The 113413-nt window shown below is 71.9% G+C and carries 103 protein-coding genes and 1 pseudogene (1 of these 104 cut by a window edge); 47 read left to right on the top strand and 57 right to left on the bottom strand.

All coding sequences use genetic code 11. The annotated features are described in order from the left end of the window. Window positions 1–195 precede the first annotated feature (195 nt). Entirely contained in the window at window positions 196–606 is a 411-nt protein-coding gene (locus ABT342_RS17580; protein ID WP_351573915.1) for a hypothetical protein, read from the top strand. Between the two features lie 256 nt (window positions 607–862). Beyond that, window positions 863–1456 carry a DNA-directed RNA polymerase subunit beta family protein gene (locus ABT342_RS17585; protein WP_351573918.1) on the top strand — a complete coding sequence of 198 codons (594 nt, stop codon included), beginning with the start codon at window positions 863–865 and terminating at the stop codon, window positions 1454–1456. 121 nt (window positions 1457–1577) lie between these two features. Here the strand turns inward: ABT342_RS17585 and ABT342_RS17590 are convergent, their stop codons facing one another. From ABT342_RS17590 to ABT342_RS17605, 4 genes are all read right to left on the bottom strand, one after another. Further along, window positions 1578–3308: a hypothetical protein gene (locus ABT342_RS17590; RefSeq protein WP_351573921.1), complete on the bottom strand. Its 1731-nt coding sequence runs from the start codon at window positions 3306–3308 to the stop codon at window positions 1578–1580. Between the two features lie 5 nt (window positions 3309–3313). Next, on the bottom strand, window positions 3314–6073 hold the full coding sequence (locus ABT342_RS17595) for a hypothetical protein (protein ID WP_351573924.1): 2760 nt from the start codon (window positions 6071–6073) through the stop codon (window positions 3314–3316). Between the two features lie 95 nt (window positions 6074–6168). Then, window positions 6169–6603 (bottom strand): Zn-ribbon domain-containing OB-fold protein, encoded by a 435-nt coding sequence (locus ABT342_RS17600; protein ID WP_351573927.1) that lies wholly within the window; start codon window positions 6601–6603, stop codon window positions 6169–6171. Next, window positions 6603–7052, bottom strand: a complete 450-nt coding sequence (locus tag ABT342_RS17605) for a DoxX family protein (RefSeq protein WP_351573930.1) — start codon at window positions 7050–7052, stop codon at window positions 6603–6605. The genes ABT342_RS17600 and ABT342_RS17605 overlap by 1 nt, the downstream gene beginning before the upstream one ends. 121 nt (window positions 7053–7173) lie before the next feature. Between ABT342_RS17605 and ABT342_RS17610 the strand changes: the two genes are divergently transcribed. Then, the gene (locus ABT342_RS17610) at window positions 7174–8340 is read left to right on the top strand and encodes a flavin-containing monooxygenase (protein ID WP_351573933.1); all 1167 of its coding nucleotides are present in this window, start codon (window positions 7174–7176) and stop codon (window positions 8338–8340) included. Between the two features lie 8 nt (window positions 8341–8348). Here the strand turns inward: ABT342_RS17610 and ABT342_RS17615 are convergent, their stop codons facing one another. Further along, window positions 8349–9659, bottom strand: a complete 1311-nt coding sequence (locus tag ABT342_RS17615; RefSeq protein ID WP_351573936.1) for a hypothetical protein — start codon at window positions 9657–9659, stop codon at window positions 8349–8351. Window positions 9660–9825: 166 nt separating this feature from the next. Further along, complete coding sequence (locus ABT342_RS17620; protein WP_351573939.1) at window positions 9826–11172, bottom strand: COG1361 family protein; 1347 nt, start codon at window positions 11170–11172, stop codon at window positions 9826–9828. Between the two features lie 239 nt (window positions 11173–11411). Between ABT342_RS17620 and ABT342_RS17625 the strand changes: the two genes are divergently transcribed. Further along, window positions 11412–13643 (top strand): acetate--CoA ligase family protein, encoded by a 2232-nt coding sequence (locus ABT342_RS17625; RefSeq protein WP_351573942.1) that lies wholly within the window; start codon window positions 11412–11414, stop codon window positions 13641–13643. A 103-nt stretch (window positions 13644–13746) separates the two neighbouring features. Then, complete coding sequence (locus ABT342_RS17630) at window positions 13747–14568, top strand: enoyl-CoA hydratase/isomerase family protein (protein ID WP_351573945.1); 822 nt, start codon at window positions 13747–13749, stop codon at window positions 14566–14568. A gap of 171 nt (window positions 14569–14739) precedes the next feature. On the opposite strand, the gene ABT342_RS17635 is transcribed toward ABT342_RS17630, so the two are convergent. Beyond that, the gene (locus tag ABT342_RS17635; RefSeq protein WP_351573948.1) at window positions 14740–16902 is read right to left on the bottom strand and encodes an FG-GAP repeat domain-containing protein; all 2163 of its coding nucleotides are present in this window, start codon (window positions 16900–16902) and stop codon (window positions 14740–14742) included. A 151-nt stretch (window positions 16903–17053) separates the two neighbouring features. On the opposite strand from ABT342_RS17635, the gene ABT342_RS17640 reads away from it, so the two are divergent. Further along, window positions 17054–17662 carry a flavin reductase family protein gene (locus tag ABT342_RS17640; protein ID WP_351574269.1) on the top strand — a complete coding sequence of 203 codons (609 nt, stop codon included), beginning with the start codon at window positions 17054–17056 and terminating at the stop codon, window positions 17660–17662. A gap of 126 nt (window positions 17663–17788) precedes the next feature. On the opposite strand, the gene ABT342_RS17645 is transcribed toward ABT342_RS17640, so the two are convergent. Together ABT342_RS17645 and ABT342_RS17650 are read right to left on the bottom strand one after the other, a co-directional pair. Then, window positions 17789–18733, bottom strand: a complete 945-nt coding sequence (locus ABT342_RS17645; protein ID WP_351573951.1) for a hypothetical protein — start codon at window positions 18731–18733, stop codon at window positions 17789–17791. Between the two features lie 61 nt (window positions 18734–18794). Continuing rightward, window positions 18795–20090 (bottom strand): MFS transporter, encoded by a 1296-nt coding sequence (locus ABT342_RS17650; RefSeq protein ID WP_351573953.1) that lies wholly within the window; start codon window positions 20088–20090, stop codon window positions 18795–18797. A gap of 70 nt (window positions 20091–20160) precedes the next feature. On the opposite strand from ABT342_RS17650, the gene ABT342_RS17655 reads away from it, so the two are divergent. Further along, a complete protein-coding gene (locus tag ABT342_RS17655) occupies window positions 20161–21159 on the top strand; it encodes a GlxA family transcriptional regulator (RefSeq protein ID WP_351573955.1) in 999 nt (332 codons plus the stop codon). A 43-nt stretch (window positions 21160–21202) separates the two neighbouring features. Here the strand turns inward: ABT342_RS17655 and ABT342_RS17660 are convergent, their stop codons facing one another. The 3 genes from ABT342_RS17660 to ABT342_RS17670 form a co-directional block, all read right to left on the bottom strand. Beyond that, complete coding sequence (locus ABT342_RS17660) at window positions 21203–22252, bottom strand: Zn-dependent alcohol dehydrogenase (protein WP_351573958.1); 1050 nt, start codon at window positions 22250–22252, stop codon at window positions 21203–21205. Then, a complete protein-coding gene (locus ABT342_RS17665) occupies window positions 22249–23388 on the bottom strand; it encodes an acyl-CoA dehydrogenase family protein (RefSeq protein WP_351573961.1) in 1140 nt (379 codons plus the stop codon). The genes ABT342_RS17660 and ABT342_RS17665 overlap by 4 nt, the downstream gene beginning before the upstream one ends. Before the next feature lie 508 nt (window positions 23389–23896). Continuing rightward, window positions 23897–24808 (bottom strand): SDR family NAD(P)-dependent oxidoreductase, encoded by a 912-nt coding sequence (locus tag ABT342_RS17670; protein WP_351573964.1) that lies wholly within the window; start codon window positions 24806–24808, stop codon window positions 23897–23899. Window positions 24809–24891: 83 nt separating this feature from the next. On the opposite strand from ABT342_RS17670, the gene ABT342_RS17675 reads away from it, so the two are divergent. Next, the gene (locus ABT342_RS17675; protein WP_351573967.1) at window positions 24892–25818 is read left to right on the top strand and encodes a cyclase family protein; all 927 of its coding nucleotides are present in this window, start codon (window positions 24892–24894) and stop codon (window positions 25816–25818) included. 39 nt (window positions 25819–25857) lie between these two features. On the opposite strand, the gene ABT342_RS17680 is transcribed toward ABT342_RS17675, so the two are convergent. From ABT342_RS17680 to ABT342_RS17695, 4 genes are all read right to left on the bottom strand, one after another. Next, entirely contained in the window at window positions 25858–26313 is a 456-nt protein-coding gene (locus tag ABT342_RS17680) for an ATP-binding protein (RefSeq protein WP_351573970.1), read from the bottom strand. 385 nt (window positions 26314–26698) lie between these two features. Further along, complete coding sequence (locus ABT342_RS17685; RefSeq protein ID WP_351573973.1) at window positions 26699–27541, bottom strand: acyl-CoA dehydrogenase family protein; 843 nt, start codon at window positions 27539–27541, stop codon at window positions 26699–26701. A 1-nt stretch (window position 27542) separates the two neighbouring features. Next, entirely contained in the window at window positions 27543–28676 is a 1134-nt protein-coding gene (locus tag ABT342_RS17690; protein ID WP_351573976.1) for an acyl-CoA dehydrogenase family protein, read from the bottom strand. After that, on the bottom strand, window positions 28676–29869 hold the full coding sequence (locus tag ABT342_RS17695) for an amidohydrolase family protein (protein ID WP_351573979.1): 1194 nt from the start codon (window positions 29867–29869) through the stop codon (window positions 28676–28678). Before ABT342_RS17695 ends, ABT342_RS17690 begins: the two co-directional genes overlap by 1 nt. 136 nt (window positions 29870–30005) lie before the next feature. Here ABT342_RS17695 and ABT342_RS17700 point away from each other — a divergent pair, with 136 nt between their 5' ends. Together ABT342_RS17700 and ABT342_RS17705 are read left to right on the top strand one after the other, a co-directional pair. Further along, window positions 30006–31520: a class I adenylate-forming enzyme family protein gene (locus tag ABT342_RS17700; RefSeq protein WP_351573982.1), complete on the top strand. Its 1515-nt coding sequence runs from the start codon at window positions 30006–30008 to the stop codon at window positions 31518–31520. Between the two features lie 159 nt (window positions 31521–31679). Then, window positions 31680–32189, top strand: coding sequence for a hypothetical protein (locus ABT342_RS17705; RefSeq protein ID WP_351573985.1), 510 nt, complete (start codon window positions 31680–31682; stop codon window positions 32187–32189). Between the two features lie 95 nt (window positions 32190–32284). Here ABT342_RS17705 and ABT342_RS17710 read toward each other — a convergent pair whose 3' ends face one another. Together ABT342_RS17710 and ABT342_RS17715 are read right to left on the bottom strand one after the other, a co-directional pair. Further along, on the bottom strand, window positions 32285–32797 hold the full coding sequence (locus ABT342_RS17710) for an EF-hand domain-containing protein (RefSeq protein WP_351573988.1): 513 nt from the start codon (window positions 32795–32797) through the stop codon (window positions 32285–32287). A 57-nt stretch (window positions 32798–32854) separates the two neighbouring features. Further along, window positions 32855–33226, bottom strand: coding sequence for an STAS domain-containing protein (locus ABT342_RS17715; protein ID WP_502965563.1), 372 nt, complete (start codon window positions 33224–33226; stop codon window positions 32855–32857). A 167-nt stretch (window positions 33227–33393) separates the two neighbouring features. Here ABT342_RS17715 and ABT342_RS17720 point away from each other — a divergent pair, with 167 nt between their 5' ends. Together ABT342_RS17720 and ABT342_RS17725 are read left to right on the top strand one after the other, a co-directional pair. After that, window positions 33394–33987 carry a sigma-70 family RNA polymerase sigma factor gene (locus tag ABT342_RS17720; RefSeq protein WP_351573991.1) on the top strand — a complete coding sequence of 198 codons (594 nt, stop codon included), beginning with the start codon at window positions 33394–33396 and terminating at the stop codon, window positions 33985–33987. Beyond that, complete coding sequence (locus ABT342_RS17725; RefSeq protein WP_351573994.1) at window positions 33984–35222, top strand: zf-HC2 domain-containing protein; 1239 nt, start codon at window positions 33984–33986, stop codon at window positions 35220–35222. The genes ABT342_RS17720 and ABT342_RS17725 overlap by 4 nt, the downstream gene beginning before the upstream one ends. 34 nt (window positions 35223–35256) lie before the next feature. Here ABT342_RS17725 and purU read toward each other — a convergent pair whose 3' ends face one another. Next, complete coding sequence (gene purU / locus ABT342_RS17730) at window positions 35257–36108, bottom strand: formyltetrahydrofolate deformylase (protein ID WP_351573997.1); 852 nt, start codon at window positions 36106–36108, stop codon at window positions 35257–35259. 31 nt (window positions 36109–36139) lie between these two features. Beyond that, window positions 36140–36586 carry an SCO4402 family protein gene (locus tag ABT342_RS17735; RefSeq protein WP_351574274.1) on the bottom strand — a complete coding sequence of 149 codons (447 nt, stop codon included), beginning with the start codon at window positions 36584–36586 and terminating at the stop codon, window positions 36140–36142. A 226-nt stretch (window positions 36587–36812) separates the two neighbouring features. Between ABT342_RS17735 and ABT342_RS17740 the strand changes: the two genes are divergently transcribed. Further along, window positions 36813–38096, top strand: coding sequence for an ABC transporter substrate-binding protein (locus ABT342_RS17740; RefSeq protein WP_351573999.1), 1284 nt, complete (start codon window positions 36813–36815; stop codon window positions 38094–38096). A 326-nt stretch (window positions 38097–38422) separates the two neighbouring features. On the opposite strand, the gene ABT342_RS17745 is transcribed toward ABT342_RS17740, so the two are convergent. After that, complete coding sequence (locus ABT342_RS17745) at window positions 38423–39982, bottom strand: hypothetical protein (RefSeq protein ID WP_351574002.1); 1560 nt, start codon at window positions 39980–39982, stop codon at window positions 38423–38425. A gap of 148 nt (window positions 39983–40130) precedes the next feature. Continuing rightward, window positions 40131–41513 (bottom strand): NsdA family TPR-like regulatory protein, encoded by a 1383-nt coding sequence (locus ABT342_RS17750; RefSeq protein WP_351574005.1) that lies wholly within the window; start codon window positions 41511–41513, stop codon window positions 40131–40133. A gap of 242 nt (window positions 41514–41755) precedes the next feature. Between ABT342_RS17750 and ABT342_RS17755 the strand changes: the two genes are divergently transcribed. The 5 genes from ABT342_RS17755 to ABT342_RS17775 all read left to right on the top strand — a co-directional run bounded on the left by ABT342_RS17755 (window position 41756) and on the right by ABT342_RS17775 (window position 46743). Beyond that, the gene (locus ABT342_RS17755) at window positions 41756–42460 is read left to right on the top strand and encodes a bifunctional DNA primase/polymerase (protein WP_351574276.1); all 705 of its coding nucleotides are present in this window, start codon (window positions 41756–41758) and stop codon (window positions 42458–42460) included. Window positions 42461–42502: 42 nt separating this feature from the next. Then, entirely contained in the window at window positions 42503–43324 is an 822-nt protein-coding gene (locus tag ABT342_RS17760) for an ABC transporter ATP-binding protein (RefSeq protein ID WP_351574008.1), read from the top strand. Continuing rightward, window positions 43321–44985 carry a transporter gene (locus ABT342_RS17765; RefSeq protein ID WP_351574011.1) on the top strand — a complete coding sequence of 555 codons (1665 nt, stop codon included), beginning with the start codon at window positions 43321–43323 and terminating at the stop codon, window positions 44983–44985. Before ABT342_RS17760 ends, ABT342_RS17765 begins: the two co-directional genes overlap by 4 nt. Before the next feature lie 15 nt (window positions 44986–45000). Next, on the top strand, window positions 45001–45843 hold the full coding sequence (locus ABT342_RS17770; RefSeq protein WP_351574014.1) for a hypothetical protein: 843 nt from the start codon (window positions 45001–45003) through the stop codon (window positions 45841–45843). A 456-nt stretch (window positions 45844–46299) separates the two neighbouring features. Beyond that, window positions 46300–46743 (top strand): subtilase-type protease inhibitor, encoded by a 444-nt coding sequence (locus ABT342_RS17775; RefSeq protein ID WP_351574017.1) that lies wholly within the window; start codon window positions 46300–46302, stop codon window positions 46741–46743. 96 nt (window positions 46744–46839) lie between these two features. Here ABT342_RS17775 and ABT342_RS17780 read toward each other — a convergent pair whose 3' ends face one another. Together ABT342_RS17780 and ABT342_RS17785 are read right to left on the bottom strand one after the other, a co-directional pair. Then, the gene (locus ABT342_RS17780) at window positions 46840–47703 is read right to left on the bottom strand and encodes an alpha/beta fold hydrolase (protein WP_351574020.1); all 864 of its coding nucleotides are present in this window, start codon (window positions 47701–47703) and stop codon (window positions 46840–46842) included. Between the two features lie 600 nt (window positions 47704–48303). Further along, on the bottom strand, window positions 48304–48996 hold the full coding sequence (locus ABT342_RS17785) for an iron-dependent transcriptional repressor DtxR (RefSeq protein ID WP_351574023.1): 693 nt from the start codon (window positions 48994–48996) through the stop codon (window positions 48304–48306). A 150-nt stretch (window positions 48997–49146) separates the two neighbouring features. Between ABT342_RS17785 and ABT342_RS17790 the strand changes: the two genes are divergently transcribed. Further along, window positions 49147–49902, top strand: a complete 756-nt coding sequence (locus ABT342_RS17790; protein ID WP_351574025.1) for an SIS domain-containing protein — start codon at window positions 49147–49149, stop codon at window positions 49900–49902. Window positions 49903–50149: 247 nt separating this feature from the next. Here ABT342_RS17790 and ABT342_RS17795 read toward each other — a convergent pair whose 3' ends face one another. Together ABT342_RS17795 and ABT342_RS17800 are read right to left on the bottom strand one after the other, a co-directional pair. Then, window positions 50150–51319 (bottom strand): sensor histidine kinase, encoded by a 1170-nt coding sequence (locus ABT342_RS17795; RefSeq protein WP_351574279.1) that lies wholly within the window; start codon window positions 51317–51319, stop codon window positions 50150–50152. Between the two features lie 5 nt (window positions 51320–51324). Continuing rightward, window positions 51325–52005 carry a response regulator transcription factor gene (locus tag ABT342_RS17800; protein WP_351574028.1) on the bottom strand — a complete coding sequence of 227 codons (681 nt, stop codon included), beginning with the start codon at window positions 52003–52005 and terminating at the stop codon, window positions 51325–51327. Window positions 52006–52161: 156 nt separating this feature from the next. Here ABT342_RS17800 and ABT342_RS17805 point away from each other — a divergent pair, with 156 nt between their 5' ends. Genes ABT342_RS17805 through ABT342_RS17820 form a run of 4 tightly spaced genes read left to right on the top strand, consistent with a single transcriptional unit; the run spans window position 52162 to window position 55596 of the window. Next, window positions 52162–52662 (top strand): hypothetical protein, encoded by a 501-nt coding sequence (locus tag ABT342_RS17805; protein WP_351574031.1) that lies wholly within the window; start codon window positions 52162–52164, stop codon window positions 52660–52662. Then, entirely contained in the window at window positions 52659–53720 is a 1062-nt protein-coding gene (locus ABT342_RS17810) for an efflux RND transporter periplasmic adaptor subunit (protein WP_351574034.1), read from the top strand. The genes ABT342_RS17805 and ABT342_RS17810 overlap by 4 nt, the downstream gene beginning before the upstream one ends. Beyond that, window positions 53717–54397, top strand: a complete 681-nt coding sequence (locus ABT342_RS17815; RefSeq protein WP_351574037.1) for an ABC transporter ATP-binding protein — start codon at window positions 53717–53719, stop codon at window positions 54395–54397. Before ABT342_RS17810 ends, ABT342_RS17815 begins: the two co-directional genes overlap by 4 nt. Then, a complete protein-coding gene (locus ABT342_RS17820; RefSeq protein WP_351574040.1) occupies window positions 54397–55596 on the top strand; it encodes an ABC transporter permease in 1200 nt (399 codons plus the stop codon). Before ABT342_RS17815 ends, ABT342_RS17820 begins: the two co-directional genes overlap by 1 nt. A 252-nt stretch (window positions 55597–55848) precedes the next feature. On the opposite strand, the gene ABT342_RS17825 is transcribed toward ABT342_RS17820, so the two are convergent. Then, window positions 55849–57282 (bottom strand): PAS domain-containing protein, encoded by a 1434-nt coding sequence (locus ABT342_RS17825; protein ID WP_351574042.1) that lies wholly within the window; start codon window positions 57280–57282, stop codon window positions 55849–55851. Window positions 57283–57661: 379 nt separating this feature from the next. Further along, window positions 57662–58330: a pyridoxamine 5'-phosphate oxidase gene (gene pdxH, locus ABT342_RS17830; RefSeq protein WP_502965565.1), complete on the bottom strand. Its 669-nt coding sequence runs from the start codon at window positions 58328–58330 to the stop codon at window positions 57662–57664. A 255-nt stretch (window positions 58331–58585) separates the two neighbouring features. On the opposite strand from pdxH, the gene ABT342_RS17835 reads away from it, so the two are divergent. Then, window positions 58586–59695 (top strand): citrate synthase 2, encoded by a 1110-nt coding sequence (locus ABT342_RS17835; protein WP_351574048.1) that lies wholly within the window; start codon window positions 58586–58588, stop codon window positions 59693–59695. A gap of 10 nt (window positions 59696–59705) precedes the next feature. Here the strand turns inward: ABT342_RS17835 and ABT342_RS17840 are convergent, their stop codons facing one another. The 11 genes from ABT342_RS17840 to ABT342_RS17890 form a co-directional block, all read right to left on the bottom strand. Next, entirely contained in the window at window positions 59706–60728 is a 1023-nt protein-coding gene (locus ABT342_RS17840; RefSeq protein ID WP_351574051.1) for an isopenicillin N synthase family dioxygenase, read from the bottom strand. Between the two features lie 630 nt (window positions 60729–61358). Continuing rightward, a complete protein-coding gene (locus ABT342_RS17845; protein ID WP_351574053.1) occupies window positions 61359–61937 on the bottom strand; it encodes a TetR/AcrR family transcriptional regulator in 579 nt (192 codons plus the stop codon). Beyond that, entirely contained in the window at window positions 61925–62653 is a 729-nt protein-coding gene (locus ABT342_RS17850) for an enoyl-CoA hydratase family protein (RefSeq protein WP_351574056.1), read from the bottom strand. Before ABT342_RS17850 ends, ABT342_RS17845 begins: the two co-directional genes overlap by 13 nt. After that, window positions 62650–64248: a 4-coumarate--CoA ligase family protein gene (locus ABT342_RS17855; protein WP_351574059.1), complete on the bottom strand. Its 1599-nt coding sequence runs from the start codon at window positions 64246–64248 to the stop codon at window positions 62650–62652. Before ABT342_RS17855 ends, ABT342_RS17850 begins: the two co-directional genes overlap by 4 nt. Window positions 64249–64324: 76 nt before the next feature. Continuing rightward, window positions 64325–65443, bottom strand: coding sequence for an acyl-CoA dehydrogenase family protein (locus ABT342_RS17860; RefSeq protein ID WP_351574062.1), 1119 nt, complete (start codon window positions 65441–65443; stop codon window positions 64325–64327). Beyond that, on the bottom strand, window positions 65440–67326 hold the full coding sequence (locus tag ABT342_RS17865) for an ATP-binding protein (RefSeq protein WP_351574065.1): 1887 nt from the start codon (window positions 67324–67326) through the stop codon (window positions 65440–65442). The genes ABT342_RS17860 and ABT342_RS17865 overlap by 4 nt, the downstream gene beginning before the upstream one ends. Before the next feature lie 8 nt (window positions 67327–67334). Further along, the gene (locus ABT342_RS17870; RefSeq protein ID WP_351574068.1) at window positions 67335–68933 is read right to left on the bottom strand and encodes an acyl-CoA carboxylase subunit beta; all 1599 of its coding nucleotides are present in this window, start codon (window positions 68931–68933) and stop codon (window positions 67335–67337) included. Further along, window positions 68930–70606, bottom strand: a complete 1677-nt coding sequence (locus tag ABT342_RS17875; protein ID WP_351574071.1) for an acyclic terpene utilization AtuA family protein — start codon at window positions 70604–70606, stop codon at window positions 68930–68932. The genes ABT342_RS17870 and ABT342_RS17875 overlap by 4 nt, the downstream gene beginning before the upstream one ends. A gap of 5 nt (window positions 70607–70611) precedes the next feature. Continuing rightward, on the bottom strand, window positions 70612–71400 hold the full coding sequence (locus tag ABT342_RS17880; protein ID WP_351574074.1) for a TIGR03084 family metal-binding protein: 789 nt from the start codon (window positions 71398–71400) through the stop codon (window positions 70612–70614). Between the two features lie 76 nt (window positions 71401–71476). After that, window positions 71477–71902 carry a hypothetical protein gene (locus ABT342_RS17885; RefSeq protein WP_351574077.1) on the bottom strand — a complete coding sequence of 142 codons (426 nt, stop codon included), beginning with the start codon at window positions 71900–71902 and terminating at the stop codon, window positions 71477–71479. Window positions 71903–72035: 133 nt separating this feature from the next. Next, the gene (locus ABT342_RS17890) at window positions 72036–72881 is read right to left on the bottom strand and encodes an EamA family transporter (protein ID WP_502965566.1); all 846 of its coding nucleotides are present in this window, start codon (window positions 72879–72881) and stop codon (window positions 72036–72038) included. A 226-nt stretch (window positions 72882–73107) separates the two neighbouring features. On the opposite strand from ABT342_RS17890, the gene ABT342_RS17895 reads away from it, so the two are divergent. After that, a complete protein-coding gene (locus ABT342_RS17895) occupies window positions 73108–73974 on the top strand; it encodes a LysR family transcriptional regulator (protein ID WP_351574079.1) in 867 nt (288 codons plus the stop codon). Window positions 73975–73980: 6 nt separating this feature from the next. On the opposite strand, the gene ABT342_RS17900 is transcribed toward ABT342_RS17895, so the two are convergent. Further along, a complete protein-coding gene (locus ABT342_RS17900; protein ID WP_351574082.1) occupies window positions 73981–74865 on the bottom strand; it encodes a LysR family transcriptional regulator in 885 nt (294 codons plus the stop codon). Between the two features lie 97 nt (window positions 74866–74962). Between ABT342_RS17900 and ABT342_RS17905 the strand changes: the two genes are divergently transcribed. The 3 genes from ABT342_RS17905 (at window position 74963) to ABT342_RS17915 (ending at window position 78628) form a co-directional block, all read left to right on the top strand. Next, window positions 74963–75328 carry a YybH family protein gene (locus tag ABT342_RS17905; RefSeq protein ID WP_351574084.1) on the top strand — a complete coding sequence of 122 codons (366 nt, stop codon included), beginning with the start codon at window positions 74963–74965 and terminating at the stop codon, window positions 75326–75328. Window positions 75329–75710: 382 nt separating this feature from the next. Next, window positions 75711–76976: a glycosyltransferase gene (locus ABT342_RS17910; RefSeq protein WP_351574087.1), complete on the top strand. Its 1266-nt coding sequence runs from the start codon at window positions 75711–75713 to the stop codon at window positions 76974–76976. After that, window positions 76973–78628 (top strand): ArnT family glycosyltransferase, encoded by a 1656-nt coding sequence (locus ABT342_RS17915; RefSeq protein ID WP_351574090.1) that lies wholly within the window; start codon window positions 76973–76975, stop codon window positions 78626–78628. The genes ABT342_RS17910 and ABT342_RS17915 overlap by 4 nt, the downstream gene beginning before the upstream one ends. A 76-nt stretch (window positions 78629–78704) precedes the next feature. Here ABT342_RS17915 and ABT342_RS17920 read toward each other — a convergent pair whose 3' ends face one another. Next, window positions 78705–81515 (bottom strand): FAD-binding and (Fe-S)-binding domain-containing protein, encoded by a 2811-nt coding sequence (locus tag ABT342_RS17920; RefSeq protein WP_351574093.1) that lies wholly within the window; start codon window positions 81513–81515, stop codon window positions 78705–78707. 139 nt (window positions 81516–81654) lie between these two features. Between ABT342_RS17920 and serC the strand changes: the two genes are divergently transcribed. The 3 genes from serC to ABT342_RS17935 all read left to right on the top strand — a co-directional run bounded on the left by serC (window position 81655) and on the right by ABT342_RS17935 (window position 84452). Then, a complete protein-coding gene (gene serC, locus ABT342_RS17925) occupies window positions 81655–82773 on the top strand; it encodes a phosphoserine transaminase (protein ID WP_351574096.1) in 1119 nt (372 codons plus the stop codon). A 239-nt stretch (window positions 82774–83012) separates the two neighbouring features. Further along, window positions 83013–83666, top strand: coding sequence for a DUF4360 domain-containing protein (locus ABT342_RS17930; RefSeq protein WP_351574099.1), 654 nt, complete (start codon window positions 83013–83015; stop codon window positions 83664–83666). 171 nt (window positions 83667–83837) lie between these two features. Further along, window positions 83838–84452: a Uma2 family endonuclease gene (locus ABT342_RS17935; RefSeq protein ID WP_351574101.1), complete on the top strand. Its 615-nt coding sequence runs from the start codon at window positions 83838–83840 to the stop codon at window positions 84450–84452. Here ABT342_RS17935 and ABT342_RS17940 read toward each other — a convergent pair. Together ABT342_RS17940 and ABT342_RS17945 are read right to left on the bottom strand one after the other, a co-directional pair. Next, the gene (locus ABT342_RS17940) at window positions 84442–85275 is read right to left on the bottom strand and encodes an ABC transporter permease (protein WP_351574104.1); all 834 of its coding nucleotides are present in this window, start codon (window positions 85273–85275) and stop codon (window positions 84442–84444) included. The two genes, ABT342_RS17935 and ABT342_RS17940, sit on opposite strands and share 11 nt — an antisense overlap. Then, on the bottom strand, window positions 85275–86225 hold the full coding sequence (locus ABT342_RS17945) for an ATP-binding cassette domain-containing protein (protein ID WP_502965567.1): 951 nt from the start codon (window positions 86223–86225) through the stop codon (window positions 85275–85277). Before ABT342_RS17945 ends, ABT342_RS17940 begins: the two co-directional genes overlap by 1 nt. A gap of 149 nt (window positions 86226–86374) precedes the next feature. On the opposite strand from ABT342_RS17945, the gene ABT342_RS17950 reads away from it, so the two are divergent. Then, window positions 86375–87106 carry a TetR/AcrR family transcriptional regulator gene (locus ABT342_RS17950; RefSeq protein WP_351574110.1) on the top strand — a complete coding sequence of 244 codons (732 nt, stop codon included), beginning with the start codon at window positions 86375–86377 and terminating at the stop codon, window positions 87104–87106. Between the two features lie 106 nt (window positions 87107–87212). Here the strand turns inward: ABT342_RS17950 and ABT342_RS17955 are convergent, their stop codons facing one another. After that, window positions 87213–88193, bottom strand: a complete 981-nt coding sequence (locus ABT342_RS17955; protein WP_351574112.1) for a YncE family protein — start codon at window positions 88191–88193, stop codon at window positions 87213–87215. Between the two features lie 69 nt (window positions 88194–88262). Here ABT342_RS17955 and ABT342_RS17960 point away from each other — a divergent pair, with 69 nt between their 5' ends. The 3 genes from ABT342_RS17960 (at window position 88263) to ABT342_RS17970 (ending at window position 89681) form a co-directional block, all read left to right on the top strand. Beyond that, complete coding sequence (locus ABT342_RS17960; protein ID WP_351574114.1) at window positions 88263–88949, top strand: GDSL-type esterase/lipase family protein; 687 nt, start codon at window positions 88263–88265, stop codon at window positions 88947–88949. Window positions 88950–89043: 94 nt separating this feature from the next. Continuing rightward, a complete protein-coding gene (locus ABT342_RS17965) occupies window positions 89044–89244 on the top strand; it encodes an antitoxin (protein WP_351574116.1) in 201 nt (66 codons plus the stop codon). Further along, a complete protein-coding gene (locus tag ABT342_RS17970; protein WP_351574119.1) occupies window positions 89241–89681 on the top strand; it encodes a CBS domain-containing protein in 441 nt (146 codons plus the stop codon). Before ABT342_RS17965 ends, ABT342_RS17970 begins: the two co-directional genes overlap by 4 nt. A gap of 78 nt (window positions 89682–89759) precedes the next feature. Here ABT342_RS17970 and ABT342_RS17975 read toward each other — a convergent pair whose 3' ends face one another. From ABT342_RS17975 to ABT342_RS17985, 3 genes are all read right to left on the bottom strand, one after another. Continuing rightward, window positions 89760–90071, bottom strand: coding sequence for a hypothetical protein (locus tag ABT342_RS17975; protein ID WP_351574122.1), 312 nt, complete (start codon window positions 90069–90071; stop codon window positions 89760–89762). A gap of 55 nt (window positions 90072–90126) precedes the next feature. After that, entirely contained in the window at window positions 90127–91047 is a 921-nt protein-coding gene (locus ABT342_RS17980; protein ID WP_351574125.1) for a hypothetical protein, read from the bottom strand. Window positions 91048–91191: 144 nt separating this feature from the next. Then, a complete protein-coding gene (locus tag ABT342_RS17985) occupies window positions 91192–91590 on the bottom strand; it encodes a hypothetical protein (RefSeq protein WP_351574128.1) in 399 nt (132 codons plus the stop codon). 83 nt (window positions 91591–91673) lie between these two features. On the opposite strand from ABT342_RS17985, the gene ABT342_RS17990 reads away from it, so the two are divergent. The 4 genes and pseudogenes from ABT342_RS17990 to ABT342_RS18005 all read left to right on the top strand — a co-directional run bounded on the left by ABT342_RS17990 (window position 91674) and on the right by ABT342_RS18005 (window position 93844). Then, a complete protein-coding gene (locus tag ABT342_RS17990; RefSeq protein WP_351574131.1) occupies window positions 91674–92483 on the top strand; it encodes a helix-turn-helix domain-containing protein in 810 nt (269 codons plus the stop codon). Further along, entirely contained in the window at window positions 92480–92728 is a 249-nt protein-coding gene (locus tag ABT342_RS17995) for a DUF397 domain-containing protein (protein WP_351574134.1), read from the top strand. Before ABT342_RS17990 ends, ABT342_RS17995 begins: the two co-directional genes overlap by 4 nt. After that, window positions 92722–93147, top strand: a pseudogene (locus tag ABT342_RS18000) (NUDIX hydrolase); the annotation flags it as partial. The gene ABT342_RS17995 and the pseudogene ABT342_RS18000, both read left to right, overlap by 7 nt. Window positions 93148–93250: 103 nt before the next feature. Continuing rightward, a complete protein-coding gene (locus tag ABT342_RS18005) occupies window positions 93251–93844 on the top strand; it encodes a Uma2 family endonuclease (RefSeq protein WP_351574137.1) in 594 nt (197 codons plus the stop codon). Window positions 93845–93862: 18 nt separating this feature from the next. On the opposite strand, the gene ABT342_RS18010 is transcribed toward ABT342_RS18005, so the two are convergent. Both ABT342_RS18010 and ABT342_RS18015 read right to left on the bottom strand, forming a co-directional pair. After that, the gene (locus ABT342_RS18010; protein ID WP_351574139.1) at window positions 93863–94582 is read right to left on the bottom strand and encodes a class F sortase; all 720 of its coding nucleotides are present in this window, start codon (window positions 94580–94582) and stop codon (window positions 93863–93865) included. 147 nt (window positions 94583–94729) lie between these two features. Then, window positions 94730–96055 (bottom strand): hypothetical protein, encoded by a 1326-nt coding sequence (locus tag ABT342_RS18015; RefSeq protein ID WP_351574142.1) that lies wholly within the window; start codon window positions 96053–96055, stop codon window positions 94730–94732. Between the two features lie 329 nt (window positions 96056–96384). Between ABT342_RS18015 and ABT342_RS18020 the strand changes: the two genes are divergently transcribed. Continuing rightward, window positions 96385–98415 carry a phosphocholine-specific phospholipase C gene (locus ABT342_RS18020; RefSeq protein ID WP_351574145.1) on the top strand — a complete coding sequence of 677 codons (2031 nt, stop codon included), beginning with the start codon at window positions 96385–96387 and terminating at the stop codon, window positions 98413–98415. Here the strand turns inward: ABT342_RS18020 and ABT342_RS18025 are convergent. After that, entirely contained in the window at window positions 98412–98948 is a 537-nt protein-coding gene (locus ABT342_RS18025; protein WP_351574148.1) for a carboxymuconolactone decarboxylase family protein, read from the bottom strand. The genes ABT342_RS18020 and ABT342_RS18025 overlap by 4 nt on opposite strands. 23 nt (window positions 98949–98971) lie before the next feature. Here ABT342_RS18025 and ABT342_RS18030 point away from each other — a divergent pair, with 23 nt between their 5' ends. The 3 genes from ABT342_RS18030 (at window position 98972) to ABT342_RS18040 (ending at window position 101733) form a co-directional block, all read left to right on the top strand. Continuing rightward, window positions 98972–99490 carry a MarR family winged helix-turn-helix transcriptional regulator gene (locus ABT342_RS18030; RefSeq protein WP_351574151.1) on the top strand — a complete coding sequence of 173 codons (519 nt, stop codon included), beginning with the start codon at window positions 98972–98974 and terminating at the stop codon, window positions 99488–99490. Between the two features lie 120 nt (window positions 99491–99610). Further along, window positions 99611–100816 carry an NAD(P)/FAD-dependent oxidoreductase gene (locus ABT342_RS18035; RefSeq protein ID WP_351574154.1) on the top strand — a complete coding sequence of 402 codons (1206 nt, stop codon included), beginning with the start codon at window positions 99611–99613 and terminating at the stop codon, window positions 100814–100816. Further along, complete coding sequence (locus ABT342_RS18040; protein ID WP_351574157.1) at window positions 100813–101733, top strand: RNA polymerase sigma-70 factor; 921 nt, start codon at window positions 100813–100815, stop codon at window positions 101731–101733. Before ABT342_RS18035 ends, ABT342_RS18040 begins: the two co-directional genes overlap by 4 nt. A gap of 19 nt (window positions 101734–101752) precedes the next feature. Here ABT342_RS18040 and ABT342_RS18045 read toward each other — a convergent pair whose 3' ends face one another. Beyond that, window positions 101753–102739: an SGNH/GDSL hydrolase family protein gene (locus ABT342_RS18045; RefSeq protein WP_351574160.1), complete on the bottom strand. Its 987-nt coding sequence runs from the start codon at window positions 102737–102739 to the stop codon at window positions 101753–101755. Window positions 102740–102812: 73 nt separating this feature from the next. Between ABT342_RS18045 and ABT342_RS18050 the strand changes: the two genes are divergently transcribed. Then, on the top strand, window positions 102813–103805 hold the full coding sequence (locus tag ABT342_RS18050; protein ID WP_351574162.1) for an aldo/keto reductase: 993 nt from the start codon (window positions 102813–102815) through the stop codon (window positions 103803–103805). Window positions 103806–104262: 457 nt separating this feature from the next. Here the strand turns inward: ABT342_RS18050 and thpR are convergent, their stop codons facing one another. From thpR to ABT342_RS18065, 3 genes are read right to left on the bottom strand one after another with little or no spacing between them, the layout of a single operon-like run. Continuing rightward, window positions 104263–104826 (bottom strand): RNA 2',3'-cyclic phosphodiesterase, encoded by a 564-nt coding sequence (gene thpR, locus ABT342_RS18055; RefSeq protein WP_351574164.1) that lies wholly within the window; start codon window positions 104824–104826, stop codon window positions 104263–104265. Then, complete coding sequence (locus tag ABT342_RS18060) at window positions 104823–106154, bottom strand: MFS transporter (RefSeq protein ID WP_351574165.1); 1332 nt, start codon at window positions 106152–106154, stop codon at window positions 104823–104825. The genes thpR and ABT342_RS18060 overlap by 4 nt, the downstream gene beginning before the upstream one ends. Before the next feature lie 26 nt (window positions 106155–106180). Beyond that, window positions 106181–106618 (bottom strand): MarR family winged helix-turn-helix transcriptional regulator, encoded by a 438-nt coding sequence (locus ABT342_RS18065; RefSeq protein ID WP_351574167.1) that lies wholly within the window; start codon window positions 106616–106618, stop codon window positions 106181–106183. A 121-nt stretch (window positions 106619–106739) separates the two neighbouring features. Between ABT342_RS18065 and ABT342_RS18070 the strand changes: the two genes are divergently transcribed. Then, entirely contained in the window at window positions 106740–106922 is a 183-nt protein-coding gene (locus tag ABT342_RS18070) for a ribbon-helix-helix protein, CopG family (protein WP_351574169.1), read from the top strand. 54 nt (window positions 106923–106976) lie between these two features. On the opposite strand, the gene ABT342_RS18075 is transcribed toward ABT342_RS18070, so the two are convergent. Next, window positions 106977–108443 (bottom strand): NCS2 family permease, encoded by a 1467-nt coding sequence (locus ABT342_RS18075; protein WP_351574171.1) that lies wholly within the window; start codon window positions 108441–108443, stop codon window positions 106977–106979. A gap of 191 nt (window positions 108444–108634) precedes the next feature. Between ABT342_RS18075 and ABT342_RS18080 the strand changes: the two genes are divergently transcribed. Continuing rightward, a complete protein-coding gene (locus tag ABT342_RS18080; protein WP_351574174.1) occupies window positions 108635–108934 on the top strand; it encodes a DUF2530 domain-containing protein in 300 nt (99 codons plus the stop codon). 53 nt (window positions 108935–108987) lie between these two features. Further along, window positions 108988–111417, top strand: coding sequence for an HAD-IC family P-type ATPase (locus ABT342_RS18085; RefSeq protein ID WP_351574176.1), 2430 nt, complete (start codon window positions 108988–108990; stop codon window positions 111415–111417). Window positions 111418–111781: 364 nt separating this feature from the next. On the opposite strand, the gene ABT342_RS18090 is transcribed toward ABT342_RS18085, so the two are convergent. Then, entirely contained in the window at window positions 111782–112171 is a 390-nt protein-coding gene (locus ABT342_RS18090) for a helix-turn-helix domain-containing protein (protein WP_351574179.1), read from the bottom strand. Between the two features lie 147 nt (window positions 112172–112318). Further along, on the bottom strand, window positions 112319–113413 hold the final stretch of the coding sequence (locus ABT342_RS18095; RefSeq protein ID WP_351574182.1) for a sacsin N-terminal ATP-binding-like domain-containing protein. It continues 1992 nt past the right edge of the window; only the last 1095 of its 3087 coding nucleotides appear in the window; the start codon falls outside the window, past its right edge; it ends in the stop codon at window positions 112319–112321.

Raw genomic sequence — 113413 nt, forward strand, 5'->3', positions numbered from 1 at the left:
GCCTCAACGTCCTGTGGGCGATGATCCGTGACGGTGCGTGCTACCAAGCCACACCACCGGTCACGGCAGCGGCTTGACATCAGCATTGGGAAGCTCCTTGCTCGATCCCACCGCCTCCACCGCCCTTCCCACACCTGCCCGAAGTGGATCCTGTCACCCTGGTCACGCTACGCATCCACCCCGATGCTCGGAGCCATGACCAGCGAAGAACTCCCCGATTGGGTACCCGCCTCAGGCCACCAACTCCGGCTCGCAGGCATCCACTTCGACGCGATCTGCGTACGCGGCGTCCGGGGCGAGGCCGTACTCCACCACCTCGCCGAGGCCACGGACGGGCACCCCGGTCCCGTGGTGCGGGAACTCTCGGGCGGGCGGTGGACGTACTTCCTGATCCCGCCCGGGAGCAGCAAGGAGCACACCTGGCCGCCCGGGGCCACGTGCTTCGGACCGGCCGCTCGGGACCAGTACGTCGGCATCCCGGCCCCGAACGGCAATACGTACCCCTTGTCGTGGCGCTGCGGCCCTCCCGTCGGCGCCGAGTTCGTCGACCCGGAACTCCTCCACGAGGTGGTCACCGCCCAGCTCTGCCTACCGCCCGACAGCTGAACGCAGGCCCGCTCGTGGGGGTGGCCGGGTCGGTGGGTTCCTGGTGGTGGCCGTCCTGGGAAAGGGCCACGCCCCGGCCCGTGGCGTGGTGGGGTCGGCCCGGCTCGACGTCTGCGGCCGGGTGGGTGGGGTGCCACCCGCACACCGACCCGGCCGGAGGGGCCCTCGCCCACCTGGCGACACGGGTGACGCCCCATGGGGTGAAACGCACGCGCCCGAGGCAGGGCAGCGCTCCGGGCCGGGCACCATCACGCCGGTGGTGCTCATCACCCGTCCGCCCGGGAGCGAGGAGTTGTCGCAGGTGAACAAGCACGTCTGGAGTCTTGGGGGCGCGGCCGGTGCCGCCGTGCTCGGAGTGGTCGCCGCGCTGGGGCCGGCGGCCGGGACGGCGGCCGCGGGCGAGGACAAGATCGCCCTGATCTCGAAGGTGGGCGTGGAGGACGAGGTCGTGGTGGCGCTCGCGGCCGACGGCTCCTCCGTGGTCACACGGAAGGTGGTCGACAGGCCGGACACCGAGCAGCGGTGGAGCACGGACGAGGACGCGGTCCCCACGGTGCGGCACAGCAACGGGAAGTGCCTCACCGTGTCCGAGGACGGGGGCTCGGTGAGCCTGGAGACCTGCTACAGCCTCGACGCCTGGCTGGACGACGACCCGGCCGCCGAGAAGCTCGCGGACCGTCAGGCGTTTCGTATCGGCGACAAGGGCGACATCGAACGCCGGGTCGAGAGTCTGGGGGACGCGTCCTACGGCACGTGCCTGAAGGCCGCCGGGGTGGGAGAGCGCGTGGAGCTGGCGGACTGCGACCTCGCCGACAAGGGCCAGGTCTGGCTCCACTTCCCCGGCCTCTGACACGGATCGGGCCGGGCCGGGCGGGGCAGGACAGGACCGGGCAGGACCGGGCAGGACCGGGCAGGACCGGCGCCGCTCGGCTCGGCCTGGCTCAGCTCGGCCCGGCTCCGCCCGACTCGGCCTACGCGTTCAGCCGGAGCGTCGACGCGTGGCCGAAGCCGATGGCCGCCGTGAACCGGTGGATGAGCTTCTCCTCCTCCGTGAGCAGGGGGAACGTCGGCAGCAGACCGTCCGGCCGGGCGGCGGCGCGCAGGAACGCGGTGGTGTAGAAGGCGGCCGACCAGCGGCCGCCGGGGTCGCGCCACTCCTGGGCCAGGGCCGGATCGCCCGCTCTCGTGACCGTCGGTTTGCGCCGGGCGAGCTGGGCGAAGAGGGTGGCCGGTGCGGCGGCGCCCGTCGTGTGCTGGGAGTGGTACATCCGCATGCGGCGGTCGCGGCCCGCGCCCAGCCACTGGAGGAGCAGGCGTTCGTAGTCGGCTGTCTTGATGCCGGTCAGCCCGGCGTTCAGCTCCAGGTCGAGGTCCCACCACTCTCGCCACGCCTTCGCGAAGGCGTCCGCGTCACCCCCGAAGAGGTGGGGCGGATAGCTCTGGGCCAGCGAGATCCGCGCGCGGGTGAACAGCGGGAACAGGCCCATCATCGCGCTGCTGAACCCGCACACGGTCACATGCCGCAGCGCGGGTGCCGGGTCCGCTTCCGAGCGGAAGACGGGCGGTGAGGGCATCGGCTTCATCCGGTCGACCGGGGCGCTCGTACCCTGCCAGCGGCTGAAGTCGTCGCCGGGGCGGTAGCCGAACCGGTGGAGGAAGCGGACCACCTCCAGCAGCAGACGGTGGGTCCCCTCCTGGGAGTTGAACGGCTGCCAGGTGTGCCGCCGGTTGTCCTTGCCCGGCTTCAGCGCGGGGAACACCGGCAGGACCAGCAGCGCCGGACGGCCGGAGACGTGCTGGGCCTGGATGAGGGCGAGCTCGCGCATCAGGTGGCGGTAGCCGACGACGGCGTACGGCTGGTTCGCGGCCGTGTCCGCGGTGACCGCGTACGGATACACGGAGCGGAAGGGGTAGGTGGTGTGCGGGAACGTGTCGGTCTCGGTGCTGGGGGTGAAGTAGCAGATGGCGTCCATGCCGTCCTTCGGCACGGGCGCCGTCAGCCGGGGCGCCCAGACGGCCACCAGGAAGCGGGGCTGCTCGGGGTGGCCGCCGGTGACGCTGCCGTACTCCAGCCACAGGAAGCCGCCGGTCTCCTTCAGCGCCACCGCCGTGTCGGTGGTCCGCAGGCGGGCCCAGCCGTCCTTGGCCGCCGGGTCGTCGCCCAGGGCCGTCGGGACATCGCCCGGAGCGTCCCGCAACGAGCGGAAGAGGATCTTCTGGCCCCATACGGAGGCCGAGTCCGGACGCGGCGAGTTGAGGACCGCGTACCGGCGGAGCTGTCCCTGCCCCTCGGTGAAGAAGACCCCGGGCTGCTCGGCCGCCGCCTTGGTGCCGCCGAACGGCCGCGCGGTCACCGGCGCCTGGCGGACGCGGCCGAGCTCCAGGGTGAGGTCGACCGACGCGCCGCCGGACGCCTTGACCAGGGCGCCCCGGTTGTCCCATTCGACCCTGGTCCCGGGCGCGAACCCGGAGCGGCGCAGGGTCACGGACTCCTCGGCGTAGTCGGGGTGGGCGATGCGCAGTTCGATACGGGTCCAGTCGGCGGGCAGCAGGGGCAGGGTCCTCGGCCGTTCGAGCGTGATCTCGAAGTCCTCCGACCGGCGGCCGCCGCCGTCCGTCACGGCCAGCGTGACCGCGGCGGGCTCGGCCGCCGACGGAGGCCGGCCGAGCACGTCGACGGCGGCGAAGGTGAACTGGTCCACGGCGCTCAGAGCTGCATTCCGGTCTTGGGGTCGTAGCGGACCTCGGTGGCGACGATCTGGTCGGTCGGCAGGATCTCGATCCAGGTGTCGAAGACCTTGAAGGGTTCGGCGCCACCGGCCTCGAAGCCCTTGTCCAGCGGGTCGAAGCCGCGCTCGTACACCTTGTCCGTGGGCAGGTAGTTGACGGGCGTGCCGTCCGGGAGCCGGTCGCTGACCTTCTTGCGCGACTTCTCCCACTCGGCGGAGACCACGACCGCGAGATAGCGGACGGCGTCGTGGAGCGTGAGCTGCTCGGGGTCGAGGTCCCGGTAGCGGGCGGCGAGGTCCGGGTCCTTCCACACGTACTTCTTGAGCGCGGCGAGCATCCGGGCGCGCTCGCCGTCGACGGACTCCACGTACAGGCTGTCCAGCCCGTCCGCCCCCTCGACGCCCGCGTTGGTCAGCCAGTCGAGGGCCTCGAACTCCTTGCCCTGCCGGATGGGGACGACGGCCTTGACCCAGGGGGCGTTGAGGAAGGCGTTGCGCAGGTTGTCGCCGTCGAGCTGGAGCAGCCAGCCCAGCGAGCTGCCGAGCCGGGCCGGGGCGGATTCGGCGGTGATGTAGTAGTCGTCGGCGTCGGTGATGCCGGTGCCCCAGCTGACGACGGTGCTCTTCTCGAATTCCTGCCCGGTCGCACCGGTGTCGAGGCCGATTTTCTGCTTTCCGACGATCTTGTTGGGCACCCACCATTCGGGCGCCACGAAGTACAGCATCTTGTCGACCTCGAACAGGCTCTGCACCAGCTCCGCCATGATGTGGTGGGCCTGGTAGCCCGTGCCGCCGGACAGTCCGGCGCCGGTGAAGAGCTGGCGGACCAGATCGCGGTAGACGACGATCCGCTCCTCTTCGCGCAGGTCGTCGAAGGGGCGGGGGCGGATCTCCGAGGCGAGCTTCACGCGCTCCTGCGCCGCCGTGAAGAACGCCTCCTTCGCCAGTCGCTCCTTCTCCTGGTCCACCTGCGCGAGGCGCTGCTTGTTCGCGTCCTCGATCTCCTTGCGGTAGGCGGCGGTCGGGGCGTAGGTCACGGTGAAGCGGTACGTGAAGACGTCCTCGTCCTCGCTGTGCCCGACGATCCGGATCGCCAGCGTGTTGCCGCCCTTCACGGTCTCCTTGATGTCCAGCGCGGCCACGTTGTCGCTCATCCACTGGACGTCGCCGTGGCGCTGATAGGTGAATCCCTGCTTCGGGTACAGGACGCGGTCTTCGAGGCGGTGGTCGAAGTAGTCGTCGTCCGGGCCCTTCCAGGAGCCTTCGAGGGTCTCCTCGTACTCCTCGGGCATGGGGATCAGCTGGGCGGGCTGCACCTGGGTCTCGGGGGGCTTGGCGAGATGGACCAGTTTGGCGACGCCGAGCTGGTCGCCGGGCCGGTCCACGTAGGTCTGCCAGCACATCTGGGTGCCGATGTCCTGGACCTGCACGCCGACCTGCCGCATCTTGCGGCGCAGCTCGTAGTTGACGAGCTTGTCGGTGGTGTTCTGGAGGAGGTAGCGCTTGCTGGAGGTGTCGGTGGTCTCGACGACGGTCTTGAACGTCGACTTGAAGCTGCGCTTGATCTCCGAGGAGAGCTTGATGGTCTGCTGGCGCAGCTGCTTGTGGGTCTGCTCCTTCGCGGTCTTGCGGGAGTTCTCGCTCTCGTAGTTCGTCGTCGCGGAGGCCTCGGTGTTGAAGACGCCGATGCCGCCGCTCGCGCTCGCGGACAGGCTCACGCCGAACTTGGTGCTGCTCTCGTTCTCCTGCCGGACGGACGCGGAGAGTTCGTCCTGGACGGTGGACTGCTCCTCGCTGCGGTCGGCGGTCTCGACGGACGACTCGGTGGTGCGCTCGGTGAGGGTGCGGCGGGTGCTGATCTCGATCAGCTCGACGCTGGCGCCGGGGCTGAGCCAGACGTGCTGGACGGGCGGACCGAGGAAGGAGTCGAACTCGAAGAAGTACTGCCGGAAGAGGTGGACGAGGCCGAGCGGCGAGAGCGAGGCGTCGGCCGGGCCGCTCGCGGCGGCCGCCGCCCGGGGCGTGGAGACGGGGGCGCCGAGGAGCCCGGCGAGGGCGTCGATCACCGGTACGTCGAGGAGGCGGGTGCCCGCCGCGTACATGGCGTGCAGGACGTCGTAGCGGCCGGTGGCGTGCAGCTGCTGGAGCGTGCCGGCGACCTGGGACTCGCGGGCGGCGAGGGCGGCCTTGTCGGGCGCCGCGGCGGCGGCCGCCCCGGTGGCCGCGGCCGCCCCGGTGGCGCCGGCCGCCCCGGTGGCGCCGGCCGCCCCGGTGGCGTGGACGATCACACCGCCCTGGGAGATCTTGGTCTCGGCGATCCGGAGCAGGGCGGCCAGGCCTTCCGGGCCGGGGCCGACGAGGCGGTCCCAGACGGCGGGGTCGGTGAGGTCCTCCCGCTGGAGCCGGGCCACCAGCTCCTGGGAGACCACGGTGTCGAGCACGGCGGGCAGCACGGAGGCGACACCGGGCGCCGCCGCGCCGGGCTGGATGGTCACGGGCGGCGGGTCGGCGGCGGCCGTTGTGGCGGCCGTTCCCGAGGAGGGCGGCGGGGCGAGGGTGTAGGAGGGCCGCATCTTCTCGGTGAGTGCGGCGGCGAGGGAGCGGTGGACTGCGCTGCCGGTGGCCCCGAAGCGCTTGGCGAGACGGGCGGAGCGCCAGCCGAGCAGCGGCTGGTAGACCCCGTAGAGCTCGGACGCGTACGGCAGGGAGCCGTCGAATTTGGCGAGGTTGACCTTCATGCCCACACTCCCTCGGCAGAAGCCCGTGATCCGGCAAAGCGGCCGGGGCAACAGGATCTGCGCGGGGAGGCGTCCGGGTCAGCCGGTCGGGTGGATCACCGGCTCAAACCACCTGCTGGGGTGGGCCGGTGGCACGGGCGGAACACGGCCACGGCCGGTGCGCCGTCCGCGCCACCGCGGAAGGTGACCTCCAGCTCCATCCCGATCCGCAGGTCCGCCTCCGCGCACTCGACGATCTCCGTCATCATGCGCGGGCCTTCGACGAGGTCGACGACCGCCGCCGTGTAGGGCGTACGGTCGCCGAACGGCGGGAGGTCGTTGCGGTGGACGACGGACCAGGTGTAGAGCGTGGCGCGGCCGCTCGCGGGCTCCCACCGCACGTCGTCGCTCCAGCAGCGCGGGCAGAACTCGCGGGGGTAGTGGTGGGCCTTCGTACAGGTGCGGCAGCGGCGTAGCAGCAGGCGGCCCTCGGCGGCCGCGTCCCAGTAGGGGCGGGTGAAGTCGTCGATCTCGGGTGTCGCGGCGGTCATCAGAACAGTCCGATCGCGTGGTCGAGGGACCAGGTCTGCCAGGACATGGCGACGAGGGCGACGAGCGAGATCAGCGCCATCATCGCGTTCTGCCCCTGCTCGGCCCAGTCGTGGATCATCAGGACGAGGTAGAGGAGGTTGAGGAGCAGCCCGCCGACGAGGGCGACGGGCGTGAGGAAGCCGGTGATCAGGCCAAGGCCCAGGGCCAGTTCGGCGTAGACGACGAGGTACGCCATCGCCTTGGGGCGGGGCGCGACGACCTTCTGGAAGCCGGTCCGCACGAACGGCCACCGGTGTTTGCCGGCGACGTCGGCCGCCCACGCGATGCCCGTGCCGCGTTCGAACCAGCCCTTCTTGTCCTTGTGCCGCCAGCTCTCCAGCCACCACAGGCCGAGGCCGATGCGCAGGACGGCGAGCCATTCGGCGCCGGTGAGCCAGATCGTCCCCATTCCGGGCCCCCTCACTCCCAAGTATCTGACGGTACGTCAGTTCACCGGACGGGCCGCCGGGAGCGCAAGGGGTCGTCGGCCGTGACCGATTCGCAATCGCGCCCCGTTACGCTCGGCGCTCATGCCGGATCACAGAGCCATGGATGGCTTGGACCTCACGAACGACCGCCCCGTCTACGTCATCGGCGCAGGACCCGGCGGCCTCGCCGTCGCCGCCGCGCTGAAGGAGCGGGGCGTACGCGCCGTCGTCCTGGAGAAGTCGGCGTCCGTCGGGGCGTCCTGGCGCGGGCACTACGACCGGCTGCGGCTGCACACCACCCGGCGGCTGTCGGCGCTGCCAGGGCTCACGATGCCCCGGAAGTTCGGGCGGTGGGTGTCCCGGGACAACGTCATCCGCTACCTGGAGAAGTACGCGGAGGTCCACGAGCTGGAGCTGGTGACCGGCGTCGAGGTCTCCCGGATCGAGCCCGCCGGCACCGACTGGGTGCTGCACGCGTCGGGCGGCCGCCGGCTGACCGGGCGCGCGGTGGTCGTCGCCACCGGCTACAACCACACCCCGCGCGTGCCAAACTGGCCGGGCCTGGACGCGTACGGCGGTGAACTGCTGCACGCCTCCGCGTACCGCGGCCCCGCGCCCTACGCGGGCAAGGACGTCCTGGTCGTCGGCGTCGGCAACACGGGCGCGGAGATCGCCGTCGACCTGGTGGAGGGCGGCGCGGCGCGGGTACGGCTGGCGGTGCGCACCGTCCCGCACATCGTGCGCCGCTCCACGGCCGGCTGGCCCGCCCAGCGCACCGCGATCCTGGTGCGCCGGCTGCCGGTGCGGCTGGTGGACAGGGCCGCGCGGCTGATGTGCCGCGTCGCCGTCCCGGACCTCACGGCCCACGGTCTGCCCCGCCCCGACACCGGCCTCTACTCCCGGGTGCGCCAGGGCGCCATCCCGGTCCAGGACGTCGGCCTGATCGCCGCGGTCCGGGCGGGCCGCGTCGAGCCGGTCGCCGCGGTCGAGTCCTTCGAGGACGGCAAGGCCGTCCTCGCGGACGGCTCGCGCATCGCCGTGGACACGGTCATCGCCGCGACCGGCTACCGCCGTGGCCTGGAACCCCTGGTCGGCCATCTCGGCGTCCTGGACGCCCGCGGCCGCCCGGTGGTGCACGGCGGCCGTACGCCGCGCGACGCACCGGGCCTCTACTTCACGGGCTTCACGAACCCGATCAGCGGAATGCTGCGCGAACTGGCCCGGGACGCCGAGAAGATCGCGAGGGCCTTGGCGCCCCGGAGGGGCTAGGGCCAGACCTAGGAGACGCGGCTCCGGCGGCGGGTCACCGCGAACACCGCGCCTCCCACGGCGACGAGCGCGGCCGCGCCGCCGCCGATCAGCGCGATGTTGTCGGAGCCGGTGTCGGCGAGGTCACCGCTGGTGGACCCGGTGGTGCCGCCGGACGTGCCGGTGGACCCGGTCGTGCCGGTGGTGCCGGACGTACCCGTGGACCCGGTGGACCCGGACGTACCCGTCGAGCCGGACGTGGAACCGGACGTGCCCGTGGACCCGGACGTACCTGTCGAGCCGGTCGTGGAACCGGACGTGGAACCGGACGTGCCCGTGGAGCCGCCGTCCGCACCGCCATCCGTACCGCCATCGGTGCCGTTGAGGACGATCTCAGCGGTGTCGTTCTTCGGGTTGGGGTCGAGATCATTCTCGACCACATGCTCCACGGCCACCTTGCCCTTGGCGTTCTCCACCACCTTGTCGATCCGAAGCTTGATGGGGAAGGAGAGCTTCTCGTCATCGAGGATCGACCCCTGGCTCAGGGGCTTCGTGCACATGATCAGGCCGCGGCCGTACGGCTGGCATCTGTCCGGGTAGCCGACGGGCGTGGTGCCCTCAGGCGGGGTGATCATCACCCGGAAGCTGTACGCGCCCGGGTCGGGCGGCCCCTCGGGGAACCAGGCCACCCAGGCCGGGCCGTTGTTGGCGAAGCCGACGTCGGCCGTGACCGTCTCGCCCGCCTTGCCCGAGATCCTGGCACCGCTCACGGAGTAGTCCGCGGTGTTGTCGACCTCGATGTCCTGCATCACGAAGGACCGCGTGCCCTTCGGCTTGGCCGAGCCGCGCTTGACCAGGTCCAGCTGGGTGCCGCCCGCGCGGACGTTCTCGCGGTGCTTGTCGAGCGCGGCCTTCGAGGCGGGCTCCACCCGCCACTGGACGACATCGGTCATCGCCCAGCGCTGGGTGCCGAAGGAGAAGGCGCTCGACGTGTCGTACACGGCGCCCGGGGCGAGAGTCTCGTCCAGCACACAGACGGCCGTCTCGTAGTCCTCCCTGTCGCCCGGAGCCCTGTCCTTGTACTCGCAGTTGGAGAACTGCCGCATGGACTTCAGCCCGTACGAACTGGCGAACGTCAGGATGGCGCCCTCGGCCGCCTCGTCGCCCTTGTTGGCCACGCCCACGGGCACGGTGACCGGGGCACCCGGCTTGAGTCCGCCGACATCCGCCAGGCCTTCCAGAACCAGATCCGGTCCCGCCGCCGCGTGGGCCGGTGCCACAGCTCCGGCGGGGCCCAGCAGCCCCACGGCCAGCAGTGCCGCCGCACCACCCCGCACCATTCCTCTGAACCCTGCTATGCCGATCTTTTCCATGCCAGGTCAGACAGGTGTGGGGCCGCAAAGGTTGTACCGGGCCGCGCCGCGACCGGGGGCCCTCCGAACCGGACACGATCCCGGGCCCCGGGCCCGCCCACCGTCGCGGCGGGCAGGCCCGAGGGCTTCGGCGTCAGGCCGTCGCCGGATTCAGGACCAGCTTCGCCTTGTTGTTCGCCGTGTTCGGGTCGTACGGCAGCGGCTGGCTGCCGTACGCGGACCGCAGGGTCACCTGGCCGGTGGAGCCGGGTATGACGGTGTCGATCCGCAGCTCGAACGGGAAGGTCACCGTCTGCCTCTCGGCCACCCACAGCGGCAGGTCGCACGCGTAGCGCGGGGCGCCGGCCGGGGTCTCGCTGTCGTACCAGCCGCCGTCCAGGGTGCGGGGCGAGCAGTTCTCCGGGACGCCCGTCACCGTGGCGCCCTGGGGGACGATCAGGTCGACGGCCGCGACGGGGTCGCCGGAGCCCAGGTTCGCGACCCAGGCCGGGCCCTTGTTGCGGAAGGTCAGGGCGGCCTTCACGGTCTCACCGGCCGCACCCGTCACCCTCGCGCCACGGACCGCGAAGTCGGCCGTGTTGACGGCCTTGACGCCGAGGACCCCGCCGTTGTCGCTGGGCGAGAGGTCCGTGGCGCCGTCGCCCGCCTGGGCGCTCATGTCGATGCGCTCGAGGAGGGCGTAGGAGGCCACCGTCGCGTTCAGCGGGGTGGGCAGCGTGAACGAGCCGCCCGGCTCGACGACGTCGTCGAACGCGCAGTCCACCTTGGTCACGGGCTTGACCGTGCCCTCGCCGATCGGCTCGCTGGTGCACTGGGGGGCGAGACCGCCCAGGTTCAGCCCGCGCGTGACATACATCGTCACTTGGACGCCGTTGGCGGCCTCGTTGCCGTTGTTGACGACGGAGAACGGCACCGGCACGGTGCTGCCCGGCGTGACGCCGTCCACCGACGCGGGCTGCGCCAGGACGAGGTCGGGGCCCGACGCGACCGTGAACGTCGTCTCGGAGTCGGGCGCCGTGAGGACGCCGCCCGTCCCGTTCGTCGTGGCCGTCGCCGCGTACGTGATCTTGCCACTGGCGCCGGCGTCCGCCCCGGACGCCGCCTTGACCTCCAGCTTCACCGGGGTCTCGCCCGTCAGCGGCACCTCCGGGAAGGAGCAGACGGCGGTCGTGCCGGTCGGCGCGCACGCCTCCGGCCAGGTGACCTCGGCCACGCCGGCCAGGCCGGAGACGTCCACGGTGAGTCGGCCGTCGGTCACCGTGTAGGCGCTGTTGTCGTGGTACAGGCCCAGCTCGACGGTGGTGGCCCGGGGCTGCTGGCCGTCGGCGGCCTTGAGCAGCGCGACCTCCCACGGCGACTGGATCCACAGCTGGTCACCGGCGGCGAATGCCGGGGTGGCCATCCCGACCGCGACCAGCCCCGCCGCGGTGGCGGCACAGGCGCCGAGCCGCAGGGCGCGGCCGACGGAAGGCTTGCTCATTGATCTCCTCATTTGTCTGTTTCACCAACCCTCAGGGAGGGAGGGCGGTGCGATGACATGACCGGTGAACGCGCTTGAAGGTTGTACCGACCCACCCGGGGACCGACCCGGAGACCGACCCGGGGATCGGGCCCGGATCAGCTACTTCGGCGCACGCTGTTCCTGACATGCCGTCAGTTCGCTAATCTGACAGTGCGTCAGTTAGACGTCTGGCCGACGAGCGAGGAGCGGGCGGAACGATGCTTGGATCAACCCACGGCACCCTCACCACCGATCTCCGCGCCCGGGTGGTGGCCTGCGGCGAACAGCCGCGGGGCGCCGTCCACGACACGGCGGAGGTCACCGCCACCGCCGGGGACCTGGATGTCAGCGGCCGCCCGTTGCACGCACCCGTCCCCGACCTGGACCGGTTCTTCCGGCCCGAGGCGGTCGCGGTCGTCGGCGCCTCCGACGCCGAGGGGCGGCCGAACACCGGGATCACCCGGCAGCTGATCGCCTGGGCCGAGCGGGTCGGGGCACGGCTGTATCCGGTGCATCCGAACCGCGCGTCCGTCTTCGGACTGCCGTGCGTCCCGTCCGTCGCGGACCTGCCGGAACAGGTCGACCTGGCCGTACTGCTGGTCGGCGACCCGCTGCCCGTGATCGAGGAACTCGCCCAGGCCAAGGTGAAGTTCGCCGTGGCCTTCGCGTCCGGGTTCGCGGAGACCGGGGAGGAGGGCGCGGCCGCCCAACGGCGGCTCGCCGCGGCCGTCGAGCAATCCGGGCTGCGGCTGCTCGGCCCGAACACCAACCTCAACGCCTTCGAGAAGTTCCGCACCGACCTGGACGGCCCGGCCATCGCCCTGATCACCCAGTCCGGGCACCAGGGCCGCCCCGTCTTCACCCTGCAGGAGCTGGGCATAAGGCTGTCCCACTGGGCGCCCACCGGCAACGAGGCCGATCTGGAGACCGCCGACTTCATCTCGTACTTCGCCGGGCGGCCCGAGGTCGGGGCCATCGCCTGCTACGTGGAGGGGCTCAAGGACGGGCGCTCCTTCCTGCTCGCCGCCGACCGCGCGGCCCGCGCCGGCGTACCGGTCGTGGCGGTCAAGGTCGGCCGGACCGAGACCGGGGCGCGGATGGCCGCCTCGCACACCGGCAAACTCACCGGCGCCGACCAGGTCGTGGACGCGGCGATGCGGCAGTACGGCGTGATCCGCGTGGACGGGCTCGACGAACTCCAGGACACCGCCGCCCTGCTGGCGCGCGCACGCAAGCCACGGGCCGAGGGCGTCGTCGTCTACTCGATCTCCGGCGGCACGGGCGCGCACTTCTCGGACCTGGCGACCGCCGCCGGGCTGACCCTGCCGGTGCTCGGCGACGCCAAGCAGGCCGAACTGCACCAGTGGATACCGGAGTACCTGAACGTCGCCAACCCCGTCGACAACGGCGGTCACCCGGTCGGCGACTGGCGCGGCCGGAAGATCATCGACGCGATCCTCGCCGACCCGCAGGTCGGCGTGCTGATCTGCCCGATCACCGGGCCCTTCCCGCCCATGAGCGACAAGCTCGCCCAGGACCTCGTGGACGCGGCGGAGGCGACGGACAAGCTGGTGTGCGTGGTGTGGGGCTCGCCCGTCGGCACGGAGGAGGCGTACCGCACGACGCTGCTCGGGTCGTCGCGGGTCGCCACCTTCCGCACGTTCGGCAACTGCATCACCGCGGTGAAGGCGTACCTCGACCACCACCGGTTCACCAGCGGGTACCGCTCGCCCTTCGACGAGGCACCCCGCACCCTCTCGCCGTCCTTCCGCAAGGCACAGGCCCTGATGCGCCCCGGCCACCGGCTCAGCGAGCACGCCGCCAAGCAGCTGCTGCGCGCGTACGGCATCCGCGTACCGCGCGAGCAGCTCGTCACCAGCGCGGCGGCCGCGGTGCGGGCGGCGGGGCTGGTCGGCTACCCGGTGGTGATGAAGGCGTCCGCGCCCCAGCTCGCGCACAAGACCGAGCTGGGCCTGGTGAAGATCGGGCTGACCTCGGCCAGCCAGATCCGCGACGCCTACCGCGAACTGACCGACATCGCCCGCTACGAGGGCATCGACCTGGACGGCGTCCTGGTCTGCCAGATGGTCGAGCGGGGCGTCGAGATGGTCGTCGGCGTCACCCAGGACGCGCTCTTCGGCCCGACGGTGACGGTGGGCCTGGGCGGGGTGCTGGTGGAGGTGCTCCAGGACGTGGCGGTACGCGTCCCCCCGTTCGGCGAGGACCAGGCCCGCTCGATGCTCGGCGAACTGCGCGGGCGGGCCCTGCTGGACGGGGTCAGGGGCGGGCCTCCGGTGGACGTGGACGCGCTGGTGGAGGTCGTCCTGCGGGTGCAGCGGATGGCGCTGGAGCTCGGCGGGGACCTGTCCGAGCTGGACATCAATCCGCTGATGGTCCTGCCGCGCGGGCAGGGCGCGGTGGCGCTGGACGCGCTTGCCGTGTGCCGCTGACGTTCCGCGTACCGGTGACGTGCGGTATGCCGCCGACGTGCCGTATGCCGGTGACATGCCGTATGCCGATGCCGCTGAAACGACGACTTGGAGCCGTACGCCCATGACTTCCTCCCCCGAAGAGTCCACGAGGTCCGCTGACTCATTGGTACTGCACACCACTGACAACGGCGTCTCGTGGATCACCCTCAACCGGCCCGAAGCCATGAACGCCGTCACCTGGGACCAGCGCGAACGCGTCATCGCGCTGCTCGCCGACGCCTCCGCCGACCCCGCCGTCCGGGCCGTCGTCCTCACCGCCACCGGCAAGGGCTTCTGCGCCGGCGCGGACCTGCGCGGGGCGCCTTCCACCGGGGCGCGCGTCGCGGGCGATGTGGCCCGTACGATCCGGCTCGGCGCCCAGCGCCTCATCGGAGCCGTACTCGACTGCGAGAAGCCGGTGATCGCCGCCGTGAACGGCACGGCGGCCGGGATCGGCGCGCATCTCGCGTTCGCCTGCGATCTGGTGCTGGCCGCCGAAGAGGCCCGGTTCATCGAGGTGTTCGTACGCCGCGGACTCGTCCCGGACGGCGGCGGGGCCTATCTGCTGCCCCGGCTGATCGGCCCGCAGCGGGCGAAGGAGCTGATGTTCTTCGGGGACGCGCTGGCGGCCGCCGACGCCGAGCGGATGGGCCTGGTCAACCGGGTCGTACCGGCCGGGGAGTTGGGGAAGACGGCCCGCGAGTGGGCCGAGCGCCTCGCCCAGGGCCCGACCCGCGCCCTCGCCCTCACCAAGCAGCTGGTCAACGCCTCCCTCGACACCGACCGGGCCGCGGCGTTCGCGGCCGAGGCGGCGGCCCAGGAGATCAACATGACGACGCGGGACGCGAACGAGGGAGTGGCGAGCTTCGTGGAGCGCCGCACTCCCCAGTACCGGGGCCGGTGAGCGAGTGCAGGGAGCGCTGAGCGAGCGTCGGGGTCGGTGACCAAGTACCGGGGCCGGCGACCGATTACCGGGTCGGTGACCGAGTAAGGGAGCCGCTGAGCTGCCTTCCGGGGCAGGCCGGGCGGGCCGGGCGGGCCGGTGACCTGCCCCGCCTGCCCCGGAAGGTGTCCGTCAGGACAGACTGCTGTACGCGCCCCAGCCGCTGCCGAGCTTCACGCCGGACCTGTACGCGCCCGTGCCGTTGCCCTCGTACCGGTACAGGTCACCGCCGGTCGTACGCGACACCAGGTCGTCGACGCCGTCCTTGGTGAGGTCGCCGATGCCGACGGTGGCATTGTGGCCGCCCCAGCCGGAGCCGATCTGCGTTCCCGAGCCGATGGCGCCCTTGCCGTTGCCGTAGTAGCGCCACAGCCTGCCGGAGGTGTCCTTGCCCAGGATGTCCCCGCGGCCGTCGGCGTTCAGGTCGCCGGCGCCGATGGGCGTCACCGTCTTCCAGCCCGTACCGATCTTGCCCTGCCCCTTCACGAAGCCGGTGCCGACTCCCGCGTACAGGTACAGGTCGCCGGTGGACGCGTGGCGGCCCACCAGGTCGGACAGCCCGTCACCGGTCAGGTCGCCGGAGGAGACGAGCGTGTCGAAGCCGCCCCAGCCCGTGCCGATCTTCACCGACGGGGTCTGCGGGGTGACGACGCTGCCGCACTCGGGGCTGTACCGGTGCAGTTCGCCCGCGGCGTTGCGCACGAGGACGTCGTTGCAGCCGTCCGCGGTCAGGTCGCCGAACGGGATGACGGTGGAGGCGGCCGGCCAGGCTCCGCCGCTGACCTTCGCCGAGACGGCCTTCGACGCGTCGCCCTTGTGGACGACGAGCTCGCCCGACGCCGTACGGCTGAACAGGTCGACGTACCCGTCGGCCCCGACGTGGTCGCGGCGCACGAGCTTCGGCGCCGGCTGCGGGGCGGTCAGTCCGGTGCCCGCGGTCCACAGCTGGTAGCCCTGCGCCCACACCGCGGAGGCGTTGCCGTCCGGACCGACGGCGACGGCGCCCTCGGCGTAGTCGGACGGGGCCTCGCTGAGCGTCCGCGGGGTGCCCCAGACGCCGCCGACCCGGGCGGCGGTGACGAAGACACGCTGGTCGTCGGCGCCGGAGTTCTGCGCCCAGCCCGCCTGGACCGTTCCGTCGTAGCCGATGTTCGCGTCGAACTGCTCGGGGACGTAGCCGGTCGAGAGCGTCTTCGGCTCGGACCAGGTGTCGGTGGCGGCGGAGCGGGTGGAGGTGCGGACGTCGAACCGGTCCGTGTACTCGAGCCAGACCAGGGTGGCGTCGCCGTTCGGCCCGATCAGCGGGTCCACCGTCTGGAAGCCGTTGTCGTTGGTGGCCACGGCCTCCGCGAGGAACCAGCCGGGCTGGGCCTCGTCGGCCTTGCGGCGCGCGGAGAGGAGGACCGTCCCGTCGGTCGACTCGCTCGCGGACTGCTGCCACGCCACGACGAACATGCCGTCGTTGCCGACCGCCAGCTTCGGCGAGCCGGTCCACAGGGCCGGGTCGCCGATCGGCGCCGGAGCGCTCCACTCCGCCGAACCGGCGTTCCGCACCGTGCTCTTGGCCGTACGGCCGTCTGCGCGGTTCTCGGTCCAGGCGACGGCGATCGCGCCGGTACGCCCGACCGCGATCTCCGGCTGCGCGGCGTACGCGCCCGCTTCGGTGGCGGCCACCCGCATCGGCTGGGACCAGGGGTTCGCGACGGCGGTGCGCTCGGCGACATAGATCTCCGAGCTCTGGCTCGCGTTCTGGCGCCAGGTGGCAGCGGCACGGCCGTTCGGGCTCACCGCGACCTTCGGGTCCACGATGGACGACGCCGAGGCGATGTCCACGGGCGCGCCCCACTGCGTGGCCCCGGGCGCCAGCACGGACACCCGCAGGGCCGTGCCGCCGGAGGCGGGCTTCTCGGTCCAGGACGCGGTCACCGACCCGTCCTCCGACGGGCCGAGCTGCGCGGTCCGTTCCGCGCCCGCCGTCAGCCGCTGCGGGGTCCCCCACGCCGCGCTCCTGGCCGGGCGCACCGCGGCCCACACCTCGGTCACCGTGTGGTCGTCGTCGGGCGTCCAGTACCACAGCGCGACGGCGTCACCGTGGACGGTGGACTGCACATCGGCCACGTTGACGAGCTGGTGGTCGAGCGTGAGCGCGGTCGGCGCGCTCCACGGCCCGATCTCGGCCGCGGCCGCGGCCGGCGCCGTCGCGAGAACCGTGACGGCCGTCGTCCCGATGCCGACGCCCCCCAGCGTCAGCGCGGGCACCAGCGCGGCCGTGATGATTCTGTTCCTCTTGAGCAAGCGAGGTCCTCCCCCTCGTACAAATGTTTGCGCGAGAGTAGCAGCGGGATACGACGGTTCCGCACCTGGATATCCGCCGTGCGGGCGGGCAGAGGGGTTCCCAGCTGACGGGTCGTCAGGTTCAATGGTTGGCGTGATGGGACACGCAGGGATGGCGGCCACCGCCGTCCGCTACCTCAGGTCCGTCGGCGCCGCCACGGCCGCCGAGCAGCCCGCCGAGCCCTTCGACGCCCTGCCGCGCCCGGAGCTCCGAACCGTCGGCGCCGACGAGCGGCCGCCGGTCGACCCCGGCGAATTCCGCCGCGTGCTCGGCCACTTCGCGAGCGGGGTGACCGTGATCACGGCGTACGACCCCGAGGGCGGCGGCCCCGCCGGCTTCGCCTGCCAGTCCTTCGCGTCCCTGTCCCTCGACCCGCCCCTGGTCGCCTTCATGGTCGCGCGTACGTCGACGACCTGGCCGCGTATCGCCCGCGCCGGGTCCTTCTGCGTCAACATCCTGGGCGCGGACCAGGGCGAGCTGTGCCGGGCCTTCGCGGTGAGCGGCGCGGACAAGTTCGCGGGCGTCGACCACGGACCCGCGCTCGTGACCGGGGCCCCGCGCCTCGACTCCGTACCGGCCTGGATCGACTGCACGATCAAGACCGTGCACACCGGGGGCGACCATCTGATCGTGGTGGGACGGGTGGAGGCGCTGGGGGCGGAGGGCGAGGGCGATCCCCTGCTGTTCCACCGGGGGCGGTTCGGGCGGTTCAGCGCCTAGGTCCTGTCCGGCCTGATCGACCGGACAGGACCTGACCAGGGCGCCGGCGCGGCGGGCTCGGAGCTCGGCCGGGGCGGTGAACGGACCAGCACGCCATCCCTCACCGACGCACGAGCAGGACGGAACCTACGAGCCCGACCGCCGGAGGGTGTACGCCTCGGGCGAATCCAGGTCCCCCACCAGGTAGTTCAGCTTGGGGTCGGATGCGGTGCCGCCGATCCGCCAGTCGTCGAAGTAGTCACAGCCGGCGATGTCGATCTCGACGGTCTGCTCCCAGGGATCCGGGTCCGGGACATACACCCAGGTGCCGGTGCCTTCGCATGTCCCTTCCTCGAGACCGAAGGGGTCGTCCGGGAGGTTCCGCGCGGTGGCCCTGCCGTCCCCGGCGAGGGTGAGCGTGGCGCCGTAGCCGCTCGTCCAGGTACCGGCCACGCGACCGCCGCCGAGGACCGGGGGGTGGTACTCGTCGATCAGCCCGGCCTTCATGCCCCCATGGCAGGCGAGGGCCAGGACGAGCAAGGTCGCGACCCCGGCCCCCAGCACGTGGCGCACCCCCGGGCGTCGGCGCCCCGTCTCGCTCCGCAGCTTCCTGACCCGGACCGTCAGGGCCGACGCCGACAGCACGCCCGTGCACGCCGACCACCAGCCGGCGGCGACGGCCAGACCCCAGACCGCCGCCACGTACGCCATCGGCAGCGCCACCAGCACGGCGGCGACGACGGGGATCCACCACCACGCCTCGCGGCCGGTCAGCCGGCTCCCCAGCCAACGGGCGAGGGCCGCCAGCGGCAGCACCACCAGCGCCGTACCGAAGACGGCGCCCGGCAACCCGAAGCACGCGAGGAACGGCACGCCCGCGACGAACCTCTCCGGGGGGCTCTGCCGGATCAGCGTCTCCGCGTCGTACTCGCTGTACGTGTACAGCTGGAGGGCGATGACGCCCGCCAGGAACAGCGAGGTCACCGCGACCCCGAAGGTGCCCACCCCCTGCCACAGCCCCTGCCCGGCCGTCCACTGCCCGGGGGTCCCCGGCCGTGCCGTCCCCCGCCCGGTCCTGCGCGCCACCGTCATGATCGACCTCCCCTGCGGTGATTCTCGCCCCCTCCCGGGAGCGGTGACCGCCGGGGGTCCGTCACCCGGGCGCCGGCGCCTGCGGGCGGCGCCTGATCACCAGCGCCATCAGCGCCGCCGCCGCGCACAGCGCGCCCGACGCCAGCCAGACGACGTCGTACGAGCCGAAGACGTCCCGCGCCACACCGCCCAGGAAGGCGACGACCGCCGCGCCGACCTGGTGGGAGGCGAGGACCCAGCCGAAGACGATGGCCGAGTCGTCGCCGTAGTGCTCGCGGCACAGGGCGATCGTCGGCGGGACCGTGGCGACCCAGTCCAGCCCGTAGAAGACGATGAAGAACACCATCGGCGGGTGGACGGACGGGGCGAGCAGCATCGGCAGGAAGAGCAGCGAGATGCCGCGCAGCGCGTAGTAGACGGCGAGCAGCCGGCGCGCGTCGAAGCGGTCGGTGAACCAGCCCGAGGCGATCGTGCCGAGGACGTCGAAGACACCGATCACCGCGAGGAGCGAGGCGGCCGCCGTGATCGGCATGCCGTGATCGTGCGCGGCGGGGACGAAGTGGGTCTGGATGAGGCCGTTCGTGGAGGCCCCGCAGATCGCGAAGGTGCCGGCGAGCAGCCAGAAGGGGCCGGTGCGGGCGGCCGAGAAGAGCACCTTGAGCGTGCGGCGTGCGGCGCCCGGCACCGGGGCGGGCTTGGGGACGAACTCCTTCGCACCGTAAGGGGCCAGGCCCACGTCCGCCGGGTGGTCGCGCAGCAGCAGCCAGACGAAGGGGACGACGGCGATGGCGGCGACGGCGACCGTGACGGCGGCCGGGCGCCACTGGTGCTCCTTGACGATCCAGGCCAGCAGGGGAAGGAAGATCAGCTGCCCGGAGGCGGCCGCCGCCGTCAGGATGCCGGTGACCAGTCCGCGCCGTTCGGTGAACCAGCGGTTCGTCACGGTCGCCGCGAAGGCCAGCGCCATCGAGCCGGAGCCGAGGCCGACGAGCAGCCCCCAGCAGAGCAGCAGCTGCCAGGGGGCCGTCATCCACACCGTGACGCCGGAGCCGATCGCGATGATCGTGAGGGCGAAGGCGACGACCCGGCGGATGCCGTACCTGTCCATCAGCGCGGCGGCGAACGGCGCGGTGATGCCGTACAGCGCGAGGTTGACGGAGACCGCGAGCCCGATCGTGCCGCGCGACCAGCCGAATTCCTGGTGCAGCGGGTCGATCAGCAGCCCGGGGAGGGAGCGGAAGGCGGCGGCGCCGATGATCGTCACGAAGGCGACGGCGGCGACGAACCACGCGCGGTGGATACGCCGAGGGGGGCGGGCCTCCCGGGAGGGGGCGGCGAGGTCGCTTGTCTGGGTCACGTCACCAGCATCCGGAGAACGATCACCGCGAGCGAGTGGCCCGAAGGACAGCGTTCGATACGATCGGGCCATGGCCGCCGACTCCCCCTCCCGTACGCCCCACCGTGTCGTCGTCCTCGCCCTCGACGGCTGCCTCCCCTTCGAGCTGGGCATTCCGCAGCGCATCTTCGGCCGCGCGGCGGACACGTGGGGGCGGAAGCTGTACGAGGTCATGACCTGCTCGGTGCGGCCGCCGGGACCGGTCCGTACCGACGCCGACTTCGCCGTCCTCGTCGAGAACGGCCCGGAGGCCCTGGCCACCGCCGACACGGTGATCGTGCCCGCGTCGTACGAACTCGGCCCCGTCTACCAGGAGGGCCGGCTCACCCCGGAGCTGGCCTCGGCATTCGCCGCGCTGCGGCCCGGCACCCGGATGGTCTCCATCTGCACCGGCGGGTACGTCCTGGCCGCGGCCGGCTTCCTCGACGGGCGCCCCGCCACCACGCACTGGGCGTCCGCGGAGCACTTCCAGCGGACGTTCCCGGCCGTCGAGGTCGACGCGGACGTCCTGTTCATCGACGACGGCGACGTCCTCACCTCGGCCGGGGTCGCCGCCGGGATCGACCTGTGCCTGCACATCGTGCGCCGCGACCACGGCGCGGCGGTCGCCAACGACGTCGCCCGCCGCACGGTCGTCCCGCCCCACCGCGACGGCGGCCAGGCCCAGTTCGTCCACCGCCCCGTCCCCGAACCCCAGCTCGCGACGACCTCCGACGCCCGCGCCTGGGCGCTGTCCCATCTGCACGAGCCGATCCAGCTGCGCGACCTGGCCGAGCAGGAGGCCATGTCCGTACGGACCTTCACGCGCCGCTTCCGCGAGGAGGTGGGCGTGAGCCCCGGCCAGTGGCTCACCCAGCAGCGGATCGAACGGGCCCGCCAGCTCCTGGAGTGCACGGACCTGTCCATGGACCAGGTGGCGCGGGACTCCGGCTTCGGCACCGCGCAGTCGATGCGGCAGCATGTGCAGGCGGCGCTGGGGGTGGCGCCGACGGTGTACCGGCGCACGTTCCGGGCGGGGGTGCGGGGCTGACGTCCGCCCTGGCACGCCGCCCCGGAATCCCGCAGTCCCGGTGTCAGAAGGTGAGCACGCCCCTCGCCACCCGCCCCTGCCGTGCGTCGTCCGCCGCCTTCGCGAAGTCCTCGACCGGATAGGTCTCCGTCACCAGCTCGTCCAGTAGCAGCCGGCCCTCCCCGTACAGCCTGGCGTACAGCGCGATGTCGCGCTGCGGGCGCGAGGAGCCGTACCGGCAGCCCAGGATGGACTTGTCCAGGAACATCGCCGCGGGCAGGAAGGTCGCCTCGGCCGTCGGCGCGGGCATGCCGAGCAGCACCGCCTGCCCGTGCCGGTCGAGCAGGTCGATCGCCTGCCGGACCAGTGCCGTGTGGCCGACGCACTCGAAGACGTGCCCGGCGCCCTCGGGCAGGATCTCGCGCACCTGGGCCACCGAGGTGAGGAAGTGCGTCGCGCCGAAGAGCCGGGCCGTCTCCTCCTTCGCCGGGTTCGTGTCGACCGCGACGATCGTGAGCGCGCCCGCGAGCCGCGCGCCCTGGAGCACGTTCAGGCCGATGCCGCCGGTGCCGATGACGACGACGGTGTCCCCGATGCCGACCTTCGCGCGGTTGAGTACGGCCCCGACGCCGGTCAGGACGCCGCAGCCGATCAGCGCGGCGGAGGTGAGCGGGATCTCCCGGGGGATCTTCACCGCCTGGACGGCCTTGACGACGGTCCGCTCCGCGAACGCCGAGTTGGACGCGAACTGGTAGAGCGGCCGCCCGGCCCGCGAGAACGGCTGCCCCGGCATCCCGATCGCCTTGCGGCACATCGTCGGCCGGCCCCGGTCGCACTCGGCGCACGCCCCGCAGTTGGCGAGCGTGGACAGCGAGACGTGGTCGCCGGGGGCGACGTGGGTGACACCCGCGCCGACCGCCTCGACCACGCCCGCGCCCTCGTGCCCGAGGACGACCGGCGCGGGGAACGGGATCGTGCCGTCGATCACCGACAGGTCGCTGTGGCACAGCCCGGCCGCCGCGACACCGACCAGGACCTCTCCCGGGCCCGGGTCCCGTATCTCCAGGTCGTCCACGACCTGCGGCTGCTCGCCGTCGAACACCACGCCTCTCATCCCGGCTCCTTCGGTAGGCCGAGCACGCGCTCGGCGATGATGGTGCGCTGGACCTCGTCCGAGCCGCCGTAGATGGTGTCGGCGCGGGTGAAGAGGAAGAGCCTTTGCATCAGGTCGAGTTCGTACGCGGGTGACCACGGGCCCGGACCCGCGGCGGCCGCCGCGCCGCGTACCTGCATCGCCAGCTCACCGAGCCGCTGGTGCCAGCCGCCCCACAGCAGCTTGGCGACGCTCGGCGCGCCGGGGTCGTCGGAACGGCCCAGCGTGCGCAGGGCGTTCCAGCGCATCGTGCGCAGTTCGGCCCACTGGCGTACGAGACGGTCGCGCAGCACCGGGTCGTCGTCCGCGGCGCCGCTGTCGAGCGCGGTCCGGATCACCTGCCGCAGCTCCTGCGCGAAGCCGATCTGCTGGACGAGCGTCGACACACCCCGCTCCAGGGCGAGCAGGCCCATGGCGACCTGCCAGCCGTTGCCCTCGCCGCCGACGACCTCGACGGCTTCGGCCCCGTCGAAGAACACCTCGTTGAACTCGGCCGTCCCGGACATCTGCCGGATCGGCCGTACGTCGACCCGGCCCGGCTGGTCCATGGGGACGAGCAGGAACGACAGCCCGTGGTGGCGGCGCGCCGCGGGATCGGTGCGCGCGAGGACGAAGCACCAGTGGGCCTCGCGGGCCAGGGAGGTCCACACCTTCTGGCCGGTGACGCGGTAGCCGTCGCCGTCCTTCACGGCGGCCGTACGGACCGCGGCGAGGTCCGAGCCGGCGCCGGGTTCGCTGTAGCCCTGGCACCACAGCTCCTCGCCGCGCGCGATGCCCGGCAGGAAGCGGGCCTGCTGCTCCTTGCCGCCGTACGCGATGAGCGTGGGCGCGAGCAGGTTCTCGCCGATGTGGCCGAGGCGGCCGGGGGCCCGGGCGCGGGCGTACTCCTCGGCCCAGACGACCTGCTGGGTGAGCGTGGCGCGCCGGTTGCCGTACTCGGCGCCGGCTCCGGTGTCCCAGCCGAGCCCGATCCACCCGCCCCGGCCCAGCTCCCGCTCCCAGTCGAGCCCACCGGCCCCCTCGACGAGGTGGCCCGCCAGCCACTCGCGGGCGTCCTGCCGGAAGGCCTCGTCCTCGGGCCCGAACGCGAAGTCCATGTCCGCCTCCTGTGGTGGTGGGGGCGGGGATTCCCCCCACCCCGCCCCTTCCCGAAACCCTGCCGGGGGCTGGTGGGGGCTCGAGAGGTGCTCCGGGGGCTTCGCCCCCGACCCCCGAACGCGCCAGCTTCGCGGCGCCCCCGTTGTGGGCAGCCGTTCCCCCCACCCCACCCCTTCCCGAAACCCCGCCGGGGGCCGATAAGGGAGGTGTTTCGGGGGCTTCGCGGCGCCCCCCCCTGGTTGTGGGCAGTCGTTCCGCTGGGCGGAACGGGTGGGCACAACCCCCGGGGCCGGGCACCCATACGTGACGCGCCGACACCGGGACCGTCGGCCGCTCCCTGGCCCCTCGCAGGGACGACCGCCAACACCCGGGGCCGTTGCCCCGCGCCCCGAGGCGCCCCGCACGCACGACCGCCCGCACCCCGGCCCACCGCCCCGCACCCGGCGCCCCGCACACACGACCGCCGGCACCCCGAGCCACGCACCCGCACCCGCACCGCGCCGCAGGCTAACGGTTCGGGCGGTCGCCCGAGGCCGCCGCCCTTGCCATCGCCTCCAGTTGCGCCAGCATCGGCATCGGGTCCGTGCCCACCGTCCCCGGCAGGAAGTCCGCGATCTTCTCCGGGGTCCAGGAGCCCTCCGCGTACCCCGCCCGCAGCTCGCGCGGCTGGGCCCAGACCGCGATCTTGGGGCCCGCGATCGTATAGACCTGACCGGTGATGTTCTCGGCGCGGGCCCGTTCGGAGAGCAGGTAGACGACGAGCGCCGCGACGTCCTCCGGCTCGCCGATCTCCTTCAGCTCCATGGGGACGTTCGCCGACATCCGCGTACGGGCGACGGGCGCGACCGCGTTCGCCGTCACCCCGTACTTGTGCAGCCCGAGCGCGGCGCTGCGCACCAGCGAGATGATGCCGCCCTTGGCGGCGGAGTAGTTGGCCTGGGACACCGACCCCTGGTGGTTCCCGCTGGTGAAGCCGATGAGCGTCCCGCCGCCCTGCTTGCGCATCACCGCGGACGCCGCCCGGAAGACGGTGAACGTGCCCTTCAGATGCGTGGCGACGACCGGGTCCCACTCCTCCTCGGACATGTTGAAGAGCATGCGCTCGCGCAGGATCCCGGCGACGCAGACGACCCCGTCGATCCGCCCGTACCGCGCCAGCGCCGTATCGACGATCCGCTGTCCGCCCGCCATCGTCGAGATGTCGTCGGCCACGGCGACGGCCTCGCCGCCCGCCGCCTCGATCTCCTTGACCACCGCCGCGGCGACCTCCGACGCCGGATCGCCGCCGTCGACGGAGACGCCGTAGTCGTTGACGACGACCTTCGCGCCCTCGGCCGCGCAGGCGAGGGCCACGGCCCGCCCGATGCCGCGCCCGGCACCCGTCACGGCGACCACCTTGCCTGCCAAGAAGTTCCCCACGTCCGGCCCCTTCCCGAGGTTTCTGACGGACCGTTAGATTTTATGGGCCGCCGGACGCCCGAGCACAAGACCCAGGAGGACCGATGTCACTGCCCGCCGAGTTCCACGACATCGCCAAACGCGTCAACAACTGGGGGCGTTGGGGTGCGGACGACGAGATCGGGACGCTGAACCTGATCACGGACGAGGTCATCCGGGCCGCCGCCACCGAGATCCGCACCGGACTGCGCGTACCGCTCGCGCTGCCCCTCCAGCAGGACGGCGTGCAGACCGGGATGATCCCGGGCCGGGTCAACCCGCTGCACACCATGGTCCAGATCAACCAGGAACTGTTCGGCCCCGGCACCGTCGCGACCAGCGACGACGCCGTGACGATGGGGCTCCAGGCAGCGACCCACTGGGACGCGCTCACCCACGTCTCCCACTCGGGCAAGCTCTACAACGGCCGCCCCGCCGACACCATCACCGCCCACTCCGGCGCCCGCTTCAGCGGTATCGACAAGGTCCGTACGCTCGTCTCGCGCGGCGTGCTGCTCGACGTGGCGCGCGCGAAGGGCCTGGACCGGCTGCCGGGCGACCACGCCGTCACGCCCGAAGACCTCTCGGAGGCGGAGGAGTTCGGGGGCGTACGGGTACGGGCCGGGGACATCGTCCTCGTACGGACCGGGCAGATCCAGGCGTACCTGGGCGGCGACAAGCACGGGTACGCGTTCCCGTCGCCGGGGCTGTCCCTCCGTACGCCCGAGTGGTTCCACGCCCGCGATGTCGCCGCCGTCGCCAACGACACCCTGACCTTCGAGATCTTCCCGCCGGAGGTCGAGAACCTGTGGCTGCCGGTGCACGCCCTCGACCTGGTCGAGATGGGCATGCTGCAGGGCCAGAACTGGAACCTCGAAGACCTGTCCACAGCCTGTGCGCAAGTTCAGCGGTACGCGTTCCTGCTCTCCGCGACCCCCGAGCCGTTCGTCGGCGGCACGGGAACGCCGGTCGCACCGGTGGCGGTGCTCTGAGCCGCGCCCGATGCCCGGAGCCGTGCCACCGGACAGGCCCTAGACGGTGTACGCCTCGACGGTGTACGGCACCGGAAGAGCCTGGGGCGGCCTCGGCGCCGCCGCGCACCGGTCCACCTCGCACCAGATGCTCTTGCCGGCCCCCTCGGGCTGCCAGCCCCAGCGGTCGGCAAGGCCGTCGACCAGTTCGAGACCCCGGCCGTTGGTGTCGTCACCGTCCGCGTGGCGGGGCCGTGGCGGCCGGGCACTGGTGTCGGCGACCTCCACCCTGATCGCATCACCCGCGACACCGAAGAGCATCCGCAGCACGGCGGGGCAGCCCGTGTGCACCACCGCGTTGGTGACCAGCTCGGAGATGAGCAGCACCAGCGTCTCCGCCAGCGGCTCGTCGTCCCCTATCCCCGACCCGGCGAGCCGCGAGCGGGCCCACCGCCGGGCCCGTCCGACCTCGGCGGGATCCGGTCCCACCACCAACTGAACCTGAAGCACCTGCACCGTTCACACCATCCGAACCGGCGGACACATCGCCTCGCGCCTCACAGCCATCGTCATCACTGAACGTGATTTCCTTGCGAGACAGCATGGTTGACGTACAGTCACCGCAACAAGCGCTTCGGGCATATTCCAGCGCGAAGGAGTATGCGTGGTGCATACTGTGCGACGCACGCTGCGGGTAGTCGAACACCCTGTGCGAGCGGGGCATTCTTCTCCGGCGGCCGCCTTGATGTCCGGCCGGAGTTTCGGGGGTCGGCCCCCACGACAGCACGCGTCTCGCACCCCACGGAGCGTACCGGAGGCCGGACCCGACTCCGGGCCGTGACGAGTCCGCGAAGGACACAACCCGATATCAACGCGGCCGGGCACCACAGACGGTGACTCCTCAGAGTGCCGAGGCCAACGCTTCCTCCGCCTGGGCGGCCGTCTGCCACATCCGCGCGCGCACCCAGGCCCGCTTGAGATGCAGATGGACGTCCGCCTCCCACGTGAACCCCATGCCGCCGTACACCTGGAGACAGTCCCGGGCGCCCCGGACGGCCGCCTCGTCGGCGAGGAGCTTGGCGCCCGCGATCTCGACGGGGTCGGCGGTCACGGCGGCGGCGTAGACGGCGCTGCGGGCGAGCTCCGCGCGCACCAGCATCTGCGCGCAGAGGTGCTTGACCGCCTGGAAGGCGCCGATGGGGCGGCCGAACTGCTCGCGCTCCTTGGCGTACCGCACGGCCATCTCGGTGGTGCGGGCGGCGGAGCCGAGCTGTTCGGCGGCGGTGAGCAGGACGGCGTACGGATCCGGTGCCCCGCCGCCGCGCACCCGGTGCAGGGGCGTGAGCGGGTCGAGGGACCGTACGGCCACGGCGTCCGCCACCTCCCCCGTCACCACGTCCGCCTCGTCCAGCCAGGCCACCAGGCCCCCGTCGACGCGGGTCACCACGGTCTCGCCGGTCGCCGCGCCCGGCACGGTCCCCGCCGCGAGATGCGTGGCCACCAGCGGCCCCGGCAGCAGCACCCGCCCGGCCTCCTCGAACGCGAGCACGGCCTCCGGCAGCCCGAGACCGACCCCGCCCTCCTCCTCGGGCAGCCGCAGCGCGAAGAACCCGGCGTCCCCGAGTTCCCGCCACAGCTCCCGGTCCAGCCCGGCCGCCACCTCTGGCCGCGCGTACCGGGCCTCCAGCAGGCCCCGGACACCCTTCTGCAACGCCCGCTGGTCGTCGTCCAGTTGGAAGTGCACGTCAGGAGCCCTTCGGCAGGCCGAGGATCCGCTCGGCGACGATGTTCTGCTGGATCTGGGACGTACCGGCGGCGATCGTGTACGACAGCGACGACAGCCAGTCCAGGGTCCACGCGCGGTCGAGGTCGAGCGCGTCGGGGCCGAGCACCTCGGCGGCCGTGTCGTACAGCTCCTGGCGGGCGTGCGAGTAGCGCAGCTTGAAGACCGAGCCGCCCGTGCCGGGGACGCCGCCCTCGCTCTCCGCCTCGCTGACGTTCCACTGCGTCAGCCGCCACAGCGCCGCGAGCTCGGCGTGCAGTCTGCCGAGCCTGCGCCGCAGCACCGCGTCGTCCCAGCGGCCGTTGGCCTTCGCGGCCGCGGCCAGCTCGCCGAGCGTGCGGCGGCAGGCGACGACCTCGCCGACGAAGGCGGTGCCGCGCTCGAACGACAGCGTCACCATGGTCACGCGCCAGCCGTCGTTCTCCGCCCCGACCCGGTTGGCGACCGGCACCCGCACCTCGTCGAGGAAGACCTCGGCGAACTCCGTCGACCCGGCGAGCGTCCGCAGCGGCCGTACGGTGATCCCCGGCGCGTCCATGGGCATGGCCAGCCAGGAGATCCCCCGGTGCTTGGGCGCGTCCGGGTCCGTACGCACGAGCAGCTCGCACCAGTCGGCGACCTCCGCGTGCGAGGTCCAGATCTTGGAGCCGGTGACGACGTACGTGTCCCCGTCCCGCACGGCCCGCGTCCGCAGTGAGGCCAGGTCGGAGCCGGCGTCCGGCTCGCTGAAGCCCTGGCACCAGACCTCGTCGCCGCGCAGGACCGGCGGCAGCCACCGCTCCCGCTGCTCCCGCGTGCCCTCGGCGGCGATCGTCGGCCCTGCGTGCAGCAGTCCGACGAAGTTCGCGCCCACGTAGGGCGCTCCGGCCCGCTCCGTCTCCTCCAGGAAGATCAGATGCTGGGTCGGGGAGGCGTTCCAGTGCAGCTCGCCGTAGCCGGCGTCGAACAGCGTCCGCTGCCAGCCGGTGTCGTACGCGCGCCGCGCCGGCCAGTCGTCGGGCGACGGCTTCGGCGGGAGCTTCGGCAGGACGGCCGCCAGCCATTCCCGCAGCCGCTGCCGGAAGTCCTCTTCCTCCTGTGTGTACGTGAGGTCCATCAGGTGAGGTCCAGGCTCAGCATGCGGATGGCGTTGCCGCGCATCAGCTTGTAGACGGTCTCGTCGTCCAGTCCCTTGACGTGGTCGAGGGCGACCTCCTTCGTGTGCGGGAAGGTCGAGTCCACGTGCGGGTAGTCGGTCTCGAAGGTGGCGTTGTCCCGGCCGACGACGTCGAGCGACGCCACCCCGTGCTTGTCGCGGAAGAAGCAGCAGAAGATCTGCCGGTAGTAGTACGTGGACGGCGGCTCGGGGATCAGGTCGCGGACCCCTCCCCAGGCGCGGTGCTCCTCCCACACGTCGTCGGCGCGTTCGAGGGCGTACGGGATCCAGCCCATCTGGCCCTCGCTGTAGGCGAGCTTGAGCCTGGGGAACTTCACCAGCACCCCGCTGAAGAGGAAGTCCATCATCGACGCCATGGCGTTGTTGAAGGACAGCGAGGCCTGGACGGCGGGCGGGGCGTCGGGCGAGGCGGCGGGCATCTGGGAGCTGCTGCCGATGTGCATGTTGACGACGGTGGCGGTCTCCTGGCAGACCGCGAAGAACGGGTCCCAGTAGCCGGAGTGGATCGACGGCAGCCCGAGGTGGGTGGGGATCTCGGAGAAGGTGACGGCCTTGACGCCGCGCGCCGCGTTGCGGCGGATCTCGGCGACCGCCAGGTCGATGTCCCAGAGCGGGATGATGCACAGCGGGATGAGCCGGCCGCCGCTGTCGCCGCACCACTCCTCGACCATCCAGTCGTTGTACGCGCGGACGCAGGCGAGGGCGACCTCCTTGTCCTTGGCCTCGGCGAAGGTCTGGCCGCAGAACCGGGGGAAGGTGGGGAAGCAGAGGGAGGCCTCGACGTGGTTGAGGTCCATGTCCGCGAGCCGCGCCTTGGGGTCCCAGCAGCCGCGCCGCATCTCCGCCCGGGTGATGCCTTCCAGGGTCATGTCGTCCCGGTCGAAGCCGACGGCGGCGATGTTGCGCTTGTACGGGAATTTCAGGTCCTCGTAGATCCACCAGTCGGTGGGCGGGCCGTCCGGGTCCATCGTGATCTGGTACTTGCCGCCGATGTACGCGAGCTCCCCGATTCCGGCGGTGAGCGGCTGGGGCCCGCGGTCCCGGTACTTGGCCGGGAGCCAGGTCTCGAAGAGGTGTGCGGGCTCGATGACATGGTCGTCGACGCTGATGATCCGAGGCAGTTCCTGTTCCATCGAGGCCTCCGCGCTGGCGCTCTGATTCTGACGGGTCGTCAGATAGCAGGCTAGCCCCGCACCCCTGGACCGACAAGGCGACCGGCCCTACGCTCTCCGCACGATCTGACTATCCGTCAGCTTCATCGGAGGGGACATGAACGACACCGCACGTGCTCTGGACGCCTCCCGCACCCTCTGGGAGCTGATCGAACGCCGCGCCGCGCTCACCCCGGAGGGCGAGGTGCTCCTCCAGGACGACGGCCGGCGGCTGACCTTCGGCGGGCTGCGAAAGCGCTGCGAACGGGTGGCGGCCGGGCTGTACAACATGGGCGTACGCCCCGGGTCGGTCGTCGCCTGGCAGCTGCCCACGCGGATCGAGACGGTGCTGCTCGCAGGCGCGCTGGCCCGGATCGGCGCGGTGCAGTCGCCCGTGATCCCCTTCTACCGCGAGCGGGAGGTGGGCTTCGCGCTGCGCGAGTCGAAGGCGGAGTTCTTCGCGGTGCCGGGGGTGTGGCGGGGCTTCGACCATACGGAGATGGCACGGAAGCTCGGGGCGCGCGGCCTCTTCGAGGCGTACGCCTCCCTCCCCGACGGCGACCCGGCCGTCCTCCCCGCGCCCCCGGACGACGGCACGTCGGTCCGCTGGATCTACTGGACCTCGGGTACCACGTCCGACCCCAAGGGCGTCCTGCACACCGACCGTTCCCTGATCGCGGGCGGCTCGTGCCTGGCCCACGCCCTCCGGCTCACACCGGACGACGTCGGCTCGATCGCCTTCCCCTTCGCCCACATCGGCGGCGCGGACTATCTGGTGATGCTGCTGCTGTACGGCTTCCCGGCCGTGCTGTTCGAGAAGTTCGCGCTGCCGGACGCCCTGGACACGTACCGCGCGCACGGGGTCACCACGGCGGGCGGCTCGACCGCTTTCTACTCGATGTTCCTGACGGAACAGCGCAAACAGCCGGGCGTCCCTCTGATCCCCACCCTGCGGCTGCTGGCGGGCGGCGGCGCGGCGAAGCCGCCGGAGCTGTACCACGCCGTCGTCCGCGAGATGGGCGTCCAGCTCACGCACGGCTACGGCATGACCGAAGTCCCCATGATCACGATGGGCGCCCCGGACGACACCCCCGAGAACCTCGCCACGACGGAGGGCCGGCCGCCGGAGGGCATGGAGATCCGCGTCGTCGACGGCGAGATCCGTCTGCGTGGCGAGGCGGTGTGCCGGGGTTACCTGGACCCGGCCCAGACCGCGGCCGTCTTCGACCCGGACGGCTTCCTGATCACCGGCGACCTCGGCCACCTCACCGAGTCCGGCCACCTCGTCCTCACCGGCCGCCTCAAGGACGTCATCATCCGTAAGGGCGAGAACATTTCGGCCAAGGAGATCGAGGACCTGCTGCACGAGCACCCGGGGGTGGGGGACGTGGCGGTGATCGGCCTGCCGGACCCGGCGCGCGGCGAACGCGTCTGCGCCGTGATCGAACAGCCGGGGGGCGCCGCGCCCCTGACCCTCGCGGACGTCACGTCCTACCTGCGCGAGGCCGGCCTCTCCGTCCACAAACTCCCCGAACAGGTGGAGGTGGTCGAGGCCCTGCCGCGCAACGAGACCCTGAGGAAAGTACTCAAATACCAGCTGCGCGAGCGCTTCGGGTCACCCGCGGCCGGGTAATGAACCGGCCCGCGCGCCAGAAATGGATCTCTCTCTGTATCTTCGCTGCGTACGGACGCCAACAGTACGGTCCCGCCGACGCCTTGACGTCGCGCGGGACCGCTGCGCGTCCGAGGCGGGAGCACCGCCGATCCGCACAACCAACGAGGGAAGAAGTCCATGCGAATACAGCGAGCCATCACCCTGGGCGCGGCGCTGACCGCGCTGCTGACGGTCAGCGGCTGCGGGAGCGACAGCGCCACGGAGAACCTGCCGAGCGCCGGCGACATGGCGGCGATCGAGAAGTTCGTCAACCAGTACACCGGCTGCCAGGGGCTGGAGCTGGACCCCGAGGACGAGGACGAGGAGTCCACGGGCAAGGAGTGGGGCATCAAGGAACGCGCCGAGTGCGAGAGCGGCGACGGCGATGACATCGTTCTGCTGTCCATCGACAACATGCAGCAGTTCCAGAACAAGACCAAGGAAGTGTCGGCCGAGGCCAACGATCTCGCCTACCTCATCGGCCAGGACTTCGCCCTCCGCCCTGAGGACGGCGACGCCGTCCAGGCCCTCAAGCCCGCCGGCCTGCTTCTGTTCACCTGCGACAAGGACTTCAAGGTCCCGAGCGGCTACAAGAACGAGAAGGCCATGGCGGAGGGCTGCCTGATGACGGACTACATCCCCAGCTGACGACCCGTCCGGTGGCGGGGCGGCGCTGCCCGCACGACGGCCGGCGCCACCCCCGCCCCACGCGCATCCGCGCGCGGGGCAGTGGGGTTGTCCGCCTACGGCTCCGGCGTCACGTAGTACGCCGCGAACGCCGCCAGGATCTCCTCCTCGCCGATCCGGCCGTCCCCGTCCGCGTCCAGCGCGGCGGCCACCACCGCGCACTTGTCCGGGTCGACGCCGAGGGCGCGCAGCACCCGTGCCGCGGAGTCGGGGGTGACCCCCGCGCCGTCCACGTCCGCGAGGGCGACGACCGCGTGCAGGAAGGGGCGGGCGATCTCGGCGAAGCGGTGGGGGTTGTCGCGCAGCCGCTTCACCGCGCCGGTGACGAACTCCTCGCGCGAGACCTGCTGGTCCCCGTCCACGTCGGCGATCCCCGCCATGCCCTGCCAGAACGCCTCGGCGCCCCCGTAGAGCGCCTGGCCCTTGTCGGAGCGTGCGGTCGTGCCGAACTCCGCGAGCAGCCGCTTGGCCGCCTCCGTGAAGTCGGCACGGTCGATGTAACCGCTGCCGTCCTGGTCGAACTCGGCGAACCGGTGCGCGATCTTGCGCTCGTACTCTGCGCTGTCCATGCGGGGAGAGTACGACGTCACGGCCGGTTCGCGCGCCCCTTCCGTGCGACGTCCGTCTTACGCGGTCAGCGGTGGTACCTCGTCGTCGAGCGCCGCCCCCACATCCGGGTACACGTCGAACAGACGCCGCACTCCGAGCGCGGCCAGCACCCGGTTGACGTGCGAACCCTCGACCGCGCCCCGCGCCGGGAGGATCAGCCGCAGCCTGCCCCGGCAGGAGCGCAGCAGCCGGCGGGACGCGATGAGCACACCCACCCCGCTGGAGTCGCAGAACTGCACCCCCGACAGGTCCAGCACCAGATCGCGGCGGCCCATCGCGACCGCGTCGTGCACCCGGCGTCGTACCACCGGTGAGCTCACCAGATCGAGCTCGCCTCGTATACGGAGCACGGTCCAGGCACCCTGCTCGCCCTGTTCGACGTTGAGCATCACACATCCCGCGATCCGGAAGCAGTCCTTCCAGCCGCCGCTGCCCAGCCGTCGCGGGACCAAACCCGGACGGGCGGACTTGCCTCAAAGCACGTGCGCCGACAGCGGAGCCCACTACATTCGACACCAGGCAGGCAGGTAGGTACTGGGAGGGCTGGGGGCTCCGGATGGCAAAGGACACACCACCCCGCTGGGACCGCAGGATGCAGCAGCGCCTCTCCCGCGGCGAGGCCGCCGCGCTCGGAGAGCTGTACGACCGCTTCGCCGCGCTGGTGCACAGCCTGGCCCACCGCGTGCTGGACGACGACGCGGCGGCGGACCAGGTCACCCGCGAGGTGTTCGGGTACGTCTGGGAGAACCCGGACGCGTACGACCCGAAGCAGGGCTCCATGCGGTCCTGGATCGCCCGGCTCACCCACCGCCAGGCCGTGCACCGGCTGCGCGAGCTGGAGGCCGCGGCCGCGGCGGAGAGCGGGCGAAGCGGCGAGAGCGCCACCGAGGAGCTGGAGCAGAAGGTCCGCCGCGCCTCGGCAGCCGCCCGCGCCGACTACATCGTGACGTCGATGCCCGCGCCGCTGCGGGCCGCGCTGGAGCTGGCGTACCACCAGCGCAGGGACTACCGGCAGACCGCGGCCGACCTCGGGGTCACCGAGGACGAGGCCCGCCGCAGGCTCCGGCTCGGTCTCCAGCTGCTGTCCACGGCGAACACCCGCCCGCTCGTCGAGGGCGCCTCGCCGCCCGGCTACGGACGCTCCCTGTGACCGGCCCGGTGGGCGGCGGCGGCTCCGGTCCCGACGAGCCGGAGGCCGCTCCGCGCATACCGGGCCCGCGCGCGGCGGGGGACGACCTGTCCCCGCCGCTCGTCCTGCCCGGTCCCGTACCGCCCGAGAGCGCCGCGCCGGTCGCGCACGGCGTGCTGAAGTCGCTGCTCGGCGCGTGGGCGCTGTCCGCCTGCTCCGCCGAGGAGACCGCGGCCGTCGAGGACCACCTCACCGAGTGCGCGCCGTGCGCGGACGAGGCGCTGCGGCTGCGCGACGCGGTCGGGCTGCTGCACACCGACCGCGACCTGGACCTCGACCCGCTGCTGCGGTCCCGGGTGCTGGAGAACTGCCTGGGCCGCAGGCCCGCCCGGATCCCCGTGCCCACGTGGGCGGCTCCGTACGACGCGGAGACCGCCCGGCTCGACGCGCTGCTGCAGGACATCGGGGAGTCGGAGTGGCACGCGCCGCTGCGGCTGAGGTGGTTCGACGGCGAGGAGTCGGCGAGCCGCAAGACGACGGTCGCCGGCGTGATCGGCCACCTCATGTCCGTGGACGGACTGGTCACCTCCGCCCTCGGCCTGGACGACCCCCTCGGCGACACGGCGCCGCGCTCCCCGTCCGACCGCACCGAGCGGTACTGGCGCACCGCGCACTTCCCGCCGACCAGGACGATCCGCGCGCCGTGGCGCGACCAGAGCCACACGCTGGTGCGGACGGTGTCGTTCGCGGGCCGCGGCGTCGCCGACCTCTCCGTCTCGTACGGCGAGTTCGCGCTGCCGCTGCGGGACTCGCTGCTCGACCGGGCCTTCGAGTGCTGGGTGCACGCGGACGACATCGCGACCGCGGTGGACTACCCGTACGATCCGCCGAGCGGCTCCCATCTGCGCCACATGATCGACCTCGCGGCCCGGCTGCTGCCGGCGGCCCTCGCCGCCCGCCGCCGCGCGGGCCTCGCGGGGCCCGCCCGCCACCTGGTCACGGCCGGTTCCCCCGGCCGCTCCCTCCACCTGGAGGTCGAAGGCGCGGGCGGCGGCCACTGGTACATCGCGCTGGACTCCCCGGCCGCCATAGGCGATCCCGGTCACACGGTGGCGCAGGTCGCCATGGACGCGGTCGAGTTCTGCCAGCTCGTCGCGGGCCACGTCTCGCCGGACGAGACCGCCGCGGGCCAGGACGGCGACCGCGAGGCGATCCGGGACGTGCTCTTCGCGGCGGCGTCACTGTCCCGGCTCTGAGGGGGTGCGGCGCGGGGCGCCGCACCCTTGACGACTAGGCGAACACCACCGTGCGGCGGCCGTTCAGCAGGATCCGGTGCTCCGCGTGCCACTTCACCGCGCGCGCCAGCGCCTGGCACTCCACGTCCCGCCCGATCGCCACCAGCTGCTCCGGCGTCACCTCGTGACCCACGCGCTCGACCTCCTGCTCGATGATCGGGCCCTCGTCGAGGTCGGCCGTCACATAGTGCGCGGTCGCGCCGATCAGCTTCACACCGCGCGCGTGCGCCTGGTGGTAAGGCTTCGCGCCCTTGAAGCTCGGCAGGAAGGAATGGTGAATGTTGATGATCTTGCCGCTCAGCTGCTTGCAGAGATCGTCGGAGAGCACCTGCATGTAGCGCGCGAGCACGACCAGCTCCACGTTCTCCGTCCGCACCAGCTCCAGCAACTCGGCCTCGGCCTCGGCCTTGGTGTCCTTCGTCACCGGAATGTGGCGGAACGGGATGTCGTACGACGACACCAGCTCGGCGAAGTCCGTGTGGTTGGAGACCACCGCCGCGATCTCCACCGGCAACGCCCCGATCCGGGACCGGAAGAGCAGATCGTTCAGGCAGTGCCCGAACTTGCTGACCATCAGCACGACCCGCATGCGCTCGTCCGCGCGGTGGATCTGCCAGTCCATCTGGAACGAGTCACCCACGGCGGCGAAGCTGGCCCGCAGCTTCTCCACGGTGACCGGCGCCTCCGCGCCGAAGTGCACCCGCATGAAGAACAGGCCCGTGTCCCGGTCTCCGAACTGCTGGCTGTCCTCGATGTTGCAGCCGGTGATGAAGAGATAGCTGGAGACGGCGTGCACGATGCCCTGCTTGTCCGGGCAGGCGAGCGTGAGGACGTACTGGTCAGTCATCCTCGTAGGGTGCCACACCCTACGGCCCGGGTCAGACCGCCCGGGTCAGGATCCGCAGCACCTCGAGCGTGCGCGGCGGGGCGTCCGGGTCGTCGCCGTCGCTCGTCGCCAGCCGGACGTGCGCCTCGCGGGCGGCCCGTACGGCCTCCGGCCAGCCATGATGCTCCATGTACGCCGACACCGGAGCGTCCGGGCCCACCTGGTGCATGATCCGCAGCACGCGCAGCACCGCGACGTCGACGAGAGCGGCCTCACCGGAATCCCGGAAGATCGTGCCGACGTACTTCTCGGCGGACCAGTTGTCCAGCCAGGTGTCCTCGACCAGCCGGTAGACGGCGTCGGTGACATCCCCGTACCCCTCGAGGCCTGCCAGCCAGGCCTCCTGGTGGAAGACGGGGTCGGAGAGCATGTGCAGCGCCGAACGCACGTTGGTGCGCCAGCGCCACCAGGGCATGTCATTCAGCGGCATGTCGCCCATGGTGGAGGAGCGACGGCCGCGGCGGGAAGGGTTCACTGACGTTCACCTCGTGAGCTTGGTCCTAGCGAGCTCCGCCACGAGGGGCACTGCACCGAAGCTTGCGCGGCTTCGATCGTACGTTCCCCACATTCGCCGGCTCGACAACCCCTGCTATTCACCCGTCCGTCACTCCCCGTTGAGGTCTGCACACGGCTCCGTTACCCCCGGGACGGAAACCTGTGGGGTCATGACCGGTTGGCATCGCTCCTCCTCAGCCCGCGTCCGCAGAACCGCCACAGCCATCGCCGCGTGTACGGCGGTGGCGGTCGGAGCACTGGTCGGCGGATGCGGGGTGATACCCGGGATCTCGGGGGACTCCAGGGAGCCGGTCACCGTCATGACCTTCGCCCCCGCCGACACCAGGGCGACCAACATGGCGGGCATGCCCGCCATGGCGCAGGCGTACGCGCGGTACGTCAACGCGCGCGGCGGCATAGACGGCCACGAGCTGCGCATCCTCACCTGCAACGAGCAGAACACCACCGCGGGCGCCGCGGCCTGCGCCCGGCGCGCGGTCAAGGAGGGCGCCGTCGCGGTCGTCGGCTCGTACAGCCAGCACGGCCGGGCGTTCATGGCGCCGCTGGAGGCCGCGGGCATTCCGTACATCGGCGGCTTCGGGATCTCCGAGGAGGAGTTCAGCAGCTACCTCTCCTACCCCGTGAACGGCGGCCAGGCCGCGCTCCTCGCCGGCAACGGCCGGCAGCTGGCGGCCGGCTGCCGGCGGGTGGCCCTGGTCCGGCCCGACACGGTCGCGGGCGACGATCTGCCCGTGCTGCTCAACGCCGGGCTGTCCGAGGGCGGCGCGCGCACGTCCGCCGACATCAAGACGGCGGAGGACTCCACCGAGTACGCGCAGGAGGCCGAGATCGCGCGCGAGCGGGCGGGGAGCCGGAAGGGCTGCGTCACCGCGGTGCTCGGCGAGCGCACCGAGACGTTCTTCGACTCGTTCCGGCGCCCGGCGGACGAGGACGCGAACACGGTACGGGTGTCCTCGGTCCTCAGCTCGGTCGGCCAGCCGCTGATCGACAGCACGGGTGGTGCGAAGGGGCCCTTCGAAGGGGCGTACATGACGGGGTGGTACCCCGACGCGGGCGATGCGCGCTGGGGCACGATGCGGAACGTGATCCGCGAGCACGCCTTCGCCGACGACCGGATCGACCCGGCGGACGCGGGCGTCCAGACCACGTGGATCGCCTACACCGTCCTGCAGAAGGTCATCGAGTCCCTCGACCGCCCGGAGATCACCCCCGGCGCACTGGCCCACGCGCTGGACAAGGGCGTCCGCGTGGACACGGGCGGCCTGACGCCGCCGCTGCGGTGGCGCTTCGAGGACATGCTGGGCACGCCCGGGTTCCCCCGCGCGATCAACCGGAGCGTGACCTTCCAGGTGGTGCGCAACGGCCGCCTGGTGGCCCAGCAGCCGGGCTTCGTGGACGTGAGCACGACGATGAGCGACGCGCCGACGGTGTGAGGGGGCCCGTGTTCTCCCGGGGGCTGGCCCCGGGCCCCCAGCGGCCCTCCGGGGCCCCCGGGCGGGGCGGGGTGCTGGTGGGGCGCCTGCGGCGGGCTTGTCCCCTACCCGCCCCTTCCCGAACTGGGGGCAGGCCCCCAGACCCCCGTACGGCCTTCGGCCGTGTCCTCAATCGCCGGACGGGCTCAGAATGAACCCGCCGGCAATTGAGGCGCGGGGTCCGGGGCGGAGCCCCGCAAGCGGGGGCTGGGGCGGAGGAAATCGACACTGCGGGAAGGGGCGGGTAGGGGACAAAGCCCCGCGCAGCGGCCCCCGCCCCACCCCCGTCAGAGCTGGGTCGACGTGCGCTGCGTCAGGCCGTACTTCGTCGCGATCTCGTTCCAGAGACCCGCCGCCTTGTTCTTCGCCTGCGTCGCCTCGCCACTGGCCACCGTGGCCTTCCCCGTCTGGGGCGTCGTGCGCGCCTTGCCGCCGGGGCAGCCCTTCTTGCCCTTCACCTGGCCGGCCCACGTCGCGTAGTGGTCGTCGGCGGCCGCGGACGCCTCCCAGGCCTTCTTCAGGGACGCGGTGAGCTCGGCGTTCTGGGGCAGCTTGTCCAGCGTCAGGCCCTCGAGCCGGGTGACCAGACCGCGGCGCTGCTCGGCGGCGCCCCGCAGGTCGGTCGCCGCCTGGTCGAGGTTCTTGCAGGCCTTGATCGCCTCGACGGAACGGATCACCGCGGCGCGGCTGTCGTTGCTGTCCGCGAGGAGCTTGTCGAGGTCCTCGGCCTGCGCCTTCGCCGGGTCGGCGGCCTCCGTCGGGCCGGACGCGGGCGAGGTCGCGGCGGCGACGGTCGTGTTGTCCGTCCTGCCCTTGTCGTCGTCACCGCCGCCGAAGATCACCGCGCTGGCGCCGAGGCCCAGCACGGCGCATCCGACCACGACCGCGGCGATCAGCGGCACGCGCGAGGAGCGGCGGTCGCGCGGCGGCTCGGGGTCGTACGGCTGGGGCGCCTGATACGACTGCTGAGGCTGCTGGGACTGGGGCGCCTGAGGCGGCGGGGTCGTCCCGTAACGCGGCATCTGCTGCGTCTCCTGGGCACCGCCGGCCCCGCCCTCGCTGCGGAAGAGGTTGTCGAACTCCGCGGGCGGCTGCCGGTCGCCGGGCGCGCCGGGCCGGATGCCGTACGGGGCACCGGGCGGCGGGGCGGGCACATGCTGCTGCTGCGGCGGCACGGGCGGGAGGTACTGCGTGGCGTCCGCGTCGCCCCCACCCGCCGGCGGCTGGACCCCGAGGAACGTCGTCGCCTCGACCGGGCTCTCCGGCGGCAGGGCCCCGGCGACGGGGGCCATGTACTGCGTGGCCTCGGAGTCCGCCGAGTGCCCGGCCTCGGCGGGCAGCGGCTGCCCGTACCCGGGCGCGGCCTGCGGGGGCAGCGCCCCCGGCATCTGCTGCGGGAGCGGCTGCTGGGGCTGCGACTGCGGCGGCACCGGCGGCGCGTACGACTGCTGGGGCTGCGACTGGGACGGCACCGGCGGCACCGCGTACGGCTGCTGAGGCTGGGGCTGCGACTGGGACGGCACCGGCGGCGCGTACGGCTGCTGAGGCGCGGGCGCCCCCTGCGGCGGCAGCGCCCCCGGCATCTGCGGCTGCGGCGCGTACGGCTGCTGAGGCACCGGCGGCCCCTGCGGCGGCAGCGGCGCCGCGTACGGCTGCTCGGGCGCCCCCTGCCCCTGCTGCGGCCCCCACGGCGCGCCCCAGGGCGTCCCGCCCGCCGGGGCGACCTGTTCGCCGCTGACGCCGGGTATCCAGGGCTCGCTGCCGTCGGCGGGCAGCACGACACCTTCGTGCGCGGGGCGGGCGGCGGGCAGCCGCGACTCGTCACCCTGGCCGCTGTGCGTCGTCACCGGGACTCCTACGTGTGGGACCTACGGAATCGTCGGTTCACGCTACCGGGTACCTCAGCCGCTCCGCACACAAGTGTGCGAGCAGTAACAAGAAGCGCCCCCAAGACGCCGTGACATCACGTACATCACACAAGAAACCGGAGCGCCGCTACGCCGCCTGCAGTTCCAGCCGCGCCCCGAACTCCCTCACCGCCGGCTCCTGCGCGTACGGCTCCAGGCGCTGCTGAAGATCGTCCAGGTACTCCGCGCCCCGGCTCGACCTCAGCGTCCCCAGCAACTCCATCGCACGCGTGCCCGTGTGGCACGCGGCCTCCACCTCGCGCTGCTGGACCTGCGCCGTGGCCAGCAGGGCGAGGCCGATGGCCCGGCGGCGGGCGCGCGAGTCGGGGTGGCCGTCGAGGGCGTCCGTCGCGCTGCGGGCGGCGGCGTCCGCCTGGCCCAGGTCGCGGTGGCAGTGGGCGAGTTCGTCGGCGAGGTACGCGTGGTCGAAGTGGGCGATCCAGGCCGGGTCGTCGCCGGACTCCGGGTCGGCGCGCTCCAGCGCGGCCAGCGCCCTGCCCGCGATCTCCTGGCAGGTGCGGGAGTCCCCGAGCAGCGCGTGACCGCGGGCTTCGGCGGCGTAGAACATCGCCTCCGCGCGCGGTGTGACCCGGCCCCGCGCACCCTCCTGCGCGGCCCGCGCGAGCTGCGCGATCTCCCTCGGGTTGCCGAGCTCGGCGGCGAGATGACTCATCGACGCAGCCAGTACGTAGCCCCCGTACGCCCTGTCCCCCGCCGCCTGCGCGAGCCGCAGCGCCTGGATGTAGTAGCGCTGGGCGAGCCCCGGCTGGCCGGTGTCGACCGCCATGTATCCGGCGAGTTCGGTCAGCCGGGCGACGGCGGCGAAGAGCTGACGGCCCACCGGCTCCCGGTACGAGCCCGAAAGCAGCCCCGAGACCACGCTGTTGAGGTAGTGGACGACGACCGGGCGCACATGTCCCGCGCCGAAACGGTGGTCCAGCCCTGTGAGCGCCTCCGTCATCGCCCGTACGGCCTCGACGTCCGACACTCCCACCCGTGCCCCGGCCGACCGTGCCACCTGGGCGTCCGCGGCCGTGATCAGCCAGTCGCGGCTGGGCTCGACGAGCGCGGAGGCCGCGACCGTGGAGCCGGACAGGAAGTCCCGGCGGCCCACGTCGCTGCGCCACAGCTCGCAGACCTGCTCGATCGCCCCGAGCACGGTCGGCGCGAACTGCAGCCCGACGCCCGACGCCAGGTTCTTGCCGTTGGCCATGCCGATCTCGTCGATCGTGACCGTACGGCCGAGCTTGCGGCCCAGCGCCTCGGCGATGATCCCGGGCGCCCGGCCGCGCGGCTGCTGGCCGCGCAGCCAGCGCGCCACGGACGTCTTGTCGTACCGCAGGTCGAGGCCGCGCTCGGCCCCGACCATGTTGACCCGGCGTGCCAGCCCGGCGTTGGAACACCCGGCTTCCTGGATGAGCGCTTGCAGCCGTTCGTTCGGCTGGCGGGCGACGAGAGGCCTCGCTGCCATCAATACCCCCTGAGGCGGGCCGCGGTGATCATTTTGATTGATCACTTCCCGGCGGTTATCCGGAGAATGCCGATGAGCTCGGATGAATACGGGTGAATGCCGCTACACCGCCTGTGGCTACCCACCCTCCCGGCGGTGCCCGCACGCGCGCCCCCGTCCATGCACCCATGCGCCCCATATGCAGGATCGATGCGCCACGCCCCGGACCCGTGCGCCCGTAACCCGTAGTGGTGGGGGGAGTTGTGTTCATCGTGGAAGAGACCATCGAAGAGTCCATCGGCACGGATGCCGCACATGTCGCGCAGATCCCCCAGCAGCGGGGCGAACCGCTGCTGGACAGCGCCGTCCGGTACGCGGAGGAGCGGCACTGGGACGTGTTCCCCGGCACCTGGCTGGAGGCCGTCGACGGCGCGGAGCGGTGCTCCTGCGGGGCGCCCGCGTGCGAGGCACCGGGGGCGCATCCCACGCGCCCCGACTGGGCGAACCAGGCGACGGGCAGCGCGGTGGCCGCGCGCCGGCTGTGGTCGAAGCAGCCGAAGGCGTCGATCCTGCTTCCCACGGGGCGGACGTTCGACGCCCTGGACGTGCCCATCTCCGCCGGCTGCCTGGCGCTGGCCCGGATGGAGCGGATGGAACTGACACTGGGCCCGGTGACCTGCACCCCCGACCGGCGGATGCTGTTCTTCGTCCTGCCGGGCGCGGCCGTCAAGGTCCCTGAGCTGGTAAGGAAGTTGGGCTGGGTGCCGGGCTCGCTGGATCTGGTGGCGCGCGGCGAGGGCCACTACGTCGCGGCGCCGCCGACCCGGATCGGCGGGTTCGGCGCGGTGCAGTGGGCGCGCCGGCCGACGCTCGCCAACCGCTGGCTGCCGGACGCCGACGAGCTGATCAGCCCGCTGGCGTACGCGTGCGGACAGGAGCCGGCCGCCGCGCGGGCCCGCCAATCGTAAGGTTGTTCCCCTACATACGGGGACAACGGAGGGCAGCGGATCATGCCGGACCAGGCAACAGCGGAAATGGCGGGCGGTACGCCGGAAACGGCGCCGCCCGCCGTTCGCGTCGAAGGGCTGTGGAAGAGATTCGGTGAGCAGATCGCCGTCTCGGGCATCGATCTGACCCTGCCCGCGGGCAAATTCATCGGACTGGTCGGGCCGAACGGCGCGGGCAAGACCACCACGCTGTCGATGGTGACCGGGCTACTGCGCCCCGACCACGGCCACATCGAGGTGGCGGGCCACGACGTCTGGCGGGACCCGGTCGCGGCGAAGGCCAGGATCGGCGTACTGCCCGAGGGGCTGCGGCTCTTCGAGCGCCTCTCCGGACGCGAACTCCTCGGCTACACAGGGCGGTTGCGCGGACTGCCCGGGGACGAGGTCGACAAGCGGGCGGCGCAGCTGCTGGACGTCCTCGATCTCGCGGGGTCGCAGAACAAGCTGGTCATCGACTACTCGACCGGCATGCGCAAGAAGATCGGCCTGGCGGCGGCCCTGCTGCACAACCCCCAGGTGCTGTTCCTGGACGAGCCGTTCGAGGGCGTCGACCCCGTCTCCGCGCAGACGATCCGCGGGGTGCTGGAGCGGTACACCGCGTCCGGCGCGACCGTCGTCTTCTCCAGTCATGTGATGGAGCTGGTGGAGTCGCTGTGCGACTGGGTCGCGGTGATGGCGGCGGGCCGGATCCGCGCGCAGGGCACGCTGGCCGAGGTACGCGGCTCGGCGTCGTCGCTGCAGAACGCCTTCCTGGAGCTGGTCGGGGCGGGCGGGACCGACAGCTCGGCCGCGCTGGACTGGCTGGGCGGCGGAGGGTCGCGATGAGCACCTCTTCCCCCTCGACGGCCCCTGTGACGTCCGGCCCGTCGCCGGCGTCCGACCCCACGCCGGCCTCCGGCTCCTCGCTGACGTCCGTCTTCGTACGGCTCAAGCTGTCGCTGCTGGCCAACGGACTGCGCCAGTCGGCCGGCCGGAGGGCGGCGTTCATCGCCTCGGTGGTGATGGCACTGCTCATCGCGGCCGGGCAGCTGATCGGCCTGTTCCTGTTCCGGGGCGACCACAACGCGGCGACGCTGGTGGTGCTGCTGGTCGGCGTCCTCGCGCTGGGCTGGACGTTCGTACCGCTGTTCTTCCCGAGCGGCGACGAGACGCTCGACCCGACCCGGCTGGTGATGCTGCCGCTGCGCCCGCGTCCGCTGGTGTCCGCGCTGCTGGTGGCGTCGCTGGTGGGGATCGGCCCGCTGTTCACGCTCACCCTGGCGCTGGGCGGTGCGCTGGCGCTCGCGCGCGGCCCGGTGGCGGCGCTGGTCGCGGTCGTGGCGGTGCCGCTGGTCCTGCTGGTGTGCGTGGCCCTGGCGCGGGCGGTCGCGGCGGCCAACATCCGGCTGCTGACCTCGCGCAAGGGCCGGGATCTGGCGGTGCTGAGCGGTCTGCTGATCGCGGTGGGCATCCAGTTCGTGAACTTCGGCGCACAGCGGCTCGGCCAGGCCGGCGGCCTCACGGCGCTGGACCCGGTGGCGTCGGTGGTGCGCTGGATCCCGCCGGCGTCGGCGGCCGGCGCGATCGAGTCGGCGAGCACGGGGGCGTACGGCACGGCCGGCGCGCAGCTCGCGCTCTCGCTGGCCGCGCTGGGCGGCCTGCTGTACCTGTGGCAGCGCAGCCTCACCCAGCTGATGACGAGCCCGGACGGCTCCACGATCGCCGCCGCGTCGGAGCCGAAGCGCGGTCCGTCGTCGAGCGGCCCGCACCGGCTGCTGCCCGGCGGTCGTACGGGTCCGGTCATGCAGCGCACCCTGCGCTACATCCGCCGCGACCCGAAGACGAAGGGGGCGTGGATCGCGTCGCTGGCCATCGGGCTGCTCGTTCCGCTGTTCAACGCGTTCCAGGGCACGGGCTCGATCTACTTCGCGTGCTTCGCGTGCGGGATGCTCGGCGTGCAGATGTACAACCAGTTCGGCCAGGACACGTCCGCGTTCTGGATGGTCGCGCAGACGATCTCCAGCACACGGGACGCCTACGAGGAGCTGCGCGCCCGGGCCCTGGCGCTGCTGCTGATCACACTCCCGTACACGGTCCTGGTCACCGTCGCCACGGCGGCGCTCCTGGAGGACTGGCAGGCACTTCCCGAGGCCCTCGGTCTCGGGTTCGCCCTGCTGGGCGCGATGCTGGCGACGGGCGCCGTGCTGTCGGCCCGCTTCCCGTACTCGATCCCGCAGGACAGCGCGTACAAGAACGTGGCTCCGGGGCAGGGCAGCCTCGCCTGGATCTCCGTCTCCTGCGGGATGCTCGTCGGCGCCCTGCTGTGTGCTCCGTTGATCGCTCTGACCATCTGGCTGCATGTCGCCGGCCCGCAGTCGGCGCTGTGGACCCTGCTCCCGCTGGGCACCGCGTACGGCGCGGCCATGACGTGGGCGGGGCTGCGGCTGGCGGCGCCTCGGGTGGCCGGGCGGCTGCCGGAAATTCTGACGGCGGTGAGCAAGGGCTGACGTACGGTAAGGATCATGTCCATGCCTCCTCAGCCCCCGGGGTACCCGCAGAACCCGGGGTATCCGCCGCATCAGGGTCACCCGCAGGGCCAGCAGCCGTACCCGCAGAACCCCGGGTATCCGCAGCCGGGTCCGTACGGGTCTCCCGCACCGCAGCAGGGCCCGTGGCCCCAGCAGGGCGGCTGGGGGGCGCCGCCACCGCCGCCGAAGAAGAAGGGGCTGGGGACCGGCGCGGTCCTGGGGATCTCCTTCGGGATCGTCGCCGGGCTCCTGGCACTCGCCTGGGTCGGAAACCACTGGTCCGGCATCGGTGGGGGCTCCAGCCCCTTCCCGGAGGCCACGCACAAGGTCACGGTCCCCGAGACCCTGCTGGGAGGCACGTACAAGCTGGCCGATGACATGTCCGACAAGGTCTCGGACGAGCTGAAGGGCACGAGCGAGGCCAACATCCGGGACGCGAAGGGCGTCGCCGCCCAGTACACGTCCACCGAGGCCGGCGAGGGCGGAGTGCTCGTCGTCTCGGGCATGTACGGGCGGATCAGGAATCCGGACCTGGCCCGCGAGAAGATCCTGGAGGGCGGGGCCGAGGCCGACGGCGCCCTCGTCGCCGTACCGCCGAAGGACTTCACCCCGGCCGGCTCGGACGTCACCATCAGCTGCCAGGTCCTGACGGTCGACCAGACCGTCGGCGACAAGACGTCCTTCCCGATGTGCGCCTGGGCGGACGACAACACCAACGTCTCGGTCGGCGAGGTCACGACCGGTACGGCGACGAAGGACCCGGAGTCGATCGACCTCGCCGCGGCCGCGGCGACGACGGTGAAGGTGCGCGAGGAGATGCGGAAGCCGATCGGCTGATCCGCCGCCGCCACCACCGCCGGCGGTTCGCCCTTTCGCCCTTTCGCCCTTTCGCCGTCGTGCGCCGTTTCGCCGTCGTTCGCCGTCTCACCGTTCGCCGTATACGAAGGCGCACGGCGCGGGCGGGCGACGGCCGGACGGTGGGGCGTCGCCGGGTGGGTGCGGGGCGCCGCTTTCCGGCCGAAGGGCCATTCGGGTGACTGCTCAAAGATGGAACCAATTCTGAAGAGCAGCAGGTCAGGCGGTCGTTCCAGGTTGCACCAGCGAGGTGCGTCCATATGCTGGACATCACCTCACACGCCCCTCACACCCCTTCCGAACTGGCCGAACGACCATTCGATCGGCTCGCGCATGCGTGTGCGGCCGGAAAGCGGTGATGGATGTGCGATCACTGTGCGCATCAGCAAGACTCCCGAGCGCAATCGCAATCGCACTCACAGTGAAGGGGATTCACCCATGCGTTACACCCTGAACACACGCGGCGCCGCGGCCGCCACGGCCGCCCTCGTTCTGACCACCGTCGCAGCGGCCGGAGTGGCCCACGCACGGCCCGCGCAGCCGACCGGCCTCCACGCGCCGTCGGCGATGGTGCTCACGGTCGGCAAGGGCGAGGCGGCCGCGACGAGCACGGTCGAGCGCGCGGTGACCCTGAGCTGCATCCCGACGCCGGGCGGCAGCCACCCCGCACCCGCCGCGGCCTGCGGGGAGCTGGACGCGGTGAACGGCGAATTCGGCCGGCTGTCCGTGAAGCCCACCAAGGCCTGTACGCGCCAGTGGGACCCGGTCACGGTGACCGCGAGCGGCGTGTGGCAGGGCAAGCGGGTCGACTGGTCGGCCACGTACGGCAACGCGTGCGAGATGCAGGCGAGCATGCCCGAGGTCTCGGTCTACACCTTCTGACCCCGGCGCGATCCGAAAGCCAGGCCCCCAGGGCCCCTACGACGGCCCGGGCGCCCGGTCGGTCCACCCTCCCCGGCCGACCGGCTCCCGGGCCCCTCAGGGCGTCAGCACCCCCTCCAGGAACGGTTCGATCGCCGCGCGCCAGGCGTCCGGCTGGTCGTAGTGGACGAGGTGGCCGGCGTCGGGCACCTCCGCGTACTGCCCGTACGGCAGGACGCGGACCATCTCCTGGGCCTCCGCGCGGCCCAGTTCGCCGTCGAGGCCGCGGACCACCAGGGTGGGGCAGGGGACCTGGGCGAGGGAGTCCCAGTGGGCGTCGTGGACCCAGGTCTCGCGCGAGGTGAGCATCTGGCGGAACGAGAAGACCGGCCGCCAGCCGTCCACGCGCTCGGCCATCACCTCGGCGAAGAACTCACCGCGCGCGGGGCTCGGGCGCTCCACCCACGGATCGTCCTCGCCGAACCACTTGCGCACGTCGGCGAGGGTCGCGAAGGGGACCGGCCAGGTGCGGAACCAGTCCTCCCATTCGCGCTGGGACGCGGCGCCCAGCGCGGAGGCGCGCATGTCGCAGATCACCAGGGCCTGCACGAGGTCGGGGCGCTCGGCCGCGAGCTGCCAGGCGGTGAGGGCGCCCATGGAGTGCCCGACGAGGATGACCGGGCCCAGGCCCAGCTGCTCGACCGCCGCCGCCGCGTCCGACACGTACGCCTCGCGGGTGAAGGAGCCGTCGGCCGGCTTCTCGCTGCGGCCGTGGCCCCGCTGGTCGAGCGCGACCGCACGGTGCCGCTCCGCGAGCCAGCGGGCGGTGGCGGCCCAGTGCGAGGCGCGGCCCATCAGGCCATGGAGCAATAACACGCCCGGCGCGCGGTCCGTCTCGCCGCGCCCCTTGGGCGGATCGGCGAACTCCCAGGCGGCGAGACGTACGCCGTCGGCTCCGGTCACATCCATGCGCCGCACCATGGTCCTGGCACCCCCTTCTGTCCCCCGCTGGATCTCGGATGAATCTCGGAACTCGGCCCCGGAACCGGACCTCTGACCTCGAACCTCGGAGCCGGTCGAGTCACGCCAGACTATCGAACCTGTATTCGAAAATCGGGGTCCCACGCCCAACACCCCTCGTTCGAGTGACAGCCTCCAAGGATTGACGTCTGTCGCCGAGGGGAGATCTTCAGCGGGAGGCGGACCGCTCGGGGAAAACGGTCCGAGGGGAGTGACCCTGGGAGCTCGGGGCTCCGGGTCAGCACAGGGGAGGACAGGCCCCGGCGCCCTTGGGCGCCGGGGCCCTGTGCGTGCACGCAGGGCGTATGCGTCTTCTGCGTCTTCCGCGTGTGTGTCCGAGTGCGCATGTGCGATGTGCGGACGTACGACATGTGCCCACCCCCGGTCATATGCCTCAGCCACAGCGTGGCACGGGAACCGCCCGGCCGCTGCCATTCCGACCGGAAAGCGCGTTCGCACGGGTGGCGACGGGTCGCGACGGGTCGCGGCACAGCACACGCGAACGCGCCCGAACCGCGAGTGCGGTACGGGCGCGTCAGGAAGGAAAGGAGAGGTGTGACGTCAGCGCTTGGCCACGAACACGTGCGACGCCACATCCGTGTCCAGCTCCGCGGCCTCGCCGCTGCTGCCCACCAGCACCCCGCCCGCCGACTCGGTCACACTGACCACCGACCCGGGCTGCACACCCGCGCGCCGCAGCGTGTACATCAGCTGGGCGTCCGTCTGGATCGGCTCACCGATCCGCCGGACCACGACCGTCTTGCCCTCCGTGCCCGCGTCGAGCTCGGCCAGGCTCACCATGGAGTCGTCCAGGAACGGGTCGGCCTCCGCCTTCTCGCCCAGCTCCTCGAGGCCCGGGATCGGGTTCCCGTACGGGGACTCCGTGGGGTGCCGCAGCAGCTCCAGCACGCGCCGCTCCACGGCCTCGCTCATCACGTGCTCCCAGCGGCACGCCTCGGCGTGGACCTGCTCCCACTCCAGGCCGATCACGTCGACCAGCAGGCACTCGGCCAGCCGGTGCTTGCGCATCACGCGCGTCGCCAGCCGCCGGCCCTCGTCGGTCAGCTCCAGGTGCCGGTCGCCCGCGACCGTCACCAGCCCGTCGCGCTCCATGCGCGCCACCGTCTGGCTGACCGTCGGACCGCTCTGGTCGAGCCGCTCCGCGATCCGGGCGCGCATGGGGACCACGCCTTCCTCTTCGAGCTCGAGGATGGTGCGGAGATACATCTCCGTGGTGTCGATCAGTCCGGACATACATGCCCCTCGGATTATTCGTGCGCTGGCCCTCCCCCAATTCTGACCCATGGCGCCGACAACCGTGCCGCACGTGGCCTCGGCCGTATTGACAGACCATTGGTCCAGACCGCAACGTGATCCGCGACACGACGAGAGAGGGCTACCGCAATGGGCGAGAACAAGCTGGCCGGGCAGTTCTTCGACGCCGCGATCGGCCTGCTGGAACGGGTGCGCGACGAGGAGGCGGCGCACATCGCGGCCGCCGGCTCGGCCATCGCCGACACCGTCGCGGCGGGCGGACGGCTCTTCGCGTTCGGCGCGGGCCACTCCTCGCTCGCCGCCCAGGACGTCGTCTACCGGGCGGGCGGACTGGCCCTGATGAACCTGCTCGCCGTCCCGGGCGTCGTCGGCGTCGACGTCATGCCCGCCACCCTCGGCTCCGCGCTGGAGCGGGTGGACGGCCTCGCGGGCGCCGTCCTGGACTCCAGTCCGGCCCGCCCCGGCGACGTACTGATCATCGTCTCCCTCTCCGGACGCAACGCGCTCCCCGTCGAGATGGCCATGAACGCGCGGGCCCTCGGCCTGAAGGTGATCGGCGTGACGTCGGTGGCGTACGCGACGGAAACCCGGTCGCGCCACACGTCCGGTACGTACCTCAAGGACCACTGCGACATCGTCCTCGACTCCAAGATCGCGGTGGGCGACGCGGAACTGACGGCCGACGGCATCGAGGCGCCCTTCGCACCCGCGTCGACCGTCGTCACCAGCGCGCTCATGCAGGCGACGATGGCCGCCGCGGCGGGCGAACTGGGCGCACGCGGCATCGAACCGCCCCTGCTGCGGTCGGGCAACGTCGACGGCGGCCACGAGTGGAACGGCCGCGTGATGGAGGAGTACGCGGACCGGATCTTCTACCGCCGCTGATCCGCTCCGCCGGGGTAGGGGGCTGCGGCCGCACCCGCTGCGGCCCGCCAGGGCCACGGCTGCCGAAACCGCCGCCGGGGCCCACGTCCGGACGTGCCCGCGTCCGCCGGGGCGCTGAGGCACCGCGGCCGACGGGCCCGACGGGCCCGATACGCCGAGCGACGCGGCCACCGGCCGCCCCGGGCTACGGGGCACCGGGGCCCGCCAGGGCCACGGCTGCCGAAGCCAGGGCCCGCGTCCGCCCCGGCTACGGGCGACGCGGCCAGGTCACCCGGACCGTGAGGCCGCCGGCCGGGTTGGACCTCGCGGTCATCGTCGCGCCGTGGGCGCGGGCGATCGAGGCGACGATCGGGAGGCCGAGGCCCGCTCCCTCGCCCGGTGTGTGCTGTCGTGCCTCCGCGCGGCGGAACGGTTCGAAGAGGAGGGGGACCGTGTCCGGCGGGACGGGCGGGCCGGTGTTGACGACCTCCAGGCCGTGCCCGTCCCCGTCCCGCACGCGGACGACGACCCGGCCGCCCGGACGGTTGTAGCGGAGCGCGTTCGCGACCAGGTTGTGGACGAGATGGCCGAGCAGCACCGCGTCGCCCCGTACCGTCAGCGGCCTCGCCTCGACCTCCACCGTCACCGCCCGCCGGGTGGCCTCCTCCGCCAGGCCCGCCGCCACCGCCTCGGCCACCTCCGCCAGCTCCACCGACTCGCGCCGCCGCAGCCCCTGCTCGGAGACCGAGAGCAGCAGCAGGCCCTCGATCAGCCGCTCGCTGCCGTCCGCCACCTCGATCAGCTTGTCGCGGATCCGGGCGACCTTCTCCGGCGGCGGGTCGTCCGCGAGACCGATCTCGGCGGCCGCGCGCTGGACGGCGAGCGGGGTGCGCAGCTCGTGCGCGGCGTTCGCCGCGAACCGCTGCTGCGCCGAGACCAGCTGCTCGATCCGGCCGAGCATCGCGTCGAACGTGTCGGCGAGCTCCTTGAGCTCCCCCGGCGGCGCCTTCAGCCCGATGCGCTCGTGCAGGTTCTCGCCGGACAGCCGGCGCGCGGTCGCGGTGATCACACCGACCGGCCGCAGCACCCGCCCCGCCATCCACCACGCGAGCAGTACGGACACCAGGGCGTACGCCGCCAGGACCAGCCCGGAGACCGTCAGCAGGCTGCTCAGCGCGGCCTCCTCGGCGGCGCCGGTGATCACGGTCCTCGTCGTCGCCAGCCGCTCGGCCGGGACGGCTTCCCCGGGGACCGCGGGCATCGCCGGCATCCAGCCCCCCTGCACCGCCGAGGCCGGGACCGCCGTGGTGACGGCGCGGCTGATGTTGCTGTAGAGCTCCTCGCGTACGAGGACGTAGACGAGGCCCGTCAGCAGACCGCCCGCCAGCACCAGCAGCCCGCCGTACAGCGCGGTCAGCCGCGCACGTTCGCTGCTCACCCTGCTCACGCCCCGGTCTCCCGGCGGTCCCCGCTGATCCGGTAGCCGGCCCCCGGCACCGTCTCGATCACCTGCGGCTCCCCGAGTTTGGCGCGCAGCTTGCTGAGGGCGACCCGGACCGCGTTGGTGCGGTAGCTGGTGTCCTCCTCCCACACCTGCTCGATGAGGTCCTCGCCGCTGACCACCGCCCCGTCCGCCCGCAGCAGCGTCTCCAGTACGGCGAACTCCTTACGGGACAGGGAGAGGAACCGGCCGTCGCGGCTGACCTGGCGGCGGGCCGTGTCGAGCACCAGTCCGGCCCGCTCGATCACCGGGGGCAGGGCGGGGCGGGCGCGGCGGCCCAGCGCCAGGACCCGGGCGAGGAGCTCGTCGTACGCGAAGGGCTTGGTCAGATAGTCGTCGGCGCCGAGGCCGAGGCCGTCGACCCGGTCGCGCACCGTCCCGGACGCCGTCAGCATCAGGATGCGGGTGAGCAGCCCCTGGGCCACGACCCGGCGGCACACGTCGTCGCCGTGCAGGCCCGGCAGGTCCCGGTCGAGCACCATCACGTCGTACGCGCCGAACTGCAGCTTGCGCAGCGCCTCCAGGCCGTCGGCGGCCACGTCGACCGCGAGGGCGTCACGGCGCAGCCCCTCGGCGACCATCTCCGCCAGGAATTCCTCATCCTCCACCACCAGCACACGCATGAGCCCCTGTGTACCCGACATCGGTGTTTCGTCGATGTAAGGGACTTCGCTGAGGGAAACGAAACGCGCACTCCCGCCACACTCGCGCCGTCCCTGTTCAAGGGGTTCAACGGGTTCACCGGGTCAACCGGTCCAACGAGCGTCAGGAGTGTCGTCATGGGAACGACCGTGGGAAATCGCAAGGGTGCGGCAGTGATCGCGTACGGGCTCGTCACCGCCCTCGCCCTGTTCGCCACCGCGTGCTCGGGGAGCGGCTCGTCCGCCGACAAGGGGGGCGCGGACGAGAAGGCCACCGAGGCCGACCAGGCGCTGGAGCACCGCAAGTGCCTGCGCGAGCAGGGCCTCGACGTGCCCGAGCCCAAGCCCGGCCAGGACCAGCGCGGGATCGCCGTCGGCGGCGACGGCGTGAGCCAGGAGCAGATCGAGAAGGCGTTCAAGGCGTGCCGGGGCAAGGGCGGGGCCGCCGGCACCGGTGAGATCACCCAGGCCGACAAGGACAAGGCCCTCAAGTTCGCCCGCTGCATGCGCGACAACGGCATCGACTTCCCCGACCCGACGTTCGACAACAAGCCGGTGAAGGCGATGCCCGTCCCGAAGGGCGCGGAGAAGGAGAAGTGGGACAAGGCCAACAAGGAGTGCGAAGGGACCATGCGATGAGGGCGCGCCGCATCCTCGTGATCGCTCTCGCCGTACTCGCCGTCGCGGGCGGCGGCGTGGCGGTCACCACCCTGACCACCCCCGACGAGAGCACCCCGCAGAAGCGCTCCGGACTGCCCCCGGCGACCACTCCCGTCACCCGCGGCGACCTCAGCGACAGCAGCCGGGCCGACGGCACCCTCGGCTACGCCAAGGAGCGGGGGCTCAACGCGGGCGCGCCCGGCATCCTGACCTGGGCCGCTTCCACCGGCTCCCACGTCGAACGGGACGGGAAGCTGTACGAGATCGACGGGAAGCCGGTCCGGCTGATGTACGGGGCCGGGCCCATGTACCGGACCCTGAAGGACGGCGACGAGGGCCGCGACGTCGAGGAGCTGGAACAGAACCTCGCCGCGCTCGGCTACACCGGGTTCACCCCCGACGACGAGTACACGGACAGGACGGCCGCCGCCGTCAAGCGCTGGCAGAAGTCGCACAAGCTCAAGCAGACCGGGCAGGTCGGGCCCGACCAGATCACCTTCGCGCCCGGAGCCGTACGCATCAAGGCGAACGGCTCCGCCGTCGGCGACCAGGTCGGTCCCGGCAAACCGGTCCTGACCACGACCGGATCCGAACGGATCGTCACCTTCCGGATCGACGTCGCCGAGAGCCGGCTCGTCAAGTCCGGCACCAGGGTCACGGTCGACCTGCCGGACGGCACGAGCGCGGCCGGGAAGGTGTCGTCGGTCGGCCGCACCGCCGAGGCGGGCGGCGACGACCCGCAGGACAAGACCCCCAAGGTCACCGTCACGGTCTCCTTCGACAAGCCGGACGACGTCGGCGGCATCGATCAGTCCCCCGTCACCGTGAACCTCACCGGGCAGACCCGTAAGGGCGTGCTGTCCGTCCCCGTCAACGCGCTCCTCGCCCTGCCCGGCGGCGGCTTCGGCGTCCAGGTCGTGGAGAAGGGCACGGCGCGGGAAGTGAAGGTGGAACTCGGCATGTTCGGGCAGGGCCGGGTCGAGGTGTCCGGCGGCGGACTGCGCGAGGGCATGAAGGTCGGGGTGCCCGCGATATGACACCGGTGGTCCAGCTCAGCGGCGTCACCAAGGAGTACGCGGGCGGTGTCGCCGCGCTCCGGGGCGTCGACCTCACCATCGACCCCGGCGAACTCCTCGCCATCGTCGGCCCCTCCGGGTCCGGCAAGTCCACCCTGCTGCACATCGTCGGCACCCTGGACCGCCCCACGGCCGGTTCGGTCGCCATCGCCGGACACGACGTCGCGAAGCTCTCCGACCGCAGACTGTCCGCGCTGCGCGCCCGGCACATCGGCTTCGTCTTCCAGTCGTTCCACCTGGTCCCCGGCATCAGCGCGCGGGACAACGTGGCCGAGGGCCTGCTGTACTCCGGCCTCCCCCGCGCCGAACGACGGCGCAGGGCGGCCGCCGCGCTGGAGCGCGTCGGACTCGCGGACCGGATGAAGCACCGCCCGCACGAGCTGTCCGGCGGCCAGAAGCAGCGCGTCGCCATCGCCCGCGCGGTGGTCGGCGAACCCGACCTGCTCCTCGCCGACGAGCCGACCGGCGCACTGGACTCGGCCTCGGGCGAGGCGGTGATGGAGCTGCTCCACGACCTGGGCGAGGACGGGGCGACCATCGCCGTCATCACCCATGACGCGGAGATCGCGGGGCGCCTGCCGCGCCAGGTGCGGATCCGGGACGGGGCGGTCGTCGAGGATGTCAGGGGCGCCGCCTGATGGCCCGTACGACACTCTCCGCGGCCAGACTCGGCCCCCGCGACGTCCTCCACGTCGGCTCGGCGGGCCTGCGCAGCAGACCCGTACGGGTCGTGCTGTCCGCGCTCGGCATCGCCATCGGCATCGCCACGATGATCGCGGTCGTCGGCATCTCCGCGTCCAGCCAGGCCCAGCTGATGCAGCGCCTCGACAAGCTCGGCACCAACATGCTGGTGGCGACGCCCGGGGAGTCGATGTTCGCGGGCGAGCAGGTGAAACTGCCCAAGGACGCCGTCGGCATGGTCGGCCGTATCGCCGGAGTCGAGGAGGCAGCGGCGACCGGGGCCCTCTCCTCGTCCGTACGCCGCAACGAGAAGATCGACGAGGACGAGACCGGCGGCATCGAGGTCGTCGCCGCCACCGAGGACCTGCTGAAGGTGCTGCGCGGAAAGACCGACAGCGGCACCTGGCTCAACCGGGCCAACGGCCGCTACCCGTCGGTCGTCCTCGGCCACGTCGCCGCCCGGCGCCTCGGCATCACGGCCCCCGGCCAGCAGGTGTGGCTCGGCGACCGGTACTTCACGGTCGTCGGCGTCCTCGCCCCGCTGCCGCTCGCCCCCGAGATCGAACGCTCGGCGCTGGTGGGGTGGGAGGCCGCGCAGAAGCTGCTCGGCTTCGACGGCCATCCGACGTCGGTGTACGAACGCTCCACGGACGCCTCGGTCAAGGACGTACGCTCCCTGCTCGCACCGAGCATCGACCCGGAGAACCCGCAGAACGTGCGGGTGAGCGACCCGTCGGCGGCCCTCCAGGCGAAGGCCGCGACGGAGGGCGCGTTCAGCAGCCTGCTGCTCGGCCTCGGCGGGATCGCGTTGCTGGTGGGCGGTGTCGGCGTCGCCAACACCATGATCATCTCGGTCCTGGAGCGCCGCTACGAGATCGGCCTGCGGCGCTCACTCGGCGCGACCCGGGGCCAGATCCGCATCCAGTTCGTGACCGAGTCCCTGATGCTGTCCGGCCTCGGCGGCCTGGCGGGCGTCGCCCTCGGCGCGCTGGCCACCGGCGTGTACGCGTACGGCGGCGGCCTGCCCTGGGTCGTCCCCCCGTGGGCGGCGGCGGCCGGCTTCGGCGCGACGCTGCTGATCGGCACGGTGGCGGGCCTGTACCCGGCGGTCCGGGCGGCGAGACTGTCACCGACGCTGGCACTGCACGCGGTGTAGGTGGGCGGGGGCTCCGCGCCTCAATCGCCGGCGGAGCTGGAAAATCCAGCCCGTCTGGGGGTCCCCCCACGCCCGCAGGGCGTAGGGGGAGATCGAGGACACGGCCGAAGGCCGTACGGGGGTCTGGGGGCTTGCCCCCCACGCGGCGGAGCCGCACATCGACACTGCGGGAAGGGGCGGGGCGGGGAGAAAAGCCCCGTACAGCGGCCCGCCCCCACCGGCCCCGGCCCCGGCCCCGGCCCCGAGGGGCTGCTACCCGCCCAACCCCACGCCCGCCAGCGCCAGCGCCCCCGCAACCCTCGTCGCCACACACTCCGCGTACACCGCGTCCTGCCGCTCGAAGGCAGGCCGGTTCCCCGCCCGCAGGAAGGTCAGCACGCCCACCGACCGCCCCCCGCTGCGCAGCACCGTGCACAGGGCGTGCACCGCGTCACGCGGCCACTGGCGCTCGGTCGCCCACGCCTCCGCGCCCCCGTCCCGGCCCGTGTCCGCCTTCCCGCTCGCCTTCCCGCTCGCCTTCGCGCTCGCCCGGACCGAGCCGATACGGTCCAGCGCCTGCAACGCCGGATGCCCTTGCGCGTACCGCACCGGAATCCCCGCTCCGGTCACCCGCGCGACCGGGCCCGGTGCGCCCGAGGGCGTGGCCGCGGCCCGCACCAGCCGCTCCCCCGCGAGCACGTCGACGAACGCGTGGTCCGCGAAGCCCGCCAGCGCGAAGTCCACCTGCGCCGTCGCCGCCTCCATCGGGTCCTCGCACTCGGCCGCCGCCCGCGCGGCGCGGTGCAGCTGGCTGAAGCGGAACCGCAGCCGGTCCGCCTCCTGCTCCGCGAGCTTCGCCTCCGTCACGTCCTCGAACAGCCAGCCCACTCCCAGCGGCACCGGCTCCTCCGCCAGCGGCGACGCCAGCCGCAGGAACCCGCTGCGCCAGCAGCGCCTGCGCTCCCCCTCGTCCGTGCTCACCGTCACCCACAGCTCGACGAGCGACCTCGGCGCCCCCTCCGCGAGCACATGGTGCAGCGCTCCCTCCAGCTCCTCCACGCCCTGCACGATCAGCTCGCCCAGCGGCCGCCCCAGCGGCCCCGTACGCCCGCCGGAACCCAGGATCCGCGCGGCGTGCCGGTTGACCACGGTGGGGCGCAGGTCGACGTCCACGAGCACGACACCCCACGACGCGTCCTCGAACAGTGCCTCGCTCAGCGCGATCGACCGCTCCAGATCGATCTGCGCGTGCACCTCGCTGAACGCGCAGTACACCCCCGCGGGCTTCCCGTCCGCCCCGCGCACTCCGGCCGACTGCGTCCGTACGAGCACCCGCCCGCCGTCCTTGCGGAGCAGCGCGAACTCGTGCACCTGCCGCCCCGGTGCCTGCATCGTGGCCATCAGCCGCGCCTGCACCTCATCCGCGTCGGCGGCCCGCGCCGCCCACCCCGCGAACCCGCGCCGCCCGACGGCCTCCTCGGCCGACCAGCCGAGAATCCGCTCGGCCTCCCGGTTCCAGTGCGTGATCACCCCGTCCGCGTCGAACGCGCACAGCGCCGCGTCCATCCCGTCCAGCAACGCCGCGAGCAGGTCCGACCCGGGTCCGTCGCGCTCGGCGTCACGCTCGGTCTCGCGGTCCGTCCCGCGTTCGGGCTCGGGTCCGTCCGGCCCCAGCGCATGGGCCGCCTCACTCCTGGACGCGCTCATCCCGGCACCCCCTGCAGGACATGTACACACGTGCAGACGCACGCACGTCATTCAACTGGAACGTGACGCAGGACACACTAATTTCCCGGAAATCGTCGCCCCGGAAAAAACTGGTTGAGCATCCCGGGACAGGCTCCTAGTGTGTGTCGCACGTACGAAAGGAGGTGATCCGGAAGTGATTTCTTACCGGACGAGCGAGGTGGCTGCGGGCTAGCGGCCCGTCGTCGCACTCTGTGCACCTCGGCAGGCCGTCTGCCGAAATCCCAAGCAGTCACCGACCCGCGGGCTCGCCGGTACGTCCGGCCGGCTTCCTCCTCGGAGGAGACCAGAGCCCGCGGGTTTCTGCGTTCTTCGGCGAGCAGATCAGGGAGCGAACCGCTCAGGGAGACAGGCGCTCCACCCGCCACCCCTCGGCCGCCTCCGGCGTCCGCACGTACCGCAGCCGGTCGTGCAGCCGGTTCTCGTGGCCCTGCCAGAACTCCACCGTCTCCGGAGTGACCCGGTAGCCGCCCCAGTGCGGGGGCACCGGCACCTGTTCGCCCGGTGGGTAGCGGGTGGCGAGCTCCTCGTAGCGGCGTACCAGCTCCTCGCGGGAGGCGATCGTGGAGGACTGGGCGCTCGCCCAGGCGCCGAGCTGGGAGCCGTGGGGGCGGGTGCGGAAGTAGGCGGCGGTCTCGTCGCGGCCGACGCGGGCCGCGGTGCCCGTGACGATGACCTGGCGGGTCAGGGGGTGCCAGGGGAAGAGCAGCGAGATGTGCGGGTTGGCGGCGAGCTCGCGGCCCTTGCGGGAGTCGTAGTTGGTGTAGAAGACGAATCCGTGGTCGTCGAAGTGCTTGAGCAGCACGGTCCGGGAGGAGGGGCGGCCCTCGGCGTCCGCGGTCGAGACGATCATGGCGTTCGGCTCATGGAGGTGGCCGGCGGCGGCGTCCTTGAACCACTGGACGAACTGTTCCATCGGCTCGGCGGGGAGTTCCGCCTCGTCGAGCGGCGTCGAGCGGTAGTGCTCGCGCATGGCGGCTGGGTCGAGTGCGTCGGTCACGGGGATCATCCTGCCGCAGGAGCCCAGTGTGCCCGGCACCGCGTGCCGCTAATCCTCCTCGACCGGATCGGCGCAGTGTGCCGGATGTCACGCTTCCCCGCAGTGTCGGAACCCGCCAAAATCAGGCGCTGGGCCACTGTGGCCTCCCTACGACGCGGCTGGGGTGACCACCCACCGCACGGGGCATCACCGGGGTGACCCATCAGGTACGTCCGGTGCCACCCGACCGACGCTTGTCTCACCCACATCATGAGGAGCCGCCTGATGTCCGACTTCGTACCCGGACTCGAAGGAGTCGTCGCGTTCGAGACGGAGATCGCCGAACCCGACAAGGAGGGCGGCGCGCTCCGTTACCGAGGCGTCGACATCGAGGATCTCGTCGGTCACGTCTCGTTCGGCAATGTGTGGGGCCTGCTGGTGGACGGGGCGTTCAACCCGGGGCTGCCGGCCGCCGAGCCGTTCCCGATCCCGGTGCACTCGGGTGACATCCGTGTCGACGTGCAGTCGGCGCTGGCGATGCTCGCGCCCGTGTGGGGGCTGAAGCCGCTCCTCGACATCGACGAGGCGACCGCCCGCGACGACCTCGCGCGGGCCGCCGTCATGGCGCTGTCGTACGTGGCACAGAGTGCGCGCGGGCAGGGTCTGCCGATGGTGCCGCAGAAGGAGATCGACAAGGCGCAGTCCGTGGTCGAGCGGTTCATGATCCGCTGGCGTGGTGAGCCGGACCCGAAGCACGTCAAGGCCGTCGACGCGTACTGGACCTCGGCCGCCGAGCACGGCATGAACGCCTCGACGTTCACGGCGCGGGTCATCGCCTCGACGGGTGCCGATGTCGCGGCCGCGCTGTCCGGCGCCGTCGGCGCCATGTCGGGCCCGCTGCACGGCGGCGCGCCGTCCCGTGTCCTCGGCATGATCGAGGAGATCGAGCGGACCGGCGACGCGACGGCGTACGTCAAGCAGGCGCTGGACCGGGGCGAGCGGCTGATGGGCTTCGGCCACCGCGTGTACCGGGCGGAGGACCCGCGCGCCCGTGTCCTGCGGCGTACGGCGAAGGAGCTGGGCGCGCCGCGTTTCGAGGTCGCCGAGGCGCTGGAGAAGGCCGCGCTGGAGGAGCTGCACAACCGGCGCCCGGACCGTGTCCTGGCGACGAACGTGGAGTTCTGGGCGGCGATCACGCTGGACTTCGCGGAGGTCCCGGCGCACATGTTCACGTCGATGTTCACGTGTGCGCGTACGGCGGGGTGGTCGGCGCACATCCTGGAGCAGAAGCGCACCGGGCGGCTGGTGCGTCCGTCCGCCCGGTACGTCGGTCCGGCGTCGCGCGACCCGCGCCAGATCGAGGGCTACTCCGACATCACGGACCTCGCGGGCTGAACGCCGCTGGTCATGCCGCCCGCTCCAGCAGCCCCGGATGGTGGCGGGCGGCGACCAGCGGGTGCGCCCGCAGCTTGCCCTTGAGCTCGTTGCGGCCGTACTCCGCGAACAGCGGGTTGGCGGGGTCCGCGGTGACTCCGGGCGCGTCGGCCGCGTGCGGGAACGGCACCGGGGCGATCCGTGCGTCGAGGCGCGGGTTGTAGAAGAACGGCACGGAGTAGCGTTCGGTGGCGCCGGGCGGGCTGGTCACCCGGTGGTTGGTGGCGAGCAGATAGCCGTTGGTGGCGACTTCGAGCAGCTCTCCGAGGTTGACGACGAACGCGCCGGGCAGCGGCGGTACGTCGTGGAAGGCTCCGTCCTCCCGCTGCACCTGGAGGCCGCCGATCCGGTCCTGGTGGAGCAGGGTGAGGAAGCCGTAGTCCTTGTGGGCGCCGACGCCCTGGCCGGCGCCGTCCCCGGGGCTGCCGGGGTAGCGCACCAGCTTGAGGTGCGGATGCGCGTGGTCGCCGAAGACGTCGTCGTAGAAGTCCGGCGGCGCGCCGATCGCGGCGAGCAGTTCGTGGAGCAGCTTGTGGGCGACCGCGCTGAGCCGGTCGATCCAGGTGAGCGCGGCGTCGCGCAGTCCGGGCAGGGCGGTGGGCCACTGGTTGGGGCCCTGGAGCCACCAGTAGGCGGGATCCCCGGGGCCGGGGACGTGGGCGGGCCGTTCGGCGCCTATGTCGAGCTGGTCGCGCCAGTCGCGGCTGCCGCCGGTGCGTTCGTCGCCGGTGCGCGTGTAGCCGCGGAAGTGCGGTGAGTTGACGTTGTCGATGGCGAGCCGGTCGGGCTCGGGCAGTGCGAAGAAGTCCCGCATGGCGGTCATGAGCGCGGTGGTCTCGGCTTCGGTCACGCCGTGGCCGGTCAGCTGGAAGAAGCCGACGTCGTGGGCGGCGCTGTGGAGCCGGGTGCGCAGGTCGGCGCGGGCGGCGGGGCCGCGGTCGGCCGCGGAGAGGTCGATGACGGGGAGCTGCGAGTACGACTGCGAAGAAGACATGGGTGCGTCCGCTGTGTCTCGTCCCGGCCGGCGGTCCCGGTGGTGACCGGGTCCGGATCTTTCCGGTGTCCGCCTGGGTGGGGCGGGGCCGGAGGGCCGGGTGGGGTGGAGTGGGGGCCTGCGTCGGAGGTCAGACGGACGTACGACAGCCCATGCTCGTGACGCGGACGAAGTCCACGTGGCGGCGGCGTACGAGCGGAAGCATGCGGAAAGGGTACGCCGGGGGCCGCGGGGCGCGGGGCGTGACCCGCGCCACAGATCCATGCCGTGGATCCATGCCGTGGATCCATGCCGTGGATCCATGCCGTGGATCCATGCCGTGGACGACGGGCCCTGACGAGTACGAAGGGGGCACGCGACCGGCACGAGCCAGGCATGCGTCGGCAGCGACCGGTACAGCCAGTACGGGACGGTACGGGCAGGCATGCGTCGGCAACGACCGGCACGGGCAGGCACGCACGACCGGGCACGACCGGGCACGGCACGGCACGGCACGGCACGGCACGTGTCGGCATGAGTCGGCGCCGACCGGCACGACCGGGCACGGCACGACCGGGCACGGCACGGGCCGGGCCGGGCACGGCCCAGACCGGCACGGCCTGTGCCGACACCGACCGGCACGGCCCCGGCTCACCCCAGCCGCTCCTCCACCAGCCGCCCCCACTCGGCCACCACCCGTTCCCGCCGCACCCCGTCGTCCGTCAGCAGGTTCGCCAGCCCCAGCCCGCGGGCCATGTCCAGCAGCCCCTGCACGGTCTCCCGGACCCCCGGCACCGACTCGTCCGCGCCCAGCAGTGCGACGGCTATGCGGTGGGTCTCGCGCCCGACCCGTGCCTCCAGTTCGGTGACCCGGCCGCGCAGCTGCTCCTCGTTGGACGCGGCGACCCACAGATGCAGGGCGGCCCGGAACAGCGGGCCGGTGTAGAGGTCGACGAGGGCCTCCACCACGGCGGCCCGGTTCTGCACCGGGAGGGCCCGCAGTGCCGAGGAGCGTTCCTCCGCCACGTATTCGACCGCCGCCGTGAACAGGTCCTCCCGCGTCGGGAAGTGGTGCTGCGCCGCGCCGCGCGAGACCCCGGCCCGCTCGGCGACCACCGAGACGGTCGAGCCCGCCCAGCCGTGCTCGGCGAGGCAGGCGACGGCCGCCTCCAGCAGGCGCTGCCGGGTGGCCCGGCTGCGGTCCTGCTTGGGAGGGCTCACAACAGCCATGCGGGGTCCCGTCGTTCGAGGAAGGCGGCCATCCCTTCGCGCGCCTCCGCCGAGGCGAAGAGCGACGCCGAGCGCTGTACGAGGTCCTCCGCGTCGCGGTCGAAGGTCTCCCGAACCCTAGCCGTGAGCAGTTGCTTCGTCGCGTCGAGGGCCTGGGGCGAGGCTCCTCGCAAGCCGTCGAGCACGGGCGCGAGTGCCGCGTCGACGTCGTCGCCGACGGCGGTCACCAGCCCGATGCGGGCGGCCTCGGCGGCGTCGAAGCGCTCACCGCTCAGGTAGTAGCGGGCCGCCGCGCGCGGTTCCAGGCGCGGCAGCAGCGGCAGCGAGATGACCGCCGGGGCGACCCCGATGCGCACCTCGGTGAAGGCGAAGTCGGACCCCGAGGACGCGGCCGCGATGTCGCAGGCGCCGACGAGGCCGAGGCCCCCTGCCCGGACGTGGCCGGCCACCCGGGCCACCACGGGCTTGGGCAGCTCCACGATCTGCCGCAGCAGCGCCACGAAGGTGTAGGGGCTCGGCGGGGACTTCAGGTCGGCGCCCGCGCTGAAGGTGCCCCCGCTGTGGGTGAGGACGACGGCGCGTACGGCCGGGTCCTTCCCGCACGCCGTCAGCGCCTCCGCCAGCTCGCCGACGAGCCGCGCCGACAGGGCGTTGCGGTTCTCCGGCGAGTCCAGGGTGAGGGTGGCGATGCCGCGCTCGGAGCCGGTGGTGATCATGTGTTCTCCCTTTCGCGGCTTTCGCGGTCACGCAGTTCGCGTCGCAGGATTTTTCCCGAGGCCGCCCTCGGTACTCCCGTGATGAACTCGACGCGACGGATCTTCTTGTACGGGGCGACGCGCGCGGCGACGTACGCGATGACGTCGTCCGCCGTGAGGCCGGCCGCGGTGGGCTGCCGTACGACGTACGCGACCGGCACCTCGTTGCCGTCGGCGTCGTACCCGCCGATCACCGCCGCGTCGGCGATGGAGTCGTGGGTGAGCAGCAGGGCCTCCAGCTCGGCCGGGGCGACCTGGAAGCCCTTGTACTTGATCAGTTCCTTGACCCGGTCGACGACGAACAGCCAGCCCTCGTCGTCGACCCGCCCGATGTCTCCGGTGTGCACCCAGCCGTCGGCGTCGATCATGTCGGCGGTGGCGTCGGGGCGGTTCAGGTAGCCCTTCATCACCTGCGGTCCCCGGATGGCGACCTCGCCCTCCTCGCCGGGGCCCGCGTCCTTGCCCGCGCCGTCGAGGGACAGGAGCCGCATCTCGGTGCCGGGCAGCAGCTTGCCGACGGCGCCGGGCGGGGGGTTCGGGGCGTCGAGGGGGACAGCGTGGGTGCCTGGCGAGAGCTCGGTCATGCCGTAGGCCTGCCGTACGGGCGGCAGGTTCAGCCGGGCCGAGCAGGCCTGGGCGAGGGCCGCGTCGAGCGGGGCTGCGGCGCTGACGACGTACTCCAGCGAGGAGAGGTCGTAGCGGGCGACGGCCGGGTGTTTGGCGAGGGCGAGGACGATCGGCGGGGCGACGTACAGGGCGTTGATGCGGTGCTTCTCGATCGTGGCCAGGTACTGGTCGAGGTCGAAGCGGGGCAGTACGACGACGGTGGCGCCGAGCCGCAGCGGGGCGTTCATCAGGGCGGTGAGCCCGTAGATGTGGAAGAACGGCAGCACGGCGAGTATCCGGTCGCCGGGCCGCATCGGGATCAGCGGCTCCAGCTGGACGAGGTTGGTCGCGATGGAGCGGTGCGTGAGCATGACGCCCTTGGGGGCGCCGGTGGTGCCGGAGGAGTAGGGGAGGGCGGCGACGTCCTCGTCCGGGTCGATGGACACCTGCGGTTCGGGGGCGGTGGAGGCCGGCATGTCGAGGACCGAGCGGTGTCCCTCCGCCCGGTCGCAGACGAAGATCTCGTCGATGCCGCCGACGAGTTCGGCGGCGCGGCGGGCCACTTCGAGGAGCGGCGAGACGGTGACGATCCAGCGGGCGGAGGAGTCGGCGAGCTGTTTCGCGAACTCCTCCGCCGTGGCGAGCGGATGGACGGGGGTGACGCAGGCCCCGGCGCGCGTGGCGCCGTAGAAGACCGTCGGGTAGGCGACCGTGTTGGGACTGTGCAGGGCGAGGACGTCACCCTTGCGCACACCGGCGGCGCCGAGCGCGGCGGCGATGCGCCGGTGGAACGTGTCGAGCTGGGCGTACGTGAGTGTCGTGTCTCCCGCCCCGTCGATCAGCGCGACGGTGTCGCCGTACTCGGCCGCCCTGCCGAGGACGGCGTCGTGGATGGGGAGGGAGAGGGCGGGGACATCCGCGTACTCGCTGACGAACACATTGGTCGGCATGAACAGCAGCCCCTTCGACTTCGGTGGGTGAGTCGCAGTCGTGCGTCGTGCGTCGTGCTCGCCAGAATCTCCTCTGTCAGTACGACTTGGGGAGCCCCAGGGACTGGTGGGACACGTAATTGAGGATCATCTCGCGGCTGACCGGGGCGATCCGGGCGACGCGGGCGGCGGTGATGAGCTGCGCGAGTCCGTACTCGCGGGTGAGGCCGTTGCCGCCGAGGGTGTGGACGGCCTGGTCGACGGCCTTCACGCAGGCTTCGCCCGCGGCGTACTTGGCCATGTTGGCGGCCTCGCCTGCGCCGGTGTCGTCGCCCGCGTCGTAGCACGCGGCGGCCTTCTGCATCATCAGGCGGGCGAGTTCCAGCTCGATGTGGGCCTGGGCGAGCGGGTGGGCGATGGCCTGGTGGGCGCCGATGGGGTCCTTCCAGACCTGGCGGTCCTTGGCGTACTCGACGGCGCGGGTGAGGGCATGGCGCCCCATGCCGATCGCGAAGGCGGCGGTCATGATCCGCTCGGGGTTGAGCCCGGCGAAGAGCTGGAGCAGGCCGGCGTCCTCGTCGCCGACGAGCGCGTCGGCGGGGAGCCGTACGTCGTCGAGGACGAGCTCGAACTGCTTCTCTGCGGCGTGCAGTTCCATGTCGATGAGCGAGCGGCTGAAGCCGGGGGCGTCGCGCGGGACGATGAACAGGCACGGTTTGAGGCGGCCGGTGCGGGCGTCCTCCGTGCGGCCGACGATGAGGGTCGCGTCGGCGATGTCGACGCCGGAGATGAACACCTTGCGGCCGGTGAGGCTCCAGCCTTCCGGTGTCCTGCGGGCGGTGGTGGTGATCCGGTGGGAGTTCGAGCCGGCGTCGGGCTCGGTGATGCCGAAGGCCATGGTGCGGGTGCCGTCGGCGAGGCCGGGGAGCCACTGGCGCTTCTGGTCGTCCGTGCCGAAGCGGGCGATGACGGTGCCGCAGATGGCGGGCGAGACCACCATCATGAGCAGTGGGCAGCCCGCCGCGCCCAGCTCCTCCAGGACGATGGACAGCTCGGCGATGCCGCCGCCCCCGCCCCCGTACTCCTCGGGGAGGTTGACGCCCAGGTAGCCGAGCTTCGCGGCCTCGGCCCACAGGGCCTCGCGGTCGAAGCCGCGGCCGTGCCGCTGCCCGAGCGCGGCGACGGCGGCGCGCAGGTCATCGTGCTCTTCGCTCATGACTTGTCCTCCTGTACGACGGCGAGTAGTGCGCCGACCTCGACCTGGCGGCCGGGGGCGGCGTGGAGCGCGGTGAGCGTGCCGGAGGCGGGGGCGCAGATGCGGTGCTCCATCTTCATGGCCTCCAGCCAGACGAGCGGCTGCCCCTGGGTGACCTCGGCCCCGGGCGCCAGCCCGTCGGCGACCCGGACGACCGTCCCAGGCATCGGCGCGAGCAGCGACCCGGGCTCGCGCCGGTCGGTGGGATCGGGGAAGCGGGGTGCGGCGGTGAGCCGGTGGGGGCCGACGTGGACGGTGTCGCCGTGGCGGGCGACCTCGAAGTCCCGGACGACACCGTCGACTTCGAGCCGTACGCGATCGGCGGCGACGCTCACGGGCCGGATGCCCTCGGGGGCGGTGACGGTGTACCCCTCCCGGGTGGGCCGGTAGCGGACCTCGTGGTCCCCGTACGTGGCGACCTGGTCCTGCGAGCGCACGTTCCGCCAACCGCCCCCGAAGCGCCCCTGGTGGGCGGCGGCCCGCGCGAGCGCGGCGGCGACGGCCGCGTGCGCCTCGCCGGGCGGTGCCTGCGTGAGGGCGTCGAGGTTCCGCTCGTAGAACCCGGTGTCGATACGGGCGGGATCGTGGAAGTCGGGGTGCCGCAGGGAGGCGACCAGCAGGTCCCTGTTGGTCACGGGCCCGTGGATCCGAGCCCGTTCAAGGACGTGCGTGAGCTTACGGACGGCCTCGGCACGGGTGGCCGCGTGGACGACGACCTTGGCGAGCATGGCGTCGTAATGGACCCCGATGGCGTCGCCCGAGAGGTATCCGGTGTCGACGCGGACGCGCGGGGCGCCGTGGGGACCCGCCCGGTCCGGGAACTCCAGGGTGTGCAGCGCCCCCGTCTGCGGGGTCCAGCCCGACGCCGGGTCCTCCGCGTAGAGGCGGGCCTCGATGGCGTGGCCGTGCGCGGGCGGGGGGTCCGCCGGGAGCGGGGTGCCCTCGGCGACGGCGATCTGGAGGGCGACGAGGTCCACGTCGTGGACCTCCTCCGTCACCGGGTGCTCCACCTGGAGGCGCGTGTTCATCTCCAGGAAGTGCGCCTGTCCGTCCGCGACCAGGAACTCGACGGTGCCCGCGCCGACGTAGCCGACCGCCTTCGCCGCCGACACCGACCGGTCGTACAGCTCCGCGAGCAGCGACGGCGGCAGGCCGGGCGCCGGGGCCTCCTCGATCACCTTCTGGTGGCGGCGCTGGAGCGAGCAGTCGCGGGTGCCGAGCGCCCACACCGTCCCGTACGTGTCCGCCAGGACCTGCACCTCGACGTGGCGCCCGTTCTCCACGTACGGCTCGACGAACACCTCGCCGTCCCCGAAGGCGCTCGCCGCCTCCGCGGAGGCGGCGGCCAGCTCCCCTTCCAGGGCCGCCAGTTCGCGGACGATCCGCATGCCGCGCCCGCCGCCGCCGGCCGCCGCCTTCACCAGGACCGGCAGGTCGGCGGCCGTGACGTCGGCGGCCACGAGCGGGGCGATCCCGAGGAGCTCCTTCGCCCGCGTCTTGGACGCCATCGCCTCGATCGCGGGCGGCGGCGGGCCGATCCACACCAACCCGGCGTCGATGACGGCCCGCGCGAAGTCGGCGTTCTCGGAGAGGAACCCGTACCCCGGGTGCACCGCGTCCGCGCCCGCCGCGAGCGCCGCCTTCACCACCAGGTCGCCGCGCAGATACGTCTCGGCGGGCGTGGCGCCGGGAAGCCGTACCGCCGCGTCCGCCTCGCGTACGTGCAGCGCGCCGGCGTCCGGGTCGGAGTGCACGGCGACCGTCGCGATGCCCAGCTCACGGCAGGTGCGGAAGACCCGGCAGGCGATCTCGCCCCGGTTGGCGACAAGAACGGACTCGATCATCTCTGGCCTCACATCCTGAAGACGCCGAAGCCGCCGCGCGCGCCTTCGACCGGTGCCGTGTGGATCGCGGAGAGACAGAGCCCGAGGACCGTCCGCGTGTCTCGCGGGTCGATGACCCCGTCGTCGTACAGCCGCCCGGACAGGAACATCGGCAGCGACTCGCTCTCGATCTGCTGCTCCACCATCGCGCGCAGGCCGGCGTCGGCCTCGTCGTCGTACGGCTGCCCCTTCGCGGCGGCCGACTGCCGGGCGACGATCGACAGCACACCGGCGAGCTGCTGCGGGCCCATGACGGCGGACTTGGCGCTGGGCCAGGCGAAGAGGAAGCGGGGGTCGTAGGCCCGTCCGCACATGCCGTAGTGCCCGGCGCCGTAGCTGGCGCCCATCAGGACCGACAGGTGCGGGACCTTCGAGTTCGACACCGCGTTGATCATCATCGCGCCGTGCTTGATGATGCCGCCCTGTTCGTACTCCTTGCCGACCATGTAGCCGGTGGTGTTGTGGAGGAAGAGCAGCGGGATGTCGCGCTGGTTGGCGAGCTGGATGAACTGGGCGGCCTTCTGCGACTCGGCGCTGAACAGCACGCCCTGGGCGTTGGCGAGGATGCCGACGGGGTAGCCGTGCAGCGATGCCCAGCCCGTGGTGAGCGAGGTCCCGTACAGGGGCTTGAACTCGTCGAAGTCGGAGCCGTCGACGATCCGGGCGATGACCTCGCGCGGGTCGAAGGGCGTCTTGAGGTCCTCCGGAACGATGCCGAGGAGCTCCTCCTCGTCGTACTTCGGGCCGGCCGCCGGGGCCGGATCGGTGTGCGCCTTGCGGTGGTTGAGGCGGGCGACGATCCGGCGGGCGTGGCGGATCGCGTCGTGCTCGTCGTGGGCGTAGTGGTCGGCGAGCCCTGAGGTGCGGGCGTGCATCTCGGCGCCGCCGAGGGACTCGTCGTCGCTCTCCTCGCCGGTGGCCATCTTGACGAGCGGCGGGCCGCCGAGGAAGACCTTCGACCGCTCCTTGATCATGACGGTGTGGTCGGACATCCCGGGTACGTACGCCCCGCCGGCGGTGGAGTTGCCGAAGACGACGGCGATCGTGGGGATCCCGGCCGCCGACAGCCGGGTCAGGTCGCGGAACAGCGCCCCGCCGGGGATGAAGATCTCCTTCTGGGAGGGGAGATCGGCGCCGCCGGACTCGACGAGGCTGATGACGGGGAGGCGGTTGGCGAAGGCGATCTCGTTCGCGCGCAGGGCCTTCTTCAGGGTCCAGGGGTTGCTGGCGCCGCCGCGTACGGTCGGGTCGTTGGCGGTGATCAGGCACTCGACGCCCTCGACCGTGCCGATGCCGGTGACGATGGACGCGCCGACGGGGTAGTCGCTCCCCCAGGCGGCGAGCGGCGACAGCTCCAGGAACGGTGTGTCGGGGTCGAGCAGCAGCTCGATCCGCTCGCGGGCGAGCAGCTTGCCGCGCCCCCGGTGCCGGGCCGTGTACTTCTCGCCGCCTCCCGCGAGCGCCTTCGCGTGTTCGGCGTCGAGCGCGGCGAGCTTGTCGAGCATGGCCGCGCGGTGGGCGACGTGGTCGGGGCTCGTGGGGTCGAGCGCACTGGCGATCACGGTCACAGCAGGACCTCCGGGATGTCGATGTGCCGGGCGCGCAGCCACTCGCCCAGCCCTTTCGCCTGCGGGTCGAAGCGGGCCTGCGCGGCGACTCCTTCGCCGAGGAGACCTTCGACGGTGAAGTTCAGCGCGCGCAGGTTCGGCAGGACGTGCCGTACGACGTCGAGGCCCGCGGTCTCGGGGAGGAGCGCGCGGAAGCGGTCCACGGTCAGCTCATGGGCCAGCCAGCGCCAGGCCTCGTCCGTGCGCACCCACACCCCGAGGTTCGCGTCGCCGCCCTTGTCGCCGCTGCGGGCCCCCGCGACCAGGCCGAGGGGCGCGCGGCGCGTCGGTCCTGCGGGGAGCGGCTCGGGCAGGCCCGGCTGCGGGACCGGCTCCAGCGGCCGGGTCCGTGCGGCCCCGGGCACGGGCACCCGTGCACCGTCGGGCAGTACGGCCACGTGCTCGACCGACCCCGCGTCCACGTACGCCGCCTCGAACACCCCGTACGGGGTGCCCTTCCCGGGCGGAGCCGTCACATGGAAGCCCGGGTAGCTGCCGAGCGCCAGCTCGATCGCGGCGCCGCTGACGGCCCGGCCCACGGCGTCCCCGTCCCGGTCCCGTACGACGAGCCGCAGCAGCGCGCTCGCGGTCTCCTCCGTATCGGCGTCGGCGTGGTCGGTGCGGGCCAGTTCCCAACGGACCTCCTCCGGGCGGGACTTGGCGCGCGCGAAGGCGTCCTCCACCTGCCCTCGCACCAGCTCCGCCTTGGCGTCCACGTCCAGCCCGGTCAGGACGAAGACGACCTCGTTGCGCCAGCCGCCGATCCGGCTGAGCCCGGCCTTGAGGGTGGGCGGCGGGGCCTCGCCCCGTACGCCCTCGATGCGGACCCGGTCCGGCCCGTCCTGGGTGAGGCGCACCGAGTCGAGGCGGGCGGTGACGTCCGGCCCGGCATACCGGGCGCCGCCGGTCTCGTACAGCAGCTGCGCGGTGACCGTGCCGACGTCCACCACCCCGCCGGTGCCGTCGTGCTTGGTGATGACGGCCGAGCCGTCCTCGTACAGCTCGGCGACGGGGAAGCCGGGCCGGCGCACGTCGTGGCCGGTGAAGAAGGAGTAGTTGCCGCCGGTGGCCTGGGTTCCGCATTCGAGTACGTGCCCGGCGACGACCGCGCCCGCGAGCGCGTCGTGGTCGTCCTGTGTCCACCCGAAGTGCCATTGCGCGGGCCCGGTGACCAGGGCCGCGTCGGTGACCCGGCCGGTCACGACCACGTCGGCGCCCGCGCGCAGGCAGGCGGCGATCCCGCCGCCGCCCAGGTACGCGTGCGCGGCGAGCGCGTCCGGGAAGCGGGCGGCGAGGTCGTCGCCCTCGACGTGGGCGACCCGTACGGGGACCCCGACCCGCTCGGCCAGCTCCCGGACCGCGGCGGCCAGCCCCGCCGGGTTGAGCCCGCCGGCGTTGGCGACGATGCGCACGCCCCGCTCCCGGGCGAGCCCGAGGCCCTCCTCCAGCTGCCGCAGGAAGGTCTTGGCGTAGCCGAGGCGCGGGTCCTTGAGCCGGTCGCGGCCGAGGATGAGCATGGTGAGTTCGGCGAGGTAGTCGCCGGTGAGGACGTCCAGCGGGCCGCCGGTGAGCATCTCGCGCAGGGCGTCGAAGCGGTCGCCGTAGAAGCCGGAGGCGTTGCCGATACGGAGCATGTCTTCTAGGCCTCCTTCGGCGCGCGGCCCGTGCCCGCCGGGCCCGCGAAGGCCTGTGCGATGTCGAGCCACCGGTCGGCGTCGGCGCCCTCGGCCCGTACGGCGAGGTCGTCGCGGTGGGCGCGCTGCGTGACCAGCAGGCAGAAGTCGAGCGCGGGCCCGGTCACGCGCTGGGCGGCGTCCTTCGGCCCGTACGCCCACACCTCCCCGCCGGGCGCGACGAGCTCGACCCGGAACTCCTCGTTCGGGGGCTCGATGCCGCGCACGAAGTAGGCGTAGTCGCGGGCCCGTACGCCGATGCGGGCCACGTGCCGCAGCCGCGCGGTGGGTGCGCGTACGGCCCCGAGGGCGTCGGCCACGTCCTGGCCGTGCGCCCAGGTCTCCATGAGCCGCGCGGTGGCCATCGAGGCGGCGCTCATCGGCGGCCCGTACCAGGGGAAGCGGGCCTTGGCCGGCGCGGTGCGCAGGGCGTGGTCGAGGCGTTCGCGTCCATCGCGCCAGCGGGCGAGCAGTTCCCGTACGGGCTCCCGCGCGCCCGCCTCCGCCGCCCGGTCGACGAAGGTCTCGGGTTCCGCGAGGGCCTCTTCGACGTGCCCGGCGAACGTGGCGGCGTCGGTGACGGCGAGCAGGGCGACCTCGTCGGTCCAGGCCAGGTGGGCGATCTGGTGGGCGACGGTCCAGCCGGCGGCCGGTGTCGGGGCGGCCCATCTCTCGTCGCTCGACTCGGCGACGAGAGCGTCGAGTTCCTCGCTCTCCGCACGCAGGTCGTCGAGCATGACGGCGGGGTCGGACACGGTGCGCTCCCCTCGGGACACGGCTGTGTGCCGAGGAGCATGGCAGCGCGAACAGAAACAAGCAAGCGTGCTTGCTTTACTTTTCGGCCATCCGGCCGTGCAGCCACGGGTGGTGGTGCGTGCGCCCCAGGACGTCCCCGCTGTGCACCGCCGCCACCGCACCGACCACCGGCGCGGCGAGGAGCGTGAGCAGCACCGGCGCGTAGCCCGCGCCGGTCGCGGCCGCCACCACGACGGCCTCCCCCAGGAACACCGCGCTCGCGACGGCTCCGGCGAGCAGCCCCCGCAACGGGGCCCGGGCGGCGAGCCACTCGGGAGACAGCGCCAGCGCGCCGCCCGTCACGGCACCCAGCAGGACGCCGACCGCCATGCTTCCGCCCACGGCGGTGACACCCCGCAGGAGACCCTCCACGACACCTCGGTGCCCGAGGGAGAGCCACATCGCGGCGGCGATGATCCATACGGAGCCGCAGACGGCCGCCGACGCCCATCCGATGCGCACCCCGAGCCGAACCCCTCTACGGACCACCTGTCCGACTGTCATGCGTCCCCCCGGAACTCGGCCCCTGCGCCCTGACGATGAGATCGGACGTCAAGGTACGGCACGCCCCCGCCGGCCCCTCGGGGCGGCATGCTCACCGCTCCGCCGCGGGCCGCCCCGCCTGCGTCCGGATCGCGCCCATGCTCGCCGCGATGACCAGCGCGATCGCGAGCGCGTCCGTAGCGGAGAGGGCCTGGTGCAGCACCAGGAACCCGGCCGTCGCGGCGATCGCGGGCTCCAGGCTCATCAGCACCGCGAAGGTCGGGGCGGGCAGACGGCGCAGCGCGAGCAGTTCCATCGCGTACGGCAGGACGGACGACATGAGCGCGACCGCGAGGCCGAGCCCGAGCGTGGACGGCACGAGCAGCTTGGTACCCGCCTCGGCGAGCCCGAGCGGCAGACTGATCAGGGCGGCGACCGCCATCGCCAGCGCGAGGCCGTCGAACTGCGGGAAGCGGCGGCCGGTGCGGGCGCTGAAGATGATGTACGCGGCCCACATGGCGCCCGCGCCGAGGGCGAATGCGGCACCGAGCGGGTCGAGCCGGCCGAAGCCGCCGCCGCCGAGCAGGAGTACGCCGCCGAGCGCGAGACCGGCCCAGACCAGGTTGATCAGGCGGCGCGAGACGACGACGGAGAGTGCGAGGGGCCCGAGGACCTCCAGCGTGACCGCGACACCCAGCGGGATACGGTCGGAGGCCTGGTAGATGAAGATGTTCATGCCGGCCATCGCGGTGCCGAAGGCGAGGACCGTCCCCCAGTCGGCGCGTGTGTACCCGCGCAGCTTCGGGCGGCACACCACCAGCAGGACGGTGGCGGCGAGCACGAGCCGGAGAGTGACGACGCCGAGAGCGCCGGCGCGCGGCATCAGCAGGACGGCGACCGCGGCACCGAACTGGATGGAGAGCCCGGCCGCGATCACGAGCGCGACGGACCCGAGCATGCCGTGCCCGCGCCGCCGCCCGGCTTCGGTCAGGGCGACGCCGGAGGCCGTGGCCGCGCGCTGCGCCGTATCGCTGCCTGAACCGCCCACCGGAACCCTCTCTCGTTCATCTCGCTGGACTTTCAGTCCAATGTACTGCACTGCGCCGCAGCTGTTCTCCATTCACGCTACGGACCCTCGCGCGCCCCGTGAAATGCCTATTGCGCTGCGGTTATGCTCCGCGCGCATGAGCATCGAGCTGCGCCATCTCCGCTGCTTCCTCGCCATCGCGGAGGAGCGGAACCTCACCAGGGCCGCCGCCGTACTCCATCTGACCCAGCCCGCCGTCTCCCGCACCCTCGCCGCGCTGGAACGCCACCTGGGCGCCCGCCTCGTCGACCGCTCCACCCACCACCTCACGCTCACCCCCGAGGGCCGTGCCTTCCGCGACAAGGCCGCCGTCGCCGTCGCCGCCTTCGACGCGGCCGTCGGCACCGCCCGCCCGCACCGCCGGCCGCTGCGCCTCGGGCACGCCTGGTCCGCGTTCGGCCCGTACACCACCCCGCTGCTGCGCCGCTGGGAGCGCGAGCACCCCGACGTCCCGCTGGAGCTGCTGCGCATCGACGACCGTACGGCCGGACTCACCCGCGGCGAGGTCGACGCGGCCCTCCTGCGCGGCCCGGTCACGGCCCCGGGCCTGGCCACCGAGGAACTCTTCCGCGAACCGCGCGTCGCCGCCGTCCCCTCCGACGGCCCCCTCGCACGCCGCACCACCCTCACCCTCGCGGATCTCGCCACCCAGGCGATCGTCCTCAACACGGTCTCCGGCACCACCACCCCCGACCTGTGGCCCGCCGCCGCCCGCCCCACCGCCACGCTCACCGTCGCCAACACCGACGACTGGCTCACCGCGATCGCCGCCGGCCGCGGCACGGGAGTCTCCGGCGCCTCGACCGCCTCCGTGCACCCGCACCCGGGCGTGACCTACGTCCCCCTCACCGACGCCCCGCCCCTCCCGGTCCTCCTCGCCTGGCGCGCGACGGCCCCGCATCCGGCCCTGGCGGCCCTCGCCGCCCTGGCCCGCGAACTCAGCGGCGGCGCCACGTCCCACTGAGGTCCTCTACTCGCGCAGCCCGAATGCCCGCCGGCAGTGCGCGAGCAGCTCGCGCACCGCGGGGTTGTGCGCGCTCTTCCAGATCAGGGCGAGCAGCGCAGGTGTTTCGACGTCGTCGATGGTGCGGGCGGTGAGCCGGTCGCGGTGGCCCGCGACCATCGAGTCGCTGAGGATGGCGACGCCCAGTCCACGGGCGGCGAGGTCGGCCATGGCATCGGCGGCACTGGCCTGCAGCGCGATCGAGGGCTCCACGCCCCGCGCGGCGCACGCACGGTCGAACACCGTGCGCAGACCGGTGCCGGGCGGCATGCAGACGATCGGGTGGGCGGCCACGTCGCGCAGAGTGACCCGTTGCTGTTTCGCCAGCGGGTGTCCGGAGGGGACCGCCGCGACGAGCCGCTCGCTGAGGATCGTCAGCGCCTCCAGCCCGTCGGGGGCGGGGGTCGCGGTCCCGACGAGAGCCAGGTCGACGCTGCCGGCGCGCACCTCCTCGACGAGCTGGTCGGAGTTGCCCTCCAGCAGGGAGATCCCGACACCGGGATGCGCCCCGTGGAACGCGGCGAGGGCGTCGAACAGCGGGGTGATGGTGCAGCCGATGACCATGCCGACCGCGAGCCGGCCCCGGACCAGGTCGGTCACCTCGTCCACCGCCCGACCGACCGCCCCGGCCGCGGCGAGTGCGGCGCACGCGTGCTCGAACGCGGCCTTCCCGGCAACGGTGAGGGTGACCGTGCGCGCCGACCGGTCGAACAGCTGGGCGCCCAGTTCGCGTTCCAGCTGGCGGATCTGGGCGCTGACGCCGGACTGGCTGATGTGCACGCGCTCGGCCGCCCGGGTGAAGTTCCGCTCTTCGGCGACCGCGACGAAGTACTCCAGCTGTCTCAGATCCATGACTACAGATTCTAGTTTGCAGCAAAACCATCTGTTGGACTTCTGATCAGCGGGCGACGAGGCTGGGAACCACCGAAGCCGACGCCAGGAGGAAACCGTGCCGGAGTACGAGAAGGCCATGCGGCCCGAGGACATCACGCGCTTGTTCGTCGAGCGGTCCAACGCCGGTGACGCGGCCGGTGTCGCCGCGCTCTACGAAGAGGACGCGGTGATGGCCTATCCGCCCGGGCAGCTGACGGTCGGGCGGGAGGCAATCCGCGCGCTCTGGGAGAAGGCACTGGCGGGCCGCCCCCGCTTCGAGCCGGAACAGCCGCTGCCGACGCTGATCAGCGGCGACATCGCCCTCACCTCGACCCCGCCCAAGGACGGCGCGGGCGCCCGTGCGCAGGTCGTCCGGCGCCAGCCCGACGGAAGCTGGCTGCGCCTGCTCGACCAGCCCGAGTTCGTCCCGACCGCCCGCTGACCTCCTCGACTCCCGTGAGGCCGCCTCCCTGACGTCAGGGGGCGGCCTCACGGGATCGTGGTGCCCTGGCGTCCTCCCGCCGCACCCGGTCAGCCCCGGTGGGTGTCGCCGCTGTCCTGACCGACGCCGGTGGTGCGGCCCAGGCTGCTGATGATGCGGGCGGTGCCGCCACCGCCCGGCTCGGGGAAGCGGGACGCCCCCGTCCCGCCGACGGAGTTCCAGCCTGGGTGGGCGCGCGAGCACCTGTCGCTTCGAACCGGGCGGACGGGTGATTGCGCCACGACTCGCCCACCGCTCGCTCGCTCGCACCGCGCCCACGGCTCACCCTGTGGCTCATGGCGAAATATGAAGAATGCGACAGGGGAATTCCGGGAGAATCTCTTTGCTGACGTCCGCGTTCATCGCCGCCGTCTCGCTGGCCCTGTTCTGGATGGCGGCGTTCACCCTGTGGTGGCAGATGCACGCCTGGCGTACGCCGAAGGTGCTGGCCTCGACCCGCTTCGACAGGCCCGACGACGTCGCCGGGCAGCTCTCCTTCTCCCTGCTGCTGCCCGCGCGGCACGAGCAGGCCGTGCTCGGCCACACCATCCGGCGGCTGCTGCGGTCCACGCACGCCGACTTCGAGATCATCGTCATCGTCGGGCACGACGACCCGGGGACCACCGAGGTCGCCGCCGAGGCGGCCGAGCGCGACCGGCGCGTCCGCGTGGTCGTCGACACCCACGAGAAGAAGAACAAGCCGAAGGCCATGAACACGGCCCTGCCGCACTGCCGCGGCGACGTCGTCGGGGTCTTCGACGCCGAGGACCAGGTCCATCCGGAGCTGCTCGCGCATGTCGACCACGCCTTCCGCACCACCGGCGCGGACGTCGTCCAGGGCGGGGTGCAGCTGATCAACTTCCATTCCAGCTGGTACAGCCTGCGCAACTGCCTGGAGTACTTCTTCTGGTTCCGCTCCCGGCTGCACCTGCACGCGCAGAAAGGGTTCATCCCGCTCGGCGGCAACACCGTCTTCGTACGGACCGACGTGCTCAGGGAAGCCGGGGGCTGGGACCCCGACTGTCTCGCCGAGGACTGCGACCTGGGCGTCCGGCTCTCCAGCGCCGGCAAGAAGGTCGTCGTCGCCTACGACTCCGACATGGTCACCCGGGAGGAGACACCGGGCTCGCTGATGGCGCTGCTGAAGCAGCGCACCCGCTGGAACCAGGGCTTCCTCCAGGTCTACCGGAAGAAGGACTGGAAGCGGCTGCCCACCTTCCGCCAGCTCCTGCTCGCCCGCTACACCCTGATGACGCCGTTCCTGCAGGCCTTCTCCGGCGTGGTCATCCCGCTCAACGCGGCCGTCGCGCTCTTCCTCGACGTGCCCGCCTCCATCGCCTTCCTCACCTTCCTGCCACTGGTCGCCGCCGCGGCCACCTTCGTCTTCGAGGTCGTGGGCCTGCACGACTTCGGCCGGCAGTACGGCCTGAGAGTCCGGTTCATCCACTACGTGAAGCTCCTGGTGGGTGGCCCCTTCTACCAGGCCCTCCTCGCCGGGGCCGCGATCCGCGCCGTGTGGCGCGAGCAGCGCGGCCACAACGACTGGGAGCTGACCGCGCATGCCGGTGCGCATCTGACCGCGGTGCCCCGAGAGGAGGTTCCCGCGTGACGGCCCTTCCCGCGGCCACCGGCGAGGTCCCCGCGCAGCGGCGACGCGCGCGGGAGGCCCGCCCGGTCGGTCGCACGCCGCCGCCGACCCCGAAGCAGGCGCGCGCGTCCCGTCCCGAACTCCTCCTGTGCGGTGCGGTCCTGACGGCCATCCTGGTCGCGCAGGGCTGGAACATCGCCGACTACCCGGTGCTCAGCGAGGACGAGGGCACCTACCTCGCCCAGGCCTGGGCCGTGCAGCAGGGCAAGGGCCTCGCCCACTACACGTACTGGTACGACCACCCGCCACTCGGCTGGATCCAGATCGCCCTGCTGACCTGGATCCCTTCGGCGCTCAGCCCCGGCGCGATGACCGTCGCCGCCATGCGCCCCGCGATGCTGGTGGTCAGCGCGGTCAGCGCGGTGCTCGTCCACGTCCTCGCCCGGCGCCTGGGCCTGTCGCGCCGGGCGGCGGCGCTCGCCATGGCCCTCTTCGGGCTCTCGCCCCTGTCGGTCGTCGTGCAGCGCGAGATCCTCCTCGACAACTTCGCGGTGATGTGGACACTGCTCGCGTTCGCCCTCGCCGCGTCCCCGAGCCGCCACCTGTGGCACCACTTCGGTTCCGGCCTCGCCGCCGCCGCGGCCGTCCTCACCAAGGAGACGATGCTCGTCGTCCTGCCCGCGCTGTTCGTCACCATGTGGCAGCACAGCCACCGCGACACCCGGAAGTTCACCCTGACCGGCGCCGTCACGGCCTGTGCCCTGGTCGGCCTCTCGTATCCCCTCTTCGCCCTGCTCAAGGGCGAACTCCTGCCCGGCAGCGGGCACCTGTCGCTGTGGGACGGCATCGTCTACCAGCTGTCCCGGCCGGGGTCGGGCTTCATCCTCGACACGGACTCCGGCTCCTACGGCATCCTGCGGACGTGGCTGTACTGCGACCACGTCCTGCCGCTCGGCGGCCTGGCCGGCGCGCTGCTGCTGCTCGCGGCCCGGCGCTGGTCGGTCACCGCCCGCGCCCTGGCCGGTCCCGCCCTCGCCGTGACGGTCCTCGCCCTGGTCGCGTTCCGGCCGAGCGGTTACCTGCCCGCGATGTACGTCACCCAGGCCCTGCCGTTCCTCGCCCTGCTCCTGGCCGCAGGGACCGCGTCCGTCGCGCACACGGTGCTGCGCCGGTGGCGCCGCCCCACGGAGAGGCCGTGGCTCACCAGCAGGCGGTACGCCCTCGTGGCCACCCTTGCGATCGGCGCCTGCGCCTACGTCGTACCGCTCTGGTACTACGGCGTCCGCACCGCCGTCACCGCCGACGCCAACGCCCCCTACCGGGCCGCCTCCACCTGGCTCACCACGCGGGTCGACGACCCCGAGGACACCCGGGTCCTGGTCGACGACGCGCTCTGGCTGGACCTGGTGCACGCCGGGTACCGGCCCGGGGCGGGCGTCATCTGGTTCTGCAAGGCCGACCTCGATCCCGCGGTGGCGAAGACCATGCCGCGCGGCTGGCGGGACCTCGACTACGTGGTCTCCTCGCCGACGGTGCGGCGCGACGCGGTCGACCTGCCCACCGTCAGGGCGGCCCTGGAGCACTCGACGCCGGTCGCCGTGTTCGGCGACGGCGAGGACCGGATCGAGATCCGGCACATCCGGGCCGGTACCGCCGCGGGAGGCACCCGATGAACCGTGCCGCGAGCGTTTGCCGGACGGGACGGCGCGAGGCACCCGATGACCCCCGCCGCAGGCACCTGACCGCCGCTCAGTCGTCGGTGAGGCCCAGCCCCTCCGCCAGGATCTCCGCCAGGTGCCGCCCCCGCCGCCCCGCCAGCTGCTCCAGCTGCGTACGGCAGGAGAAGCCGTCCGCCAGCAGCTCCGCACCCTCACCCGCGGCCCGGACCGACGGCAGCAGCTGGTCCTCCGCGCATGCCACGGACACCTCGTAGTGACCCCGCTCGAAGCCGAAGTTCCCCGCGAGCCCGCAGCAGCCGCCGCTCAACTCCCCCAGCAGCCCGGCCCGTTCGCGCAGTCGGCGCTCGGCCGCGTCGCCCAGGACCGCGTGCTGGTGGCAGTGGGTCTGGCCCACCACCGGCCGGCCGACGGCGGGCGGCGTCCAGTCAGGGGCGCACTCCTCCAGCCCCGCGGCGAAGGTGCGTACGGCCGCCGACAGCCGGGCCGCGCGGGGGTCGTCGCCGAGGAGTTCCGGGAGGTCGGTCTTCAGCGCGGCCGCGCAGCTCGGCTCCAGGACGATCACGGGCACGTCGAGGTCCAGCAGCGGCTCCACCACGTCCAGGGTGCGGCGCATCACCGTACGGGCGCGGTCGAGCTGGCCGGTGGAGACGTACGTCAGTCCGCAGCAGACCCGGCCGGGCGGGACCACGATGCCGACGCCCGCCGCCTCCAGCACCCGCACCGCCGCCCTGCCCACCTCGGGCGACAGGTGGTCGGTGAAGGTGTCCGGCCACAGCACGGCCGTACGGCTCCGCGCGAAGACCTGCGTACGGTCGCCCAGATGCTCGCGCAGCCACCGCCTGAGCGTCACCGGCGCGAGCACGGGCAGGTCGCGTTCCGGTGCGATCCCGCCCAGGCGTTTGGCGAGCGCGGCCAGGGGGCGGACCCTCGCCGCCGCGTTCAGGACGGACGCGAACGGGGAAGCGGCCCGCAGCCAGCCGGGCAGCCGGCCCATCGCGTAGTGGGCTGCGGGCCGCACCCGGCCCGCGTAATGGTGGTGCAGGAACTCCGCCTTGTACGTGGCCATGTCGACCCCCACCGGGCAGTCGCTCCGGCACCCCTTGCACGACAGGCACAGGTCGAGCGCGTCACGCACCTCCTCCGAGCGCCAGCCGTCCGTGACGACCTCGCCCGCGAGCATCTCGTGCAGCAGCCGGGCGCGCCCGCGCGTGGAGTGCCGCTCCTCGCCCGTGGCGCGGTACGAGGGGCACATCACCCCGGGCCCTGAACTCGGCCCGTCCACCCGGCACTTGGCGACGCCGACGCAGCGGCGCACGGCCGAGCCGAAGTCCCCGCCGTCGTGCGGGTAGCCGAAGGCGACCGGCACCGGCTCGCGGGGCAGCACCTCGAAGCGCAGGTTCTGATCCAGCCGCGCCGGGCGGGCCAGCATCCCCGGGTTCAGTCCGCCCGCCGGGTCCCACAGGTCCTTGAACCGGCCGAAGAGCCCGACCAGTTCGTCCCCGTACATCTTCGGCAGCAGCTCCGCCCGCGCCTGCCCGTCCCCGTGCTCGCCCGACAGCGAGCCCCCGTGGGCGACGACGAGCGCGGCCACCTCCTCCGAGAACGCGCGGAAGCGCCGTACGCCCGCCTCGCTCATCAGGTCGAAGTCGATACGGACGTGGATGCAGCCGTCCCCGAAGTGGCCGTACGGCGTGCCGCGCAGCCCGTGCTCCGCCAGCAGCGCCCGGAAGTCCCGCAGATACGCGCCGAGCCGGGCGGGCGGCACCGCGCAGTCCTCCCAGCCGGGCCAGGCCTCGGTGCCGTCCGGCATCCGGGTCGCCGTGCCGGCCGCGTCCTCCCGTACCCGCCACAGCGCCCGCTGCCCGGCCGGATCGGTCACGACCGTCCCGTCGAGCGCGTCGGCACCCTTCACGATCGCCTCGGCGCGGGCGAGGGCCTCGCCCCGCGTCGCCCCGCCCGTCTCGACGAAGAGCCACGCCCCGCCGCGCGGCAGCCCGCCGGGGTCCGGTACGAGATCCTGCGCCATGCCCTCCACCGTCAGCGGCCGGTACGCCAGCAGGCCGGCCGCGGCCTCGGCGGCCGCGCTCTCGTCGGCGTAGCCGAGTACGGCGAGGGCGCGCGCGGGCGGCGACTCGACCAGCCGCACCGTCGCCTCGGTGAGGACGGCCAGCGTGCCCTCGCTGCCGCAGTAGGCGCGGGCGAGGTCGACACCCCGCTCGGGCAGCAGCGCGTCGAGCGCGTACCCGGAGATCCGGCGCGGCAGCCCGCCGGGGTAACCGGTGCGCAGGAGAGCCAGGTTCCGGTCCACCAGCTCCCGCAGCCCGGCCGGGGCGCCGTCCCAGCCCTGCCCGAGCCGCAGCCGCGCGCCCCCGTACGTCACCACCGACAGCTCGCGCACGTTGTCGGCGGTCGTCCCCCACGCCACCGAATGCGCCCCGCACGCGTTGTTGCCGATCATTCCGCCGATCGTGCAGCGGCTGTGCGTGGACGGATCAGGGCCGAACGTCAGCCCGTACGGCCGTGCCGCGTCCCGCAGCCGGTCCAGGACGACACCGGGCTGGACGACCGCCGTACGCGCCTGCCCGTCCACCGACACGATGCCGTTCATGTGACGGGTGAAGTCCAGCACCACTCCCGTCCCCGTGGCCTGGCCCGCGATCGACGTGCCCGCACCGCGCGCCACGACCGGGACCCCGCGGCCGCGGCACACGTCGAGGACGGCGGCCACGTCCGCCGCGTCGCGCGGGGCGACGACCCCGTCCGGGACCCGGCGGTAGTTGGACGCGTCCATCGTCATCAGCGCGCGGGCGCCCGCGCCGAAGTCCACGTCCCCGCGGACCTCCGCCCGAAGGGCGCGTTCGAGCTCTTCACGATCACCCATGGCCACAGCGTGCCCCGGATCGGATCACGGCAAAGGCGACACCAGGCATGATGACGGACTGGCGTCCGACAGGTGATCGCTTGTCTCATCCGCCGGACAACGCACCCGATGACCTGGCAGAACCGACTAGGCTCCGACCGTGGCCGATATCCAGATTCCCGCTGACATCAAGCCCGCCGACGGTCGTTTCGGCGCCGGACCCTCCAAGGTGCGTACGGAGGCGCTGGACGCGCTGGCCGCCACCGGTACGTCCCTGCTCGGTACGTCCCACCGCCAGGCCCCGGTCAAGAACCTGGTCGGCGAGGTGCGCGAGGGTGTGCGCGAGCTGTTCTCCCTTCCCGAGGGTTACGAGGTGATCCTGGGCAACGGCGGCTCCACCGCCTTCTGGGACATCGCGACGCACGGTCTCATCGACAACAAGTCGCAGCACCTCTCCTTCGGTGAGTTCTCGTCGAAGTTCGCGAAGGCCGCGAAGCTCGCCCCGTGGCTGGCCGAGCCCACCGTCATCTCCTCCGACCCCGGCACTCACCCGGAGCCGCAGGCCGAGGAGGGCGTCGACGTCTACGCCTTCACCCACAACGAGACCTCCACCGGTGTCGCCGCCCCCCTCAAGCGGGTCGCGGGCGCCGACGAGGGCGCGCTGGTCCTGGTGGACGCCACGTCGGGCGCCGGCGGCCTGCCGGTCGACATCGCCGAGACCGACGTCTACTACTTCGCGCCGCAGAAGTCCTTCGCCGCGGACGGCGGCCTGTGGATCGCCGCCTTCTCGCCGGCCGCCCTGGAGCGCGCCGCGCGCATCCACGGGTCGGGCCGCCACGTCCCGGAGTTCTTCTCCCTCCCGACGGCGATCGACAACTCGCTCAAGAACCAGACGTACAACACCCCGGCCCTCTCCACCCTCTTCCTGCTCAACGAGCAGGTGAAGTGGATCAACGGCCAGGGCGGCCTGGACTGGTCGGTCCGCCGCACCGCCACCTCCGCGCGCAACCTGTACGGCTGGGCCGAGGAGTCCAAGTACGCGACGCCGTTCGTCACGGACGCGGCCAAGCGCTCGCAGGTCATCGGCACGATCGACTTCTCCGACGAGGTCGACGCGGCGGCGGTCGCGAAGGCCCTGCGCGCGAACGGGATCGTGGACACCGAGCCGTACCGCAAGCTGGGCCGCAACCAGCTGCGTATCGCGATGTTCCCGGCGATCGACCCGGCGGACGTGCAGGCGCTGACGGCGTGCGTCGACTACGTCATCGAGAAGCTGTAGTCACTGACTTCACCTACGGAGGCCCGGCGGTCATCGACCGCCGGGCCTCCGTGCTGTGCGGCCGATAACCGCCCTATCGGAGGGCGGAGTTGGTCTCTACGCTCCCAAGCGATCCGATGCATTTGACATGTTCACGCCTCAACTGTCCCCCGGGGCGGCGACATGTCACAGGGATCGGCTGGACCCCCCACGGTTCACCGGCCACCGACCACCGAATCGAATCGATCGGAGCACGCATCATGCCTGGTGCCTTACGCGCGACTGCCGCCCTCACCGCGGCCCTCGCCTCCACCCTCGTCGGCGCCGACGCCGGCAGCGCGAACGCGGCCATCGTGGCGCCGCCCGACAAGATCGTCATCGAGATCGCCACGGTCAACGGATCGGGCTGTCCGGCAGGGACCGCGGCCGTCGCCGTGGCCCCCGACAACACCGCGTTCACCGTCACGTACAGCGACTACCTGGCCCGGGTCGGACAGGGCGCCGACCCCATCGACTTCCGCAAGAACTGCCAGCTCAACCTGATCGTCCACGTGCCGCAGGGCTTCACGTACGCCGTCGCCAGCGCGGACTACCGCGGCTACGCGAGCCTGCAGCGGGGCGCCTCCGCCACGCAGAAGGCGTCGTACTACTTCCAGGGGTCGCCCGACACGGCCGCCAGAAACCATCCCTTCAGCGGGCCGTACGACAACAACTGGCAGGCCACCGACGAGACCGAGTGGGCGCAGCTGGTGTGGGCGCCCTGCGGGGCCAAGCGGAACTTCAACATCAACACCGAACTGCGCGTCAAGGCGGGCACGTCCGACCCGTCGAAGACCAGCTTCATCACGATGGACTCGACGGACGGTGCGATCAACACCGTCTACCGGCTCGCCTGGAAGGAGTGCCCGGCGTAGCCACGCGTGACGCCGTGACGCCGTGACGGCCGGACCCCGCGCAGGCCACTGCGCGGGGTCCGGGCCTTGAGCCGCTCAGTCATACGTACGAGTGACGCCTCTCGTACCGGGCACTCGGAGGCTCACCGCCCTACGATGATGCTCTCGACACCAGCCACCAGGAGGCCCGCAATGTCTGCAGCCGCAGCCGAGCACCCCTGTGACGGCGAGCCGCGGACGCTACTCGAAGAGGCCGACCGCCTCATGGAGCAGCTTCCCGGCTACCGCGTCGAGATCATCGGAGGCGTCCTCACCGTGACTCCACCCCCGGACCCAGATCACGCTGACGTACTGACGGACGTGATGATCCCGTTCCTGGCTGCGGGGTTGCACGGAACGGAGACCAGAGTGCACCAGGGCATCGGCCTGTGGCTCCCGGACGGCCCGGAGGACTACGCCATCCCCGACCTCGCCGTGGTCGACGCCGACTTCCGAGAGCATCTGATCGAGTTCAAGTGCTGCGACCCAGCGATCTTCCGGCTCGTTCTTGAGGTCACCTCCAGCAATTACAAGAACGATCTGCGGAACAAGGTCATCGCATACGCGCGGGCCAAGGTCCCGGTCTATGTGATCGTCGACCGAAAGCACACCCGGGTCCATATCTTGACGAACCCCATCGCCGATGAATACGACAACCATGAGATCTACGCTCCCGGCCAGCAGATCACCCTGCCCGACTCCATCGGAGCCGAGGTCAAGTTGGATGTGACCGAGCTGCTGACGGCTGCGCGAGCGGTCACCGACTGAGCCGCTGGAACCTCCGCACCGCCAACGGCAAAAACACAGCCGTGATGATCAGCGGCCACACCACCGCCATCAGCACCGCGTGCTGTTCGACCCATGTCCCGCCCCCGGCCCCCGGGTTGCCGAACAGTTCCCGGGTCGCCGCCACCGTCGAGGAGATCGGGTTCCAGGCGGCCACCGGTGCCAGCCAGTCGGGCATCAGCTCGGGGGCGACGTAGACGCTGGAGATCATGGTGAGCGGGAAGACGACGGCGTAGAGCCCGCCCGCCGCCTCCGCGTTCGGGACGACGAGGCCGCACCACACGCCCACCCAGATCAGGCTGAAGCGCAGGAGCAGCAGCAGCCCGAAGCCCGCCGCGGTCGCCGCGAGGCCGCCGTCCGAGCGCCAGCCGATGGCGAGGGCGGTGGCGGCCAGGATGGCGAGTTCGGCGGCGGCGACGACCAGGTCGGCGACGCCCTGGCCCGAGCAGACCGCCGACGGGGCCATCGGCATGGAGCGGAAGCGGTCCATGACGCCCCGGGTCATGTCCGTCACGACGGCCGTGGCGGTGGACATGAAGCCGAAGGCCATGGTCATGGCGAACATGCCGGGCATCAGGAACGCCCTGTAGTCCCCGCCGCCCGGCACCTGCATGGCGCCACCGAAAACGAAGCCGTACAGCAGTACGGAGACGATCGGGAAGCCGAGCCGCCAGAGGATGCCGACGGGCGCGCGGCGGTAGTGGATCATCGTGCGGCGTACGACGTTCCCGCAGTCGACGAACGCCCAGTACAGGCGCCCGGCCGGGCCCTCCGCGCGCGGAACGGTCAGGTCGACGGTCGTCATCAGGCGGCCTCCTCGGTCGTCCCGGTCGTGTCGGTCGTGTCGGTCGTGTCGGTCGTGTCGGTCGCCGCGTGTCCGGTCAGGCGCAGGAACACGTCGTCCAGGCTCGGCCTGCGCAGCCCGAGGTCCTCGACCGCGATCCCCTCGTCCTGGAGGGTCCGCGCCACGTCCGTCAGCGCCGCCACCCGGTCCTCGACCGGCGCGTGCACCCGGCGCCCCAGGTCATCGGTCTCCGGCTCGGCGGCCGCCACCCGGGCCACGGCCTTCAGCGCGGCCGGCAGCGCGGCGGACTCGGCGACCACCACCTCGATGCGGTCGCCGCCCACCGCGTTCTTCAGCCCGTCGGGGGTGTCGTCGGCGATGACCCGCCCCCGGTCGATGACGGTGATGTGCGAGGCGAGCCGGTCGGCCTCGTCCAGGTACTGGGTCGTCAGCAGTACGGTCGTGCCGCCCGCGACCAGCGCCCGTACCGCGTCCCACACCTCGCCCCGGCCGCGCGGGTCGAGCCCGGTCGTCGGCTCGTCGAGGAAGAGGACGTCCGGGGCGAGGATCATCGAGGCGGCGAGGTCGAGCCGGCGCCGCATGCCGCCGCTGTAGTCGCTCACGCCCTTGTTCGCCGCCTCCGTCAGGCCGAACCGCTCCAGCAGCTCGTCCGCCCGGCGCCGGGCCCGGGACCCGCCCAGCCGGAAGAGCCGGCCGAACAGCTCCAGGTTCTGCCGCCCGGTGAGCCCCCCGTCCACGGCCGCGTACTGCCCGGCGAGCCCGATGCGCCGCCGCACCCCGTGCGGGTCGGCCGCCACGTCGAGCCCCGCGACCAGGGCCCGGCCGCCGTCGGCCCGCAGCAGGGTCGCGAAGACGCGTACGGCCGTCGTCTTGCCCGCGCCGTTCGGGCCGAGCAGTCCGTGCACCGTGCCGCGCCGCACGGCGAGGTCGAAGCCGTCGAGCGCGTGCATCTCGCCGTACCGCTTGCGCAGTCCTTCCGCCAGCACCGCGTATCCGTCCACAGAGCCCTCCCGCACCTGGTAACGAGTAACTGAGTACACCGTACTCGCATGAGAGTACACCGTACCCAATTTTAGAGAACGGGCTTAGGCTGAGGCCCATGACGCGCAGCAGTCTCGAACTCCTGTGGGGCACCGGCGAACGCCCCAGCCGCGGCCCCAAGCCGGGCATCGGCCTCGACCGGATCGTCACCGCCGCCGTCGAGGTCGCCGACGCCGAGGGCCTGGACGCCGTCTCCATGCGCCGCGTCGCCACCGAGCTCGGCGTCGGCACGATGTCGCTCTACCGGTACGTCCCCGGCAAGGCGGAGCTGCTCGACCTGATGCTCGACCGCGTCCAGGCCGAGTCACTCGCCGCCGAGCCGCCCCGGGAGGTCGACTGGCGCGAGGCGATCGGGATCCTGGCCCGCAGCTACCGGGCGCTGTTCCACGCACACCCCTGGCTGCTCAAGGTCAACGAGGCCCGCTCGGCCCTCGGCCCCAGCACGCTGCGGGGTCTGGAGCTCTGCCTGACCGGGCTCAAGGGGATGGGACTGACCGACCCCGAGACGATCTCCGTGATCATCACGGTGCAGAGCTTCGCCACCGGCATCGCGCGGATGGAGATCCAGACCGTCGAAGCGGCCAAGGAGACCGGCGTGAGCCACGAGGAGTTCTGGGAAGGCCAGCGCCCCTACCTGGAGCGGGCCATGACGAGCGGCGAGTTCCCGCACATGGCGGCCCTCGCCGAGGACACGTTCCGGACGGACTTCGACCACTTCGCCTTCGGCCTGGCCCGCCTCCTCGACGGCTTCGAGGCCCTCGTCAAGAGCCGGGCGGCCCGTCAGCCCTGACCGCGTCTGCGCGGCACGTCGACAGGGCGCGCCTGCGCCGAGGGCTTCGCCTCGCGCGCACCCGCACCGGGCCGCCGGCCTCCGCGCCACACCCGCGCCCGGGGCCTCAGCCCTGAGAACGCCTGCGCCGGGAGCGGAAGGCCAGCACGGCGAGGACGGCGACGGCGAGTGCGCCGGCCGGGACGGCGAGGCCGTTGCCGTCGTCGGTCTGCGACGCGGCGCCACCGCCCGGCTTGGCCGTACCCGTGCCGCCGGGGGGCGACTCGCCGCCCGGCTTCCTCTCGACCTCGCGCCGCACGACCTCGCTCTGCTCGCCCTCCGTCCCGAACATCAGCGCGCTGCCGTCCGACGTGTACGTCACGGACTCCGACTGCCCCTGGATGGGCGCGCCGACGGGGTGCTCCTTGCCGAGCCGCCCGCCGCTCCACGCGTACCCACGCGCGCTGAAGTAGGAGCGCAGCACCAGCTCCGTCCCGTCCGGCGAGAACGCCCCGTCCGTCACCCACGGCACCTCGCCGATCCGCCGGAAGACGTTCGTGGCCCCCGTCGCCAGCCGGGCCGGGCCCTCGTAGAGCCCGCCGCCGTCCTCGTGCTTGCTGGCGATGTAGACCCGGCCCGTCTTCGGATGGACCATCATCGCCTCGGCGTTGCGCGGGCCGCCCTCGTACTGCACGACGTACTGCGTGGCCTGCACCGTGATGTCCTTCAGGGCGCGCGGCTCGGGAAACCGGTAGATCCAGACGTGCTTCCAGGAGTCGGCGTTGTCGCCGATGTCGCCGACGTACACATAGCCGTCGGGGCCGATGGAGATGGCCTCCATGTCCCGCGGCTTGCCCACGCCGCTCAGGGTGACGGTCGCGACGGTCTCGCCCGTCTTCGCGTCGACGGCGAACACACGCGGCTCGTCCTGGTCGTTGTGCGTCCAGTACACGCCCGGGTGGACGCGGCTCGCGGCGAGCCCGCTGGACTCGGTGATCCGGGGGTCCTTGATGGTGAACCCGGCACCGTCATCGGCGAAGGCGGCAGTGGGCACGGCGGCGCCGGACAGGAGCACGGCGGCGAGCAAGGTCGTACGCAACGAACGCATGCCCCAAGTGTCCATCGTCACGTCACGGCCAGGGGTGTCACCCGGCGCAGGTCGGCCATCATTACCCCCATGCGTTTCATGTTCGTCGGTGACTCCATGACCATCGGACGCGCCGGCGACTACACGTGGCGCTATCGGATGTGGCAGCACCTCAACCGCTCCTTCGGCGGCCCGTACCGCATCGTCGGCCCGCGCACCGAGCTGTACGACACGACCACGGACGCGCCCGTCTCGACGGCGTACGCCGACCCCGCCTTCCCCGAGCGCTCCCGCAAGCACCTGGCCGGCTGGGGCGAGGGCTGGCTGCACATGGCGCCGTTGATCCGGGAGACGGTGACCGCGACCAAGGCGGACATCCTGCTGGTCTCGCTGGGCCTGATAGACCTCGGCTTCTACACGAACAGCAGTCAGACCGCCGTGAACGCCCGCGCGTTCATCGCCGAGGCCCGCGCCGCGAACCCGCACGTCCGGGCGGTCCTGATGCCCGTCATCCGCAACGTACGGGCCGAGTCCGACGCCCCCTTCGCGGCGGAGTGCGACCGCTTCAACGAGCTCCTCGCGAAAACGGTCGCCGACCTCGACACGGCCACGTCGCCGCTGCTGCTGGCGTCGCCGCCGGCGTCGTACGACATCCACGGCGACACGTACGACGGCACGCACCCGGGCCCGTCCGGCGAGCACAAGCTGGCGGCGGCCTTCGCCGAGGCGATGTACCAGGCCTGGGACCTGGGCGCCCCGTACGAGCCCGCTGCCTGAGCGGCCCCTGACCGGGACATTCCCGTGCGGATGCGAACCGCGCGAGGTGCGGTGACTCTGGAGGCGTGGGGGTTACACCGTTAGGAGGACGTCCATGTCCGTGATGGACAAGCTGAAACAGATGCTGAAGGGCCACGAGGACAAGGCGGGGCAGGGCATCGACAAGGCCGGCGACTTCGTCGACGAGAAGACCCAGGGCAAATACCAGAGCCAGGTCGACACCGCCCAGGACAAGCTCAAGCAGCAGTTCGGCGACGACCAGAGGCAGAGCGACCCAGGACAGGACCGGCCATGACTCGAACCACACAGCTTTCCGCGCGCGACATCATGACGAGCGGCGTACAGTGCGTCGGCGCCCACCAGTCCCTGATGGACGCGGCCAAGATGATGCGCGACATGAACGTCGGCTGTCTGCCCATCTGCGGCGACAACAACAAGCTCACCGGCATGATCACCGACCGTGACATCGTCGTCCAGTGCTGCGCCGAGGGCATCGACCCGGCAACGGTCCAGGCCGGCTCGCTGGCCGGCCAGCTCCACTGGATCGACGCGAGCGCGACGGCGGACGACGCGCTGGCGATGATGGAACAGCACCAGATCAAGCGACTGCCGGTGATCGATGTGGAGCAGGGCCACCAGCTCTGCGGCATGATCACGGAGGCCAACCTCGCGAAGAACCTCACGGACGCCCAGATCGCGGAATTCGCGACCCGGGTCTACGCGAACGCCTGACCGGTCGGGGCGGCGGCGACCCGCGCTCTCCCTGGGCGCCGCCGCCCGGATCAGTCGCTGGCGATCAACGCGTCGATCTCAGCCTGCGTGTAAGCCGGGGCCGCCGCCTGAGCGCAGGACGCGGAGAGAGATTGCCAGATCGGCGAAGTCGATCGCCCGCTCCCTGTCCTCCACACTGGAGGCGCTGTCCGCGAGGGCCTGCGTCCACCAAGCGTCGAGGAACGCGTCGAAGATCGCGCCCTCGGACAGAGCGGAAAGCTCGGCGTCGAGATCGGCGAGCCGTTCGGGCTTCAGAGCCGCGCGAATCCCCTTGAGGTTGCGCGGGACCACCTCCCCGGTGAACCCCAGGTCCTGCCGGGCCTCCTCCAGGATTTCGCTCCATGCCGCCACGTCCCTGCTCCTCTCCTGGGCTGCCTGCCGGGCCACGGCAGCAGGGTAGGACTTGCTAAGCATGGGCGCCGACCTCCTCCACGAGCGTCCGCCAGTCCACCGCTCTCGGGACGGGACGTTGTGCGCTGGACGCTCGGCCGAGGCGGCAGGCGCCGCAGTGCGTCTCGTCGCCGAGGGGGCGGAAGACGTGGTCGGGGCCGGGGCCCTCGCAGACGACCAGGGCGGGCGGCCCGGTGGGAGCCGCTGTGGCCGTGGCGGTGGCGGCGGGCTCGGGCTCGGGCAGGCCGGGGAGCTTGTGCAGCAGCCGGTGGCGTACGAAACCGGCTGCCGAGCGGACCCCGGTGCGCGGCAACCCGCTGGTCAGCGCGTGCCGCAGGTCCGCCGCCGAGACTCCGCGCCGCAGCCACTCCGCCGCCGCGTCGGCGAGGCCACGTGCCTCGCGGACGCCGAGCAGCAGCTCGCGGTGGGTGTGCCGCAGCGACAGCAGGACGCGTTCGGCCTGGACCACCTCGCCGCCCCTTGCGGGCTCCGGCTCCGGTTCGGGATCCGGTTCCGGGGCCGGTTCGGGGTCCGGTGCCTTGGGTGGGTGGTGGGCAGTTGTCTTCTCACCGTCTTCGGCTTCCGGAGGGGAGGCACCGGCCGTCCGACCGCCCGTCGCACCGACCGCCGGAACCGGGTCACTCGGTGGGGTGCCTTCGCGGAGCTGGTCCGCCTCCTCGCCCGAGAGGCAGACGTTCGAGCAGAGCTGATCGGTGCTCCAGCGCCCCCGCTGGCTCTGCCACCGCCACTCGTGGAAGTAACCGCACTCCAGGAGCTGTTCCTTGGCCTTCTGGTACGCCCGGCCCTTGATGCCGAGCTCCTCGGCGATGTCGCTGAGGGGCCTGCGCGCCTTGTCGTCGGGGAGCCCCTGAATATGGATCAGGAGGATCTTCGCGTCGCTGTTGAGCCGCCGATGGCGGACGAGGTCGTGCGACACCTTAGTGAAGCGCCGAGTGGGCGCGATAACATGCGTAAGCACTTTCTGGTGGGTCCGATCCACTGGTGGTGAAGGTCCTCGGATTTGGTGTTGGCGCACCGCCGGGGACCGCTCCATGTATGCACACAGAGCGTGATGACGCGATTACCGTAGCGCACATGTGGCCATCTCGTGCAACAACTGCGGGTCCACGTACGGCACTTCGGCGGTAGGCAGCGACCTCCAGTCCAGCGGCCACGTGAACCCGTCCAGCGCCGGTACGCCCACGAAGGCCGCGCCTCCGCTGAGCCGCGTGATCGCCCGCGTCCCCGCCGGCCACGCGTGCGCGGCGGCGGTTTGCGGGGGCAGCAGGAAGTACATGTTCCGCTCGCCGGTGGCCTCGCGGATGATCGGCCCGGCCTGGAAGTCCGTGAACTGCATGAGTTCGTAGGCCACTTCCTCGCCGGTGCAGCCAGGGATGCGGACGGCGTCGAAGTGGATACCCGCATGTCGCAGGGCATGCCCGGAGGCGGGCACCCATGAGGGTGCGATTGCTCGGTTCATGAAACAGAGCATTGCGGCGCGGGCTTCAATGTGACCAGCACCACAGGGTGTTGGTGCAGGTCCGTGCACTCTGGGAGGGCGCTGTGCACAACGGTGAACGTGGCTCGAAGTCCTTCGGCGCGCTGCTGCGTTTCTATCGCGGCTTGAATGGGATGTCGCAGGAGGCACTCGGCGCGCGCATCGGGTTCTCCAAGTCGCAAGTGGCGATGGTGGAACGGGGGGAGCGGCCACCACGCGGAAATTTCGTGGCGAAGGCCGATGAGGTGCTGGGTGCACGAGGTGCACTACTGGTGGTGGCGGAGAAGGAGTTCGAGGACTCCGGGATTCCGCCGTGGACTGAGGACTACTTGGTCGAGGAGCGGAAGGCCATCTCTCTCCACACGTACCAGAACCAGGTGATCCCGGGCCTGCTCCAGACTGAGGCGTACGCGCGGGCGGTCTTCAACTGCAACTACTGCCCGCCCCTGGATGACGACGAGGTCGAGAAACAGGTCGCACTCCGGCTGGAACGCCAACAACTCTTCCACCGCAAGCCCACGCCCGTGGTCAGCTTCGTGCTGGAGGAGAGCATGCTCACCCGCCCGCTGGGCGGCCCTCAGATTGTCAAGGAGCAACTGCACCACGTCAATGAAGTCGGCAGGCTCCGCCATGTAGAAGTGCAGGTCATGCCGCACGATCGACAGACCCACGCCGGGCTTTCGGGCCCCATGATCCTGCTGGAGACACCTGAGCGCCGCCAACTCGCGTACGTCGAGGCACAAGGCGGCGGCTACTTCGTGACCGAACAGCCGCACCTGGGCAACCTGTTCGGCAAATATGGCATTCTGCGAGCGCAGGCCCTCACTCCCGAAGAGTCGGCGAAGCGGATCGAAGAGGCGGCACAGGCACTATGAGCACCGAACTCAACTGGTTCAAGAGCAGCTACAGCGCCAACCAGGGCGAGTGCGTCGAGGTCGCCCTCGCATGGACCAAATCCACGTACAGCGCCGAGCAGGGCGAGTGCGTCGAGGTCGCCACCACCCCCACCACCATCCACGTCCGCGACTCCAAGAACACCACCCGCCCCGCCCTCACCCTCTCCCCCACCGCCTGGTCCGCCTTCCTCGCCGACACGACCCGGAGGCTCCCGTGCGCCTGAAACGTCGCGCGGCCCGCGTCGCCGTGCTCGACCCCACCGGCGCCGTCTTCCTCTTCCGCTACGACAACGAAGAGGTCGGCGTCCACTGGGCCATGCCCGGCGGCGGGCTGGACCCCGGCGAGACCCCGCGCGAGGGCGCCCTCCGGGAGCTGCGCGAAGAGACCGGCTGGACCGATCTGGAGCCCGGCGCGCTGCTGTGCACCTGGGAGCACGACTTCACCCGGGCCGGCATCCAGGTACGCCAGCACGAGCACATCTACGTGGCGTACGGCCCCCGTCGTGAGCCCACGGACGGCGTCGCCGCCGCGCACGCCGACGACAAGATCCTGGGCTGGCGCTGGTGGACGCCGGACGAGCTCGCCGCGTCCCCCGACGCCCTGTGGCCGCCCGATCTCGCCGCGCTGCTGGCCGTGCCGTAGGCATATTCGTTCATTTCTTGTCACCCCGTGCCGCCGTCGCCCTGCGTATCGTTGAAACGCGCGGCTGGACGCGACCACGCGGCAGCCGGGGAGGAGCGCCACAGTGACCGTCGTAGAGACCGACAGGATCGAGATGGCCGACAGCGACAACGAGCTGACCTTGGACGAGTGGTTCGAGGCGCTTGAGCGGATGCCCACCCCCGAGGGTTACAAGGTCGAGATCGTCGAGGGGACCGTCTACATGTCGCCGCAGCGCCATGCTCACTGGCAGATCATTCGCCGGATCGTCCGCGCGCTGGAGGACGAGTGCGGCATGGATGTCCTGGTCGCGTCGGACGAACGCATCGACTTCCCCGGTCATCTGAACGGCCTGGCCCCGGACGTGGCAAAGCTGCGCGACGGTGCCGAGCCGGATGCCAAGGGCCTCTGGCGCTGTCAGGACGTCGAGTTCATCGCCGAGGTCATCTCCAAGGGGACCGGCCTCAAGGACTACGGGCCGAAGAAGACCGCCTACGCGACCGCCGAGGTCCCCGTCTACCTCATCGTCGACCCGTACGTCGGCAAGTGCCGCGTCTACACCCACCCCAAAGACGGGGACTACGTCAACGACCTCTCGGTCACGTTCGGCGGGGAGATCGACCTCACGAACACCCCCGTCGGCCTCACCCTCACCACCGACGAGTTCCCTCGCGATTGAGACCGTGCGCTCGTCGCCTCAGGCAGCGCGGCGCGAGGACGCGAGGTGGGCGAAGACCACCAGGTTCTCGTTGTAGTCCTTGGTGACCTTGTTGTACATCCCGGCGCAGGTGATCAGCCGTAGCTGGGCGGCCGCGGTGTCGTTGTAGACGCGCGCGTTGGGGAAGTTCGCCTTGCTGAACGTCTCCACGGAGTCGACCTTGAACGTGGCGACGACACCGTCCTGGCGGGTGATGTGGACCGGGTCGCCGGGCTTGAGCGTGCTGAGGTCGACGAAGACGGCGGGGCCCGTCATCGTGTCGAAGTGGCCCGTGACGATCGACGTGCCGCGTTCCCCGGGAGCGGGGCCGTCCTTCCACCAGCCGACCAGGTTGTTGTCGTCCTTCGGGGGCGCCTCCAGGTTTCCGGCGGGGGCGATCTTCAGGGTGGTGAAGGGGGCGTCGACAAGGATCTTGGGGATCGAGATCCGGTTCGGGGCGGAACGGGGCAGCGGCGGAGCGGGTTTGGCCGGGACGGCGGCCTTGGGAGGCACGGGAACGGCGCCCGAGGGGCCGGCGGCTCGCTGGGTGGGGACGGCCGCGGGGCGGGCCGAGTGCCTGCTCTCCCCGGTCGTGTCGACGGAGGTGTAGATCAGCAGGGCGCCCACACCTGCTGCGGCGAGAGGCCACATCAGAGCCTTCCGGATGGACCGGGCGGTGGACCGGGGTGAGGGCTGGTCGGAGGGCTGCCGGAAGTTCATGCGAGCGGGCCTTTCCGTGGAGCGGTGTGGCGACGTGAAGATGAGGAGGAGTGGGGGGAAGTGGGGGGAAGCGCCATCGCCGCGGCCACCGCCCGATGAGACGGTGGCCGCGGCAGCACTGTGATGACGGCTAGAGGTGCGGCCGCATTAGATCTGGGCACCGCGTGACGCGTTGCGACGGCGCATCTTGTACGCTCCGACGCCCAGACCACCGAGCATCAGGGCCGACCCGGCAGCCAGGCTGCTGCCGTTCGTGGCGAGACCGCCACCACCGGTGTCGTGACCACCGTTGGGCTTGTCGTGGTCGTCGTCATCGTCGTCGTGGTCGTCGTCGTCATCGTCGTCGTCATCGTCGTCGTGGTCGCCGTGGCCGTGGCCGTGGCCGCGGTGGCCCTTGCCGTGGTCGTCCCCGTTGTCGTCCTTGTCGTCCTTGTCGCCGTTGTCGTCCTTCTTGTCCTCTTCCTTCTTGTCTTCTTCCTTGGTGGAGTTCTCCTCCTTCGTGGAGCTCTCCTCCTTGGTCGAGTTCTCGTCCTTGACAGAGTTCTCATCCTTCGAGGAGTTCTCGTCCTTGACCGAGCTCTCGTCCTTCGTGGAGCTCTCCTCCTTGGTGGAGTTCTCCTGCTTCGAGTAGCCCTGGTCCTTCTTCTCGGAGCTCTCCTCCTTGGCGGAGTCCTGCGCGTTGCTGGAGTTCTCCTCCTTGGCGGAGCCCTGCGTGCTGCTGGTGTCCTGAGCGCTGTCGCTCTTCTCGCTCGACTCGCTCTTCTGGGGGTCGTCGTCGACGAACGTCATCGCCAGGGCGCCGCCGCCGGTGTCGTGACCACCGTTGGGCTTGTCGTGGTCGTCGTCATCGTCGTCGTCATCGTCGTCGTGGTCGTCGTCGTCATCGTCGTCGTGGTCGCCGTGGCCGTGGCCGTGGCCGCGGTGGCCCTTGCCGTGGTCGTCCCCGTTGTCGTCCTTGTCGCCGTTGTCGTCCTTGTCGCCGTTGTCGTCCTTCTTGTCCTCTTCCTTCTTGTCCTCGCCCTTCGTGGAGGTCTCCTCCTTCTTGGAGGTCTCCTCCTTGGCGGAGTTCTCGTCCTTCTTGACCGCGCTCTCGTCCTTGGTGTCGGCCTTGCCGGTCTCGTCCTCGGCGCCGATCAGAGCCAGGGCGCCACCACCGGCGTCGTGACCACCGTTGGGCTTGCCGTTGTCGTCATCGTCGTCGTCGTGGTCGTCGTCGTCGTGGTCGTCGTCATCGTCGTCGTCATCGTCGTCGTGGTCGCCGTGCTTGCCACCGTTGTCGTGGCCGTTGTCGTGCTTGCCACCGCCGTCGCGGCCGTTGTCGCCGTTGTCGCCCTTGTCTCCGTTGTCGTGGCTGGAGGAAGAGCTGTCACTCTTGACTTCCTCGGCAACCGTCAGGGCGTACGCCACGGGCGCGGTGACCGTGAGAACCGCGGTGACCGCGGCTGCGAGGCACATCTTGCGGGCAGAGCGCATGGGAGCATTCCTTTCGCCGCGACTGCGACGGCTGACACATCGTCGGCGCATCGGATCGCAGTGGCGACTGGCTTCACCGTCAGCCGGATTCCTGCCACGCACCAGCCGAGAACGTCGCATTAGAGGTAGTTCGTGGGCTTTTCGGGTGTCATACAGGCAGATAATCACCCATTGGACGGCCAGCCACACGGAACGGGTGCCGACCCCGCCCCGAGCCCGCGCAACATTCGGTGTCGCCCCGCTGAACTCTCGTGCACCGTTATTGACCCTTCATCCCCCCGCCCCGAGGCTTTCCCCGTCCTCAGACCATCACCTCGAAGGGTCCGCCGGTGGATCGTCGCAAGTTCCTGGGAGTGGCCGCCGCAGCGGCCGGAGCAGCAGGGCTGCCCGCGCTCGAACTGGGCACGGCGTCCCGCGCCCACGCCCGTGCCGCGGCCGCCGGCACAACCACCGCGGGCACACTCGCGGACGTCAAGCACGTCGTCGTCCTCATGCAGGAAAACCGTTCCTTCGACCACTACTTCGGCCGGTTGAAGGGCGTACGCGGCTTCTCCGACCGCAGCGCGATGCTCCTCGACGGCGGCCGTACGGTCTTCGATCAGAAGAACGGAACCGGCCGTCAGTTCCCGTGGGCGCTCGGCGCGACCACCGGCGGCGACCCCCGTCTGCTCGCCCAGTGCAGCGACGGCCTCGGCCACACCTGGAGCACCCAGCACGGCGCCTGGAACCAGGGTCTGCTCGACGGCTGGTCGGCGTCCGTCGGCGGCGTACGGACCATGGGGTACCTGGACCGGGCCGACATCCCCTTCCACTACGCGCTCGCCGACGCGTACACGATCTGCGACGCGTACTACTGCTCCGCGCTCAGCGGCACCGGTGCCAACCGTGCGTTCCTCTTCAGCGGGAAGATCGACAGCACCCACTACGACGGGGGCGAGCTGCACGGCTGCACCTGGAAGACGTACGCCGAGAACCTCCAGGACGCGGGCGTGTCGTGGAAGGTCTACCAGCGGGCGAGCGACAACTTCGGCGACAACGGGCTGGCGTACTTCAACCAGTTCGTGAACGCGGCCCCCGGCACCCCGCTCCACGACCGCGGTATGGCCTCCGTCCCCGGGTCCAAGCCCACCCATGAGGCGATCGCGGACGCGATCCGGGCCGATGTGACCGCCGGGACGCTGCCGCAGGTGTCGTGGATCGTCGCGGACGCGGAGTTCTCCGAGCACCCCTCCGGCGGCCCGCCGGGAGACGGCCACCACTTCGTGAACATGGTGCTCCAGGCCCTGAACGCCGACCCGGACGTCTTCGACTCCACCGTCGTCTTCCTCAACTACGACGAGAACGACGGCTACTTCGACCACGTCCCGCCGCCCGTCCCGCCCAGCGGCACCGCCGGCGAGCTCGTCATCGGCGGAAAGCCGGTCGGCCTCGGCTTCCGGGTGCCGATGATCGTCGTGTCGCCGTGGACGCGCGGCGGCTGGGTGAGCTCCGAGGTGTTCGACCACACCTCCGTGATCCGCTTCCTGGAGCGCTGGACGTCGGCGATCGGCCGCCCGGCCACGTCCCCCAACATCAGCGCCTGGCGCCGGGCGGTGTGCGGCGACCTGACCGGCCTGTTCGACTTCGGCTCACCGGTGTACGGGCTGCCCGCCCTCCCCGCGACCTCGATCATCGGCTCGGCCTGCGGCGGCGTACCGAACCCGGCCCCGCCGAACAACGCCCTGCCCGTCCAGGAGCCGGGCACCAAGCCGGCCAGGGCGCTTCCCCATCAGTCGAACGGCTACCTCGACCGGTTCGAGTTCGGCGCCTCCGGCAAGATCCTGGCCTGGTTCGCGATGGCCAACGAGGGTGCGGAGGCGACGAAGGCCGCCCACTTCTCCATTCACCCGAACGCCCACCGCTCTCGCACCCCCTGGCAGTACACCGTCGGCGCGGGCGGCCGCCAGGAGGACTTCTTCAACATCGGGTCCGGCTACGGCGACGGCGCGTACGACATCAGCATGTACGGGCCGAACCGTTTCCTCCGCCGCTTCAGGGGCAACGCCAAGACCGCCGGCAAGGACGTCTCCGTACGCAGCTACTACGCCGTCCACAGCGGCACCGGCAAGACGGCGGTCTGGTTCTCGCTCAAGAACGCCTCCACGGCCGCCGTCACCTTCACCATCACCTCGAACAACTACCGCTCCGACGGTCCGTGGACCTACCAGGTCCCGGCGGGCGGCAGCGTGGACGACTACTTCAACGCGGTGGCGTACCACGGCGGCTGGTACGACTTCACGATCACGGTGAGCAGCGATTCCGCCTGGTCACAGCGGTTCACCGGGCATATCGAGACGGGGGCGGCGAGCGTCACGGGCTAGACCTGGGCGCGGACCAGGCGGTTCGCGAACGTCGACATCGTGTAGGCACCGATCCCGAGGACGACTTCGAGGGCGTTGCGCTCGGTGAAGCCGTACGACAGGAAGTCCTTCAGTACGCCGTCGTCGACACCGCCCGCCGCGGCGAGGACCTCCAGGGTGAAGCGCCGTACCGCTTCGAGTCGCTCGTCGGGGAGCGGGAGCCGGTCGCACAGTGCGGCGATCAGCTCCTGCTCCGCGCCGAGCGCGCGCAGCTTGGCCGTGTGTATGTCGACGCACACATGGCAGTCGTTGCGGACGGCGACGGTCATGACGACGGTCTCGCGGGCGAGCGGCTCCAGGGTGCTGCGCTCGAAGCTCGCGCTGAGTCCCAGGAAGCCGGTGAGCAGTTCCGGCGATTCGGCGAGGCGGGTCACGGCGTCCGGCAGGTGGCCGAAATGACGGACGACGCCCTCCATGGCCTTGCGGGACGCGGCCGGCGCGGTCTCCAGGGTGTGGCTGGTGAACATGGACTCCACGGATTCCACGGACTGCATGAGCTCCCCCTAAAATCGACAACATGGTTGACGAGTCGAAGGTAAACCAGGTTGTCGAATCGAGCAAGGGAGTAACCGCGGACGGCAGGGGATACGAGCTGCCCCTGCTCCTCTTCGCGGGCTTCCGCACCCTCATCGACCGCCTCCACGCGGAGCTCGCCCGCCAGGGCCACCCGGACGCACGCCCCGCCCACGGCTTCGCCATGCAGGCGATCGGGGTCGACGGCGCGACGGCGAGCGAGATCGGGCGGCGGCTCGGGGTGTCCAAGCAGGCGGCCGGAAAGACCGTCGACCGGCTGGTCGCCCTCGGCTACGCGGAACGCGCGAACGACCCCGCCGACGCCCGCCGCAAGACGGTCCGCCTCACCCCGCACGGCCTGGACGCCCTCGCCCGGTCGGCGGCGGTCTTCGACGAACTGCGGGCCGAGTGGGCGCGGACGCTGGGTGAGCCGCAGCTGCGGGCGCTGGAAGAAGCGCTGCGCACGGTCGTACCGGCGGAGGCGTTCCGCCTGGACGCGGCGGGCTGGCTCGGCGGCGTGTGAGGCCCGGCGGGGGCGGAGCCTTCGACAGCCGTGTGCTGTGCATCACATCGACTCCATGTCACGGACGGGCGGTCCACTTCCATCTGGTGGTTGTCGACAGCGATGGAGGAGGACGGAACGATGAGCACACAGCAGGAAACCGGCATGACGGTCACCCACCGTGTGGTGGTCCTGGGGGCCGGGTACGCGGGCATGGCCGCAGCCATCCAACTGGCGGCCCGGGGCAAGCGGCACGAGGGCGTGCAGGTGACCGTGGTGAACGCGCGGGAGCGGTTCACCGAGCGCATGCGGCTGCACATGACGGCGACCGGGCAGCGGCTCGCCGAGCTGAGCATCCCGGAGCTGCTGGAGGGCACGGGGGCGCGATTCGTACGGGGCTGGGTGACGGCGGTCGACGCGGACGCCAAGACCGTGCGGATCGACGACGACCGGGTCCTGCACTACGACACGTTGGTGTACGGGTTGGGCACGGTGGCCGACACGTCGGCGGTGCCGGGGGTCGAGGACCACGCGTACACCCTGAGCGGCGGCCAGGACGCCGAATTGCTCGCCGACCGGCTGGGGCGGCTCGGCAGCGGCACGGTGGTGGTCGGCGGGAGCGGGCTGACCGGCATCGAGTCGGCCGCGGAGATCGCCGAGCGACACCCGGAGTTGGACGTCGTGCTGCTGGGCCGGGCCGAGCCCGGTGCGGCCATGAACCCGAAGGCCAAGGCGTACGTGCACGCCGCGCTCGACCGGCTGGGCGTCCGGGTGCGCGCCGGCGTCGAGGTGGTGAAGGTGTTGCCCGACTCGGTGGAGCTGGCGGGCGGGGAGAGCATCGCCGCCGACGCGGTCCTGTGGACGAGCGGTACGCGGACCTCGCCGCTGGCAGCCGCCGCCGGGCTGACCGTCGATGACCGCGGACGCATCGTCACCGACGCCGCACTGCGGTCGGTGTCCCACCCCGACGTGTACGCGATCGGCGACGCGGCCGCGATCCGCCAGGGCTACGGCGTGATGCACGGTACCTGCCAGGGCGGCATGCCGACCGGAGTGCACGCCGCGCTGTCGATCGACCGGGTGCTCAGGGGCAAGCAGCCCAAGCCGTTCCGCTTCGGCTACTACCACACGCCGGTGAGCCTGGGACGCGGCGATGCCGTGGTGCAGTTCACCCGCCCCGATGACAGCCCGCGCCGGATCTGCCTGACGGGCCGCATGGCCGTCCGGTACAAGGAGACGGTGACCGCCTCGCCCTGGCCGACCTACGGCCGTATGAAGAAGATGCCCGCCTCGGGCGCGTTCTGGCCCCGCGGGGGCCGCTTCACCCGTGTCCGGGGGACCAAGTGACCGACCTGTACGCCCAGCCCGACCAGCAGGTCTTCCACGAGCACCGGCGGCTGCTGTTCTCCGTGGCCTACCGCCTCCTGGGCACTGCGGCCGACGCCGAGGACGCGGTCCAGGACGCCTGGATCAAGTGGTCCGCCGCGGACCGCTCGCAGGTGGCCGACCCCAAGGCGTACCTGACGCGGATCGTCTCGAACCTGGCGCTGGAACGGCTGCGCTCGACCCGGCACAAGCGCGAGACCTACGTGGGGCCGTGGCTGCCGGAGCCCATCCTCACGGGTGGGGATGCCTCCGAGGTCGCCGCGAACACCGAGTCCGTGTCGATGGCCATGCTGGTGGTGCTGGAGACGCTCAGCCCGCTGGAGCGGGCGGTGTTCGTGCTCAAGGAGGTCTTCGACTTCAGCCACGCCGAGATCGCCGAGGCGGTGGAACGTTCCGAACCCGCGGTGCGTCAGGCCGCGCACCGGGCCCGCGAGCACGTGCGGGCCCGGCGGCCACGCTTCGCAGCCGACCGGACCCGGCAGCGCGAGGCCACCGAGCGGTTCTTCGCCGCCACGACCGGCGGTGACATCAACACCCTGATGGAATTGCTGTCCCCGGACGTCACCCTGTGGACCGACGGCGGCGGCAAGGTCCGCCAGGCCCTGCGCCCGGTTGTCGGCGCGGACACGGTGGCCGGCTGGTTCGCGGCCATCCGCACCGTCACGTACCAGGGCATCGAGCCCGCCGACATGAGAGCCGAACTCGTCGACATCAACGGCGCGGCGGGCATCGTCTTCAGCGCGCCGGGACGCGTGATCGCCACCGTCACGTTCGACTTCGGTGCGGACGGCCGCATCACCGCCATCCACAATGTGGCCAACCCGGACAAACTCCAGGCCGTCGCCGACGGCACCGCCTACGACATCGGGACACGGTGAGCAGCACGCAAGGCCCGCCCTACTTCCCGTACAGGTCCGCGACCACCCGGGCCACGGCGTCCCCGAACACGTCGCGGCCCGTCTCGTTCGCGCGCAGGAACCACGGCAGCGGCTGGTGGAGGAGCGTCACCCCGGACTTCTCCAGCAGGCCGCCGATCGCCCGCTCCTTACCGTCGCACGCGGTCATGGCACCGGACGCGGCGTAAAGGTCCACGAAACGCGCGCCGTTCGCCTGCGCCCTGGACCGCATGAGGTCGTTGAGCGGGACCTGCACGTGGCGGTCCAGGAACGCCATCGCGTCCTCGGGGACATCGGCCAGCGGCCGCTCGTCGCCCTCGGGGACCTTCTCCAGGCACCGCTTCGGGTCCGCCGGGACCAGCCGTGGATAGCCGACCAGGACCGTCTTCGCGTCCGGCGACTCACTGCCGATCTCCGAGAAGAGCTTGTCCAGATCCTTCCCGGTCTCCTCGAAGCGGTCCTTCAGCCACGGCGCGCCCGCGCCCTTCTCGAAGAAGGAACGGCAGCCCGCCGCCGGGGAGTCCGCGGCCACGGCGGTGTCCGGCAGCAGCGCGCCCTCGGTGCCGCGCAGCCGGGCCGAGCACTGCTTGAGAACGCGCGCGAGCCCGAGGGTGTCCGCGCCGAGGCCGACGACGACCAGGCCGGTGTCCTTGGCCAGGGCCTCCTTCTGCGGCCGGGCGGTCATTCCGCCGCCGAGGTCCTGCGGCTCCCACACATGGCCGACCCGCGCGCCCGTGCACGAGACATCGGCGCGGACGTCGAGGAGGACGGACTGGTCGCCGAGCTGGTCGGCGACGACGTCCGGGAGGTTCTCCTTCGCCCGTACGCACAGCAGCGCGCCGTCGCCCTCGTCGACGGGCGCGATGCCGTACCCGGCGACGTACGCGTCACCGAGCACGACGGTACGGACGGGCTCGGGGTTCGCGGCGCCGGCGAGGGCGCCGGGCGCCAGTGCGGCCAGCACGACAAGGGACACAGTCCTTCGCATGCCGATGCCAACGAGAGAACCGGAGCGAGGTGCTCTTGCCTGGAGTGCACTCCAACGCGTTGGCTTGGGTGACATGGAGTACACGCAGCTTGGACGCACGGGACTCAAGGTCGGCCGCCTCGTCCTCGGCACGATGAACTTCGGGCCGCAGACGGACGAGGCCGAAAGCCACACGATCATGGATGCCGCGCTGGACGCGGGCATCAACCTCTTCGACACCGCCAACGCCTACGGCTGGGGCGCGAACAAGGGCCGTACCGAGGAGATCATCGGGAACTGGTTCGAAAAGAGCAGCGACCGCCGGGACAAGGTGGTGCTGGCCACCAAGGTGTACGCCAACATGGGCCCGGACGGCGAACCGGTCTGGCCGAACCACGACAAGCTGTCCGCCCTGAACATCCGGCGGGCGGTCGAGGCCAGCCTCAGGCGACTGAAGACCGATCACATCGACCTGTACCAGTTCCACCACATCGACCGGGACACTCCCGTCGAGGAGATCTGGCAGGCCGTCGACGTACTGATCCAGCAGGGCAAGATCCTCTACGCCGGATCGTCGAACTTCCCCGGCTGGAAGATCGCCCAGTCCGACGAGACCGCCGCACGGCGCGGCATGGTCGGACTGGTCAGTGAGCAGTGCCTGTACAACCTGGCCGAGCGGCGCGCCGAGATGGAGGTCATCCCCGCGGCGCGGGAGTACGGCCTCGGGATCATTCCGTGGTCGCCGCTGCACGGCGGGCTGCTGGGCGGGATGATCAAGAAGCAGGTCGAGGGCGGCAGGCGCGCCACCGGCCGCGCGGCGGACGCCCTCACCGACCCTGCCGTGCGCGCGCAGGTCCAGGCCTACGAGGACCTCCTCGACAAGCACGGACTGCCCCCGGGCGAGGCGGCCCTCGCCTGGCTGCTCACCCGCCCCGGCGTGACGGGCCCGATCGTCGGCCCGCGCACGCTGGACCAGCTCACGTCGGCCCTGCGGGCGGTCGAGCTGGAACTGTCGGAGGAACTGCTGGCGGAGCTGGACGCGATCTTCCCGGGGCCGGGGGCGTCGCCGGAGGCGTTCGCCTGGTGAAGCGCGGTGACGGTCAGGCCACGTACGACACCGCGATGATCGCGAACATCAGTACGAGCACACCGGCCATGATCCGGTTCCTGGTCTTGGGGTCCACCCCCTGAGACTAGCCGCCGGGGGGTGGGGCGGGTGCGGGTGGGGGGCGCCTGCGGCGGGCTTGTTCCCCTACCCACCCTCCCCCAGAGCTTCGCCTGGGAGGTACCCCCATCCCGCAACTGGGGCTCCGCCCCAGACCCCGTTGCGGGGGCTCCGCCCCCGAACCCCCGCGCCTCAAACGCCGGCGGGGCTGGATTCTCCAGCCCGTCCGGCGTTTGAGGACACGGCGGAAGGCCGTACGGGGGGCTGGGGGCTTGCCCCCCACGCGGCGGAGCCGCAAGTCGACACTGCGGGAAGGGGCGGGGCGGGGAGAGAAGCCCGCCGCAGGCGCCCCCACACGGGCCCGGGACGAAGCCCCCGGTCAATCGCCCAGCGGCCACGCGCACACCGTCTCGTACCGCGGCTGCTCCCCCGTCACCCCGCCCCTCGGCAGGTTGCTGCGGACGAGCGCGAGCTCGGCGGCCTGCCAGGGGGTGCCCTCGAAAGCGTGGAGTGCGTCGACGTACGGGCGCAGGTCCGTGTCCTCACGGGCGCGGGCGATCGTCAGATGCGGGTGGTACGCGCGGTGCTCGTCCATCGGCACGCCCGCCCGCCGCGCCGCCGCGTTCGCCCGCTCCGCCAGCATGCGCATCGCGTCGAGCCCGCCGGCCGCCCCGATCCACAGGACGCGGCGGCCGAAGTGGCCGCCGCCGTGCAGCCGCAGGCGGAAGTCCTCGCTGTGGTGGGCGGCGCGGCCGAGACGCTCGTGCAGATCGGGCAGGAGGGCGTCGTCGACCTCGCCCATGAAGGCGAGTGTGAAGTGCCAGCCGGGGCGCTCGGTCCAGCGCAGCCCGTCGGCTTCGGGGAGTGCGTGCAAGGGGTCGACGGCACGTCCGAGTTCGCGTAGAGCTTCGTCGGGCGGGATCACGGCGGCGAAGAGTCTCATACCGCCAGTCTGGCGCGATCACGCGCCTCCCGGGGAACGAACCGCACCTGCGGCCTGCCGCCCCGCCGCATGTCGACCCGTACCCGCAGCCCGCCGACCCGGACCAGGATCAGGCCGATCGCCGCTGCCGCCGCCATGGCGACCAGCCCGCCCGTCGCGAAGCCGATCCGCGCCCCGTACGTGTCGGTGATCCAGCCGACGATGGGCGCGCCCACGGGCGTACCGCCGACGAAGACCATCAGGTACAGGCTCATCACCCGGCCCCGCATCACCGGGTCCGTGGCCATCTGGAGGGACGAGTTGGCGGTGACGTTCACCGTCAGTCCGACCATGCCGATCGGGACGAGCAGCAGCGCGAAGAGCCAGAACGACGGCGAGAACGCGGCCGCGATCTCCAGCACCCCCAGCAGCGCCGCCGCACCGACGAGCATCCGCAGCCGGGACGATCCGCGCCGGGCGGCGAGCAGGGCGCCCGCCAGGGAGCCGGCCGCCATCAGGGTGTTGAGCAGGCCGTACGTACCGGGGCCCACGTGGAAGACCTGGTCGGCGAAGGCCGTCAGCCAGATCGGGAAGTTGAAGGCGAACGTGCCGATGAAGCCGACGAGCACGATCGGCCAGATCAGCTCGGGCCGCCCGGCGACGTACTTCAGGCCCTCTCGCAGCTGCCCCTTGCCGCGCGGCGCCCGCTCCACCTTGTGCAGCTCGCCCGTGCGCATCCGCAGCAGCCCGACGACCGGCGCGAGGAAGAAGAGGCCGTTGAGCAGGAACGCCCAGCCGCTGCCCACCGCCGTGATCAGCACACCCGCCACGGCCGGTCCGACGAGCCGCGCGGACTGGAAGTTCGCGGAATTGAGGCTGACGGCGTTGCGCAGCTGGTCCGGGCCGACCATCTCGGAGACGAAGGACTGCCGGGTCGGGTTGTCGACGACGGTGACCATGCCGAGCAGGAACGCGATCAGATAGACGTGCCAGACCTGGACGTGGCCCGAGAGGGTGAGCGTCGCCAGCGCGAGGCCGCACAGGCCCAGTGCGCCCTGGCTGAACAGCAGGATGCGGCGCTTGGGGTAGCGGTCGGCGATGACGCCGCCGTACAGGCCGAAGAGGAGCATCGGCAGGAACTGCAGGGCCATCGTGATCCCCACGGCGGCGGCCGAGCCGGTGAGGCTCAGGACCAGCCAGTCCTGGGTGATGCGGGCCATCCAGGTGCCCGTGTTGGAGACGATGGCTCCGGTGAAGAACAGCCGGTAGTTGCGGATCTTCAACGAGCCGAAGGTGCTGTGGGTGGATGTGGGTGCGGGTGCGGAGTCTGCTCCGGGTCCCGTACGCAAAGGGGCTCGCCTCCTCAGGCAGTCGGTTACAGGTGTGCGAGCTTCTCCAGAACAGGGGCGGCCGCGCGCAGCTTGGCCCACTCGTCCTCGTCCAGGCCCTCGGCGAGGGTGGCCAGCCAGGCGTTCCGCTTGCGGCGGCTCTCCTCGAGCATGGCCTCGGCCTGCTCGGTCTGGCTGACGACCTTCTGCCGGCGGTCGTCGGGGTGCGGCTCCAGCCGGACCAGCCCCTTGGACTCCAGCAGCGCCACGATGCGGGTCATGGACGGCGGCTGGACGTGCTCCTTGCGGGCCAGCTCACCGGGGGTGGCCGAGCCGCAGCGGGCGAGGGTGCCGAGCACCGACATCTCGGTGGGGCTCAGCGATTCGTCGACGCGCTGGTGCTTGAGGCGTCGGCCCAGCCGCATGACGGCCGAGCGGAGCGAGTTCACGGCGGCAGCGTCGTCGCCGTGGGTCAGGTCAGGCATAGTCCTTAGAGTAACTCATTACCCAATCTAAATACCAATGGGGTCACCCAGTCACTCATACGAGTGAGCCGGGCCGGGAAAGTGACACGACGGCCGGGCCCGGCCAGCGAGCCTGACCCGTATGGGATCGACAGTGCTCAGCCTGCGGATAGACGGAGAGCTGCTCGACCGGCTCCGGGAGCATGCCGCCAGACGCGGAATGAGCGTCCAGGACTACGTGGTCCGGACGCTCATTCGCGACGACTTCGACGAACGCTTCCAGGCGGCGGTCGACGAAACACAGAAGTTCTACGGCCTCACGTGACCTCCGCGACCTCCGCGAGGGCCATGAAGGCAACGTGAGGAGCTACGTGAGGGGCTACGTGAGACCCAGCGACGGCATCACGTAGAAGAACACGAACACCGCCGACACCACGTACATCGCCACCGGCACCTCACGCCCGCGCCCGGTCGCCAGCCGCAGCGCGCTGAAGGCGACGAAGCCGATGCCGATGCCGTTGGTGATCGAGTACGTGAACGGCATCATCACCATCGCCAGGAACGCCGGAACGGCGATGGTGAAGTCGCTCCAGTCGATGTCCTTGACCGACCCCGCCAGGATCAGGAAGCCCACCGCCAGCAGCGCGGGCGTCGCCGCCTGGGACGGCACCATCGTCGCCAGCGGGGTGAGGAACAGCGCCACCGAGAAGAGCCCGCCGGTCACGACGGAGGCGAGTCCCGTCCGGGCCCCCTCGCCGACGCCCGCCGTGGACTCCACGAAGCACGTGGTCGCCGAGGACGAGCTCGCGCCGCCCGAGGCGACCGCGAGGCCGTCCACCAGCAGCACCTTGTTGATGCCGGGGAAGTTGCCGTCCTTGTCCATCAGCTTGGCCTCGTCGCCGACGCCGAGGATCGTGCCCATCGCGTCGAAGAAGCAGGACAGCAGCACGGTGAAGACGAACAGGCAGCCGGTGAGCAGGCCGACCTTCTCGAAGCCGCCGAACAGGCTCACCTCGCCGACCAGACCGAAGTCCGGCGTGGCGACCGGGTTGCCGGGCCAGGCGGGGACCGTGAGGCCCCAGGCCTGGCCGGGCAGCTTCGCGACCAGCTGGATGACGACCGCGAGGGCCGTCATCACACCGATCGAGATCAGGATCGCGCCCGGGACCTTGCGGATGACCAGGGCGAGCGTGAGCAGCGTTCCGAGGACGAAGACCAGCACCGGCCAGCCGGACAGGTGGCCGCTCAGGCCGAGCTGGAGCGGGACGGTGGTGTGCGCGGCGTCCGGGATCCGGGAGACGAAGCCGGAGTCGACGAGGCCGATCAGCATGATGAAGAGGCCGATGCCGATGGCGATGCCCTTGCGCAGGCCGAGCGGTACGGCGTTCATGACGCGCTCGCGCAGCCCCGTCGCGACGAGCAGCATCACGACGACACCGGCGAGCACGACCATGCCCATGGCGTCCGCCCAGCTCATCCGGGGGGCGAGCTGGAGGGCGACGACGGTGTTCACACCGAGGCCGGCAGCCAGGGCGATCGGGACGTTGCCGATGACGCCCATCAGGAGCGTGGAGAGGGCCGCGGTCAGCACGGTGGCGGTGACCAGCTGGCCGCCGTCGAGCTGATGCCCGTACATGTCCTTCGCGCTGCCGAGGATGATCGGGTTCAGCACGATGATGTAGGCCATCGCGAAGAAGGTGGCGAAGCCGCCGCGGATCTCCCGGGAGAACGTGGAGCCGCGCTCGGAGATCTTGAAGTAGCGGTCGATGCGGCTGGGGACGCCGGTGCCGGAATCCGGCTGCTGCGGCTGCTGGACGTCCACAGGAGCGGTGGCCGTGGGGGGCATACGAGACCTCGTCGAGATGGATGTTCGTACGAACAAAACCGGTCGGACGCAAACCGCTTCAGTATGAACGTATGAGCGACAAATGGGTATCTCCGCGCGTAGAGGCCAGTACCTACCGGGGCTCCGCGTGCCGTGCGAGTGCTGCGCGGGCGCCGTTCGGGGTCGTACAGGGGCCCCATACACTTGTCCGTATGGCGAAGTGGACCCCCAAGCACGAGGCACCCGAGCCCCTGGAGGGGCCCGTCGTCGCCACCATCGTCGGCGGCACGATCATCTGGTTCGTGCTCTTCCTCGTCCAGGTCCCCTTCTACAGCTGGTTCGCCGACCGCGATCTGACCTGGTGGGTGTGGACCTGCCTCGCCGGTGGGGGCCTCGGCCTCATCGGCATCTGGTACGTGCGGGGGCGCGACGCGGCCCTCAAGCGCGCTGCTGCCGCACAGGCGGCGGAGCCCGTCGTACCCGAGGACCGTCCGGGTCCTACCGGGGTCTGAAGTTCACCCCGCTCGGGGGGTGAACGCCGTCCCGCCGCCGTAACGTCGGGAACATGACTCCCGAGCCACAGGGGCCCGGTCCCGCCATCGACGCGGGCGCGGAGCTCGACCCCGTGCACCCCATACAACTGCCCGTCGTCCACCGCCCCGGCGGGCTCAGCTCGGCCGAGGTGGCCGAGCGCATCGCGCGCGGCGAGGTCAACGACGTACCCGTACGCAGCAGCCGCTCCACCGTCGACATCATCCGCGGCAACGTCTTCACCCGCTTCAACGCGATCATCGGCGTGCTCTGGGTGATCATGTTCTTCGTCGCGCCGCTCCAGGACGGTCTGTTCGGCTACGTCATCCTCGCCAACACCGGCATCGGCATCATCCAGGAGCTCCGCGCCAAGAAGACCCTCGACTCGCTCGCCGTCATCGGCGAGACGAAACCCGTCGTACGGCGCGACGGCGTCGCCGCCGAGGTGTCCACCTCCGAGATCGTGCTCGGGGACCTCATCGAACTCGGACCGGGCGACAAGGTCGTCGTGGACGGCGACGTCGCCGAGGCCGACAGCCTGGAGATCGACGAATCCCTGCTGACCGGCGAGGCGGACCCGGTCCTGAAGAAGCCCGGCGACCGGGTCATGTCCGGCAGCTTCGTCGTCGCGGGCGGCGGCGCGTTCACCGCCACCAAGGTCGGCCGCGAGGCGTACGCGGCGCAGCTCGCCGAGGAGGCGTCCCGCTTCACGCTCGTCCACTCCGAGCTGCGCTCCGGCATCTCCACGATCCTCAAGTACGTGACGTGGATGATGATCCCGACCGCGATCGGGCTGATCATCAGCCAGCTGGTGGTGAAGGGCGACAACATCAAGGACTCGATCGCCCGGACCGTGGGCGGCATCGTCCCGATGATCCCCGAGGGGCTCGTCCTGCTCACCTCGGTCGCCTTCGCGATCGGCGTCGTCCGGCTCGGCCGCAAACAGTGCCTCGTCCAGGAACTGCCCGCGATCGAGGGCCTGGCCCGGGTCGACGTCGTATGCCTCGACAAGACGGGCACGCTCACCGAGGGCGGTATGGACGTCACCGAGCTGCGGATGCTCGACGGCCACGACGAGGCGTACGTACGGAGGGTGCTGGGCGCGCTCGGCGAGTCCGACCCGCGCCCCAACGCCTCGCTCCAGGCGATCATCGACGCGTACCCGGACAGCGAGGAATGGCGCTGCACCGAGTCGCTGCCGTTCTCCTCGGCCCGCAAGTACAGCGGCGCCGCCTTCAGCGAGGGCGACGGCCAGAGCTCCACCTGGCTGCTCGGCGCGCCCGACGTCCTGCTGCCCTCCGGGGACCCCGCCCTCGCCGCCGTCGACCACCTCAACGAACAGGGCCTGCGGGTGCTCCTCCTCGCCCGCGCCGCCGGCGAGCTCGACGCCCCCGCCGTCGCGAAGGGCGCACGACCCACCGCCCTGGTCGTCCTGGAGCAGCGGCTGCGGCCCGACGCGGCCGCGACCCTGCGCTACTTCGACGACCAGGACGTCGCCGCGAAGGTCATCTCGGGTGACAACGCGGTCTCCGTGAGCGCGGTCGCCGGGAAACTCGGCCTGCCCGGGGCCGGCAACACCATCGACGCCCGGCGGCTGCCCGCCGAGCGGGAGGCGATGGCCGCCGAACTGGACGCGAACGCGGTCTTCGGCCGCGTGTCCCCGCAGCAGAAGCGGGACATGGTCGGCGCGCTCCAGTCACGCGGCCACACGGTCGCCATGACCGGCGACGGCGTCAACGACGTCCTCGCGCTCAAGGACGCCGACATCGGGGTGAGCATGGGCTCGGGCTCCGAGGCCACGAAGGCCGTCGCCCAGATCGTCCTGCTCAACAACAGCTTCGCCACCCTGCCCTCGGTGGTCGCCGAGGGCCGCCGGGTCATCGGCAACATCACCCGCGTCGCGACCCTCTTCCTCACGAAGACCGTCTACTCGGTGCTCCTCGCCATCCTGGTGGTGTGCTCGCAGGTGGAGTACCCCTTCCTGCCCCGGCACCTGACCCTGCTCTCCACCCTGACGATCGGCGTCCCGGCCTTCTTCCTCGCCCTCGCGCCCAACAAGGAGCGCGCGCAGCCGCACTTCGTCCGCCGCGTCATGCGGTATGCGATTCCCGGCGGCATCATCGCGGCCGCCGCCACCTTCACGACGTACATCCTCGCCCGCGCCCACTACAGCGGCCCCGCCGCCCTCGAGGCCGAGACGAGCGCGGCGACGCTCACGCTCTTCCTGGTCGCCATGTGGGTCCTGGCGATCACCGCCCGCCCCTACACGTGGTGGCGGATCCTCTTGGTCGCGGCGATGGGCCTGGGCTTCCTGATCGTGCTGGTCGTGCCGTGGCTGCAGGACTTCTTCGCCCTGAGGCTGGTCGGCACGACGATGCCGTGGACGGCGGTGGGGATCGCGGCGGTGGCGGCGGTGCTGCTGGAGGTGTCGTACCGGTGGGTGGACCGGAGGTATCCGGCGTAGGGGAGGCGGGGGGCGGGGGGCGCCTGCGGCGGGCTTCTGTCCCCGCCCCGCCCCTTCCCGCAGTGTCGATTTGCGGCTCCGCCGCGTGGGGGGCTCCGCCCCAGACCCCGTTGTGGAGTACGGCGACGGCGCGGATGGTGTCGTTGATCGTTTCGCCGCGCCTGCGGCGCTGCCGGAGGACTCGGTAGTCCTTGAGGTGGGCGATGCCGTGCTCGACCCGCACCTGGCGCTTGGCGAACGGCTTGCTCTTGAACTTGCTGGTGATGATTCCGGCCGCAGTGCGATACGCGCCGCCTCCGATGATCAGGCGGTGTCCGGCGACCTGTTCAGCCATGGTGGCGCGGAAACCACGATGTCGTTGCGGTTACCGATCCAGGCATCGCCCACGCTGATGACGCGCCGGTCTCGGGCGCGAAAGGTGAACTGCACGTTGACGCTGCGGCCGGTAGTTCTTGGAGCATTTCGTCATCGTCTGGTCCTCGACGGGGATGAGCGTGCCGTCCGCGACCCACAGGTCAGAGCGATTGCCGCCGGGCGGTTCAAGGAGCTTTGCGATCAGCGGCGTGAGCCGGTCGAGGATGCGGTGCGCGGTGGCCACGCCGACACCGGAGAGGTCGGCGAGTTGACGGTGCGTGAGGTTGGTGCGCCATGCGATGGCGGCCAGGAGTACACGGTTGTCCAGCAGGAGCGCCGAGGGCCGCTCGCGAGCCCGAAACCGCCCCGGCGGCCGGGACGCGTGGCAGTCCCACGGCAACGCCGCGAGACCTCTGCTCCCCGGACCGCCGGACAGCGGAACCGGGCAACCCCGGATGAGTCACGATCTCGTGGCCACGCCGGAACGCCCGGTCCCCGCACCGCGTGCAGTCCACAGCTCACCCTCTGGTGAATTGCGGATCAAGTCTTAGTCGAACCAGCGGTCCCGGGCCAGTTCCTCCGTGCGGGACGGGTCCTCCAGGAGGGCCGCCACCTCGAAGCGGCGGGGCCATTGGCCCGCCGCCCAGGCGAGGCCCGCTGCCACGCCCTCCAGGGTGGCGGCGTGGATGACGCCGTCAGGGGTGCGGCGCCAGTCGAGTTCGGTGCCGCCGGCGAGGAGCTCCTCGTGTTCGACGTACGAGGACGGAGTCGCGGGGCCGAGGAGGGCGTGGACCGACAGCGGAACGTCGTGTTCCTCGCCGACCGTCGTCACCTCCGCCTCCACCGTCTCGCTCAGGCGCCCCACCTGGAACAGCTCCGCCAGGTCCGCCGCCCGCGACGGGGAGACCGGCAGCAGGGGGCGGCCGGTCGCGAGCGGGAGCAGGTCGGGGGCGTCCGCGATCAGGGCCTCGGAGGCGTCCACCACGCGGACCTCGCCGTCCACGACCGCGCGCAGCTCGTCCGGAAGGGTCACCTGGTCCGGGTCGAGGTAGGCCAGCGCGGTGTAGAGGGCGTGCAGCTGGGAGGCACTGACCGGGCGGTCCGGGTCCGCGAGGCGGCCCAGCAGCTCGGCCGCGCCGCCCGGCTCGTCCAGGAGCGCGGCGACGGAGGTCCGTACGCCGAGCGCGTGGAGCACCTGCTCGTCCTCGAAGCCGGTCGCGTCGGCGGAGTCGTACAGCCCGACCAGCAGCGGATCCCCGCCCGACACCCGAAGGCCCGCCGGGCGGCGGCCGTCCAGCACCGGATGGTCGCGCAGCCACCAGGCCGTGTACGGACGTACGGTCTCGGTCGTGCCGTCCGGCAGCAGCACCCGCACCGGCTGCGTGAGCGCGTCCCGCAGCGGCGGCTGAGCGAGCAGCGCCAGCGCCTGCGGCCAGTGGTCGTCGTCCACCAGGTCGAGGTCCCGTACGGCGACGATCTCGGTCGCGACCGGCGGCACCGGGGTGTCCGGCAGCCGGTCCAGCACGTCCTCGCACCACACGTCGACGGCGTCGAGCAGACCGGCGTCGTCGGGTTCGGCGAAGTCCCCGTCGCGGGGTTCCAGTTCGTCGGGGTCGAGTACGAGGTCGGTGGCGCGGACGAG

The sequence above is a fragment of the Streptomyces sp. NPDC000410 genome (assembly GCF_040300305.1).
Classification (GTDB): Bacteria; Actinomycetota; Actinomycetes; order Streptomycetales; family Streptomycetaceae; genus Streptomyces.

Bases quoted from the DNA above. Each gene is read 5' to 3' on its own strand.
- ABT342_RS17580 (WP_351573915.1), top strand. From the start codon at position 196: ATGACCAGCGAAGAACTCCCCGATTGGGTACCCGCCTCAGGCCACCAA.
- ABT342_RS17595 (WP_351573924.1), bottom strand. From the start codon at position 6,073: ATGAAGGTCAACCTCGCCAAATTCGACGGCTCCCTGCCGTACGCGTCC.
- ABT342_RS17600 (WP_351573927.1), bottom strand. From the start codon at position 6,603: ATGACCGCCGCGACACCCGAGATCGACGACTTCACCCGCCCCTACTGG.
- ABT342_RS17605 (WP_351573930.1), bottom strand. From the start codon at position 7,052: ATGGGGACGATCTGGCTCACCGGCGCCGAATGGCTCGCCGTCCTGCGC.
- ABT342_RS17610 (WP_351573933.1), top strand. From the start codon at position 7,174: ATGCCGGATCACAGAGCCATGGATGGCTTGGACCTCACGAACGACCGC.
- ABT342_RS17615 (WP_351573936.1), bottom strand. From the start codon at position 9,659: ATGGTGCGGGGTGGTGCGGCGGCACTGCTGGCCGTGGGGCTGCTGGGC.
- ABT342_RS17620 (WP_351573939.1), bottom strand. From the start codon at position 11,172: ATGAGCAAGCCTTCCGTCGGCCGCGCCCTGCGGCTCGGCGCCTGTGCC.
- ABT342_RS17625 (WP_351573942.1), top strand. From the start codon at position 11,412: ATGCTTGGATCAACCCACGGCACCCTCACCACCGATCTCCGCGCCCGG.
- ABT342_RS17630 (WP_351573945.1), top strand. From the start codon at position 13,747: ATGACTTCCTCCCCCGAAGAGTCCACGAGGTCCGCTGACTCATTGGTA.
- ABT342_RS17640 (WP_351574269.1), top strand. From the start codon at position 17,054: ATGGCGGCCACCGCCGTCCGCTACCTCAGGTCCGTCGGCGCCGCCACG.
- ABT342_RS17645 (WP_351573951.1), bottom strand. From the start codon at position 18,733: ATGACGGTGGCGCGCAGGACCGGGCGGGGGACGGCACGGCCGGGGACC.
- ABT342_RS17655 (WP_351573955.1), top strand. From the start codon at position 20,161: ATGGCCGCCGACTCCCCCTCCCGTACGCCCCACCGTGTCGTCGTCCTC.
- ABT342_RS17660 (WP_351573958.1), bottom strand. From the start codon at position 22,252: ATGAGAGGCGTGGTGTTCGACGGCGAGCAGCCGCAGGTCGTGGACGAC.
- ABT342_RS17665 (WP_351573961.1), bottom strand. From the start codon at position 23,388: ATGGACTTCGCGTTCGGGCCCGAGGACGAGGCCTTCCGGCAGGACGCC.
- ABT342_RS17675 (WP_351573967.1), top strand. From the start codon at position 24,892: ATGTCACTGCCCGCCGAGTTCCACGACATCGCCAAACGCGTCAACAAC.
- ABT342_RS17690 (WP_351573976.1), bottom strand. From the start codon at position 28,676: ATGGACCTCACGTACACACAGGAGGAAGAGGACTTCCGGCAGCGGCTG.
- ABT342_RS17695 (WP_351573979.1), bottom strand. From the start codon at position 29,869: ATGGAACAGGAACTGCCTCGGATCATCAGCGTCGACGACCATGTCATC.
- ABT342_RS17700 (WP_351573982.1), top strand. From the start codon at position 30,006: ATGAACGACACCGCACGTGCTCTGGACGCCTCCCGCACCCTCTGGGAG.
- ABT342_RS17705 (WP_351573985.1), top strand. From the start codon at position 31,680: ATGCGAATACAGCGAGCCATCACCCTGGGCGCGGCGCTGACCGCGCTG.
- ABT342_RS17710 (WP_351573988.1), bottom strand. From the start codon at position 32,797: ATGGACAGCGCAGAGTACGAGCGCAAGATCGCGCACCGGTTCGCCGAG.
- ABT342_RS17715 (WP_502965563.1), bottom strand. From the start codon at position 33,226: ATGCTCAACGTCGAACAGGGCGAGCAGGGTGCCTGGACCGTGCTCCGT.
- ABT342_RS17720 (WP_351573991.1), top strand. From the start codon at position 33,394: ATGGCAAAGGACACACCACCCCGCTGGGACCGCAGGATGCAGCAGCGC.
- purU (WP_351573997.1), bottom strand. From the start codon at position 36,108: ATGACTGACCAGTACGTCCTCACGCTCGCCTGCCCGGACAAGCAGGGC.
- ABT342_RS17735 (WP_351574274.1), bottom strand. From the start codon at position 36,586: ATGGGCGACATGCCGCTGAATGACATGCCCTGGTGGCGCTGGCGCACC.
- ABT342_RS17740 (WP_351573999.1), top strand. From the start codon at position 36,813: ATGACCGGTTGGCATCGCTCCTCCTCAGCCCGCGTCCGCAGAACCGCC.
- ABT342_RS17750 (WP_351574005.1), bottom strand. From the start codon at position 41,513: ATGGCAGCGAGGCCTCTCGTCGCCCGCCAGCCGAACGAACGGCTGCAA.
- ABT342_RS17760 (WP_351574008.1), top strand. From the start codon at position 42,503: ATGCCGGACCAGGCAACAGCGGAAATGGCGGGCGGTACGCCGGAAACG.
- ABT342_RS17765 (WP_351574011.1), top strand. From the start codon at position 43,321: ATGAGCACCTCTTCCCCCTCGACGGCCCCTGTGACGTCCGGCCCGTCG.
- ABT342_RS17770 (WP_351574014.1), top strand. From the start codon at position 45,001: ATGTCCATGCCTCCTCAGCCCCCGGGGTACCCGCAGAACCCGGGGTAT.
- ABT342_RS17775 (WP_351574017.1), top strand. From the start codon at position 46,300: ATGCGTTACACCCTGAACACACGCGGCGCCGCGGCCGCCACGGCCGCC.
- ABT342_RS17780 (WP_351574020.1), bottom strand. From the start codon at position 47,703: ATGGTGCGGCGCATGGATGTGACCGGAGCCGACGGCGTACGTCTCGCC.
- ABT342_RS17785 (WP_351574023.1), bottom strand. From the start codon at position 48,996: ATGTCCGGACTGATCGACACCACGGAGATGTATCTCCGCACCATCCTC.
- ABT342_RS17790 (WP_351574025.1), top strand. From the start codon at position 49,147: ATGGGCGAGAACAAGCTGGCCGGGCAGTTCTTCGACGCCGCGATCGGC.
- ABT342_RS17800 (WP_351574028.1), bottom strand. From the start codon at position 52,005: ATGCGTGTGCTGGTGGTGGAGGATGAGGAATTCCTGGCGGAGATGGTC.
- ABT342_RS17805 (WP_351574031.1), top strand. From the start codon at position 52,162: ATGGGAACGACCGTGGGAAATCGCAAGGGTGCGGCAGTGATCGCGTAC.
- ABT342_RS17810 (WP_351574034.1), top strand. From the start codon at position 52,659: ATGAGGGCGCGCCGCATCCTCGTGATCGCTCTCGCCGTACTCGCCGTC.
- ABT342_RS17815 (WP_351574037.1), top strand. From the start codon at position 53,717: ATGACACCGGTGGTCCAGCTCAGCGGCGTCACCAAGGAGTACGCGGGC.
- ABT342_RS17820 (WP_351574040.1), top strand. From the start codon at position 54,397: ATGGCCCGTACGACACTCTCCGCGGCCAGACTCGGCCCCCGCGACGTC.
- ABT342_RS17825 (WP_351574042.1), bottom strand. From the start codon at position 57,282: ATGAGCGCGTCCAGGAGTGAGGCGGCCCATGCGCTGGGGCCGGACGGA.
- pdxH (WP_502965565.1), bottom strand. From the start codon at position 58,330: ATGATCCCCGTGACCGACGCACTCGACCCAGCCGCCATGCGCGAGCAC.
- ABT342_RS17835 (WP_351574048.1), top strand. From the start codon at position 58,586: ATGTCCGACTTCGTACCCGGACTCGAAGGAGTCGTCGCGTTCGAGACG.
- ABT342_RS17840 (WP_351574051.1), bottom strand. From the start codon at position 60,728: ATGTCTTCTTCGCAGTCGTACTCGCAGCTCCCCGTCATCGACCTCTCC.
- ABT342_RS17845 (WP_351574053.1), bottom strand. From the start codon at position 61,937: ATGGCTGTTGTGAGCCCTCCCAAGCAGGACCGCAGCCGGGCCACCCGG.
- ABT342_RS17850 (WP_351574056.1), bottom strand. From the start codon at position 62,653: ATGATCACCACCGGCTCCGAGCGCGGCATCGCCACCCTCACCCTGGAC.
- ABT342_RS17855 (WP_351574059.1), bottom strand. From the start codon at position 64,248: ATGCCGACCAATGTGTTCGTCAGCGAGTACGCGGATGTCCCCGCCCTC.
- ABT342_RS17860 (WP_351574062.1), bottom strand. From the start codon at position 65,443: ATGAGCGAAGAGCACGATGACCTGCGCGCCGCCGTCGCCGCGCTCGGG.
- ABT342_RS17865 (WP_351574065.1), bottom strand. From the start codon at position 67,326: ATGATCGAGTCCGTTCTTGTCGCCAACCGGGGCGAGATCGCCTGCCGG.
- ABT342_RS17875 (WP_351574071.1), bottom strand. From the start codon at position 70,606: ATGCTCCGTATCGGCAACGCCTCCGGCTTCTACGGCGACCGCTTCGAC.
- ABT342_RS17890 (WP_502965566.1), bottom strand. From the start codon at position 72,881: ATGCTCGGGTCCGTCGCGCTCGTGATCGCGGCCGGGCTCTCCATCCAG.
- ABT342_RS17895 (WP_351574079.1), top strand. From the start codon at position 73,108: ATGAGCATCGAGCTGCGCCATCTCCGCTGCTTCCTCGCCATCGCGGAG.
- ABT342_RS17900 (WP_351574082.1), bottom strand. From the start codon at position 74,865: ATGGATCTGAGACAGCTGGAGTACTTCGTCGCGGTCGCCGAAGAGCGG.
- ABT342_RS17920 (WP_351574093.1), bottom strand. From the start codon at position 81,515: ATGGGTGATCGTGAAGAGCTCGAACGCGCCCTTCGGGCGGAGGTCCGC.
- ABT342_RS17930 (WP_351574099.1), top strand. From the start codon at position 83,013: ATGCCTGGTGCCTTACGCGCGACTGCCGCCCTCACCGCGGCCCTCGCC.
- ABT342_RS17935 (WP_351574101.1), top strand. From the start codon at position 83,838: ATGTCTGCAGCCGCAGCCGAGCACCCCTGTGACGGCGAGCCGCGGACG.
- ABT342_RS17940 (WP_351574104.1), bottom strand. From the start codon at position 85,275: ATGACGACCGTCGACCTGACCGTTCCGCGCGCGGAGGGCCCGGCCGGG.
- ABT342_RS17945 (WP_502965567.1), bottom strand. From the start codon at position 86,225: ATGCACGCGCTCGACGGCTTCGACCTCGCCGTGCGGCGCGGCACGGTG.
- ABT342_RS17950 (WP_351574110.1), top strand. From the start codon at position 86,375: ATGACGCGCAGCAGTCTCGAACTCCTGTGGGGCACCGGCGAACGCCCC.
- ABT342_RS17955 (WP_351574112.1), bottom strand. From the start codon at position 88,193: ATGCGTTCGTTGCGTACGACCTTGCTCGCCGCCGTGCTCCTGTCCGGC.
- ABT342_RS17960 (WP_351574114.1), top strand. From the start codon at position 88,263: ATGCGTTTCATGTTCGTCGGTGACTCCATGACCATCGGACGCGCCGGC.
- ABT342_RS17965 (WP_351574116.1), top strand. From the start codon at position 89,044: ATGTCCGTGATGGACAAGCTGAAACAGATGCTGAAGGGCCACGAGGAC.
- ABT342_RS17970 (WP_351574119.1), top strand. From the start codon at position 89,241: ATGACTCGAACCACACAGCTTTCCGCGCGCGACATCATGACGAGCGGC.
- ABT342_RS17985 (WP_351574128.1), bottom strand. From the start codon at position 91,590: ATGAACCGAGCAATCGCACCCTCATGGGTGCCCGCCTCCGGGCATGCC.
- ABT342_RS17995 (WP_351574134.1), top strand. From the start codon at position 92,480: ATGAGCACCGAACTCAACTGGTTCAAGAGCAGCTACAGCGCCAACCAG.
- ABT342_RS18010 (WP_351574139.1), bottom strand. From the start codon at position 94,582: ATGAACTTCCGGCAGCCCTCCGACCAGCCCTCACCCCGGTCCACCGCC.
- ABT342_RS18015 (WP_351574142.1), bottom strand. From the start codon at position 96,055: ATGCGCTCTGCCCGCAAGATGTGCCTCGCAGCCGCGGTCACCGCGGTT.
- ABT342_RS18025 (WP_351574148.1), bottom strand. From the start codon at position 98,948: ATGCAGTCCGTGGAATCCGTGGAGTCCATGTTCACCAGCCACACCCTG.
- ABT342_RS18030 (WP_351574151.1), top strand. From the start codon at position 98,972: ATGGTTGACGAGTCGAAGGTAAACCAGGTTGTCGAATCGAGCAAGGGA.
- ABT342_RS18035 (WP_351574154.1), top strand. From the start codon at position 99,611: ATGAGCACACAGCAGGAAACCGGCATGACGGTCACCCACCGTGTGGTG.
- ABT342_RS18045 (WP_351574160.1), bottom strand. From the start codon at position 102,739: ATGCGAAGGACTGTGTCCCTTGTCGTGCTGGCCGCACTGGCGCCCGGC.
- ABT342_RS18050 (WP_351574162.1), top strand. From the start codon at position 102,813: ATGGAGTACACGCAGCTTGGACGCACGGGACTCAAGGTCGGCCGCCTC.
- thpR (WP_351574164.1), bottom strand. From the start codon at position 104,826: ATGAGACTCTTCGCCGCCGTGATCCCGCCCGACGAAGCTCTACGCGAA.
- ABT342_RS18065 (WP_351574167.1), bottom strand. From the start codon at position 106,618: ATGCCTGACCTGACCCACGGCGACGACGCTGCCGCCGTGAACTCGCTC.
- ABT342_RS18070 (WP_351574169.1), top strand. From the start codon at position 106,740: ATGGGATCGACAGTGCTCAGCCTGCGGATAGACGGAGAGCTGCTCGAC.
- ABT342_RS18075 (WP_351574171.1), bottom strand. From the start codon at position 108,443: ATGCCCCCCACGGCCACCGCTCCTGTGGACGTCCAGCAGCCGCAGCAG.
- ABT342_RS18080 (WP_351574174.1), top strand. From the start codon at position 108,635: ATGGCGAAGTGGACCCCCAAGCACGAGGCACCCGAGCCCCTGGAGGGG.
- ABT342_RS18085 (WP_351574176.1), top strand. From the start codon at position 108,988: ATGACTCCCGAGCCACAGGGGCCCGGTCCCGCCATCGACGCGGGCGCG.